Origin of the sequence: Sulfuricurvum sp. MLSB (assembly GCF_000747095.1) — a bacterium.
Lineage (GTDB): Bacteria > Campylobacterota > Campylobacteria > Campylobacterales > Sulfurimonadaceae > Sulfuricurvum.
This window is the reverse complement of sequence record NZ_JQGL01000015.1, coordinates 1-103,895: the sequence shown is the minus strand read 5'-3', so window position 1 is coordinate 103,895 and position 103,895 is coordinate 1. Positions and strand designations below refer to the sequence as shown.

The following is a 103,895-nucleotide window of genomic DNA, read 5'->3' as shown; positions in this document are numbered from 1 at the left end:
GCCATCGCGGCCGCAAAGCTGATCGCAATCGTTCCCCCCATCAGCGCCATCGCCTTGCCGCGCGATTCTTCGTGAACCAGATCGCTGATCATGGCGGGGATGACCGCTCCGATCGCTCCGGCACCCTGCAAAAAGCGCCCCGCCATCAGCATGTAGATATCGGTGCTGATAGCACAGATGATCGAGCCGACGAGGAAAATGACCAATCCGATCAGAAGGGTCGGCTTACGGCCGATTTTATCGCTCATCGTCCCGAAAGGGACCTGAAAAATCGCCTGCGTCAGGGCATACCCGCCGACGATGACGCCGACGAGGAACGGCGTGGCCCCCTCCAGATCGAGTGCGTAGACCGAAAGTACGGGAAGAACAAGAAAAAGACCGAAAAATCGGAGTGATAGAATCGCAGAAAGAGGGAAAACCGTTTTAAACACGTTGTGACCTTGGATAAGCTAAAATTTCCGTCATTATAATACATCTGCTTATGAAGCGCCGATGGAACCAAAGATTGCTAAGTCTGACCTAAGGATACTGAATGAATGTCGTTTTGGCTACGTCCAATAAGGGAAAAGTGCGCGAGATAATCGAACTGCTGCATGATCGGCAGGTACACCCCTACACTGATTTGATCGAAGGGTTCGAGATCGTCGAAGACGGTTCGACGTTTCAGGAGAACGCCCTCATTAAAGCCCGCGCCGTGTATGCCGCGCTGGGGGATGAAAACGCGGTGGTGATCGCCGATGACAGCGGGATCAGCGTCGATGCGCTGGGGGGAGAACCGGGGATTTACAGCGCCCGTTACGGCGGAGAAAATGCGACTGACCGGGATAATCTTTTGAAACTGGTTGAGGCGCTGAAAGCAAAAAGTCTGCACACTTCCCCGGCCCACTATACGGCGGCGATTGCGATCGTTTCCCGCGAAGGAGAGAGCTGTGTGCACGGTTGGATGCACGGGGATGTTATCACGGAGTTACGAGGAGAAAACGGATTCGGATACGATCCGATTTTTATTCCTTCCGGCCATAGCCAAACCTTGGGCGAACTTTCCAATGATATTAAAAAAGGATTGTCACACCGTTCCAAAGCGTTGGAACTGGCAAAAATTTTGATCGATCAGATTAAATATCTACGTGCTTACGCAGGGAGCGCAGCAACGAAGTAAAAGAATATTAATCCGACGACGATGCGGTAAATCGCAAACGGGGTAAACGTGTGGCGGCTGACGAAGGCTACGAAAAGCTTGACCGTAGCGAGGGCAAATACAAATGCCGTTATAAACGCTACCGTGAGCATGAAATAGTCATCCACAACCATTTCGTTCCGGTGTTTGAGCAGATCGTATGCGGTAGTGATGATCATCGTGGGGATGGCGAGGAGAAACGAAAATTCCGCCGCACTTTTACGGCTGAGCCCCATAACCAATCCGCCGATGAGGGTCGCACCCGAACGGCTGGTTCCGGGGATCATCGAAAGGCTTTGAAAGACACCGATCGTAAAGGCCTCTTTAAAGGTGAGCTCGGAGACATCTTTTCCCGCATCGATCGGCTTGTTGCGGCGAAGATACTCAAAAATGAGAAAGACGATTCCCCCGGCAATCAGCATGATACTCACCGTCTCAACCCCGAACAGGGCTTTGATCTGCTTGTAAAACAAAAATCCCAAGGCACCGGCGGGCAAAAAAGCAACACCGATTTTGAGCCAGAGCATTTTGTCCTGCAAAAGCCGCTGGGCATACAAAAACAATACGGCGAGGATGCTTCCGAGCTGGATCGAGACTTCAAACGCTTTGTGGGCATTGGTCTGCTCCAATCCCAAAAGTTGCGAAGCCAGGATCAGATGTCCCGTCGAAGAGATGGGAAGAAATTCAGTAACCCCCTCAAGGGCCCCAAGGATCAATGCGTCAAATAAGGTCACAAAAACTCTCTTTTTTTTGGTGCAATTGTAGCATAGCATCCCCCCTTAAACCTCCCCTAACTTCCCGTTGGCTATAATATCGCTATTTTGCACTCAGACTAAGGATAGATTCCATGTTACTTTTTACCCCCGGTCCTACCCCTGTACCCGAATCGGTACGTATCGCAATGGCGGGCGAAACACTCCATCACCGTACTCCCGAATTTGAAGCGATTTTCGAGCGGACGCGTGCATTGTTGTTCGAACTGCTCGGGATGGATGAGGTACTGATGCTTGCCTCTTCAGGAACCGGCGCAATGGAAGGGGCGGTGATCAATCTGGCCCACTCCAAACTCCTCTCGATCAATTCGGGAAAATTCGGCGAGCGTTTCGGCCGCATCGCCGTGGCTCACGGCATCGCGAACGTCGAGATCAAGCACGAATGGGATACCCCCGCGACCGTCGAAGAGGTCAAAGCAGCCCTTGCCGCCAACCCTGACGTCGATGCCATCGCACTTCAAATCTGCGAAAGTGCCGGCGGATTACGCCACAGCGTTGAAGCCATCGCCGCGGCGGTAAAAGCGCATAACCCTTCGATCATGGTGATTGCGGACGGCATTACGGCGGTCGGCGTCGAAAAAATCGACGTGAGCCATATCGACTGTCTGATCTCGGGAAGCCAAAAAGCGTTGATGCTCCCTCCCGGACTGGCAATCATGGGCCTTTCCAATGCCGCCATCGAGAAGATCGGAAGCGGCAAAGGGTATTATTTCAACCTCGCAACCGAGATCAAAAATCAGCGTAAAAACACGACGGCATGGACGGCGGCTACGACGATTACCATCGGTTTGGAATCGGTGCTGAACCGTATCAAAGCGGAGGGGGGACTCGATAAATTGTACGCCGACACGGCGCGCCGCGCGAAAGCGACCCGTGAAGCGATGATGGCAATCGGTCTCTCCATCTATCCGACAAGCCCAGCCGATTCGATGACGACGGTAGGGGATGCGGAAGCGAAAAAAATCCGTTCAACTCTTAAAGCATTCGATGTGAATGTCGCGGGCGGTCAAGATCACATCAAAGATTCGATTTTCCGTATCAACCACATGGGGCTGATTGCTCCGTATGAAGCGTGCTGGGCAGCTAACGCGGTGGAATTGGCTCTCGATAAAATGGGCCGCCGCGCGTATGACGGAACCGCTAACCGCGTGTTTAACACCGTCTATTTCGGGCTTTGATCGTTATGGTTTTTGAACACGAAATCCCCGAAGGCTCGAAACTCTATTTCGCCGGCACCGCGAAAACCAAACGGCGCATCGAAAATACGGCCAGCGAATTGTTAAGCGACGCCGGATTCGAAGAGATCCTGACGCCGCTTTTTTCGTACCATCAGCATATGAGCGTTTGCGATCAGCGTGAACTGATCCGGATCAACGACAGCGCGAATCATCCGATCAGCCTTCGTGCCGATTCGACGATCGATGTGGTCCGGATTGTCAACAAACGCCTCGGCGGCAATACCGAACACAAAAAATGGTTTTACATTCAGCCGGTATACCGTTATCCGGCACACGAGCAGTATCAGGTCGGAGTCGAAATCATCGATGAGACCAATCTCTCGGCGGCGCTCACGCAGGCGACCCGGATTTTGAAAAAACTTCAGATTTCGCCGCTGCTGCAAATCTCCAACATCAATATTCCGCGTATCCTTTCGGAGATGCTGGGTCTTGATCTGGATGATTTCCGGCACGTCAACATCGAGAAATTTTTATCGCTGAAGATCGATTGGCTGACCCGTTTGGTCTACCTTCAGCACGCACGCGAGATCGATGAGATCGTCGCCGTCGTTCCCGATGCCATCAAGTCCGAGCTGGTCAAAATCAAAGAGCTCTGCGCTGACCTGGATTACGCCAATGTCGTCGTTGCCCCTTTGTATTACGCCAAAATGCTCTACTACGACGAACTTTTTTTCCGGGTTATCGAAAAAAACGAGACGTATGCCATGGGCGGACGTTACAAGAGTGATGAGACCGTTTCGGTCGGTTTTGCGATTTATACCGATGCGTTGATCGACGCATTACATCAATAAAAATAGGAAAAACATGAAAGCAGATTTAATTGTCGGTATCCAGTGGGGTGACGAAGGGAAAGGGAAAATCGTCGATTTGCTCGCGCAGCGCTACGATGTCGTCGCCCGTTATCAGGGGGGGCACAATGCGGGACATACGATCGTCGTTGACGGCAAAACGCATGCGCTTCATCTGATCCCCTCAGGAATCTTGAATCCCAAAGCGGTCAATATCATCGGAAACGGCGTCGTCGTCTCCCCCGAAGCGCTGATCAAAGAGATGAAACAGTTCGACAATCTGTTGGGGCGCTTGTTCGTGAGCGAATCGGCACACATGATCCTGACGTTTCATACCCTTATTGATCAGGCCAAAGAAAAACTTCGCGGCGAAAAAGCGATCGGTACGACAGGCCGAGGTATCGGACCTGCGTACAGCGAAAAAATCGCCCGTGCCGGATTTCGTCTGGGTGAACTGCGCGACGTAGAAGCGTTGACGTCACGCGTGATGGAGTATTTCGCTCAAAACAAAGCCATTTTCGAAGCACTGGCGATCGAGTTGCCTTCGCGCGAAGAACTGGTGGCCGAATTGAACGGCTACGCCGAAAAACTGGTTCCGTTTTTGGCCAATACGACGCAGATGGCGTGGAGAATGATGGATGAGGGGAAAAAGATCCTCCTCGAAGGGGCGCAGGGGACGATGCTCGACATCGACCACGGCACCTATCCCTATGTCACCAGCTCATCGACGATTTCGGCGGGAGCGTGTACGGGTCTGGGGATCAATCCTAAAGACATCGGCAAAGTGACCGGGATCGTCAAAGCCTACTGCACCCGCGTCGGTAACGGTCCGTTCCCGACGGAAGATCACGGCGAAATCGGCGAGCGTCTTAGAGTGCAGGGGCATGAATTCGGTACGACGACGGGACGCCCGCGCCGCTGCGGCTGGTTCGATGCGGTTGCGTGCCGCTATGCGAGCCGGTTGAACGGATGTGACGAACTCGCCATTATGAAACTGGATGTACTGGACGGATTCGACGAAATTCAGGTGTGCGTCGGATACGAAGTAGGCGGCGAAGTGATCGATTATCTTCCGCTTGATCTTGAAAACGTCAAAGCGGTCTATAAAACATTCCCGGGCTGGAAAAGCACGGTCGGTGTCCGTGAGTTCAGCGCGCTTCCAAAAGAAGCGCAGGAGTATCTCAAAGCGCTTGAAGAGTACACCGGAACAAAAATCGGCATGATCTCGACATCGCCCGACCGGAACGATACCATTACGCTATAATAACCGCAAAGAGGAGCCGTTATGGGAAAATCGCGTTACGAGCCTCTGGTAAAACTCAAAAAAAAGAGTTTGGACGAAGCCGAACGAGCCCTCATCGCGGCGAACAACGAAGTCGCCGGTGCGAGCGACCGCCTCAACACGGCCTATCAGGCCCTTGCCTCACTCCATTTGCCCCAAAGCGGATCCATCCGCGAACTTTCCCAGGCCAACATGATGATACAGACTCAACACGATACTATCGAGAGATGCAAGGAAATGCTCGAGCGCGCAGAAGAAAAGCAGCAGAAAATGCGGGAACGGTTTCACGCGTCCCGAATCGATTTTGAGAAGTTCAGCTATCTGGAAGTTCAGGAAGTGAACGCGCAGATCAAAAAAATAAAAGCCCAAGAAGCTAAAATGCTTGATGAAATCGGAACAATAACCTACAAAAGAGAAATGTGATGAGACTATTTTGGATATTACTGCTGAGCACGGCGGCCATGAGCGCAGCGCAAAACACGAAGTCGTACGAGTGTACGAAAATTTTCGAAGACCGTAAAAACGAGTTGCTGTCCGAGCTGGAACGGATTGACGAACAGCGCCAGTCGCTCGATGCGCTTAAGCGGGCAACCGAAGATCTGCTGCGGAAAAAAGAGGTGATGATCAAAGGCAAAGACACCAAAGTCGATCAAAAGCTGTCCGAAATCAAAGCCAGAGAGGCTTCGGTGAAAAAGATGCTCGACGAGAATAAAAAAGTGCTCGACGAGATCAAACAGCTTAAATCCGACAGAGTATCGCAGACCTTTGCCAAAATGAAGCCGGCCGCATCGGCGCAGATACTGTCGCAGATGTCGGCGGATGAGGCGGCCGCCATTATGAGCACCCTTAACACCAAAGTAACCGGGCAGATTCTCGCCAAAATGGAACCCCAAAAAGGATCAGAAATTACGGCGAAACTAAAACAGATTCCTGAACCGAAGCCGTAATCTCAGAAAAACGTCTAAGCCATTTTAGAGGTGTTTTTGAGTAAAATGGCAAAAATTTCACTCAGGGCAGGCAATGAAGGTTTCACTGACACACGTACCCCATATCGCAACGCGTATCGCCGTTGATCTAAGCCGCAGCGGGCTGGTCACGATGACAAAAGGGCTGGAAAGTGCCGCAAAAGAAGCGGAATCCATATTGGCTGCCAATATCAAAAAAGAGATCGCACTCGAAGAAAAAGTCAAAGAGATCGTGAACGCCAACGAAGAGCAGATCGATTTTTACCTTGCCGACGAACGTCAGCTTTTCTTTATGATCAAAAAGAAATTGGCTCCCGAATTCGGCGTTATCCTTTCGTACGAAGACCGCTACTCCGATATCGCTCACCAGATTCTGGATGCGCTGTATGAAGAGGATCTGATCCATTACGATGTCAGCGAAAACCGGATCAAAAACGTCATTTACGATGCGATCACCGCGTCAATTGCCGACACGAGCGAAATCGAATCGGCGGTATTCCAAAAAATCAAAAGCTACAAACGTCATCTTATCCCGGGAACGGATGAGTATGAGATCGTTTATGACAAGCTTTATAAAGAAGAACTGGTGCGAAGGGGGATAGCATAATGCGTGATGTTTGGGTTTATCTCGAGAACGGGACGTATCTTCAGGGAAAAAGTTTCGGTGCCGATACGACTGCAGTAGGGGAGATCGTATTCAACACCTCTATGAGCGGGTATCAGGAGATAATTACCGACCCGTCGTACGCGGGACAGTTCGTCACGTTCACAATGCCCGAAATCGGCAACGTCGGAGTCAATGACGAAGATATGGAAAGCGCTTCCGCCCACTGCAAAGGGATCATTGTCCGCCAGTATCAGAAACGTTATTCGAATTTTCGTGCTGAAGAAGCGTTGCATACGTTTCTGGAAAAACACGGAATCATCGGTATCTGCGATATCGATACGCGCTACATCACCAAAATGCTCCGCACCGAGGGTGCGATGATGATGATCGCATCGACCGAAGTGAGCAACAAAGAGGAGTTGAAAAAACTTCTTGAAAGCTCTCCCCGCATCGAAGAGATCAATTACATCCAAGAGGTCAGTACCAAAACCGCGTATAAGCACCGCGACGGCGCATACGATCCGGTAACATTCCGCTATAACGACGCTCCCGCGCCGAAAGCGCGCCTTGCCGCTATCGATTTCGGTATCAAACGCAATATTCTCAACGAACTCACCGAAGCAGGCTTCGACGTTGAAGTACTCCCCAATACCTTTAACGGCGACGACTTGATCAAGCGTTATGAATCGGGTGAAATCGACGGTGTATTCCTCTCAAACGGTCCGGGAGATCCTCTGGTACTGAAAAAAGAGCAAGAAGAGATCAAAAAGCTGATCGCCCGCAAAGTGCCGATTTGCGGAATCTGTTTGGGGCATCAGCTGCTCAGCATCGCGCACGGCTATGACACCCATAAGTTGAAGTTCGGCCACCACGGCGGAAACCACCCGGTCAAGAACGTGAAAACGGGAATGGTCGAAATTACGGCACAAAACCATAACTACAATGTTCCCGAATCGGTGCGTGAGATTGCGGAAGTGACCCATATCAATCTCTTTGACAATACGATCGAAGGGCTCCGCTATAAAACCGGCCCCGTCTTTTCGGTGCAGCATCACCCCGAATCAAGCCCGGGTCCAAAAGAGAGCCGTTCTATTTTTAACGACTTTCTTCAACTTATCCAGCGTTGATTCTTCGTTTCGGGGAAACCCGAAACCCTCCTTGTTTCCCCCGTATTTTTCTGTATGTGTTACTTTTCTTCTCCTTATTCTGTAGAAAACCTTAAAATTATCGTTAAGTTTTGATATGGCGCAAAACCTTTAAAAATTTAAGATTCCTTAAATACTGCGATTGCTATCATTAGAGTGTCTAATAGCCTACTTTTGTTACAAAAGTGTTAAGGGCACCCCTAAAAATCGGTGTTTCGATTCTTAGGGGTGCCCTAATAGGCTCTTATGCTTTGAATCTTTAAGGAGGTCGTAAATGGATAATCGTCCATTGGAGTATGATTACACGGTCGCTAAGATGTTTATGCTTACAACTGTTGTACTCGGTATTGTCGGGATGCTTGTCGGCGTTATTTTGGCGTGGGAAATGGCATTTCCGGCTGTTAATACGATGTTGGGTGAAGGGTTGGCAGAATACACCAACTTCAGCCGTCTTCGTCCGTTGCACACAGATGCCGTAATTTTCGGGTTTACCCTGAGTGGTATTTGGGCTACATGGTATTATGTAGGTCAACGTGTCTTGAAAGTATCGATGGCAGAATCAAAATTTTTGATGTTCCTCGGTAAATTGCACTTCTGGCTTTATATGCTGGTAGTTGTTGCTGTTGTCGGCTCACTTTTGATGGGTATCACTACCTCTAAAGAGTATGCTGAGTTCGAATGGCCTATCGATATCGCGGTAGTTGTCGTATGGGTACTTTGGGGTATGGGACTTTTCGGTTTGATCGGTATCCGCCGTGAAAAATCACTGTACATCTCTATCTGGTATTACATCGCTACATTCCTCGGTATTGCAATGCTTTACCTGTTCAACAACATGGCGATTCCTACGTATTTCGCATCTGGCGGAATCGGTGACTGGTATCACTCGGTTTCTATGTATGCCGGAACCAATGATGCATTGGTACAATGGTGGTACGGACACAACGCGGTTGCGTTCGGGTTTACTGTTCCCATCGTTGCGATGATCTACTACTTCCTCCCAAAAGAGTCGGGACAAGCGGTTTATTCGTATAAATTGTCTCTTCTTGCATTCTGGGGTCTGATGTTTGTTTACCTTTGGGCGGGCGGACACCACTTGATCTACTCGACTGTACCTGACTGGATGCAGACTATGGGTTCTGTTTTCTCGGTTGTATTGATTCTCCCGTCATGGGGTTCTGCAATCAACATGCTTTTGACCATGAAAGGTGAATGGCAGCAAGTAGCGGCTAGCCCGTTGATCAAATTCATGATCCTCGCGTCTACGTTCTACATGTTCTCGACTCTTGAAGGTCCGATCCAAGCGATCAAATCGGTCAATGCGTTGGCTCACTTTACAGACTGGATCGTCGGTCACGTGCATGACGGTGTTCTTGGATGGGTTGCATTCATGATCATGGCTGCATTGTTCCATATGGCTCCACGTGTATTCAAACGTGAGATTTACTCTAAATCGTTGATGAACACACAATTCTGGGTTCAAACGCTTGGTGTTGTTCTGTACTTCACTTCTATGTGGATCGCAGGTATTACACAAGGTATGATGTGGCGTGCGCACGATGAGTTCGGTAACCTTGCTTACTCATTCATCGATACGGTTTCTGTATTGCACCCGTATTTCACAATCCGTGCGGTTGGTGGAACATTGTATCTCGTAGGTATGTTCTTGTTTGCGTACAACATGTACAAAACAATGACAAGCTCTCGCCGTGTTGAAGAGAGTGAACTTCAAAACGCATCGCCGATGGGCGCCTAATAAGGAGGGGAAAATGTTTCACTGGTTAGAAAAACACCCGTTCTTTTTCGCGGTAGCTGTCTTTGTCGTTATTTCGTTCGCAGGTCTTATCGAGATTCTGCCAAACTTTGCACAGGCTTCTCAGCCGGTTGTCGGCACTAAGCCGTACAGCACGCTGGAACTTGCCGGTCGTCATGTTTACATCAAAAACAGCTGTAACGCATGTCACTCACAATTGGTTCGCCCGTTCAAATCTGAAACTGACCGTTACGGTCACTACAGCTTGAGCGGTGAATATGCGTATGACCGCCCATTCCTTTGGGGTTCAAAACGTACAGGTCCGGATCTTATGCGTGTAGGAAACTACCGTACGACAGATTGGCATGAAAACCACATGAAAGATCCTGCAGCGGTTGTTCCGGGTTCAATCATGCCGGCATATCGCTGGTTGTTCAAAAACACTGCAGACATCGATACTGCATATGCTGAGCAAGTAACGGTTAATAAAGTGTTTGCAGTTCCTTACAATGCTGAAATCCCGATGGCTGACGGTTCAAAATCGACAGTCAAATTGGCAGCAACATTGGAAGAAGCACACGCTGATGCTCTTGAAGAAGCAAAAGCGATTGCGGCGGACATGAAAGACCAAGATGTTAAAGATGCGGTAGCTGCGGGTCAGATTCCTGAAATCGTAGCGCTTATCGCGTATATGAACAGCTTGAAATAAGGGGCAGTGCGTGGATATCGGTACGATTCAAGCTTATGCGTACTTTTTCTTCACGGCGTTGTTGGTGGTAGTGCTTTATGCGTATATCTACCACCTCTACAGCTCGCAGTGGAAAGGGAAGCGCGATTATGAAAAGTACGGAAACATCGCGCTACATGATGAGATTACTGACAAGCCTGTCGAAGAAATCTCGAAAAACGATGAGATAAATAAGAAGGAGCCATAATGAATAAGTTGATGGTATTCGGTGTTGTCTTCGTTGCTGCACTGCTCGGCCTTACCTGGGTAATCGCCGGCGGACAAATGGGTGATGACATCGTCAACAAATTGGCAATGCTCGGTGCGGTAGCAACAGCTACAATCGCAATTTTCGTAGCATTGAAATACATCCGTCAAATGCAAACGGACAAAGCAAGCGGTAAACTTGCAGATGAAAACTGGGATGGCATCGGGGAATATAAAAACGAACTTCCTTTCGGTTGGGCGGTTATTTTCCTGGGTCTGAACATTTGGGCTATCTGGTATTTCCTTGCCGGTTATCCTGTTAACGCGTACTCACAAATCGGTGAATACAACGAAGACGTAGCGGCACATGACGCTAAATTTGAAGCACAACACGCCAATATGGACGAAGAGACCCTCAAAGAGATGGGCGGATCAATCTTTATCGTTCAATGTGCGCCGTGTCACGGTCTTCAAGCGGACGGTATCGACGGTAAAGCGGCGAACCTTACCGTACGTCTTGAAGAAAAAACAATCAAACACGTTATCAATAACGGTCAAGGGATGCTCGGTTACCCAGCGCCTATGCCGGATCGTAACGGTTTGATGAACATGAACACCAACGCGTTGATTACCGATGCGGAAATCGATGCGGTTGCTAAATACGTTGCCGGCGGGATGAAAGGCACGGAAGGTGCTGACGTATTCGCAGGAACGTGTGCGGCATGTCACGGACCTGACGGTAAAGGTATGGAGATGGTTGCGCCAAGCATCGCAGACTTCAACCCGACGTTGGTAGCCGATGTTCTCAAACACGGTAAAAAAGGTGCAATCGGTGCAATGCCTGCATTCAACAACTTGACTGAAGTTCAAGTCAAAGCGCTTGGTGCCTATGTCACCGACCTCAGTAAATAAGGAGAGTCTCATGGAAAATCGTAGTATTTTTGCATTGGACGGTATCACCGGGATGTTGATCGCAACGGTTTTGTTGCTTTCTATCCTTGTATTCCTCACGGTTTTGGGTCTTGGTGCGCAACAAAACAATGCAGCCAATTTCTACAAAATTGAAAACGAAAAAGAGATCAAGATGATCAGCACCGAAAATGCTGCTCATCGGGTCGAAGTCAAGTAAGGAGTTTGGAATGGCAAGTATCATGGATAAACTCATCACTTGGACATTAGTGATTTCCGCAGCGGTAACGCTGTGGGCGGTGGTTACACCTAATCACCTCTTCGTCGGGTAAGGGTAGCGCTTTGTTACTCTCGCGAGGGCTGGCGGCCCTCACCTTCATCGTATTCTCCGCACTCTCTCTTAACGCAGAATATTTATATAAAGACGACGTTGTTAAAAACCCCAATTTTGCCCAGCAAATCAATTCAATCGGAGCCGAGCTGAAAGCCAAAACCGGCGTGTCGCTGTATTTGGTCATGGTACGTGATTTGGAAGAGAATCAAACAATTGCCGAGTTCGAAAAGAAACTTGCCGGTGAATTGGATGAGCCTGCCGTCATCATGACGTTTATTGAGCTGAAACAAAAAGTGGACATTCTGGCTCGTCCCGTCTCTTTATATGAGCATTTTAACAAACAACAGGTTCTCAGCCCCAACGCAACGTTCATCGGTGCGGTAGTGAGTGCGGTCATGTTTGCCCGCAGTTACGACGAAGCCAAGGAATTGATCGCCAATCGGGGAGGCACCATTTTGCCTATTTTGGCCGAGCGTGCCAAAGGGGACGATATCGTCTCCAAATATTCGGTGGCGATGTTTAACGGCTATGCCGATGTTGCCGAACAGATTGCGGCACACAAAGGGGCAACCTTAAGTTCGTCCGCCGGAAGCGGAAGCAAAAATTTTATCAATATTTTACGGGTGATTTTTTACGGTATTATTCTTTACGCGATTATTCTTTATGTTCGCGGGAAATATTTTCGTAAGAAGGACGATAATGTTTAAAAATCCCGGCACGAAATGGCCGATTATCATTGCCTTATCCATTGCGGGGATCATCGCAGCGTGTGTCGTTACGATTAAAGTGGCTTTGAACAATCCGGTGCAGATGTCCGATTACGGGATGCAGAACTACCATTCCTACGACGCCAACGTCAACGACATCATTAATGCCAAAATAGCGTTCGACCAAAAATATTCGGTAGCGTTTGTCTCGCAAGGGATCAGCGAAAAAGGGACGGTCATAGCGTATGAAGTGACCGACAAAGAGGGCAAAAGCATCAATGATGCCAAAGTCGACGTCGTGTTGACGCGCCCTGACAACACCGATTTCAATATCGAGCTTGCAAATCCTTCGGTTGAGAACGGCAAGTACACCTTCAATGCCGTCGATCTTCCCAAAGCGGGACGATGGGATATCCTGGCCAAAATAAGTGTCGGGAACGACCAACGTTACTACAATCTTAAAGCCGATACCCGCAACGCCAACACCTTCGAATTTTAATGACCTTGCAGCGAGAATGCATCGTCTATCCTACGTCGCGGTGCATCCGAAATGCGCTGGATTCCGCACAGGAGGGGATGCTTCCTCATTACATGAGCATGGGGGAGTTTTTAAACCGCTGCGCCTATGCCGAAGGGCTGATCACTCCGGATGACGATCTACGTCTGCTCGCACTGTACGAAGCTTCTGATTTCAAGGCGTTTTCCGCGTTGAACATCGAACGCAATTTCTTCAGTTTTATCCAAAACGCCCAATACATTTTCCGCTTTTTCGAAGAGCTTTCTTCCGAGCAGGTCAAGGTCGAAACGCTTCAGGAAGTGGATGTCTACGGCGAATACGAAGAGCATATCGCGATCTTGATCCACCTTCGGAGCCGTTATCGCGCCATATGCGAACGCAACGGATGGAATGACCCTATTTTCGCTTCCGAAACGCGTCGAATCGATACCGGATTTCTGAACCATTTTGATTCGGTGCGGATCGAGGTCGAAGGGTATTTGAGCCGCCGCGAAATAGAGATATTGCGTGAATGCTCCCGTAGCGTTCCCCTGACGATCACCTACAACGCCACCGCCTACAACCGGAAAATGAGTTCACGGCTCGAAGAGATGGGGTTTGCGATTGCGGAGGGGAACTGCTACGAGCTTTCGTTCAGCCTTGGCGACGTGATTCGGGAATCTCCTTCGGTGCATGCGACGGACTTGGTATGCGACGTGTTTCAAAACCGTCTGGCGCAAGTCGGGTTCATCAAAGCGACGATTGAAGCGTTTGCGCATGAGGGGATGGCTCCCGAGCGGATTGCAGTTGTACTTCCCGATGAGTCGTTTGCGCCGCTTTTACGGGCGTTTGACGATGAAGGGAATTTTAACTTTGCGATGGGAGAAGGGTTTGACAACACCGCCCTTTACCGTGAAATAGAGGGCATTATGCTCTATCTGGACGAGGCAAACGTCTTGAACCGTGCACGGATACGCAATGTTTCTTCGGCAAAAATCGACTGGGTCAGAGAGCATTATCCGAAGCCGTTTCGCCTTAGTCAGCTTGAAGCGTTTTTGCAGCTAATCGTGACGGAGGAGACGGAAGAGGCGTCGGCTGAGATCGTCCGCGACGAATTGCAGCAGTTTTCCCATTTGGCCGAAGCGCTCGAAACTCTTGATTTCAAAAGCGTTTTGCGGATGTTCATGAATCGTCTGCGCAATCGCAGCATCGATGATGTCCGGGGAGGAAAAATTACCGTCATGGGGCTGCTGGAAACACGCGGCGTGGCATATGATGGGGTTATTGTCGTCGATTTCAACGAAGGGTATGTCCCGCACAAAAGCGACAAAGATCTTTTCTTGAATACCCAAACCCGAAAATACGCCGGATTGCCGACGGCGAATGACCGCGAATCGCTGCAAAAGCACTACTACGCGATGCTTTTTAGCCGTGCGCGCAAAGTGGCGATCGGATGCGTCCAAAATACCGAAACCGTCCCGTCGCGGTTTTTGCTGCAGATGAAGATCCCGATGCGCAGCGCGCAGTACCGATACGAAGAGGCGCTGTTTCGTCCTAAAACAGAACGTCCGCGCAATACCGAACACTGCACCGGCGAATACGATTTCACCGCGCATCCCCTTTCGGCAAGTTCACTCAAAAGTTTCCTCACGTGCCGCAGACAATTTTACTACCGCTACCTGCTGCATCTCTCGCCGCATGAGCTTCCGAGGGATCTTTCGGAAGAACGGGACATAGGGAACGTACTGCACGCATCACTCGAATCGGTTTACGGCCGGCAGGATCATTATGAGACGCCCGCACAGATTAAAAAAGCGCTTGAAGCGCAATGGGAAGATTCCCGGGGAGACGATCCTCTGCAGCGCCATATGAAACGGCTGTGGCTTGAAAAACTGGATGATTTTTACCGTCATGAGGCCGAACGGTTTCAAGAAGGGTGGCGAGTAGCGCACCGTGAAAAAGAGCTTACCGCGCTGGTCGAGGGGATCACCCTTGTCGGACGGGTCGACCGTATCGATGTGAAAGAGGGGAAGTTTGAAGTCATCGATTACAAGAGCGGCAAATACCCTGACGTCGACAAGGAACCCAAAGAAGAGGATACCGATTATCAGCTCAGCGTCTATGCGTTTCTGGTTTCCTCGCTGGGGGAGGTCGCGGGATGCGGCTATTACGATTTGAACCGCGGCGAATTGAAGCGCGAACAGTTTTTGGAGGCCAAAAACGAGAAACTTCGGGAGATATTGAAAACGATGGCGTCCCAAAAGGGATGGGAATGGGAGATGTGTGACGATCTGAGCCGCTGTCGCAACTGCCCCTATGTCTATCTGTGCCATCGGGAGGCGATGCGTGGCGTTTGAACCGTTTTTGGCCTATGAGGCGAGCGCCGGGAGCGGCAAGACCTTCAACCTTGTCGTCCGATACCTGAGCCTGCTGTTTATGGGGGAGGACCCCCGCTCCATCGTTGCACTGACGTTTACGAACAAAGCGGCCAACGAGATGCTGGATCGAATGGTGCAGACGCTGGAGCATCTGCATGAACGGGGAGAACTTGACGCCATTGCCGACGTGTGCGGCTTGAGCCGCGAGGAGATTCTCTCGCGGCGTTCGGATGTGCTGCGCCGTTTTTTGCACGCCGATGTGCAGATTTCAACGATCGATAAATTTTTCGGGCGCATTTTGCGCAAATTTGCCCTCAACGCCGGGATCATGCCGACGTTTAAAACGACCCAGAACCATCACGAAGTGAAACTTCTGGAGCGCTTTTTGAATGAGGTTGAGGTGTCGAATGCGGATCATGCGCTGGTGCACCTTTCGATTTTGAGCGATAAGCGTCTGAGCGCGCTGTTCGCCTTGCTCTCACAGCTGTATGCCAAACACAAAGAGTTCGATATGGACGCGTTTGATACGGCAGCGGTGAGTGAGGAGCGGATCGCGCAGGCGATGGATGCGGCAAAAGAGCTCAAAACCCTCGTTCACAGCAAGGGGCTGAGCGATACGGCCAACAAAGCCGTTGAGATCGAGAGTTTCGAACAGCTTCTGAAAAAAACATGGCTCTATCAGCCGAGCATGAACTACTGGGTGTTCAAAAAAGGGTACGAGCCGCAGATGGATACCCTGCTGGAAAAGATTCAGCACGCGGTGCTGCACCATTTCCGCCGCCGTGAAGCGCTCTATTTCAAAGAGCTTTTTACCCTTTTGAAGCTTTATATCAAGAGCCGCCGTACGATGGCGGTCCAGAGCAACGAACTTTCGTTTGACGATATCACATTGAGCGTGCATACGCTGCTGCGGGAAAAGCTGGAAAGCGAGTTTCTTTATTTCCGCCTTGACTCGCATCTGAAACATCTGCTGCTGGACGAGTTTCAGGATACGAGCGTAATCCAGTTCGACATACTTCGGCCGCTGATCGAAGAGCTTCGCGCCGGGACGGGGGTGAAAGAGAAGGGGAGTTTTTTCTTTGTCGGAGACGTCAAGCAGTCGATTTACCGTTTTCGCGGCGGGGTGAGCGCACTGTTTCACCAGGTCGCCGATCTTTTTGACGTCCGTATCGAGCCGCTTCGGGTCAATTACCGCTCGCGCAGGTCGATCGTGGAGTTTGTGAATCGGACTTTCGAGGGGAAAATCGCCAATTATACCCCCCAGCAAAGTCCCGAGAAACTCTCCGGCGGATACGTACAGGTGGGGATCAGCGCCGAGCCGCTGGAATCGCTCGAACGCACCGTTGCCGCATTGATCGACAACGGTGCCGCACCCGAAGAGATAGCCGTATTGACGGTGACGAATAACGACGGGAGTGCGGTGGAGGAACATCTGACGCATCTTGGGTACGAAGTGGTTACCGAAACGACGGCGCGCCTGACATCGCAGCGGAGTGTCCGTTCGATCATCGAATACCTGCGCTATGGCTATTTCGATGCGGCGATTTACCGTTTCAACTGTGCCGCGCTTCTGGGCGTTTCGCCGGACGAAATTGACCGCACGGAGGTTGCCGATCCGGTAAAGGCGGCTATCGCGTTTATCCGGCGTTACGACATCGCCGATAAAAGTGCTTTGCTGTTTGTGGAAGCGTTGCGCACTTACCGCGATATCGAAGCGGTCGTGTTTGAGATCGACCGGCTTGAAACCGCTTCGCCGCAGAGCGATTTACGCGGGATACGGATCATGACGGTCCATAAATCCAAGGGGCTGGAGTTCGAACACGTGATCGTTCTGGATCAACTTGGCAAGCCGCGCGCCAAAAACGATCCGATCGTGTACGAATACGACGGAGCGCGTCTGAACACCCTTTTTTATCGGATCAAAGACCGCGAATCGCTTGATCCCCTGTATGCCGAGGCGCTGGCCAAAGAGAAAAAAGCGGCGGAGGAAGACCGCCTCAACGCACTGTATGTCGCCCTGACCCGTGCGGTCGAATCGCTGAGCGTCATTGCCAAGGAGAAGGGGTCGTGGTTTGAGCCGTTGGAGCTGTGTGCGGCGGAATGGGGGCAATTGCGGTGCTCGCACGCGCACGCGAAAGTGCTCCAAGCCCCAAAACCGTTGATCTACCGCGCCAGCCGCTTCGGACGGCAGGAAGAGACGATCGCGGCCCCCAAAGAGGCGGCGCACGACTATGCCGCCGTGCAGTTCGGGACAGCGCTGCACTATACGCTGGAGATGATGGGCGACTTTTCCGCGGCTGCACTCGGCAGCGCGCTTGAATCGGCTCGAAACCGCTACGGTGCGGTGCTGAGATCCGGAGGGATCGAAGAGATCGGGGGTCGGGTTGAGCGGTTGATGCAGGATCCGACCTTTTTGGCTTTGTCGCAGGGGGAACGGCGCAAAGAACAGATACTCCGCTATCGCGGATCGATCCATGTCATCGACTTGCTGGTGCGCGGCAAAGAGGGGTGGATTGTCATTGACTACAAATCAGGTCGGGAAGAGGAAGGCAAACACCGCGCCCAGGTTCAGCGCTATATCGACGCGGTCGCATCGTTGAGCGGCGAAAAAGTGAGAGGCTACCTGTGTTACCTTCTTAGCAGCGGGATCGAATGGGAAGAGTGCTTATAAAAAACTTAATTTAAGCAGATTATAAGACTAAACAGGTACAATTGCGCCACTATTTATAGAGACTTTAAAAGGAGACTCAAGATGAAATTTACTAAAATTGCTTCACCTGAGCAAATCGAACGTAAATGGGTTTTGATCGATGCGGAAGGGAAAACGTTCGGTCGTATCATGACGGATGTTGCTACTCGTCTTCGCGGTAAAGACAAACCTTATTTTACCCCAAATATCGACTGTGGTGACTTCGTTGTTATCATTAACGCTGAAAAAGCGGTTATCAACGGTGGCGGCAAAGCGGCTACTAAAACGTATCACCGTCACACAGGTTACTTCGGTAACGTAAAAAGTGAAAAATTTACAGAACTTTTGGCTACTAACCCAGAAAAAGTTTTCAAACTTGCAGCTCGCGGTATGCTTCCTAAAACAAAATTGGGTCGTGCGATGTTGAAAAAACTCAAAGTCTATGCAGGTGCTGAACACCCACACTCTGCACAGATCGCTAAGTAAGGATAAACGATGGCAAAAACGTATGCAACCGGCAGAAGAAAAACTTCGATCGCTAAAGTATGGCTTGCTCCGGGTACAGGTAAAATCACTGTAAACGGTCTTTCACTCGACGCATGGCTGGGTGGTCTTGAAGCAAAAAAATTGCGTGTTACCCAACCGCTTTCATTGACAAAACAAGACACATCAGTAGATATCAACGCGACAACCGTCGGCGGTGGATTCTCTGGTCAAGCCGATGCGCTTCGCCACGGTATCTCACGTGCTCTTTGTACGTTTGATCCTTCATTCCGTGCTATCCTCAAACCGTTCGGCATGCTTACACGTGACTCACGTGTTGTTGAACGTAAGAAACCGGGTAAACGCAAAGCGCGCCGTTCTCCGCAGTTCTCAAAACGTTAATCGTTTTGTTCTCTCCTTTGGGAGGGAAACACTTTTTTCTTCTTCTTTATCCGTATTAAATCTTTCCCGTTATTTTGTTTAATCTCTCATTTAAGTGTTCCGTCAGCACGGTAAGAATATTATCCTCCTGTAATAAAAAAAATCAAGGGAAGTTATGTTTTTCAATCATGCCAAAATCGAAAAATTGGAAGCTGACAATGCGGCTTTGCGCCAACAGTTAAATGAACTCCGCCAACAGAATGCACAGCTTGGCAGCGAGTTATCGGTTTTACGCAGCAGCGTCGAAGACGAGAGAGGATCTCATGCCAAAGCTCAGGCGATAGTCGAACTGTACAATGTGCTGCTCGAAGCCTATGAGGACGGTATGCGTTTTGTCCAGAACAACGTAACGCAAAACGTTGCCAACCTTGATGAGCTGAATCATCTCAACGAAATCACGACAACCAAAGCGGGAGAGATATCGGCCAAAACCGAAGACGTCATGACGTCGATGCAAAAGATCGAAGAACTTACCGGAAGTTTACAGGGGGAGGCCCAAAGCCTCAACAACAACGTCCAATCGATCTCGGAAATTATCAACCTGATCAAAGACATCTCAGACCAAACCAATCTTCTTGCGCTGAATGCCGCGATCGAAGCCGCGCGGGCGGGAGAACACGGCAGAGGGTTTGCCGTCGTTGCGGATGAGGTGCGCAAGCTTGCCGAACGAACCCAGAAAGCAACGCTTGAAGTCGAAGTCAACATCAACGTTCTGAAACAAAGCTCATCGGGGATGATGGATACGAGTGAGGTGTTTTCACAAGAGGCACGCGGTGCGATCGGTACGTTGAGCGATTTTGAAGAGCGTTTGACTCAGGTCGGCGATAATGCCCATCTGATTTCCAAAAAATCAAAAATCGTGGCGGACAATATCCACGTCACCAACGGAAAAATCGATCACATCTTGCTTAAACTGGAAGCGTATGAATCGCTGGTATCCAAACGGCATACGACGATTCCGGATGAAACGGGCTGCCGATTCGGCCAATGGTACGGTTCGATCAAAAATGTACTGGTGCATGACCATAAAGCGATGAGCGAGATCGAGCAACACCATAAAACGGTGCATCAGGGGATCAAATCGGCAATCGATATTTTTGCCAAAGGCGAGGACTTGAATCAAGGGGTCGACATTATGAAAAATGTCGAACGCTCGAGCAAGTCGGCGTTTGAAACCCTACTGAATTCGATCAAAAATTAGAAGAGGTATCAGCGGGCACGAAAAAGTTTTTTGTTGTACATGTCGTCCAAAACGGTGATGAACGCCAAGACGTCTTTTTCCAGTTCCGCATTATGGGGAGCCGGCTTGAGGCGTTCTTGCTCATACGTGAACGTTTCGGGCGATTTGTTCGGCTGTATGACGGCAACGGTATTGTGATCGCGCAGCGCGAACGTATCGTTGAACATCATCAGTGAAACCTCTCGCTTGGCGTCGCTGAAGATCGAATGGCCTAATACAGGGTGGGTGAGGTCTGTGCCGATCAGATCGAGCGCCGTGGCCAATACATCAGGCTGCGTAGCCAGACGATCAAAGGTCTGGGGCTTGATTCCCTCAGCGACGATGAGTGCGGGAATGTGAAACATATTCACCGGAACGACGTCATCACCGTAGACCCGGACGTTGTGGTCGGATACGACGACAAACACGGTATTTTTATAATAACTCTCTTTTCTGGCCAGTTCAAACAATCTTCCGATCGCGAAATCGGCATACTTGACCGCGTTTTCGACCCCGTATTTGGGTTTGCCCGGGATAAATTCTATTTTCCCTTCGGGAAGTTCGAACGGGGAATGGTTCGAACTTGAAAACAGTACACTGACAAATTTTTCCCCTTTGGCGGCATGGGCTTTGAATTTTTCATTGGCTTTGATTACCAGATCTTCATCGCTGACTCCCCATGTGCTGACGAAGGTGGGATTTTTATAATCTTTTTGTTCGATCACTTCGTCAAACCCGTTCCCAAGATACCAACCGCGCATGTTGTCGAAACGTCCCTCGCCCCCGTAAATGAAGCTGGATTTGTATCCCAGCGGTTTGAGCAGCGAAGCGACGGTAAAAAAGTCGTTTTGGGATTTGTTCCGTTTGACGACCTCTTCACCCGCGAGCGGGAGCCATCCCGATGTCATCCCTGAAAGCCCCCGAATACTGCGGGTACCGTTGCTGTAGAGGTTGGTAAAGGCAAGTCCTTCATGCGAGAGCTTTTCCATGTTCGGGGTAATCGTTGCATCTCCTCCGCTAAACCCGACGAATTGGGAACCCATAGATTCTTGGATAAAAATAACGAGGTTTTTAGGCTCTTTTGCGGGAAAACGGGTCGGTTCCGCACGGTTGAAGGGGAGTTCTCCGCCGATCGGGATATTCAGCTGTGCGGAAACGCGCGCGTAGGCTTCTTTTAGATCCATCTTCCCGTACCGTTTGACGATGTTCGCTTCCTGCGTATAGCTTTTATAGGCATAACCGACGCTGTATAGGGAGTTTTTAGCGATTTCGTTGGCCATGCGGTTCGTACTGTAGAGCGCGTCGGAGATGTTGGCCGGGCGGTGGCCGAACGAGGAGCGGATACCGATGAACAGCACCAGAAGAATGGGGAAAAGGAGGAGGAGCCGATGCCATTGCGGAGTCTGCATCGCTTCTTCCAGCCGCAGGGGAGCGTAACGAAGATAGCCCCATGCCGCAAGCGCCATCATGACAGTCGCCGCTATCAGATGGAACGGGTACTCTTTGAGAATCATCGAACCGACTTCCTGAGGATAGGTGAGGTATTCGATGAACAGATAGTTGGGACGGACGTCATATTGCGCGACAAAAGGGAACGTCGCGTTTTCAACAAAAAGGGCAAGGAGCAAAAACACGAGAACATAGCCGTTGATGAAACGTTTCCCGAAACGCGCAAAAGCGCGCGGAATCATTGAAAGGACCAGCGCGGGTATGACAAGAATAATGGATACGGCCATCGTATCGAGTTTAAGCCCGTACACAAAACTCAGCAGCGATTCGGCCAGCGTCATATCGCCAAGGCGGTCAAAATAGAGGACATAAAGCCCTAACCGCCCAAGAAAAAAGAGAATGATGAAGAGTATATAAAGTTTGAGTAGTTCTTTGAGAATAGGCAAAAGAGGTATTCCTGATGTTAAGATTTAAAGTTATAACATAAAAATAGCTAATACTTTAACATGGAAGCAGAGATTCGAAACGGTTCTAATGATTTTCTCATGCGGGAAGATTATGATTGCATTACTAGTTTAGGAGACTCTCATGAAAAAAAGTATGTTGATGCTCACGGTGTTTTGTTCGCTGGCTTTCGCTCAGATCGATTCGTCGGTAAAGGTTCCTCAGCCGATCCATAATCTTGCCGTTTTCGGAAATCATAAAAACCATCCGGTTCAGAAAATGCGCATTCATCAGGAACTGCAAAGACTAGCCCCTTTGAAATGCGATGAGGTCAAGACAAAACTCTCCGCGCAAGGGTGGCGGATTGAGCGGCTGATGTTGACAGACATCGCTTCCAATCTGCTGTATGTCGGATGGGGCTATGACGATAGTAACAAAGCGTTCAAGCTTTTTGTTGACCCGAGTGATGGCCGTATCGTCCACCAAGAAGAGCGTTTATGAAACGATCACGTTCCGCATTGGCCGCAGCGATACTCCTGCCTGCGCTGTGTTCGGCGATGACGTTCGACGACCTGAGCCGGGCGGCATACGAGCATTCGCTTCAAAAAAGCGAATCCCAAGGGAAGCAACAGGCGCTTCGTCATGAAAAAGGCGCTTACGCTGCCGCCGAACCGATTACACTGGAAGGGTCGACGCGCCGCATCCGCGCCGACGAACAAAGCGGAGACGGAACGGAATATGGGGTCATGGTCGGATTCAGCGCCAAAAATCCGTGGGTCAAAGAAGCGAAAAGCGCAGAGTTCGATGCGGCAATCAAAACGGCTGCGGGGAGTGAAACACTTCACAAAGGACTTCTCCAAAGCAGCCTCAAACACGAATATCTGCTAGGCGAGCTTGCCCGGGAAGAAGCTGAACTGTACGGCCAAAAATACGAATCGGCCAAAAAAGCGTATGCGATGTCACTGAAAAAACATCAGGCCGGCAGAATCTCGCAGATGGAGCTTGCCCGTTTCGAGACGGAACAGCGCACCGCCCGAAAAGAGGCAGAAGAAGCGCGGATCGCGTATCAGAAACATCAAGGCATCCTGAAAGAAATGACGCTGTTGCAAGGTGAAATCAGAGTGGACGATATGCCGTTTCGGTTTCTTTCTTCCCCCGACACGGAGCGGATGCTCAAGAACTCGCCGGTGCTGGAAAATTTTGCCTTGGCGCAGGAAGAACTGAACCGCCAGATCGAAACGCTGCGCCGTTCGTATGTCGAAACGGTAGGGATCGGCGTAGGGATGACACAGGAGCCTACGCAGCACAGCGTCGATTTGCGGGTCAGCATCCCTTTGTCTTTCGGAGACAAAAATGAGCGCCGGATTGCCGCGTTGATGTCGACGCGTAGCGCTTTGGGAGAGCAAAAAGCCCTTTCGGAACAAAAACTGCGCGTTGCCCTTGAGCAATCGTTTCGGCAACTCGAGGGGATGCGGCAGTTAATCGATGAATCCCAATCGAATCAAAAGCAATACGAAGCGCTGTACCAAATGGCGCACAAAGGATTCGAAGGGGGCATTACGGGCCTCTTCGAATATTTGGAAACAAAAAACCGTTTTTATGCCGCACAGATCGAGACATTGCGGCTCAAACGCGATTACGTCGACGAAATGGCGAAAACCGAAGAGAAATTGGGGAGAATATGGGAATGAGAATGATTGTATTGGCAATGTTGACGAGTGCGCTGGCGTTCGGTGCGATAACCATGAGCGATGCCCAGATCAAAAAAATCGGCATCACCGTCCAAAACGTCAGAATGATTCAGGGCGATTCGATGGGGCCGTTTATCGGAACGTTTGATTACGGTGACGAACGCTCTTCGACGTATACGCTCAGCAGCGAAGCGACCGTCGTGAACGTCGCCAAAAAGCCCGGAGACGCCGTTAAAAAAGGAGAAGTGGTGTGCCGCATCGCGTCGGCAGAACTTCTTGCGAGCAGTTTTGAACTCAAAGAAGTGCAGCAACGGCTCGCAATAGCCCGGGAATACGCCAAAAAAGACGATACGCTTTACCGTGATGGCGTATTGTCGCAGAGGGATGCACAAAGAAGCGCCCTCGAGGTCATGAGTCTGAAGGCAAAAGTTGCGGAAATCACCGGACGCTTTCAGTATGCCGGGGCCGATATCCGCCCCAGCGAAGGAATGATGTTTGCCATCCGTGCCAAACGCGCGGGGATCGTTTCGCAGGGTCCTTTGATGGGCGGAGAGAAGATCGAGGCATTTGTGCCGTATCTGAAAATCTCCGATGCTTCGCTTCTGAATGCCGTTATTATGATCCCTCCCAAGCTTATAGCGTCGATTCGCAAGGGCTCGACGGTATCGGATAAAAACGGCAAGGTCATCGGCAGCGTTATTTCCGTTTCCGCATCGGTTAACCGGATGAACAATTCAGGTTCCGCCGTTGCACGGATCGCGAAACCGGATGTTTCGTTCCGTGCCGGAACATCCGCGGAGATGTATATCGCCGCGGGGGAAAAAACGCAATGGGTATTGCTTCCCAGAACGTCGGTTACCAAATACAAAAACCGCGACATCTGTTTTATCCGTACCGCAAAAGGATTTGAACCCAAAACGGTGGAGATCCAAAAATATTTCAAAGAGCACGTAGCCGTCAAAGCAGACGGATTTACCCCGCAAAGCCGGGTGGTGAGCGGAGGGATCATTACCCTCAAGGGCGCACTTAGCGGAATGGGATTTGAATAATGCTCAATTCTATCATTGAATTTTCCCTCAAACAGCGTCTGATCGTCATTCTGCTCTCATTGGCCCTGTTTGGATACGGGGTCTATTCATTCATGAAGATTCCCATCGATGCCTTTCCCGATATTTCATCGACCCAGGTTAAAATCATCATGAAAGCGCCGGGGATGACCCCCGAAGAGGTCGAGAGCCGGGTTGTCAAACCCCTCGAAGCGGAGTTGCTGGGGCTGGAAAACCAGAAGCTTCTCAAAAGTACGTCCAAATACGCGATCGCCGATATCACCATCGATTTCAACGACGGCACCGATATCTACCGTGCCCGTGCGCAGGTTGCCGAAAAGCTCGCATCGCTTCTGCCTGAACTTCCCAAGGGGGTGAGCGGAGGGATGGCGCCGATCACCACTCCGCTGGGAGAGGCGTTTATGTTCACGATTGAGGGGGACATTACCCAAAAAGAGAAACGGGAACTCCTTGATTTCGTGATCCGACCCGCACTTCGCGGAGCCAAAGGGGTCGCAGACGTAAACGCGCTCGGGGGCGAGGCTCGGGCAATCGTCGTTCAGCCCGATTTTCAGGCGATGCGGAATTTGGGAATAACGCTCAGTGCGCTGGAAGAGACGCTCTCCAACAACCTGAAAAACGACGGAGCCGGACGGGTCGATGCGTTTGAAGAGAGCTATCTGGTCAAAGTCCAAAGCGGCGTTAAAGACCCCTCCGAAATCGCCAATATCACGATTCATTCGCACAGCGGTTCGATCCGAATCGGCGATTTCTGCGAGGTTCGCGAAGGGGCGCGCACCCGTTTGGGATATGTGACCAAAGACGGCGTCGGCGAAGCGACCGAAGGATTGGTTCTAACCCTCAAAGGGGCCAATGCGCAGGAAACGATCACCCAAATCAAGCAGCGTCTTGACGCACTTGAGCCGCAATTGCCCGAAGGGGTCACGATCGTGCCGTTTTACGACAGGAGCGAACTGATCGAAAAAGCGGTTTCCACCGTTTCAAAAGCGCTGGTCGAAGCAATCGTTTTGGTCGTTGTACTGCTCATGCTCTTTTTGGGGGATGCCCGGGCCGCGATCGCGGTGAGTGTGATCCTTCCCTTTTCGCTTGCCATCGCGTTTGTCATGATGAAGTATTTCGGACTCAGCGCCAACTTGATGAGTCTGGGAGGGCTGGCGATCGCGATCGGAATGCTGGTTGACTCGGCGGTCGTCGTCGTCGAAAACGCGTTTGCCAAACTCAGTGAAAACGATTCGTCACTGCCGAAGCTGCATCAGGTTTACCGTGCGACCAAAGAGGTCTCTACGGCCGTTTTCAGCGGTATTTTGATCATTGCCGTCGTCTTTTTGCCGCTGCTGACACTGGAGGGGTTGGAGGGGAAACTTTTCGCCCCCGTAGCGATGACGATCGTATTTGCGCTGTTCGGTTCGCTGGTTTTGTCGCTGACGCTGATTCCGGTCGTTTGTTCGCTGATCTTAAAAAGTACTCCGCACGAAGAGACCCGATTGGGGAATTTTTTCAGCCGTCTGTACGCGCCGATGCTCGATTTTTCGCTGACGCGTACCAAAACGCTGTTTGTGAGCGCGATCGTATTTTTGATATTCAGCTTCACGCTGTTTTTGTTCGTCGGCAAAAGTTTCATGCCTACACTGGATGAGGGGGACATTATATTGGGTGTCGAGACTCCGCCGTCGATCTCACTTGAAAAGTCAAAAGAACTCAATCTCGCGATCCAAAAAACGATTCTTGAAAAAGTGCCGGAAGTCAAAAGTATCGTCGCCCGCACCGGTTCGGACGAACTAGGTCTTGATCCGATGGGATTGAACCAGACCGATACGTTTATCGCCCTCAAGCCTCAGGAAGAATGGACAGCCGCTTCGAAAGAGGAGATCAAGGACAAAATCAAAGCCGCTTTAAGCGACTTTCCGGGGATCAGTTTCGGATTTACCCAGCCTATCGAGATGCGGGTGTCGGAGATGCTGACCGGAACGCGTGGGGATTTGGCGGTTAAAATCTACGGAAACGACATCGACACCCTCAACCGTCTCAGCGAAGAGATTGCGGACACCCTTTCGGGGATGAACGGGGCGACCGAGGTTTTCACGACGCTCAACGAAGGGGTCAATTATCTCAGCGTCAAGCCCAACCGGATCGAATCGGCCAAAACCGGGGTCGATTCGGCCGAACTGGGGCTGTTTTTGAAAGTGGCTTTGGAAGGGGTGAGTGTGGATGAACTTCCGATCGGAAATGCCCGTATCCCGGTTATCATGCGGATGAATGAAGAGGTGTCCGCCGATATCGAGCGATTCAAATCCCTCGAACTTCCGCTTGCGGACGGTTTTTCGGTCCCCGTTTCGAGTATTGCCGATATTCAAACGAGTGAGGGAGCCCTCAAGGTGGATCGCGAGAACGGGGAGCGGCTGAACACCGTGCGCTCTAACGTCGAAGGGCGTGACCTTGTGGGATTCGTCGAAGAAGCCAAACAAAAGATATCCGACAACGTCAAACTCCCCAAGGGGTACCGTGTCGTGTACGGCGGACAGTTTGAAAATCAGCAGCGGGCCGCCGCCAAACTGATGATGGTGATTCCCCTTTCCATCGGGGTGATCTTTCTGATCTTGTTTTTTACGTTCCGCTCCGTGCCGGTAACACTGCTTATTCTGCTCAATATCCCTTTTGCCGTCACCGGCGGAGTGATCTCGCTGTTTGTGTCGGGAGAATACCTTTCGGTTCCGGCATCGGTGGGCTTCATTGCCCTTTTCGGGATTGCCGTCCTGAACGGGGTGGTGATGGTCAGTTATTTCAATGCGCTGCTGAAAAACGGGTGCAGTATTGACGATGCTGTCCGTATGGGTGCACAGCGGCGTCTACGGCCGGTATTGATGACGGCGTTTATTGCTGCATTGGGATTACTGCCGCTGCTGTTCGCGACAGGGGTCGGCAGCGAAGTCCAAAAACCGCTTGCCATCGTTGTTCTGGGAGGATTGGTGACGTCAACCGTTTTGACGCTGCTGATTCTGCCTCCGGCGTTTAAAATCCTCTACAAAAGGACCCAAAAATGAGCATAAAAGGGTTGGATATTTATTTCGAGATGGGGGTCAAGGACGCATTGGTCGATTTTTTGCTCTCCCGAGGGTATGATGATTTTTATTTTTTCCGTTGCAACCGCTATTCGGCCGGAGCGTTTTTGATCAGTGCCGAAGAGCAGGTAAGCGCCCGACGGGAATTCGGTCTGTTTCGCCTGTTTTTAGAGGAACAGGATGCCGATGTCCTGGCATCCGATATCAAATCGACATTGCGGGATAAAAGTATCAAAATATTTGCTCACAGGTTAGAGGAACTGTAACATGCGCATTTTGATTGCCGATGATGAAAAAGAACTCCTTGAACTTCTGCGGATGTCGCTGGAGGACGAATGGATTGTCGATACGGCTTCGGACGTAGAAGAAGCCAAAGGACATCTCGACGCGTTTCATTATGCGGTGGTCATCTTGGACCGTACCTTTCACGGAATGGACAGGGTCAAAGAGCTGATCGCCTACGCCAAGGCCAAAAACGCCGGAACGGCTGTTTTGGTTCTTAGCGCATTGGGCGGGGTGGACGATAAGGTGGAAGGGTTCGGATTCGGCGCGGACGATTATCTCGAAAAACCGTTCGACATCAAAGAGCTGCGTGCCCGGATCGTTGCCCTTTCGCGTCGGTTTGGCATTCGCCGTTTTATGATTGAGGGGATTGAAATCGATCCGGAAAGCGAATCCCTGACACGCGGCGGGGAGCCTATCGTACTCAGTAAAAACGAGCACGCCCTCTTTTTTTATCTTCTCTCAAAAGCACCTCAGATTGTCGCGCGCGAAGAGATTCTGGACGCCTTGTACGACAATCCCCAAAACATCACGTCCAATGCGATCGACGAGCTGGTAGCACGGATCCGCAAAAAACTCGATCCCAAGGTGATCAAGACGGTCAAAACGCGAGGGTATGTGATTGAAAACCGGCTTTAATTCCCTGAAACTCAAAATCGTCCTTCTCTTTTCCCTGCTGATCGCGATTGCCTTTGCCGTCAACTGGCAGGTAGCGGTGCGCACGATACACGAGGAAAAAATTGATGATTTGGAGAAAGTACTGAACCATCTGCTCGTTGAGAGCAAAGACGAATATATCCATGAACCTCTCACCCTATCGAGCGATTTGTCCTTTTTGTATTCCATTCCGCACAACGTATTGATCCTGAAGGACTCCGAGGCAAGTCACGTCCGTTTTAAAGTAGGGCGGGTTCCTTATATCCCGGGTGACAAAGAGGTGAGCGCCTCGATTCCTCTGGAAAACAATCTCTTTTTGAACATCATAAGCGATCATGACAAGATCGATGCGTCCGTGGCCAAATACGGGGCAAAACTGGGCACCCGCTATCTGGTGTCGCTTCTTTTCGTGTTGATTGTCAGTTTTCTGCTGTTGCAGCGTTATATGCGGCCGCTGGCCATTTTGGCCGAGCGGGCCAGAGGATGGAAAAGCGGTGATCCGTTCGAATTTACACTCAACAATCCCGGGCAGGAGATCGATGAACTTTCCCGCGCATTTTCGACGCTGGTTCACCGTTTGGAAGGATTCCGTGTCAAAGAAAAAGCGCTTTTCAAAGAGATGGCCCATGAGCTTAAAACGCCGATCGCTTTGATGCGGGCGCGACTGGACGTGTATACGAACAGCGACCGTATTTCGAAAGAAAAAATGGTGGCGGAATTGGGCAATGACATCGAACGGCTTATGTCGGAACTTAAAAACGTCCTGTTTTTTGAGAGTTCCGATTTTGAGGATAGCTCATCTTTTGAGATTGCAGACGTTTTATACGACGTCATTTCCAAAGTGGATATCCTGACCCGCCGACGAGGGCTGAGGATCAATGTAAGCGGGGAGAGTTTCTTTGTGCAGGCCCCGCGTAAACTGTTTGGCAAGCTGATGACGGCATTGATCGAAAATGCCCTCACGTACGCACAAGAGGGGAGCGACATCACGGTGATGTTTGATCCCGCCCAAAAAAGCATCCGTATCGCCAATCAAAAAGGGGGTGAAAAATACCTTTTCAGCTCCCGGATCGGCCAGAAGATGCTGGATCGCATCTGCAAAGAGATCGGGATACGCTATACCATTTCCGGGGATGAGGTGTCGTACCGCATCGATCTTTTCATCCGTTAATCAACCGTTAGCCGACGGTTAGCCGTCGATTGCCCAAACCTTTTTAAAATGTCCTTTTTTAAAAGGGAGCAATAGTGGTTTCATGGTTTGACAAACCCGTTAAAAGCCGAAATCTGATTTTGGCCGTTTCGCTGTTCTGGGTTTTATTTGCCAATATGTCGTTTTTTCAGCATATTACGAATGCCTATTCTTTTTCAGGGATCGGCATGGTACATATTGCATCCGTCGCCGTCATTTTATTTGCAAGCAGCGTTTTGCTATTGACGCTGTTGACCAATCGGTGGATCTTCAAACCGGTATTGATTCTTTTGTTGATGCTTACCGCTGCGGTCGCTTATTTTATGGATACCTACGACATTGTTGTCGATACCCATATGATTACCAATACGATGCAGACCAACGTCAACGAATCGGCCGATCTTCTGAGCTGGAAGATGGGGTTGTACCTCGTTTTGCTGGGCGTTGCCCCCTCATGGATCGTGTATCGTCTTCAAATCGTGTATCCTCCGTTTCGCGTTCAGGCGCTTAATGATATGAAAACGGTGGGTATCGCACTGGGGGGAGTGATTGCCGTTATGTTGGTGTTCAGCCAGTTTTATACCTCGTTTTTTCGGGAACATAAGCCGCTGCGCTACTACGCGAATCCTGCGTACTACCTCTATTCGGTCGGTAAATATGTGTCTAAAGCGTTTTCGCATAATTACTCAGGATTGCAGGTTATCGGCAAAGACGCCAAAATCCCTGCCAGCGATGTGGACCGGGAACTGGTCATTCTGGTCGTCGGCGAAGCGGTACGGGCCGATCATTTTTCGCTTAACGGCTATGCCCGCGAAACCAATCCGCTGCTGAAAAAAGAGGATATTATCAATTTTTCTCAATTCAGCTCATGCGGAACCGAAACGGCGGTATCGGTTCCGTGTATGTTTTCGTCGTTTGGCCGGGAAAAGTATGAGGGAGACAAAGCCAAACACACCGAAAATGTTTTGGACGTCTTGAGTCATGCGGGCGTGCATGTGCTGTGGCGCGATAATAATTCCGATTCCAAAGGGGTGGCCCTCAGAGGAGAATATCAGGATTTTAAAACGCCGGAAAACAATACCTTGTGCGACGAGGGAGAATGTCGGGACGAGGGGATGCTGGTCGGGCTTCAGGAATATATCGATGCTCACCCGAAAGGAGACATTGTGATTGTTTTGCATCAGATGGGAAATCACGGTCCGGCGTATTACAAACGCTATCCGAAGCGGTTTGAAAAGTTTACTCCCGTATGCCGCAGTAATCAGCTTGAAGAATGTACGCCCGAAGAGATTACCAATGCGTATGACAATGCGATACTGTACACCGATTACTTTTTATCCAAGACCATTGCGTTTTTGAAACAAAACGATTCCAAATTCGAAACGGCGATGTTTTACGTCAGCGATCACGGCGAGTCGCTCGGGGAAAAAGGGTTGTACCTGCACGGTTTTCCCTATACGATAGCTCCTGACGCGCAAAAGCACGTTCCGGCTATCATGTGGTTCGGCAAAAATTTTGCAATCGATAAAGAGGCGCTGAAACGAAAAATGCACAAACCGTTTACACACGATTCGTATTTTCACACGGTATTGAACTTTACTGAAATCGATAGCAGCATCTACAACTCCGAATTGGACATTTTATATGGCGTCCACTAAAAATATTATCATCACCGCTATTCTTTTGATTGTGTCTATTGTGTTTTTCGGTTGGAGTACCGCTCCCGATGTGTGGGTTCAAAACCATTTTTACAATATCCAGACCCGCGAGTGGCTGATCGTTCAGGGGCGGTACCCATGGATTGATTTTATTTTGTACGACGGTATTAAAAAACTCATTATCATCTTTTTTTCGGCCTTATTGCTGACATTGCTCTTTGGCAATAAACATCAGTGGGTTCAACGCCATCGAAGGGTAATGGTGATTCTGGTCCTCTCCGGCATTCTTGTCCCCTCCATTACCGTTGCTCTTAAAACGGCAACGAATGTCCCATGCCCGAGAGATTGGCAGATGTACGGCGGAGAATATCCGCATGTGGGAGTTCTGGACCCCTACCCGAAGGATTTTTGTCAAGAAAATCGGATACGCTGCTGGCCCGCCGGGCATGCGAGCCTCGGATTTTCGTTGTTGGCGTTGGTTTTTGCATTCAAGCGAAAAAAAGTCAAGGTCATAGCGTTGGGAGCGGCATTGGCCGTTGCGTGGAGCATGGGGCTGTATAAAATTTTTAAAGGAGATCATTTCCTAAGCCATACGATCATCGCAATGGTGATGGCATGGCTGATTATTCTTATTATCGTTCGATTGGTTGATGTGCTGCAAAGCAGAAAAAGCGTTCAATAAAATTGAACGTTTGCCCAAATTATTTTGATTTGACGCAGGGAAAGCATCTCCGATAAGATAAGCATTGATTATTTTAGGAGAATTCGGATGAAAAATGCTTTTGCCCTCTCGTTAGCGGCTATGTTACTCTCTTTCGGGGCGTATGCCTCAGAACACCATGCCCCCCATTGGGATTACGATGCTCACGGACCTGCCCACTGGTGCGATTTCAGTGCGATCTGCAAAGATGGAAAAGCCCAGTCGCCGATCGACATCAAAACGGCCGATACCGTTTCCATCGCCCCGAACCATGTTATCAAGCTCGATGAAAACGTTCAGGCCAAAAGCCAGATCGTCGATAACGGCCATGCCATTCAGGTCAATGTCGAAAACGGCGGAAAAATCAGTGTCGAGGGGGTGGACTATCAGCTGGTACAATTTCACTTTCACGGCAAAAGCGAAGAAAAAATCAATGGGAAACAGTACGATCTGGTTGCCCATATGGTGCACAAAAGCACCTTCGGCAACCTTCTTGTCGTAGGGGTTCTTTTCGAAGAAGGGAAAGAGCGCAATGCGATGCTCGATACGGTAACGAGCGGCGTCGGCACGGCCGGCACCCTTAACCCCGCCCAGCTGCTTCCGAAAAACAGCGACCGTTACTTTCACTTCATGGGGTCTCTGACCACTCCGCCGTGCAGCGAAAACGTCCGCTGGTATGTGATGAAAGAGATCCAAAGCGCAACCAAAGAGCAGATTGCCGCGATGCGCAAGTTCTACGATCACAACTACCGCCCGGTACAGCCCCTTAACGGCCGCATCGTAGAAGCGAAATAAATGCTATAATCTCACCCAAAAACGGGTTGAGATTGAAATTTTTACTTCTGCTTGTGCAAAGCGTCTGGCTGATCGCTTCGACGCTCCATCTGAGCGCATCCTCCAATCCCGCACGCCTTAATCCTCTGATCGCGACCGATTCGGCCAGTTCCTCCATTTCCGGTTTTTTATTCAATTCGCTGGTCAAATACGACGAGAGCGGAAAAAAAGTTATCGGCGATCTGGCCGAGTCGTACCGCTTCCTCACCCCGACGCTGATCGAGTTCAAGCTTCGCCGCGGCGTGTTGTGGCATGACGGCAAGCCGTTGACGGCAAAAGATGTTGCCTATACGTACGAACTGATCCGCTCGCCGAAGGTCGTTACTCCCTATGCCAGCGATTTCCGGGTTGTCAAATCACTCAGTGTCATCGACGATTATACGGTGCGCGTAGCATACGAAAAACCCTATTTCAAAGCGCTTGAGATCTGGATGATGGGGATCGTTCCCCGTCACATTCTGGAAAAAGAGAGCGACGTGATGGGGAGCCGCTTCAATACGGCACCCGTAGGGACAGGCCCCTACATCCTCAAAAAGCTTGAATTTTCCAAACAGATCGTTCTCGAAGCCAATCCCCGCTATTTTGAACATCCCCCCAGGATCGACCGGATCGTTTTTCACGTCATCGCCGATCCGATGACGCGGTTTTTAATGCTCAAATCAAACCAGATCGATGTAAGCGCGCTGGAACCGATGCAGTACGAGCGGCAATTGGATAAGGCGTTTCACAAACAGTTCAAAACGCTCGAACTTCCCTCCCACAGCTATACCTACCTCGGGTTTAACCTGCGCCTCAAAAAGTTTCAGGACCCCAGAGTGCGCGAAGCGCTCTCGCTGGCGATCGATCGTCAATCTTTGATCGATTTGCTGTTTTTGGGACACGGCAACGTATGCACCGGCCCTTTTTTGCCGGGAAGCAACGGGTACAACGGCAGTATCAAAGCCCCCGATCGCAATGTGAAAAAAGCCAAGGCGCTGCTCAAAGCGGCCGGTTACGACGAAAAGCATCCGCTGACGTTTGAAATCGCGACCTCCAATTCCAACATGATTCGTCCGTATGCGGCGGAGATTATGCAGCGACAGCTGGCGCAAATCGGTGTCAAAGTGACCCTGAAAGTGATGGAGTGGCAGGCATTTTTGAACACCGTTGTCGCTCCGCGCAAATTCGACGCCGTCTTGCTGGGATGGGCCCTCTCGCTTACTCCGGACCCTTACGCCCTCTGGCACTCCGATAGCGACGTTCCCGGAGGATTCAATCTGGTCGGTTACCGCTCCAAAACGGTCGACCGTTTGATCGAAGAGATGGAAGGATCGGTCGATCCGCAAAAAATCGCCGCGTTGCAGCGCCGCATTTATGCCAAGATTGCGGAAGACAACCCGTATCTGTTTTTGGTGATTCCGAACGACATCAATGTGTACAGCCGCTCAATCAGGGGGGTAAAACCCACCGTTAACGGCATCTGGGAAGATTATATCAGCTGGGAGAAAAAGTGAAAAAAGTAATCCTTTTTGATTTGGACGGGACATTGATCGACTCGACCGAGGCGATTGTCGAGAGTTTCCGCCACTCTCTAAGCGTGCACGGCGAGATAGCCGGCGTTTCGGAAACGCAGATCACTTCGCAGATCGGCCATACGCTTGAGACGATGTTCGCCGCCGCCGGTGTTCCGATGCCGCGTATAGATGCGCATGTGGCCACGTACAAACTCTATTACCGCGAGATTTCGCGCCAGAAGACCGTTTTGCTTCCGGGTGCAATCGAGGCGATAAAAGAAGCGGCAGCCTTTGCGCGGCTGGGGATCGTCACGACGAAAACGGGGCTGTATTCCCGGGAACTGATGGAGCATTTCGGAGTCATGGGACACTTTGAGGTATTGATCGGCCGCGAGCATGTTGAGAACCCAAAGCCGCATCCCGAACCGATTTTCAAAGCGCTAGAGGTAATGAACGCGACAAAAGAATCGGCATGGATGATCGGCGATACCCGTTTGGACATTGAAGCATCTCGCCGTGCCGGAATCGAAAGCGTAGCCGTGACCAGCGGGTATGATAATAAGGAACAATTACTCACATTAACAGATATTATAAAACCCGATGCCCTCGAAGCGGTCCGATATATCGCTGAACGGGGCTGAAAGTAACATATTTTCTTTCCAAGTCAGACTCCCATAAAGTGAAAAGCTACATTTAAGAGCAACTTTCATAAAATACACGCATTGATAAAGATTCAACTTAAAACTTAAGTCATGAGGGAGAATTCATGCTAGAGATTCGATGGCATAGTCGAGCCGGACAAGGTGCCGTTACAGGTGCAAAAGGTCTTGCAGACGTTGTATCCACCACCGGTAAGCATGTTCAGGCATTCGCGTTTTACGGTTCGGCTAAACGCGGAGCGGCGATGACGGCGTATAACCGTGTCGACGACAAAGCGATTTTGAACCACGAGAAGTATATGAGACCTGACTATGTTTTGGTTATCGACCCCGCTCTGGTTTATGTCGCCGATATCACCGCGAATGAAAAAGACAATACGATCTACATCGTGACGACACACATGAGCACCGAAGAGCTTGTCGCGTCTCAGCCGAAACTGCAGGGGAAAAAAGTTTACACCGTAGACTGCATCAAGATAGCTCAGGAAACGATCGGGAAAGCGATCCCCAATACACCTATGCTCGGTGCGCTGATGAAAGTATCGGGAATGTACGATATCGAGTTTTTCAAAGAGAGCATGATTAAAGTTCTCAAAAAACTTCCTCAAAAAATTATCGATGCCAACATGATCGCGATTCAACGCGCGTATGATGAAGTGAAATAAGGAGCACATGATGGAAAAAAAAGGATGGGATGGATTCGAAATCGGTGCCATGCTCCGATCGTTTGACGGAGCAACACGCGATATCGCTACGATGCTCCCCGAAAATCGCCCTTATTCACAGTCAAACTCGTTCACCGCGAGCGTTGCGGACTGGCGTATCGAAAAGCCTTTGTTTAACAAAGACTACTGCATCGACTGCCAGTTTTGCTGGGTATACTGCCCGGATATGTCGATTATTTCGCGCGACAAAAAAATGGTCGGTGTCGATTATGACCACTGTAAAGGGTGCGGTATTTGTGTGGAAGTCTGTCCGACGAATCCAAAATCGTTGTTGATGTTCCCGGAGCAAAAAGACGAAGAGATTGCCCTTGCCGAATGGCCTCAAAAAGATAAAAATGCTAAAGCAGAAGAACCAAAGGAAGACTAATGGCTGATACAATGGAACTACGCGACATTGAAGTCTGGGACGGGAATATGGCGGCAAGCCAGGCGCTTCGCCAAGTACAGGTAGACGTTGTTGCCGCTTACCCGATTACCCCATCGACTCCGATCGTTGAAAATTATGCGAATTTCACCGCTAACGGCTATGTCGACGGCGAATTCGTGATGACCGAATCCGAACACGGCGCGATGTCATGCTGTATCGGTGCGGCGGCAGCGGGCGGACGTGTTGCGACTGCTACGTCGTCACAAGGCTTTGCTTTGATGGTCGAAACCCTCTATTCCGCATCGGGAATGCGTTTGCCGATCGTTTTGAACGTCGTAAACCGTGCTCTCGGAGCGCCTCTCAACGTTAACGGCGACCACTCGGATATGTATCTCGGACGCGACAGCGGATGGATTCAGATCGATTGTTACAACCCTCAAAACGCGTACGACATGAACATGATCGCTTTCAAAGTTGCGGAAGACCACGATGTCCGCCTTCCGGCAATGGTTCACCAAGACGGGTTTATGACGTCGCATACGGCGCAGGGCGTCAAAACTCTGACAGACGAACAAGTTTACAATTTCGTCGGCGAATTCAAACCGATGAACGACATGCTTGATCTGGACCATCCCGTAACGCACGGCGTACAAACCGAAGAAGACTGGCATTTTGAGCACAAAGCACGTCAACAGCACGCGTTGATGACGGTCGTGTTGCCAAAAATCCAGACCGCGTTCGATGAGTTTGAAAAATTGACCGGACGCAAATACAATCTCGTTGAAACGTACAACATGGAAGACGCTGAAATTGCCGTGGTATGTATGGGAACGTCGGTAGAGACTGCCGAAGAGGTATCGAACGAGCTTCGCGCGCAGGGAATCAAAGCGGGCGTAGTCGGAATCCGCGTATTCCGTCCGTGGCCGTTGGAGCAAATTGCCGAAACACTCAAAGGGGTAAAAGCGATTGCTGCATTGGACCGCTCAAGCCCGCACGGGACCGTCGGAACGCTTTACAATGAGCTTGCCGGGTCTCTTTTCAACACCGGTACGAACGCCGTTTTGACAAACTATATCTACGGCTTGGGCGGACGTGATTTGACTAAAGCACATTTGGTAGGGATCTATAACGATCTTAAAGCAAACATGGACGCGGGTAAACCGACGACTCCATTGCAGCAATACATCGGTCTGCGCGGACCGAAACTTTCGTTTTTCTAAGGAGTAGGCGATGTCTGAAATTAAAAAAATCAAGAACCTAAAAGAGTTTTCGACTTCTGCTGACCGCTTTGAAGGTGCAAACCTTCTTTGCCCGGGCTGTGCCCACTCGATCATTGTCCGTGAAGTCCTGAACGCTACGAACGACGATTTGATTCTTGCCGCTTCTACGGGATGTCTTGAAGTTTGTACGGCGGTCTATCCGTACACTTCATGGGATGCATCATGGATCCACATCGGATTCGAAAACGGTTCGTCTGCCGTTGCGGGTGCCGAAGCGATGTACAAAGCGCTTAAAACCAAAGGGCGTCTGAAACAGCCGGACCGTACTCCTAAATTCGTCGCTTTCGGCGGAGACGGTGCGACGTACGATATCGGTTTCCAGTGGATTTCGGGATGTTTCGAGCGCGGACACAACATGATGTACGTTTGTTTGGACAATGAAGTCTACGCCAATACCGGAGGACAGCGTTCGTCTTCGACACCGATCGGTGCGTCTGCAACGACGACTCCCGCCGGCCGCGTGAGCTACGGTGAGAAAATGAACAAAAAAGACATGATGGCCATCATGGCGGCACACGGCGCTCCGTATGTGGCACAGGTCGCTCCGAACAAATGGAAAGACATGGTAGCCAAAATCCAAAAAGGATTTGCGGCAGAAGGCCCGGTTTATATCAATGCGATGTCGGCGTGTACGACCGAGTGGAAATTCGCACCGGAAGACACGATCGCTATTTCCGATCTGGCGACCGATTCGTTGGTTTTCCCGCTGTACGAAATCATCGACGGTACCAAGCTGAACATCACATACCGTCCGAAGAACGTTATTCCGGTTCGCGATTACCTCGGTGCGCAGGGACGTTTCAAACACCTGTTTACCAGCAAATACGAGCATCTCATCGAAGAGTGGCAAGCCCGCGTCGATGCGAAATGGGATTACCTCCAGCGTCGCGAAGAGGCAAGTGTCTAAGACACTTCCTCCCCTCTCAACCCTCCTCATTCTTTCTTAAATAATCTTTTTTCATACTATTGGAACTCTCTTTGCTTTTTATCCAAAAACAACTATTTTGGAATTGCCATGTATCGTATGACGTATAACCACAAAGGCGTTACCGGATGCTCCGCGCGCGGAATCGCCAAACGCAACAGCAAAGAAGAGCTGCTGAAGCTGGCCGAAGAGCTTAAGGATTCTATTTGCAACATCGAAATCCGGCCGATCGAAGGAACGGTAGAACAACGGCTGCCGATGGAGCTATTTTTGAACATGAAAGAGCTGAAATGAGCCGTTATTTTCTCGTACTCGATGCTGGGACGGGGAGTATCCGCTCTATTGTCTTTGATACCCTCGGTAATCAAATCGCCATTGCACAATACGAATGGGAACATATTTCCGAAGCGGGCGTTGCGGGATCGATGGGGTTTGATTTTGAGCGCGGATGGGAACTTGCCAAGCGGTGCATCCGAGAATCCATCGCTGCCTCAGGCATCAATCCTGCTGATATAGCGGCGGTCTCTGCCTCGAGTATGCGTGAGGGGATTGTCGTTTATGACGGCGAAAAACGGGAACTCTGGGGGGTGGCGAATGTCGACGGACGTTCAGGCAAAGAAGTAGCCTATCTTAAACGCACTTATCCGACATTGGAACAAGAAAGTTACGCCAAGAGCGGTCAAACCTTTGCCCTCTCTGCCGCACCGCGATTGCTGTGGCTGAAAAACAATCGCCCGTCAGTGTATGAAAAAGCCCGCTATTTTACGATGATCAGCGATTGGATACTCTTCAAGCTCAGCGGAGAGTTGGCGTCTGAGCCTTCCAATGGAGGAACGGCAGGGGCATTCAGTCTGCGAAACCGCTCATGGAACAAGAGTGAATTTGAACAATGCGGACTTAAAGATCTCTTTGTACCGATACGCGAGAGCGGAGAGGTATTGGGACCTGTCAGCGCAGAGGCCACTGTCGAGACGGGATTGAGCACGGAAACCCTCGTCGTCATGGGGGGCGGAGACGTTCAGATCGGCACGGCGGGTCTGGGGGCTTCAAAACTCGGCGATGCGGTCGTATTGGGCGGGAGCTTTTGGCAGCAGGTGGTCAATATCCCATCCGATGCGATACTCTCCGATGAGATGCTGTTACGGGTGAATCCGCACGTGGTATGCGGGATGTCTCAGGCAGAGGGGATCACTTTTTTTACGGGGCTGGTGATGCGCTGGTTTAGGAACAGCTTCGGATGCGGGAAAAGCTACGGCGAGCTTGAAGAGATGGCTAAAACGGTACCGCTCGGATCGTACGGCATCACCCCGGTTTTTAGCGATCGGATGAACTACGGCGAGTGGATACATGCCTCCCCCTCATTCATCGGTTTGGGGCTGGATGAATCCAAATACAACGTCGCATCCATGTTTCGCGCACTCGAAGAGAACGCGTGTATCGTAAGTGCGATCAACATGGAGAACATCAAAGCCTTTAGCGGCGTACGTCCAAGCTCCATCACCTTTGCGAGCGGGGCAGCTAACGGAGCTTTATGGTCACAGATATTGGCCGATGTCACAGGTCTGGAAGTGCGTGTTCCGGTAGTCAAAGAGGCAACGGCGTTGGGTGTGGCAATGGCTGCGGGAATCGGCGCAGGAGTCTATAAAAGCTTTGAAGAAGCAGGGAAAGAGATCGTTAAAATTGAGCGGACGTATGAACCGAACGGGGCCAATCACGCTCAGTATGGCGAGATAAAAGAAAAATGGCTCAAAGTCTACTCCAAGCAAATGGAGTTGGTTCGCGAGGGGACACTGGAGCCTATGTGGAAGGCTCCGGGAATTTAAAAAATATAAGCTGCTTCGGTGAGGAGGTCTAACTCTTCGGTGTACTTGTCATCGACAAACGGTTCGTAGTGCGATTTGTAGTATGCGTAATGTTCCGTGTGTTTATGCCCCTCCAGTGACGCCTCGTCTGCCCATGATTCAACGGCGAAGAACTTACGCGGATTGCTCTGTGATTGGAAAATGTAGTAAAACAAACATCCCGGTTCTTTGAGCGAGGGGGCAACCATATCCTCTAATAATTTTTTTACCGTAGCGATATGCTCCTCTTTGGCGATAAAGGTCACTTTTTTTGTAATTTTCATAGATTTAATCCTTATTTTTTAAGTTTGGCCTGTTCAAGTTCCCAGTATTCCATGTCGAACATTTGAGCAAGCGTGAGCGATCCCCACCCGCCGAGCTGCTCTGCCGAGAGGATTGCGGTGATCGTATGTTCGACGATATCGGCGATGACAGCCGCTTCTTGGGCGTCTTTGCCCAGAGCTACGGCGCCCAGACCCTCGATGATCGCGTAACGGGGAGCGAGATCGAGGCAGATGTGCTCACCGGAAGCATGGGCATCGAAATAGTCACGATAGTCGCGCACAAATTCAGCCATCCCCGCAGAGACGTCTTCGCGGATCAGCACGGGAAAGGGCTTGATGCGGATAACATGCTCGGGGGTGAGCTCGCCGTTGCGAATGATATTTTTGAGATTCGGCAGACGCGAAAGGGTCAGAGCTTGAGGCGAATCGAGGAGTACGGCGGTAATGTCGGTACCGCGCAGCGACGATGTTTCCTCCGTGAGTGTTGAGAGGAGAGCCGAATCGGCTTTACGGGCACACTCCGTACTCGGAAGGCTCACGCGAGCTTTAAGGTACTCTTCGGCAACGGTGACGATGTCGATCATCTTCTCGTAGGCGCGTTTGGCATCATCGTCAAAGGTAAAAACGCCGTGATGCATCAGAACCATCCCTTTCAGGGTATTCCAATCGATCGTGCGCGTCAGATTGTAAATATGCTTGGCCAACTCAAATCCCGGCATGACGTAGTCGATCACAAGCATATCGGGACCGTACAGCGCTTGAACGAGTTTTTTGCCCTCGGGCGTATTGGTCAGGGTGGCGACGGCATCGGCATGGGTATGATCAACATACGCAAACGGGATGATCGCATGCAAAATCGCTTCAATCGAAGGGTTCGGAGCGCTCTGATCGGACATCGCCTCACGCTGTTCTTTGACCATTTGGGCATCGGAGAGTCTCTCGCGCCCGGCCATGGCGCATAATGCCCCCAAATCGACGGGGGAAAACCCCGGTTTTTCGATCGTGTCGAGGTTCCAGCCGCTCCCTTTGACATAAAGCGTCGTGCCGATTTTGACGGAGGTATTGCCTCCTCCGTGGAGAACCAAGTTTTTGTCCCGGCCCAGCAGCTGCGACGTATAGACCCTCATGGCCAGAGGGTCGTTGCGGAATGAGACGGCCGTTGCATCGTCGAAAAGGCTTTTCATAGGGTTACACCTTTGGTTTAATCCCCGAATTATAGCGATGCGACAGTGAAATATGCTAATATTGCTTCAATTAAAGATAAAAATCAAGGATTTTCATGCCGTTACTCGACAGTTTTTGCGTAGACCACACCATCATGCCCGCTCCCGCCGTTCGCCGTGCAAAGGGGATGAAAACCCCAAAAGGCGATGATATCACCGTTTTTGACCTCCGTTTTTGCCGCCCGAACGAGGCGGTTCTCTCTCCCGAGGGGATTCACACCCTCGAACATCTTTTTGCGGGATTTATGCGCGATCACCTCAATTCGGATCAGACCGAGATCATCGATATCTCTCCGATGGGATGCCGCACCGGATTTTATATGAGCGTTATCGGGACGCCGAGCGAAGAGGTTGTTGCTGAGGCATGGGAAGCGTCGATGAAAGACATTCTCGAAGTCAAATCACAAAACGATATCCCCGAACTCAATATTTACCAATGCGGTACGTATAAAATGCACTCCCTCGAAGACGCCAAAGCGATTGCCGCCGAAGTGCTTCGCAAAGACATCGACATCATGGACAACGAGGCGCTGAAGCTGGACCTCTCGAAGGTAGAAAAATAATGCTGCTTTTGTTGCCGATGGACGGCGATGATACTCAGGAATCTGAACTCACGGGTATTCTGAGCGCAGCGCATTGGGCAACCGTCGAAATCGAAGAGGGGCGGGTGGTCGAGATCAACTTCTATGCCGACCGTTCCGGCATCGAGGGATGGCTCGATGCGGTCATCGTCACCAACAACTACGAACCGGTTATGGAGTTTATCGACAATCAGATGATGGTTCTCGTCGCCCCGCATCAGCGCACCATCGACGATATCGTCGAAGCCTATTTATTCAGAGAACTGCACGATTTGTCAGTATGACTTCCTTCTGCGATCTTTTTCAGACGTCGCCTCAGATGAAAATTATGGTGGCGACTTCGCACGCCGACGGATTGATTTCTGATATCTGCACCTTTTTGGAGCCCTTCAATGCAACGGTAGACATTTCGCTCTTTCCGGGTGAGCATACGGAACATGTCTCCCCCCTCATCGGCAAAACAGACACGATCAAGGATTTTCATTCGCCGATCCGTTCCGCCACCCGCGATTACGAGACGATCGTTCTCCAAGATGTTTTGCACGTGCATGCGCTTCCTCACAAACTCTTGCAGCTGATTTACCGCTCATTGGAAAACTCTGCCGAAATCATCGTTGTCCAGTCCAAAGGGACGGCGGAAAGTTCTGAAATCGAGGCTCTTTTGGAGAGATCGGAATTTCGTGCGGCCAATACGATCAGCGATTTGATAGAGGGGTACGATGTGATCGTGGCGAAGAAAATGCATATGTGGGGTAACGGACTATGAAAAAGTGGGTACAAAGCGACGACGGAAGTTATACGGCCTACAGCAGCGAATACGACGAACATTACCATTCGACCAAAGACGGCGCCCTCAACGAATCGCTCAAAAAACACATTGAGCCCGCTTTTGCGCTTCACGCGGATAAAGATCATTTGCGACTGATCGACATCTGTTTCGGGCTTGGGTTCAACACTCTTCTCAGCCTCTATTACCGCGACACCTATTTTCCCGATACGACGCTCGAAATCTACTCTCCCGAACTCGACGGTGATCTGGTCGCTTCGCTGAGTGATTTCCCCTATCCCGAGATCTTTGAACCGTATCGCAACATTATCACCGACATTGCGACTTTGGGCGGCTACGAGGACGAGCGGACGCAAATCACCGTCGAGATCACCGATGCCAGAGCCGCGATGCGGGAGCTGGAGGGGAGATGGGACGTGTGCTATCAGGATGCGTTCAGCCCCTCAGCCAATCCGATGCTGTGGACGAGAGAATACTTTGCCGACATTGCGCGGCTGATGGGCGAAGAGGGGATAGTGACAACCTATTCGACGGCGCTTGCGACCCGGCTTGCTTTGCATGAAAACGGTTTTAACGTCTATCTCAATTCGGGGGAAGGGTATCGCAACGCGACGCTTGCCTCGAGACGGGTATTGGAGAATTATGAGAGGGTGGACATGGCGCACAAGATCGCCTGCAACCCTCATGCGCAATCGCTCAAAGACGAAAGTGCGGCTCTTTGAAGCGGTAGTGCTCGATCAAATGGCGGAGACGGTTGAGGTTAAAACGCCAAAAATGTGCGGAATCGAATTCGGGATGGGCAATGATTTTCTCAAACAGCGCTTCGTCGTCCAAACCCGGTTCGTTGCGGTCGCATTCTTGCATGATCCGCTCCAGCAGCTCGACCGATTCGGGAGTCGTGTCATCGTCGCTGAGGCGTCGGACCGGGAGAAACGCATAGAGTTTCCATACGGTGAGGATCAAGCCTGCGACAAACGATCCCAGCATGATCCATTCAAGCGGTTTCAATGGTACTCCTTCGGCGTTTACTAATACAAAGAATGGATGCGGTCGATATCGTCCCAGCCCATGCTTTTGGGTTTTGATGCGCTGAGAATGTGGCGCATGTAGCGGGCGAAGACGTCGGTTTCGATGTTGACCCGCGTCCCTTTTTTGTAGGTGCCGAACAGCGTTTCGCGCATGGTGATCGGGATGATCGTGAGACGGAACGCGTCGTCGTAGACGTCATTGACGGTCAGGCTCACTCCGTCGATCGTGATCGAGCCTTTGGGGGGGATAAGGGGGATGAATTCGCTCTCGACGTCGATGATGACGTCGTAGCTGTTGCCGTTGTCGGTTACGGATCGGACGGTGCCGACCGTATCGACGTGCCCCTGTACGATATGCCCCTCGAACCGATCTCCCATCGCCATCGCCGGTTCGATGTGCACGTCTCCCGAAAGTTTTTCGGTTGCGATATGCGAGAGGGTTTCGGGGGAAAGCTCGACGCTGAAGCCGTCGCTCTCGATGCTCACGACCGAGAGGCAGGTGCCGTTGACGGCGATGGAGTCGCCGAGTTTGGGTTTATGCGCGGCTTTGAGGCTGAGGCGGTTGCCCCCGAAACTTTTCACCTGCGCCATCTCTCGAATCAATCCCGTAAACATGAAACCCCTTCGTTAAAATACTATTTTACCCTCTTCTTGCAAGGAGCGGATAATGCTTTTGGCTTTTTCATGACCGTTATAGGCCGCTTTGCGGCACCACTCCAGCGCCAGATCGTGATTCGCTTCGCATCCCAGACCCTGATCGAACATCAGTCCGAGGTTGTACTGGGCTTCGGCGAGGTTCGCTTCGGCGGCGCGCGAGAAGCAAAGAAAGGCCCGGGCAAAATCCTGCATGACCCCATGCCCCTCTTTGTAGAGGACGCCGAGGTTGTTGAAGGCATTGGCGTTGCCCCGTTTGGCGGCTTCTTCGTACCAGAATGCCGCTTCGGAGAAGTTCTGGACGCACCCCAGACCCCGCTCCAAACTTAGCCCCGCCTCGTATTGCGCCTGAGCAAACCCCAAAACGGCGGAGCGCAGCAGCAGTTCGTGCGCTTTGAACTGATCGTGTGCCACCGCCACACCGTCGGCATACATGAGGGCCAGATTGTACAGGGCCGCCGGTTCATCCAGCTCGGCGGCTTGGGCATAGAGGGCAAACGCCTTTTCCACAGAGCTTTCCATACCGAGCCCCTTTTGGTGCATGTATCCCAATGAGGCGAGGGCGGCGGGATTGTTTTGGAGGGCTAAATCTTCAAACAATTCCGCCGCTTCGGGATAGTTGCCGGCGTTAAAAGCATCAAATGCGCGTTGAAGCATCTATCGTACCTTTTCGTTTTTCGCGAGATTATAGCGGAGCACCCTTAACGGCGCACTTTTCTGGTCTCGCGTTGTTTTTCTTTAAGTTTTGTGACAACATCCTTGAGCCGTTCTTTCTCTTCCAGAAGCTGGTCTCGGATAAGGTGTTCTTCATCACCGTCGATTTGCGGATCGTATTCGACCGGGCTAGGATCGTAATTTTGAAGCATTTCTTCCAATGTTTTGGGCTTGTCGTTATTCATGGCAATCTCTCGTCATCAAAAGGTTTTCTTAATTCTAGGCTATTTTTCCTTTGGATTTTATAGCTTTCAACATTGGAGGTTATAATTGCGTTAATAATTTATGCAAAGAAGAATATTATGCACTATGACGTTATCGTAGTCGGCGGCGGACATGCCGGAGTAGAAGCGGCCCTGGCATCGGCGCGGATGGGACACAATACCCTGATGGTATCGATTCTGGCCGAACAGGTGGGGGCGACGAGCTGCAATCCCGCTGTCGGCGGATTGGCCAAGGGGCATCTGGTACGCGAACTTGATGCACTCGGCGGCGAGATGGGGCTGTTGACGGATGAAGCCGGAATACAGTTTCGCATCCTCAATATCACCAAAGGGCCTGCCGTACGCGGCAGCCGCGCACAGATTGACATGGACCGCTACCGTGTCATCGCCCGCAACACAATTCTGACGACCCCCAATCTCAGCCTGATTCAAGAGACGGTCAACGCCCTGATTGTCGAGGATGACACGGTCGTCGGCGTCCGCACCCATTTGCTCAACGACTACCGTGCGGCCCGCGTCATCCTGACGACGGGAACGTTTCTCAACGGTGTCGTCCACATCGGCGAAGTGACGCAGGAAGCGGGACGGTTCGGTGAATTTGCGGCGAAGGGCCTGAGCGATCAGCTCCGAGAGCTCGGGCTGAACGTCGGACGGCTAAAAACGGGTACATGCCCCCGCGTCGACAGCTCCTCGATCGATTTTTCGGTTATGGAACTTCAAGACGGCGACGAGCTTCCCAACCCGTTCAGTTTCCGGACCGACCGGGAGAAATTTGCCCGTGAAAAAAAACAGCTCCCCTGCTACATCGCCTACACGAACGAAGAAACCCACAGCCTGATCGAAGGAAACTTCCACAGAGCACCCCTCTTTACGGGACAGATCGAGGGGATCGGACCGCGTTACTGCCCCAGTATCGAGGACAAGATTAACCGCTTTCGGGACAAAGAACGCCATCATCTCTTCATCGAGCCGCAGACGGCGGAGAATACCGAGTGCTACATCAACGGGATGAGTACGTCGCTTCCGCCCGACGTGCAGCGCGCGATGATCCATTCGGTGCAGGGGATGGAAAACGCGAAAATCGTCCGCTACGGCTATGCGATCGAATACGATTACGTCGATCCGACCGAGCTGCGCCACAGCCTTGAGACGAAAAAGATCAAAAACCTCTACTGCGCCGGACAGATCAATGGGACGACGGGATACGAAGAAGCAGCAGCCCAGGGGCTGATGGCGGGAATCAACGCCGCGTTGTCGCTGCAGGGCAAAGAGCCGTTGATCCTGCGCCGCGACGAAGCCTACATCGGCGTACTGATCGATGATCTGGTGACCAAAGGGACAAAAGAACCCTACCGGATGTTCACCTCCCGCGCCGAATACCGATTGCTGCTGCGCGAAGAGACCGCCGATTTGCGTCTGGGTCACTACGGCCATGCCATCGGTTTGCTCGACGATGCGCAGATAGAGAGGATCGAGACCAAACGGCGCCAAATCGCCGAGGGGTTGAAGCTGCTCGAAGAAACCGTGTACACTCCGAACAAAGAGTTTCTGGCAGTGCTCGAAGCGATGGACGAAGAGAGAATCAGCGATAAACTGACCGCGTTGCAGCTCGTATCGCGCAAAACGTTCGATCTGGACAAGCTGGTCCGATTGTTTCCGCAGTTCGGAGAGCTTGACCCCTACATCCAAGAGCAGATTCTGATCGAGGCCAAATACGCCCGCTACGTCGAAAAGCAAAGCGACGACATCAAGCGGATGGAATCAATGCTCCATATCGCGATTCCTGAGAATTTTGATTTCAAATCGGTTTCGGGACTCTCCAAAGAGATCGTCGAAAAACTGGAGCGGTTCAATCCTCCGACCTTGCAGGCGGCGTCCCAAATCAGCGGCATCACCCCCGCGGCTCTGGACATTCTGCATATTTACATCAAGATGGCGGCAAAAGGAAAATAATGCGATATTTCTATTACGTTCACACGGGTCACCGCATCGGTTTGGACCGCTTTCACCGTGCGGCCGCGATTGTCAGCCGGCTTCAGGAGTTCATGGACATCACGTTGCTGTGCTCCGATTTTCGGATTGCCGCACAAGCCCGTGACTACGGGATAAAACGTGCCGTCGGTGTCGACGTGGTGCGCAACATTCCCCAAATCGCGCAACACGGGGACAAAATCATTTTTGATTCCGCCGAACTCAACCCGACGCTGCTTGAGGATATGACCCGGTTTTTTTCTACTTTTATCCGCGTCACGGACGATCCGGCAGACACAAAACATCCGAATGAATTTTTGATCTCTCCGTATTTGGACGGAGAGGGGATATGCAAAGCGGTTGCGATTGACGAACGCTATTACGATCAGCTTCCAAAAACGATTCCGACGGCGCTGTTTTTCGGGGATGACGATTACGAGAAAGATCTGGAAAAATATCAGGAGGTCTTTAAACCGGCAAAAATGGATCTGCTGATGGGCTTTTACCATTTTCTCGGGTATGAGAACAGTCTCAAAGAGAGTTTCGGGACGATCCATGATGCCGAAGCGTACGATGAGGTGGTCCGCCGTACCGACGTTCTGATCAGCGCATCGCCTCAGGCGGTACTCCAAAACCTCGCGGGCGGCGGCCGTCCGGTCTATCTGCAAAGAGCCGATTATGCGGATGATTTCATCCCTTTGTTTGCAACGCTCAATATTCCCGTCGTAACGGCATTGACACAAGAACAGCTTATGCAAGCCATAAGTACCGCTTTATCAAACAACTATCACCAAATCGACAAAAGCAACACAAAAGTAATCGAATTCATAAGGAAAACTTTCGATTTTAGTGAAACTTAAACCTTTTTAACTTATGATGGAACGTTAAATTTCCAAATTAAGTGAGATAACAATGATGGATGAAAGCAGAAGAGGGTTTATCGGAAAAGCCTTTGGTGCCGTCGCCGCTGTTGGAGGGATCGCATCGCTTATCGCGATGAAAAAGACATGGGATCCGCTTCCAAGCGTCATGTCTGCCGGTTTCACGACGGTTGACGTGTCAGGGCTAGAAGCCAATAAGCTTGAAGTCGTTGTATGGCGGGGTAAACCGGTGTTTGTCCTTAAATACACCGAAGATATGAAACCGACCGACGGACGCAGTGTCAAAATCGGCGACCACTATTTTTCAGTGATGATCGGGTTGTGTACCCACCTTGGCTGTATTCCGGCGTACCGCGCCGATCAGCATGATTTCAAATGCGCCTGTCACGGGGGCGAGTTTACCGATGCGGGTATTAACAAATTCGGACCTCCTCCGCGGCCGCTTGATATTCCTCCGTTCAAACTTGACGGCGTAACGCTTGTACTCGGCGAAGAAGGTCCCGAATACAAAGCCATGATGGCAGCGAAAGCGTAAGGGGGGGACAATGGCAGAATTTAAAAAAGCAGACTCAATGCTCGAGTGGTTTGACCAGCGTTTAGGTGTCGTCAACTTTGCCAAAGTGATGATGACGGAATATTGGATTCCTAAAAATATCAACTTTTTGTGGGCGATGGGCGTATTGCTGAGCGTATTGTTCACCTTTTTGGTCGTATCGGGAATTTTCCTGTTGATGTACTACAAACCGGACGTCAATATGGCGTTTGACAGCGTCAACTACACGATAATGCAGGAAGTCGCCTACGGCTGGCTTTTCAGACACATCCATGCGGTCGGCGCATCGGTTGTCTTTTTGGTGATTTATATCCACATGTTTACCGGCATCTACTACGGCTCGTACAAAAAAGGGCGTGAGATGATCTGGATTTCAGGGATGCTTTTGTTTGTCCTTTTCTCAGCCGAAGGATTCAGCGGATACATGCTTCCGTGGGGACAAATGTCGTATTGGGCGGCGTACGTTATTACCGAGATCTTCGGCGGTATTCCGGTGATCGGGGACGAACTCGTTGTCTGGATTCGCGGTAACTTCTACGTTTCCGATGCAACCTTGACCCGTTTCTTTATGCTTCACGTATTGCTGATCCCTTTGTTGATCATCGGTGCGATCGTGTTGCACTTCTATGCGTTGCGCTTCCCGCACGTCAATAACGAAGCGGGCGAATTCTTCGATTTCGACGAAGAAGCGGAAAAATACAAAGCAGGTGACAAAAAAGGGTCCAAAGTCGTCCCTTTCTGGCCGGTATTTTTGTCCAAAGACTTTTTTGTCCTCGGATTCTTTATGCTGTTCTTCTTTTATCTGGTGTTCTTCCATTACGGTTTTGCGATGGATGCGATCAACTTTGACAAAGCGGACGGCCTCAAAACGCCCGCCCACATCTACCCTGAGTGGTATTTCCTGTGGAGTTATGAGGTATTGCGCGGTTTCTTCTTTGAGATCGGCGGCATTTCAGGTAAAGATCTCGGTCTGATCGCATTCGGTATCGCGAACGCCGTTTTCTTTTTCATGCCGTGGCTTGACCGTTCACCGATGGTGAAGCCGGCGAATCAGCGCCCGTATTTCAAATACTGGTTCTGGTTTATGATGGTCGATTTGATCGTCTTGACCGTGTATGGTAAATTGCCTCCGACCGGTGCGAACGCATGGGTCGGTTTTGCATCGTCTTTGACATTTTTGACTTTGTTCGCGGCGTTGCCGTTCATTACCAAAGCAGAAGCTAAAAAAGTAGGGGGCAAATAATGAAAGAGTTTAAAATCTTAGCCGTCATTGTTGCTCTTGTCGGCATTACCTATTACGGGATTGAACCGTATGCACACCATGTGATGCATCCCGAAGTTGCTCCGGCGGACTTTACGTTCAAAGACCTTAAAAACGTCGATACGTCTTTGGTCGGGAACGTCGAAAACGGTAAAGTGCTTGTAGAAGCCAACTGTATCGCGTGTCACTCGATTGAATCGGTAGGGCATCCGCAAGTTATGCCGAATGCCGATGCGGCCGCCAGTTACGGCGTCGTTCCGCCGGATTTGAGCGGTGCGGGATGGATTTACGATAAAAACTATCTGGCGAATTTTATTTATGATCCTGTGAGCGCGATGAAGCTCCAGCATAAATTTACTCCCGAGAGCGGGAAAGCGTTCCCGATGCCTTCGTATAACTGGATGAGCGCTCAGGAGATCATGGACATCGTGGCGTATCTGCAATCGGTCGCTCCAACGGCGAAATCGGGAACCGAATCGCATAAAAAGACGTTTGAAGCTGCGTGCGGACGATGTCACTCGATGGCGTATGCGGGACTCGAATCGACTACCCCTATCGATACGATCAAGACCTATATGGGCGCGACTCCGCCGGATTTGTCTCAGTACATCAAAAGCCGCGGAGAACACTATCTGTATAGCTTCATAAATGATCCTCAGGTACTTTTGCCGGGAACGGCAATGCCTCGCACCGGTCTGAATAAAAAAGCTCAGGAAGAGGTTATCGCGTACATGGAAGAGATCGGCGACCGCAAAAAAGCGGAGCGTGAATCACTCGGAATCTGGGTAATGATTTATACGCTGATTTTCGCAATCCTTGCCTATTTGTGGAAACGCAAAATCTGGTCCGAAGTACACTAAGGAGTAATGGATGAAAATGATCAAAATGATGGCTCTTGGCGCACTCCTCGCGGGTGCCGCAATGGCCAATGAAACTTTGGTATTAAATATGGGCAAGATGGAAAACGGTTTGAACAATGTTCAAAAAGGGTTTCTGTACAATACGCCCGCATTGATCAAAGAAGGGGTAAAAGAGATTCATAACGCAAACGCTCTTTTCCACAACAGTGAAGCAACCAAAAAATATCTTCCGAAAGAAAAGCAGCATATGAGCAATATCGCCTTCAATGCAGCGAAACGGATTGATAAAGCATCATCGGAAATGCTTGCCGCATTGGATAAAAAACAATTTTCAAAAGCCAGCCAGTCTTATTCTGAAATCGTGAACGCATGTACTGCGTGCCACGCAGTCGTTCGCGGCTGGTAAACAATAAAACCCCTTAACGGGGTTTCCCCTCTAATTTCCTCAATAAATAAAACTCCAAACAACATTTCGCTACACTCCCGCCAGATTGCTTAGGTTGATGTCAGAAGGATAAATTTGTTAGTAGATAGTTATGGCAGAACGGTCGATTATTTGCGGGTTTCGGTGACGGAACGATGCAATTTCCGATGTCAGTACTGTATGCCTGAAAAGCCGTTTTCATGGGTACCGAAAGAGAATCTTCTCAGTTTTGAGGAGCTGTTTCAATTCATCAAAGTAGCGATTGACGAAGGGGTCAAAAAAATCCGTATCACGGGCGGCGAACCGCTGCTGCGCGAAGACCTCGACAAATTTATCAAGATGATCAAAGACTACGAAAACGATATCGATCTGGCGATGACGACCAATGCGTTTTTGCTCAAAGGGGCCGCGCAGAAACTGTATGACGCCGGGCTTCGCCGCATCAATGTCTCGATTGACTCTCTCAAACCCGAGATAGCCGAAACGATTGCCAAAAAAGACGTCCTGAAGCAGGTTCTTGAGGGCGTTGAAGAAGCATTGAAAGTAGGGATGAAAGTCAAAGTGAACATGGTTCCGATGAAGGGGCTGAACGACGGCGAAATCCTCGATGTTCTTGAATACTGCAAAGCACGCAAGATGACGGTTCGTTTCATCGAATACATGGAAAACGTCCATGCCGAAGTGAACATCAAAGGGATGCAAAGCCCGGAGCTTCTGTCGATCATCGCAAGCCGTTATTCCTATGAGGACGAAGGATTCGACGGCCACTCCCCGTCTCATTATTACAAGCTCGAAGACGGATACGAATTCGGGATCATCGAACCGCACAAAGACGATTTCTGCACCAAATGCAACCGTATCCGCCTGACCGCCGAGGGGAATCTGATCCCCTGCCTCTATTTCGACGAGGCGATGTCGATCCGCGACGCGGTTCGGCGCGGCGATATCAAGGAAGCGGCGCTGGTGCTTAAAGAGGTCATCCGCACCAAGCCCGAGAAAAACCGCTGGAGCGAAGGGGATGCCGAAGCCTCAAGCCGCGCTTTCTACGAAACGGGAGGTTAAAAATGTTGTATTTAGTCGAACATTTTTACTCCGTTCAGGGGGAAGGAAAATACACGGGCCATCCGTCGCTCTTTTTCCGCTTCGGCGGCTGCAACCTGACGTGCGAGGGATTCGGGTGTACCGAGATCGCCCCCTGCGGCAGCGAAATCACCGGATGCGATACCGTGTACGCGGTCAACCGCAAGGCTTTCGGCGAGATGTGGCAGGAGATCGAGGAGCTTCAGACGCTGATTTGGATTATGAACGGCTACCGTCTGCCCCCTCACGTCGACGTCGTCCTTACCGGCGGTGAACCGCTCATCTACGTGAACGAACCGGTCTTTGCCGAATTCATCGAGTATCTGGTATCGCAGGGACACCGGGTGACGTTTGAAACAAACGGGACGATAGCCCCCGATTTCCGCCGCTTTCCTTTTTACAAAGAGGCGGCCTACGCCCTTTCGGTCAAACTTTCCAACAGCGGTGAACCGTTGGAAAAGCGGGTCAAAGAGGATGCGATCGCATCGATCGTCGCAAACGCCAAAGAGAGTTTTTTCAAATTTACCGTCGATGAACCGTCGCTTCTTGGCGATATCGAAGCCGAAATCGACACCATTATCGCCTCGTATCCCTATACGCCTGTCTATTGCATGCCTCTAGGCGGGGACAAGGCTCACATCGAGGCCAACTGCGAAGCGGTCATCGAGTTTTGCAAACGGCGCGGTTTTATCTACTCCGACCGTCTCCATATCCGTATCTGGGATCAGAATCACGGGGTATAATACGTAACATACTTGAAGTCACATTTTGTGACCTCAAAAGGCTTTATTTATGATTATCCGTAAACTATTTAAATTTGAAAACGCCCATGTCGTTCGGGGATGTTCGACGCAGCGGTGCCGCGCGTCGATCCACGGCCATTCGTATAAAGTCGAAGTACTGTTCGAATCCAAATACCTCGACCGAGGGCAGATGGTGTACGATTTCGGGTTGATGAAGCAGGGGATGAAAGAGCTTATTGACAGCTTCGACCATGCGGTTGCGATCTGGGATGCGGATAACCGCGAATACATCGATGCGATGAAAGCTCACTCCGAACGCTGGGTCGAGCTTCCCGTCTCGCCCTCATGCGAACAGTTCGCACGCGTCATTTTTTTGATGATCGACCGATTGCTGGGATGCACCCATATGATCAACGGGGAAAAAGGGGTGAAACTGCACAGCATCATCGTCCATGAAACCGATACGGGGTACGCTCAGGCTTTTGAGGAAGACGCCTATTCGGAGTGGATGGGAACGATTCCCTTGGATGCCATCCGTTTCAGCCAAGAGGTGCGCGAGGGGTGGAGCGATCCGCAGTTATGGGAGAGAATCCTGAGCGGGGACATTTTTCTCAACCCCGATACGGTTTAAAACGTCGTTAGCGATCCTTTTGATTCGGTCGTGAAGCACCATCGCGTCGGGATGATTTTGATCTCGGCCCCTTTTTCAAATCCTTCCACACAAGCATCGACCATCATGTAGCTGTTGGCGCGTGAAAGCGGCAGCACCATTCCGGGTCCGAATTTCGGACTGGGGGTAAAGGTCGAGCCGTCAAACCATCCCGGTATCAGTGATTTGCGTCCTTTTTTCATTTTGAACGGCTCGGCCATACGGGCCGTGATGGTCGAGAGGTATTTGTCCTTTCGGCCGCTGAGCGCAAGTATGGCGCTTTGGCCGAAAAGCTCGAAACACAGTGCCGCAGCGAGGGGATTTCCCGGAAGGTTCAAAACGACGGTTTCTCCGATTCGGCCGAAGGTCGTCGGTTTGCCCGGTTTGATGTCGACCGATTCAAAAGCGCACTCAAATCCGAGAGAAGAGAACGCTTCTTTCGTGAAGTCGGCGTCTCCGACGCTCACCCCCCCCGAGGTGATGATAAAATCGGCGTTCAGGGCGCTGCGGATATGGTCTTGAATCGAATCAAGGGTGTCTTCGGCGGTTCCGGTAAAGATTACGTCGCATCCCAGCTCGCGGGAGCGCGTCGAAAAGGTCGGGGTATTGGTATTGTAAAGCTGGTTGGCTCCCAGACGTTCGTAATGCATTTTCAGTTCGTTTCCCGACGAAAAAAGGGCGACTCTGGGGCGGCGGTAGAGGCGAACATGGGTAATCCCCTGCGAGGCGAGCAGTGCGATATGATGGGCGTGAAACTGCGTCCCCTCTTCCAGCAGCGTCATGCCGGTTTCGATGTCTTCCCCTTTGAGACGGATATGTTGGGAAGGGCGGATGGAGGAGGGCAATGTGATCGAATCTCCCGATACGACGACTTCTTCAATCGGAACGACGGCTTCGCATCCTTGGGGGATTTTGGCTCCCGTCATGATTCGGATGCATTGGTCCTCGACCATGCGGATCTCTTCTTGGTCACCCGCAAAAACGGTGCAGGATTGGGGGAGGGTTTTGCCCGCGTCTTCCACCCGTACGGCGTAGCCGTCCATGGCCGAGTTGTCGAATGAGGGGAGCGGATAGGCGGCGGTGACCTTTTGGGCCAAAACACGGTGTACCGCATTCTCGATCGGCTCGATTTCGCTTCCCAGCGCTTTGGACAGGGCGTAAATTTTTTCCAGTGCCTCTTCTACGCTGATTGCCATTTCGTCTCCTTGGGATTTTTGTGCATGAATGCATCAAACGTTCGAGAAAATAATGGATCATTATAGGCAATTTAAGGTAAAATCCCCTTTATGGAAGCTATGTATGCAACGGGATTGAACATCCATTATTTCGGCGTTATTGTCCTGATGGGAGTCGTTTTCTTCAATATCGTTATGCTGGCACTTTCGCAGCATGTTATCCGCTATGCCAAACGGATGCGTATCGTGATGCCGATCTCGGCGTCATTGATAGCGCTTATCCTCTTTACGGGAGCGGTGATGATGGCGGCCAAGCATCTGGCGTTCAGTGGCTCCAATGTAGCGATGATCGTCATTGCCGTAATTATGATTATTCTGGAAGCCAAGCGCTATAAAACCCTCAAGCGGCGGACCGATATCGCGCAGGAAGGTTCATTCGCACAGTACAAAGCCAAGGCGTTCCGATTTTTGGGGATTGAAATGGCGCTGCTCGCATCAATGAGCGTCTGGATGATCGTCGTATGAAGTTTTTGCTTCATGCCGATGCCGGCGCCGATGAACTGAGTATTTCGGGGGATGATTACAAATACCTGATTAAAGTCCGCCGTCATAAAGCCGGCGATCTGATCGCATTGCGTTCCAAAGAGAACCTTCAGGACGAATGTCTCTACCGGTTGGAGAAAACCGACGGTCGAAATGCCTATTTTCATCTTGAGAACCGCCGCAATGCCCCGTGCGAAGCGGGTAAGAAACTGCATATCGGATGGTGTCTGATCGATCCGAAGACCATCGACAAAACGCTTCCGATGCTGACCGAGCTGGGCGTAAGCAAGATTACGTTTATCCATTGCCGCCGTTCCCAACGCAATTTTCGCCTTGATTTTGAACGCATGATGCGCCTCATGGAGAGTTCGATCATGCAATGCGGACGGACGTCGGTCATCGAATTGGCCGAATCGCAGAGCCTGAGCGCTTTTTTAAGCGATCATCCCGATGCGGCGGTACTTGATTTCGGAGGGGATGCTCTGGGATGCGGCGGACCGATCAACACGGTTGTGGTCGGATGCGAAGGGGGATTTGACGAAAGCGAGCGGAAACTTTTCAAGAACGTCAAATCGTTTTCGCTTCCGACCGTTCTGCGTTCCGAAACGGCTGCCGTCGCCGTAGCGGCCGCGTTATTGTAAAAAAAGATTTTTTCCGTTATAATTCGCCTCCAAATCATCCGCCCCAGTACGGATGTAAAACTATACCGGCCGACGTACAACGCCGTCGTCCATCAAGGCAAAACAATGAAAAAAGATCTTCACCCTAACGTGGTAGCGTGCACGGTTACTTGCGCATGCGGCAACTCATTTACAACAACAAGCATCAAAGAAGCGGTTCGCGTCGATATCTGCAGCGAATGCCACCCTTTCTTCACCGGTTCTGAGCGTCAAGTAGACACTGCCGGACGTATCGATAAATTCAAAAAACGTTACCAACTTAGCTAAGTTTGTAGCGAAAGGGGGACGCGATGCTCTCATTGGTCCCCACTCCTATCGGCAATATTGCCGATATCTCCCTTCGTACATTAGAGACTCTCTCCAAAGCGGATGTTTTACTGTGCGAAGACACCCGTGTTACCAAAAAACTTCTCCATTTACTCAAAGAACGGCACGGATTGAGCACATCCGAGCCGGAGTTTATCAGTCTCCACTCCCATAACGAAGCCGATTTCGTCGCCGCTCTCTCTCCCGATTTTTTTGACCGAAACGTCGTTTACGTAAGCGACGCGGGTATGCCCGGTTTTAGCGATCCTGGCCAGATGCTGGTACGCTATTGCATCGATCGCGAGATCGATTACGATGTTCTTCCCGGGGCCAATGCGGCACTGACGGCATTCGTCGCAAGCGGATTTGTCGAAACCAAAATGCTTTTTTTCGGGTTCCTGCCGCACAAAGGAAACGACCGTACTTCGGCGCTGCAGGAAGCGTTGTTCAACGGCTACACGACGGTGCTCTACGAAGCGCCGACCCGTCTGGACAAACTACTGAGCGAAATCGCCGCGGCCGCACCGGAGCGAAAAGTGTTTCTGGCCAAAGAGATCACCAAAAAATTTCAGCATTTTTATCGCGGCACTGCGGAGGAACTGATCGCGCGCCTCGGTGGCGATATCCGCGGCGAATGGGTTGTCGTGATCGAAGCCTCCGAAGGAAGAGGCTCCTCGTTGTCCGAATCCGATATTCTGGCTCTGGACATCCCCAAAAAAGCCGCTTCCAAACTGATCGCCCGCATTACGGGCGAAAATCCCAAAGAGTGCTACACCCGCCTCTTGAAATCTTAGGATATAATACTTTATGCTTATATATGGAAAACAACCGGTTCAATATGCGATAGAGCGGCATCGTGACCGCATCAAAACACTTTACGTGGCCAAAGAGCTCGATAAAAAAGAGTATTCCCACCTCATGAAAATGGGATTTGAGGTCAAACGGATTCCTCCCAATGCCGCACAGTCAATGGTCAAAGGGGGCAATCATCAAGGCTACATCGCCGAGATTTCCGCCGTGGTACCCTATGCCTCCCCGTTTTTGAAGCGGTGCGATTTCGTGGTGGTACTTAGTTCCATCACGGACGTTGGAAACATCGGCGGACTGGTCCGCAGTGCGTACGCGTTGGGAGTCGATGCCCTAGTTATCTGCGGAATCCGGGAGCCGAATCTGGAGCCGATCATCCGCACGAGCAGCGGAGCGGCCCTTGATCTGCCGCTGGTGATCGTGAACAACGTCCATGACGTGATGCACGAGCTGAAGCAGTCGGGCTTCAGTCTTTATGGCGCGATGATGGAAGGGACGGATGTTCGCGAGATGCGTTTTGAGCCCAAGCGGGCATTGATTCTGGGAAGCGAGGGCGAAGGTCTGAGCGGCAGAGTCCAAAAAGGGCTTGACCACGGTGTTTCCATACGGATGGCGCACGATTTTGATTCGTTGAATGTCGGCGTGGCCGGCGCAATTTTGATGGAGAGGATGCGATGAGTAAATATCAAACGTTCGAAGACTTACAGGCGCTTGGATCGGAAAAAATCCATGAAAAAACCCACATATCTCGGGATAAACTGGAACTGCTTCTTGCAAAATCCTACGACAAGATCGGTCGGGTGCAGTTTATGGGGTTTCTTTCTATCCTGGAACGCGAGTATGATATCAATCTGAACGACACGCGTGAAGAATACGACATGTATCGGGATAAGCATGCGGACTTGATAATTCCGAAAAAATCGGTGATTCTGCAAGCACCGTCAAATGCGAAAGAAAAATGGGTTGTTGCCGCCGCCGCCGCGATCGCAATACTGCTCGGAGGAGGATATGTTCTTCAGAGCTTTCTTTCGAATGCGCCGCGCGAAGACGTTATGAAATTGAGTTCGCTGGCAGTAGAGGCCATCAAAGAGCCGGCAGAGGCTAATGTGAGTGCCGAAACCAATGTAACGTCTGAGACGAATCAAACGGTAGCGGGTACCGAACTGAACACGACCAAACCTACGCTTGCAGGGGCACAGCCGCTGAACAGCACTACAATTTTGCCAAAGTACAAAGTATGGGTCGGCATGATTGATATGAGTACCGGTACCAAAACCCAGAAAATTACGGGTGAGCCCATTGTGATCGATACGAGCAAAAACTGGCTTGTCGTACTGGGACACGGCATGGTCGAGATTAACTCAAAGAGCGGACAGCAGCTTTTAAAAGAAAAAAACACGGTTCATTTGAGCATTGAAAACGGCTCGATCCGGCTGATAAGCCAAAGCGAGTTTCTCGAACGCAACGGCGGTAAAAACTGGTAATTTCAAAGGATTAAGGCATGAGAGGACTGGGAATAATCGTCTTGGTACCGCTGCTGGCCTTTGCCCTGCAACCTAACCGTATCAAAACCGTAATCGCATTTCACGGCGAGCCGATGGTTGCTTTAAAAACGGTTCAAAACGGTTTTAATACGGTCGGCTATAAGCTTGATATCCACACTTTTTCGGTCCAAAACCGCCACGGCGAGATAACCGGGGAAGCGGTAGGGCTTCGGGCGTTCAATCTGGCGGCATTCAGTGAAAACCTTGCGGATGAAGGGGTAGAAGCCGTTAACGACGGTTCGACCAAGGGAGTACTCAAGCTAAGCGTCAATGCCCAAAAAGGGGTTTGGAACGTCCCGATGATCGGCACCGAAGAGGGAACACAGCTGGAACGTACGCAGGCTCCTCAGTGGTTTCGGATCGAAACCCCTCAGGTCATTCACATAGAAGCCCCGTACGTCGGCCAATGGTATCCCGATATCGCGGTACTCGATGGGGCGATGAACGTGCTTTATTCGTTTCGTTCCGTATCACCCCAAGAATCCTATAAACTGCTGCTCCCCGAAGGCGCCTATTATCTGAAAGTCTCAAATCTCTGGGGGATGAAAGCGCTTAGAGAAGGGATGTGGGTTGAGTCCAAATCTCCCGGACGCTAAGAGAAAAATTATAGATAAACTAAGCCTCTTATGTTAAAATGGCGCAATTTTTTAGTCATAGGTTGTACCCATGTTTGATGAAATCCAATTTGACCGGATTAAACGCCTTCCCAAATATGTATTTGCCGAAGTAAACGAGCTTAAAATGGCGCGTCGTCGTGCCGGATGCGACGTTATCGATTTCAGTATGGGAAATCCGGACGGTGATACCCCCGAGCATATCCGTAAAAAATTGGTTGAATCGGCAGAAAAAACCAAAACACACGGTTATTCGGTTTCCAAAGGGATTCCAAAACTCCGTCAAGCGATTTGCGATTGGTACAAACGCCGTTATGACGTTGATCTTGATCCTGATACCGAAGCGGTTGCTACAATGGGTTCCAAAGAGGGATACGCGCATTTGGCCTATGCGATCACCAATCCGGGTGACGTCGTCGTTGTTCCCGATCCTACCTATCCGATTCACTCCTACGGCTTTATTCTGGCCGGCGGAAATGTTCAAAAAATGGAACTGCCGTTTGATGAAGATTACAAAGTGGACGAAGATCTGTTTTTCGAGCGGCTTGAACACGCATTCCACGTATCGTTTCCAAAGCCTAAATATCTTGTCGTCAACTTCCCGCACAATCCGACGACCGCGACCGTAACGCCCGAGTTTTATACCCGTGTCGTTGAGATGGCAAAGCGTGAACGTTTCTATATCATCAGCGATATTGCGTACGGCGATTTGACGTTCGGCGGCTACAAAACTCCTTCAATCCTCTCGGTCCCGGGGGCAAAAGATGTTGCGGTCGAGGCATTTACCCTCTCGAAAAGTTATAACATGGCGGGATGGCGTGTCGGTTTCTTTGTCGGAAACGCCAAACTGATCGGCGCACTTCAAAAGATCAAAAGCTGGCTGGACTACGGGATGTTTACCCCGATCCAAGTCGCTGCTACCGTGGCACTTACCGGAGATCAAGCGTGCGTTCAGGAGATCACCGATAAATACGATCATCGTCAAAATGTTTTGATCGAAGCATTTAACCGTGCGGGATGGCCGGTACGCCGTAATCAGGCTTCGATGTTTGTCTGGGCCAAAATTCCTGAATGCGCTATTCACCTGGGAAGCCTTGAATTCTCAAAACGCCTGCTTGTCGAAGCGAACGTTGCGGTTGCGCCGGGAATCGGATTCGGCGATTACGGCGACGAGTACGTGCGCATCGCGTTGATCGAGAACGACCAGCGTATCCGTCAGGCAGCCAAAAACATCAAACATTTTTTGAGCACTATGAGCGGTAAGGTTCCCGAGTGACACGTGTCGGCGTTATCGGTGTCGGCACGGTAGGACGTGCCGTCGTACAGATCCTCGAAGAGAACCGTTCGATTATCACCGCCCGTTCGGGGGATGATATTGTCGTCAAAAGCGGTGTCGCCCGTAACCTTGCCAAAGCGGCGGATCTTCCGATCACCCTTTCGCAAAACCCGTACGACATCATCGATGATCCCGAAATCGATATCGTCGTCGAATTGATGGGAGGGGTGGAACTTCCCCTCGAAGTGCTTAAAAAAGCGCTTCAAAACAAAAAAGCGGTTGTTACGGCTAACAAAGCGCTTCTGGCATACCACCGATACGAACTCCAGGAGATCGCTGGGGATATCCCGTTTGAATTCGAAGCCAGCGTTGCCGGGGGAATCCCTATTATCAACGCGCTTCGCGACGGACTTTCGGCCAATCATATCCTCTCGATCATGGGGATCATGAACGGCACGTGCAATTTTATGCTGACCAAAATGATGCACGAAGGGGCGGCGTTTGAGACGGTATTGGCCGAAGCTCAGGCTCTTGGGTATGCCGAAGCCGATCCGACGTTCGATATCGGCGGATTCGATGCCGCGCACAAGCTGCTGATTTTAGCATCGATCGCCTACGGAATCGACGCCAAGCCCGAAGAGATTCTGATTGAAGGGATCGAAGGGATAACGCAAGCCGATATCGCTTTTGCCAAAGAGTTCGGTTACACCATCAAGTTGCTCGGCATCGCCAAGCGCGACGGTAACGAGGTGGAACTTCGGGTGCATGCGGCATTGGTCGGCGAAGAGGCGATGATTGCCAAGATCGACGGAGTCATGAACGGTATCAGTGTCGTCGGAGACCGCGTCGGCGAAACGCTGTACTACGGACCGGGGGCCGGAGGCAATGCAACCGCAAGCGCCGTTGTCGCCAACATCATCGATATTGTCCGTTCCGGCAAACGTTCTCCGATGCTCGGATTCAACCATCCGCTTGAGGAAGGGTTGAAACTCAAGCCCTCGGATGCGATCCGCTCCAAGTACTATTTGCGCTTGAGAGTTTCGGACAAACCGGGAATCTTGGCCAAAATCACCCAGCTGTTCGCCGACCATGCCATTTCGATCGAAGCGGTGATTCAGCGCCCGAGCGAAACCGAATGCGCCCATCTTCTTTTCGCTACCCATGAAGCGACGGAACGCTCGATTCGTCAAATGATGCTTCAGCTCCAAGACCTCGATTCGGTTTTGGAAACCCCGTTTATGATACGGATCGTATAAAAGAGGCACCTTCGCCTCTCCTTCATTTCTACCTTAATAAAAATTTAACATACAATGCTGTATCATACGCGTCCACTTTGCACACTCGGACACACAGGTTGAATGTTTCTCACTGTGTTTGACGCAGTTAGAAGTATTGGTGTGATGACTATCCACCTACGAGGGCAAGTGACCTAAATGAACGGAGCCTACCGATGAAAGTACGTTCTTCAGTGAAGAAAATGTGCGACGATTGCAAAATCATCAAGCGCAAAGGGGTAGTTCGCGTAATCTGCAAAACCCCAAAACATAAACAGAGACAAGGATAAGCATGGCACGTATTGCTGGTGTAGACTTACCTAAGAAAAAACGTATCGAGTACGGTCTAACCTATATCTATGGTATCGGTTTGCACACATCTCGTAAAATTTTGGACGCTTCAGGGATCGATTACAATAAACGTGTATTCGAACTTTCTGAAGACGAAGCGGCAACGATCGCTAAAGAGATTCGCAGCAGCGGCATCGCTGTAGAAGGGGATCTTCGTAAAGAAGTTGCAATGGACATCAAAGCGTTGATGGATCTTGGTTCATACCGTGGTCTTCGTCACCGTAAAGGTCTTCCATGCCGTGGTCAGAAAACTAAAACCAATGCACGCACACGCAAAGGTAAAAAGAAAACTGTCGGCTCGGCCACAAAGTAAGGGATTAGAGTATGGCAAAAAGAAAAGCAACCCGTAAAAAAATCGTTAAAAAGAATATTGCCAAAGGTATCGTGCATATCCTGGCTTCATTCAACAATACTCTCGTAACCGTTACGGACGAGATGGGTAACATGATCGCATGGAGTTCGGCCGGAAGCCTTGGTTTCAAAGGTTCTAAAAAGTCAACTCCGTTTGCTGCGCAACAAGCAGTAGAAGCGGCGATGGAAAAAGCAATGGTCCACGGAATTAAAGAAGTGGGAATCAAAGTTCAAGGACCGGGTTCTGGTCGTGAAACAGCAGTTAAAAGTGTTGGAGCTATCGAGGGTGTACGCGTTTCATTCATGAAAGACGTTACTCCGCTACCACACAATGGATGTCGTGCGCCTAAGCGCCGACGCGTGTAAGGAGGTTTGTAATGGCAAGATATAGAGGACCCGTAGAAAAAATCGAAAGAAGATTCGGAGTAAGCCTTGGTCTAAAAGGTGAGCGCCGTCTAGCAGGTAAAAGTGCCCTTGACAAACGTCCGTACGGACCTGGCCAACACGGTCAGCGCCGCACTAAAATTTCTGAATACGGCACACAGCTTCGTGAGAAGCAAAAAGCCAAATTTATGTACGGATTGAGCGAAAAACAAATGCGTTCATTGTTCGCCGAAGCGAAACGCCGTACAGGTAACACCGGTACAAACCTGGTTGTTTTGCTTGAGCAGCGTCTTGATAACGTTGTTTACCGCATGGGCTTCGCAACGACTCGTCGTTTTGCGCGCCAATTGGTAAACCACGGTCACATCATGGTTGACGGCAAACGTGTTGACATTCCGTCATACCGCGTTAAACCGGGCCAGAAAATTGAAATTGCCGAGCGTAGCAAAAAGAACAATCAAATTGTTCGTGCGGTTGAACTTACCAACCAAACCGGTCTTGCTCCGTGGGTTGATATCGACCAGGATAAAGTATTCGGTATTTTTACACGTCTCCCAGAGCGTGAAGAAGTTGTTATCCCTGTTGAGGAACGTCTAATCGTCGAGCTTTACTCGAAATAATCATTAAAGAAAGGGCGCTCAGCATGAAAAAAATTAAAACATCACCGCTTCTTCCGAAAGAGTTTGTCGTCGAGCAAATCAGCGCGAACGAAGCGAACATTATTGCCTATCCGTTTGAAACCGGTTTTGCGGTTTCACTCGCCCATCCGTTGCGCCGCTTTTTGCTCAGCAGCTCGGTGGGATATGCTCCGATCGGTATTAAAATCGAAGGTGCAAAGCATGAGTTTGACTCAGTGCGCGGTATGCTCGAAGACATTTCGGACTTCATTATCAATCTCAAAGGCGTCCGTTTCAAATTGAAAAACGGCCTGAAAGAAAAAGAGATCACGTATAGCTTCGCAGGCCCTTGCGAAATCTACGGAAGCGATTTGGATAATGACGATGTCGAAGTGGTAACGCAAAATGCATTTTTGGCAACGTTGAACGAAGATGCGAATCTAAACTTCACGGTCAAAATTCATCAGGGTATCGGATACGTTCCGAGTGAAGACGTACGCGACATGCTCTCTGAGGGGTACATCGCTCTTGATGCATTCTTCACTCCGGTTCGTCGTGCTACGTATGCGATCGAAAACGTATTGGTAGAAGACAATCCGAACTTTGAAAAAGTGATTATTAACATCGTCACTGACGGGCAAATTTCGCCGGTCGACGCGTTTAAAAACGCACTGGAAGTTATGTATGCTCAAATGGCTGTTTTTAACAGCGAAGTGAGCATCAAAACTCCTGCCGTGGCTGAGCGTGCCGATGAGCATCCTGAACTTAAACGTTTGGGCGCTCGTATCGAAGAACTTGGACTCAGTGCACGCAGTTTTAACTGCCTGGACCGTTCTAACATCAAATACATCGGCGAAATCGTCATGATGAGCCAAAATGATTTGAAAGAGGTTAAAAACCTCGGCAAAAAATCGTTCGAAGAGATTTTGGAAAAAATCAATGAGTACGGTTACACGGTTGGTCAAGAATTGAGCGATGACCTTGTCAGCGCGATCAAAAAGAAAATTGAAGCTGAATAAGCTTAGAAAACAAGAGGAAGTATCTTATGAGACATCGTCACGGATACCGCAAACTCGGTCGTACAAGTGCACATCGTGCCGCTTTGTTGAAAAACCTGAGCATTGCGTTGATTGAAAACGGTAAAATCGAAACCACTTTGGTCAAAGCCAAAGAACTCCGTTCTTTCGCGGAAAAATTGATTACGACTGCGCGTGCAGGTGATGCTAACGCGCACCGCGCGATTTTCGCGGTTCTCCAAAACAAAGAAGCGACTAAGGTTCTTATGAACGAAGTTGCTCCTAAATACACCGAGCGCAACGGCGGGTATACCCGTATCGTTAAAACTCGTATTCGCCGCGGTGATGCTACACCGATGGCATACATTGAACTCGTATAACGAGTTCAATACCCACCTGCTTAAATCGAGCTTCACTCTAAAATTATCTATGTGTCATTAGTCCTTGTTTAGCCCTTTTCCCCTATTATAGTAATGATTTTATTATTCCGTGTATCAAAGGCACATACATTATGATTCCATTTACTGATGAAGAATTAATACAGCCGGTTCGCCGCGTTATTGACAAAATTAGACCGTCTTTGGCGTTGGACGGCGGAGACATAGCATTTTTGACGGTTAAAAACGGAACGGTTTATGTACAGCTTCAAGGTGCGTGTATCGGATGTTCCAGCAGCGGCAATACACTCAAATACGGTGTAGAACGTCAGCTTAGAATGGATATCCATCCTGATTTGATGGTTATTAATGTGCCGCAAGGCATGGAAAATCAGATAGACGCATTATAATATGGCAGTCATTGCCGATATAGTATTAAATCAGGAGGGATTATTATGAAAACGATCCATTTATCCAAAACCCTCAAACAAGCAAACGAGCATTTTTTAGCCGGACAATACACAGAAGCATTAAGAGATTATTCCCTAGCGCTCAAAGACCACCCCGATTCCAAAGAGGCCTACAACGGAGCGATACTCTCAGACATGGCTATGAGCGGCGAAACCGGAGCCGAGGCGCTTTTCGATTATTACACTATTTTGCGCAGCGAAGATGCGGAACAGGCTGATGTGGTCATCTCCGAAATTCTTGAGACGATGGACGGAACGCTTGAGCAGCTGTCGGGACTTTTTGATGAAACGATCAAACAGCGGCTGGCATATGAAGACGGCATTATGTACAATGAGTTCAAAGAACTTGTCAAAGACGAGAGCGACTTTAACCGTATTTTCGAAAACATCATGTTCTCTACCCGTGTTATCATTACGGAAAAAGAAGATTTCGTTGATTTTCTCGATAACCTGATCGATCACGGCTACAAAGAGATGGCGCTCAGCTATTTGGAAAGCGCGCTTGGGGTCTATCCGAACGATCGCCAGTTACGGAATTTATTAAGACGACTCGCAAAAGGGAACAAGTTTGAAAATTGAAGTAAACGCTCCGACGTTTCGGTTTATTACAGAAAATTCGGGAGAGTGCGGCCCCGAATGTGCTTTTGTTTTGACGAAACAAAACGAAAAATACAAAGAAGACGCCCTGTCCCGGGGAGCTGCCGCTGTGCTGTCGCCGCAAGAGGCATGGGATCTTTTGAATCTGGGGCGGATCAAGGTAATCGGGATAACCGGGACAAACGGCAAGACAACGACCGCCAGCGCGATTTATTCGTTGTTTCTTGATTTGGGGCACAAAGCCGCAATGCAGGGAACCCGCGGTTTTTTCATGAACGATGCGCCGGTGGAAGGGAAGACACTGACGACGCCGACGGTACTCAATACTTACCGCCATATGCTCGAAGCCATCGAAGCGGAGTGTGAATACTTCGTGATGGAAGTAAGTTCCCATGCGATCGAGCAGGAGCGGATTGCCGGAATTGTATTCGATCTTAAAATATTGACCAACATAACGCAAGACCATTTGGATTATCACCAAAGTCTTGATGAATACATCCGGATCAAGAACCTCTTTTTTCAGGATGAGACGAAAAAATTGATCAATAAAGACGAGCCGCGGGCGCAGTTTACTATTAAAAACGCGTTTACCTACGGTGTGGAGAATCCCGCGACCTACAAAATCGTCGCATATTCGTTGAACAACGGCGTCAGCGGCGTGTTGAAACATTTTGAAGAACTTGTTCCTTTCGAGTCTTCTTTGCACGGCTTTTTCAACCTTTACAACGTAACGGCGGCGATGGCGGCGGTCCATCTGGTCAGTGACAAGACGCTCCCCGAAATCGCCGAAGCGCTGGAGAATTTCGGCGGCGTCAGCGGCCGGATGGAAGTGGTCAGTACCGATCCTCTGGTCATCGTCGATTTCGCCCATACCCCTGATGGGATGGAGCAGGTACTGGGGGCACTCAAAGAAAAAGAGGTTCTCGTCGTGTTCGGCGCGGGCGGTGACCGCGACCGGACGAAACGTCCGATGATGGGGCGTGTCGCATCATCGTATGCCAAAAAACTGTACGTTACCAGCGACAATCCCCGTTTTGAAGATCCCGATGCGATTATTGAGGATATTTTGGCGGGGATCGAGGATAAAAGCAACGTGTACGTCGATGTCAATCGCCGCAGTGCAATCGCACAGGCTCTTCGCGAGCGAAGCGGAGACGAAGTGGTATTGATTCTGGGTAAAGGGGATGAAACGGCACAGATCATTTACGACCAGCATCTGCCGTTCGATGACAGGGTTGTAGCCAGAGAGCTTTTGGCACAATTGTAACATTCCGCTAAAACGCCCCTTAAAAGGTGCAGTTGCGTAACAGAGCTTAATCTCTGGATGCTGAATTTGGCTATAATGCCGTTATTATTTTCCGGTGCGCAGCGGCACCGTATTACACAAGGAGGGTCCGATGGGTATCCCACAACCGGCTTTTTATATTTTTAAATGCGAGCAGTCTTCCCCTCCGGGCATGCCGAAACCAAGCTGCGTCAATCCGCAGACACAGGATATTTTTCAACATTTGGCGCAGACGTTGATGCAGCGCGGGCTCATTGCCACCGTTCAACCGATCCGAACCTCGTGCATGAACCGCTGTAATGTCGGTCCAGTAATGCTGGTCGAACCGGGGCACGTGATGTACGCGGGTCTTACAAAAGAGAAAATCAACGAGATTATCGATCGCCATATTATCGGCGGCGAAGTCGTACAGGAATACGTGATTCCGGCTGAATTGTGGGATGCTCCGGTCACTCCTGCCGACATGATGAAGCAGATGGGTCGATAGAACGATGTTGATCGAAATGCTTTACAGTAAAATCCACCGCGCGACGGTCACGGATGCCAATCTTAACTACGTCGGTTCGATCACGATCGACGAAGAGTTGCTCGAAGCTTCCAAAATGCGCGTCGGACAAAAGGTTGAAATCCTCAACATTAATAACGGCGAGCGCTTCTCGACCTACGTCATCCTCGGCGAACGCGGCAAACGCGATATTTGCCTCAACGGCGCAGCGGCACGCAAAGTCCACAAAGGGGACAAAATCATCATTGTTGCCTACGCGACCTACAACGATGCGGAACTCGAAAACTATAAACCGACCGTTGTCCTCGTCGATGACGAAAACGGCATTACCGACGTTATCGAGAAAATCTGATAGCGGGGGGAAACCCGCTTATGAAATAAACCGGACAAAAGCTCCGTCATGATACAATTTCGCTAAAAAAAGGGAAGGGCATCATGGAAGCGTTTGAAGCATATCTCTCCGCACATTTGCCCTCCGCCCCCAGTTTCCACCCCCATTACGAAGCGTCTCTGAATCAAATGCTCATCGGCGGGGGAAAACGGTTCCGTCCCGCATTGCTGTTGGGGGTAGTCCGTGCGTACAACCCGCTTCTGCTTGAAAGCGCCTTTCCGGTAGCACTCGGTGTCGAAATTCTTCACACCTATTCGTTGATCCATGACGATCTTCCCGCAATGGATAACGCCGATTTGCGACGGGGAATTCCGACGTTGCACAAGACGTATGATGAAGTGAGTGCGATCCTGGCAGGGGATGCGCTGAATACCTACGCGTTTGAAGTTCTCTCTAATGCTCCCCTCAGCGACAGAGTCATCGTCAAACTCGTCCGCGAACTTTCCGCCAACGGCGGATTGAACGGGATGGTGTTGGGGCAGGCGATCGACTGTCATTTCGAAAACACCCCGTTGAGTGTTGAGCAGGTACGGTTTCTTCACATTCATAAAACGGGAAAACTGATCGCCGCATCGTTGAAAATGGGCTCGATCATTATCGGTCGTGACGATTTGGCGGAAATGCTTTACGCATTCGGAATCGACCTTGGGCTGCTGTTCCAGATCCAGGACGACATTCTCGATGTGACGATGAGCAGCGAAGAAGCGGGAAAAACAACCAATAACGATACGGCTAAAAACAGTTTCGTGACGTTGCTCGGGTTTGAAGCAGCCATGCACGAAGCGGATGAGTTAGCCGGCAAACTGCTGCGGCAGATGGAAAGTTTTGATGAGAATTTGCGTCGCGAATTGTCACCAACACTGATCCATTACATTAATCGACATAAGGAATGAATATGAGCAATGCTATGCGCCAAAAGATGGCAGATACAATCCGCTTTTTAGCGGCCGATATGGTACAACAGGCTAATTCCGGCCACCCCGGCGCTCCGATGGGTCTTGCCGATATTGCGGTAGTTCTTTCCGAGCATCTTGTCCATAATCCGAAAAATCCGAAATGGCTGAACCGCGACCGTTTGGTATTTTCGGGCGGTCACGGCACCGGGCTTATCTATTCGCTCTATTACCTCTGGGGATACGGATTGGAAATGGAAGATCTTAAAAACTTCCGTCAGCTTGATTCGGCTACACCGGGCCACCCGGAATACGGGCATACGGCCGGAATCGAGATCACGACGGGCCCTCTTGGGCAGGGGATAGCCAATGCGGTCGGTTTTGCGATGGCCTCCAAATACGTCGGACACAAAGTCAATTCCGAAACGGCGGCATTGATCGATCACAACGTCTACTGCCTCTGCGGCGACGGCGATCTGGAAGAAGGGATCAGCTATGAAGCCTGCTCGGTTGCCGGGCATATGGGTTTGGACAATCTGGTACTTATTTACGATTCGAACCGCATTACGATTGAAGGCTCTACCGATCTGAGCATCAGTGAAAACATCCGCGGCCGGTTCGAATCACAAAACTGGGCAGTGCTTGAGATAGACGGTCACAATTTCAACGAGATCGACAGTGCGATCAGTCAAGCTAAAATGATGACGCGCCCGGTACTGATTATCGCCAATACGGTTATCGCCAAGGGTGGGGACAAGCTGGAAGGCTCCCACCATTCGCACGGTGCGCCGCTTGGACATGATGTCATCAAAGCCGCCAAAACCGCGGCGGGATTTGACCCGGAAGCAACATTCGCCGTCGATGCGGACGTACTGGAGCGTTTCCGTTGCGCGATTGAAAAAGGGGATTTGGCGGAACGCGAGTGGAATCACCGCCTGAAAGAACTCCCTCTTTCCGAACAGAACGAAGCGTACGAGCAGTTGATCAATCCCGATTTCAGCCGGATCGAATGGCCGACGTTTGCCAAAGCCGACGCGACTCGCAACACAAACGGAATCATCCTCAACGCAATCGCCAAAGCGATTCCCGGATTCCTGGGGGGATCGGCCGATCTTGGGCCGTCGAACAAAACCGAATTGGTCAACATGGGCGATTTTCCGAAAGGGAAAAATATCCATTTCGGTATCCGCGAGCATTCGATGGCATCGATTACGAACGCGATGGCGTTGTACGGGCCGATTATGCCTTTTAGCGCTACCTTTTTCGTGTTCAGCGATTACCTCAAGCCCTCAGCCCGCATCGCGGCGCTCAGCGGAATTCAGCACTTTTTCGTCTGGACGCACGACAGCATCGGTGTCGGCGAAGACGGCCCGACCCACCAGCCGATTGAGCATTTGAGCCAATTCAGAGCGTTGCCGAATTTCTACGTTTACCGTCCGGCCGACGGGGCCGAAAACGTCAAATGCTGGCAAAAGGCGCTTTCGATGAAAACGTCGCCTTCGGCATTCGTCTGCTCACGCCAAAACCTTCCGTTGCTTCCATCGGCCGTTTATGGCGATGTGGAAAATGGGGGATATCTATTGGCGGAACGCCAAAATGCGACGGTGACTTTGATGGCATCAGGTTCTGAAGTTGGTTTGGCGATTGAATCAGCCGAGCTTCTTTCATCACGCGGAATTGCAGCTAATGTTGTGAGTGTGCCGTGTTTTGATTTGCTGTTGGAACAGCCGCAAAGCTATATCGACACGATTATCAAACCGGGGACAAAACGTGTTGCGATTGAAGCGGCGCGCGGTTTGGAGTGGTACCGCTTTGCCGACACCGTTGTCGCTATGGATGGATTCGGTGCCAGTGCTCCGGCGGATAAATTGTTTGAGAAATTTGGATTCACTGCGGAAGCCGTTGCGGCAAAAATCTAATGCAAGATTCTCCTGAATATTTAGAGAAGAAGCGTTTTTTCGATTCGCTTATCACGCTGTACGGCCGTAACGTCGCCGTAGAAGTGCTGCGAGACGAAACGGTTCAAATCCATAAGCTGCACCTTTCCAAGAGCAACCGGGTCGACGAAACGATAAACGAAATTGTCGATTTGGCCGAAATGCGGGGCGTGGAGATCAAATACCACACCAAAGAAGCGTTGTCGCGCATCTCAAAAAACAGTGCGCAGGACCAGGGTGTCGCTATCGATGTCAAAGCACTCAATTACCGCAGCGCTTCGCAGATTGAAACCGATTTGCCGGGGGGCTTTCGCCTGCTGGCACTCGATGGGATCAACAATCCCCAAAATTTGGGGATGATTGTCCGATCCGCTGCCGCCAGCCGGATAGACGGGATTGTTCTTCCGAAGAAAAACTCGACCAAACTCTCCCCTTTGGTCATGAAAGCGAGTGCGGGGACGCTGTTTAAAATACCGATCTATTACTGCGATACCCTCAGCGAGATACTTTCGTTGAAAGAGACGGCGTTTATCACCCTCTCCTCCCATGCCAAAGACGATATCTATTCGCTGAAGATTCCTAAAAAGGCCGTTTTTGTTTTGGGGAACGAGTCTGAAGGGGTAAGCGACGCGGTGATGAAGGCATCGACGCACAGTGTCTCGATACCGATGTATCGGGGGGTCGAATCACTTAACGTTGCCGTAACGGCGGGGATCGTCAGTTTCCTGCCATAAGGTTGTAGGGTCGTTCTATCGCCGCGACCACTTCGCCGACACTCATGTGGCGGCTCTTGCGCAAAAATTCCCGTCCTTGAAAAAATACCAGTACCGTCGGGATCGTAAAAACGCTGAACTGCGAAGCGATCTCGGGTGTTTCGGAGATGTCGATACTGACGATGGCAAAAGCCGGAAATTCGTTCACAACGGCTTCGGTCAGTTTGGGTTTGAGGGCATGGCAGACGTTGCAGCCGGGTGCGCTGAAATAAAGCATCACAGCGTCGTTGTCATTTAATGTTTGGTTGATCGTATCTAGGGTTTGCATGAAGGGATTATAATGAAATTTTTCCGAGCTTATGTTGAAGTGACGAACGTATGCGGCCTGGCATGCAGCTTTTGTCCGCCCAGAGCGCAGCCGACGGTAACGATGCAACTTCCGTTTTTCAAGCATGTTTTGGAAGAGTTGAAACACTACACTGACGAAATAGCTTTGCACGTGATGGGCGACCCGATGGTTTTGTCCGATCTGGATAGATATTTGGACGAAGCGCATATGCAGGGATTTCGGGTCATGATTACGACGAGCGGATTTTATCTGGATTCGGATCGGCGGGATAGGCTGTTTCATCCGTCAATCCGGCAGGTCAACCTTTCATTAAACAGCTTTGATAAAAACAGCTCGTCTCGTTCTTTGGATGCGTATCTGAATCCTATTATAGAATTGTGCGATGAAAAAGTGAGCCGCCAAGGCGATTTTTTCATCAATCTGCGATTATGGAATCTGGACGATGTTCACAGCGCTTCGGAATTTAATGACAAACTGTTTCAGCGGCTCGAAAAGCATTTCGAACTGCCTGAGGGTTTCATTGTTTCCGAAAGTACGGGGGAGAGGCAGTCGATCCGTCTGGCCCCGAAAGTGCTGCTCCATTTCGACCGCTATTTCGAATGGCCGAGTCTTCACAATCTTGTTGCTGGAGACGGATATTGCCACGGACTGATCGGACAAATCGGGGTACTGGCGGACGGCAGGGTAGTACCGTGCTGTCTGGATGGGGAAGGGATTATTGAATTGGGTAACCTTCACACGACAAATTTGGATAAAATTCTGACATCGAAACGCGCCGTAGCCATTGCCGAAGGATTTTCCAAGAAAATAGCCGTCGAAGAGCTGTGCCAAAAGTGCACGTACAAACTACGATTTATTAAGGAGTAAACATGATTGAGAACTTGCTGGAATCGATCAACAATCGTGTCGCTCTCTATAACGAAGGAATTGACGAAAACGTACACATTTACGAAATCGCGATCCTTCTGAAAAACCTTCATGATGAAAATGAAGAGCTTTATACGAAGACACTTGAGACCCTTCCCAAAGAGATTTTAGCCGAAGTCCTTTTGGAAATGCCTCAGCAGCATATGGAAGAGGCATACGAACAGCTCGGAGCCGAGGGGTTGGCGGATCTTGCCTCCGAACTTGATACCGACGATGCCGCCGACCTTATTCAGCATATCGAAGAGGTCAACGTAGAACTCGCCGAAGAGGTCCTTTCCAAGCTTCCTGAAGAAGAACGGGCAACGATCGAAACGCTTATCTCGTACAGTGAGAATGAAGCGGGCGCGTACATGCAGACCGAATTGTTCGAAGCGCGCGCCGACGAAAGCGTAGGCGAATCGATCAAACGGCTGCGGGCAATGAAAGCCGAAGAACGGGTTGATAATGTTCATCAGGTGTTTATCGTTGACAAACACCGCCGTCTGATCGGGGCGATTTTGTTGGAGGATTTGATTCTTCATGAAGCCCATGAAATCTACCACGACATTCTTCATGACGGGCACAATACCGTTCACGTTCACGCGCATGACCCTATTTACGATGTCGTCGAAGTGTTTGCCAACTATAACCTCAATACCCTGGCGGTTGTGGATGAAAATCAGATTCTGCTGGGACGGATCACGGCGGATGATATTCATGACGTTATGGAAGAGAGAGCGACGGAACAGATCTACCATATGGCGGGGGTCAATGACGAAGCCGAACAGGATGAAGAATTCTGGAGTATCGGGAAGACCCGTGCGATCTGGCTTGCGATCAATCTGGTGACCGCAATAGCCGCTTCGATCGTTATCGGGATGTTCGACGCCACGATCGAAGCGATCGTGGCGTTGGCAATTTTAATGCCGATCGTCGCGTCGATGGGAGGGAATGCGGGGACGCAGACCCTGACCGTAACGGTGCGTAAAATCGCGCTCGGGGAGATCGAGGGCAAAGAAGCGTATTCAACGGTGAAACGGGAAGTTTTATTGGCTTTATTTAACGGTTTTATTTTTGCGTTGGTCATCGGTGCGGTCGCTTATCTGTGGTTTAAAATCCCCCTTCTTGGCTTAGTTATTGCGTTATCGATGATTATTAATCTTTTCTTTGCGGGATTTTTTGGTACACTAATCCCATTGGGTCTACGACGGGCCGGGATTGATCCGGCGATCGGATCAACCGTTATTCTTACAACTGTGACCGACGTTGTCGGTTTTTTGAGCTTTTTAGGGCTCGCAACCATCATCTTATTATAAGGATCGGAATTGGACAGGCGGATACGCTATTTTATCGAGGATTACTGGGATATTTTTATCGGTATCGTCTCGATAGCTCTTGCATTTATTTTTCATCTACAACATGACTCTTCTTTAGCGACTTTATTCGCGGCTATTGGAATCGCAGCGCTTTCGTTGAGTGTTGCCGAAGTGGCCGATATCCTTTCCGAACGTTTGCAGGAGCCTTATGGCAGTTTTGTCCTGACGTTCAGTGCCGTTGTCGTAGAGATCATTTTGCTGTATGTTATTTTGCTCGAAGTGAAGCATTCACCGGAAGTATTGGAGACGGTCAAGGGGGGGATCATTTCGGCGGTGATCGTCGATTTGAACGTGTTGCTCGGGTTGGCCGTCTTTTTGGGCGGTTTGGCGTTTACGCAGCAGCAGCATAACAAAGAGACCTCCAGCGCTTACAGTACCGTTTTGTTCGTCTCTTCATCGGCGTTGCTGGTTCCGGGGTTGTTAAGCCATACGGAACACGGTTCCGAAGCGCTCACTCATGTCAGCCATTTGATCGCGGGGATACTGCTCCTTTTTTACGCCCTTATTTTTATTTTTCAGACCCGAACCCATACCCATTTTTTCAAGGCGACGGCCCGGAGCCGATTCTTCCGCTTGAAACGCAAACTTCAAGAACATGAAGGCGAAATCGACGAGAGCGAGGCGAGTGACTACGTATTTGAACATCTGAGTACGCCGATCAACTTCATGGCTATCTTCTTTTTTATCGGCATTATCGCCTTCGGCGCGGAGATTTTTGCCGGAGACGGAGTCCAAATTGCGAGAGAATACGGCATATCGGCCGGTTTGGCCGGTCTGGTGATCGCCATTATCAGTGTCAGCCCCGAGATTTTCACTGCTGTTCGTGCGGCACGCAACGACCAGATTCAGCGGGTCGTCAATATCGCGATGGGGGCATCGACGGTCTCCATTATTCTGACAGTTCCGATTTTGATGCTGTTGGCGTATTTCAGCGGCATCAATCTGACGCTTGATTTTAACCCGCTGCAGATCGGAGCACTGCTGCTGACGATTTTACTGGTGTGGAAAACGACCGACGAAGGGGAGACGAACTACTTCGAAGGGGCATCGCACCTGATGTTCTTTATAAGCTACGCGATCATCGCGGCGTATTATTAAGCGATGGTTATTTTATTCGCCCCCAGTGAAGGAAAGCGCTGCGGCGGGGAGATGAGCCCGCTCGATCAAACAAGTCTTATTTTTCCTGAGCTCTATGCCCGGCGCCTTGAGGCGGTGATTCAGTACGAATTGCTGATACAAAACGGAACGGATGAGCAGCTTTCGGAATTGTTCGGCATCAAGGACCCAAAAGAGTTCAAACGGTACACGCTTCCGTTAGACAAAGCCCCGACGATGAAAGCGGTAGAGCGCTATGACGGCGTTGCGTACGATTATCTGAAGTATTGCTCTCTTTCCGGCACCGCTCAGAACTACATCGATGAAAACGTCATTCTCTTCTCAAACCTCTTCGGCCCCGTCCGTGCGGGAGACCCGCTTCCCGACTACAAGCTCAAACAAGGTTCATCCATCGGAACGTTTGCCCCGGAGAAACACTACAAAACGCTTTTTTCCGATGCGCTGGACACATGGATAGGGGACCGGGAGGTTCTTGATATCCGCGCGGGGTATTACGACAAATTCTACACGCCGAAAAATCGGCCCGTAACCCTCAAGTTTCTCAAAGAGGGAAAAATTGTCAGCCACTGGGCGAAAGCCTACCGGGGAATCGTTCTGCGCGAAGCGGCGATGAACAAGATCGGATCGATCGGCGAACTGCTGGCATTGAATATCGAGGGGCTGATAATCCATGAGATTATAGAGACCAAAAAGAAAAAAGAGGTTGTCTATACGATCGCCTAAACTTTTTTAGAAGTCTCTTGACATTTCGGAAAAGTATGTATATAATTTCAGCTCCATTTCGGACAGGCCGGCATAGCTCAGTTGGCTAGAGCAACTGATTTGTAATCAGTAGGCCCGGGGTTCAAATCCTCGTGCCGGCACCATTGAACGAAATCGGAAATGCATTATTAATTATCAGTGTTAGACCAGATTATGGCCGTGGTGAGATACTCAAGTGGCCAACGAGGGCAGACTGTAAATCTGCTGATTTTTATCTTCGAAGGTTCGAATCCTTCTCTCACCACCATCTGCGGGAGTAGCTCAGTTGGCTAGAGCGTCAGCCTTCCAAGCTGAATGTCGCGAGTTCGAGTCTCGTTTCCCGCTCCACTGGGAGCTGAAGTACATTTCGCAATATTACTTCATCATTACCTTAAAACCGTAAAATAGTTTTTAAGCTTCCAAATACAGATTTATCATTGTTTATGCTCACGTGGCTCAGGGGTAGAGCACTTCCTTGGTAAGGAAGAGGTCGGCGGTTCAAATCCGCTCGTGAGCTCCAGTAATATTTTTGTAATATTTGAAAGCTTGAAAGCTATTTCAGCTGTTTTTTGGTATAATTCCAATTTCATTTACACATTCAGTCGGAGGACACTATGGCAAAAGAAAAGTTTACGCGTAATAAACCACACGTCAACATCGGTACTATCGGTCACGTTGACCACGGTAAAACTACTTTGACAGCTGCTATTACAGCTGTACTTGCAGTAACAAACGGTGCTGCGATGATGGATTACGATCAAATCGATAACGCTCCTGAAGAGCGCGAGCGCGGTATTACGATCGCTACATCACACGTTGAGTACGAAACAGACAAACGTCACTATGCTCACGTTGACTGCCCAGGTCACGCCGACTACGTTAAAAACATGATTACCGGTGCTGCTCAAATGGACGGCGCTATCCTCGTTGTTTCTGCAGCGGACGGCCCGATGCCACAAACACGTGAGCACATCCTTCTTTCTAAACAAGTAGGTGTTCCTTACATCGTTGTTTTCATGAACAAAGAAGATATGGTTGACGATGAAGAGCTTCTTGAGCTTGTTGAAATGGAAATCCGTGAACTGCTCAGCAGCTATGACTTCCCAGGTGACGATACCCCAATCGTTGCAGGTTCTGCACTTCGCGCTCTTGAAGAAGCGAAAACTGGAACACTTGGTGAGTGGTCTGCTAAAATTCAAAAATTGATGGCTGCAGTTGATGAGTACATCCCTGAGCCTACTCGTGAAACAGACAAAGATTTCTTGATGCCTGTTGAAGACGTTTTCTCAATCTCTGGACGTGGTACGGTTGTAACTGGTCGTATCGAGCGTGGTATTGTTAAAATCGGTGACACAATCGAGATCGTCGGTATCCGCGATACACAAACAACTACCGTTACAGGTGTTGAAATGTTCCGCAAAGAAATGGAGCAAGGTGAAGCAGGCGATAACTGCGGTATCCTTCTTCGTGGTACCAAGAAAGAAGATGTTGAGCGCGGACAAGTTCTTTGTAAGCCTAAATCAATCAATCCTCACACAAAATTCGAGGCTGAGATTTACGTATTGAGCAAAGAAGAGGGTGGACGTCATACTCCATTCTTCAATGGTTACCGCCCACAATTCTACGTTCGTACAACTGACTGTACAGGTGCTATCACCTTGCCAGAAGGTACAGAAATGGTTATGCCAGGCGATAACGTTAAAATCAATGCAGAATTGATCCACCCGATCGCTATGGAAGAGGGTACTCGCTTCGCAATCCGCGAAGGTGGACGTACTGTCGGTGCAGGTGTTGTTTCTAAAATCCTTGCATAATTTTCTCCGGTCTTAGGGCCGGACTCAAAGGTAAAGCATGCGCGAAAATATCCATTTAGCTTGTGAAAAGTGCACACGTCGCAACTATCACACAAGCAAAAATAAAAAGACTCACACTGAAAAATTTTCAGTGAAAAAGTTTTGTAAATTCTGCCGTGAGCACACAGTTCACAAAGAAGCAAAACTTTAAGTCCTTTCCCTTCGGGGATTCAATTTAGGTCAGTAGCTCCAATGGTAGAGCGCCGGATTCCAAATCCGATGGTTGCGGGTTCGAATCCCCCCTGGCCTGCCACCATTTTCGACTAATAGTGCTTGAGAGCTTTATTCGTTGGAAATGTCCCAAGGATAAAATGATGAAAAACAGCTTGAACAATTACATTCATAACGCGAAGATGGAACTTGCAAAAGTCATTTTCCCGACGAAGCCACAGGTCAGACAGGCGTTTATTGCCGTCTTGGTAGTCGTTACTTTTGTTGTTTTGTTCCTGGCGCTGGTGGATTTTATCATGTCATCAACCGTTTCGGCAATTTTGAATTAAGGAAATAACATGGCACATCGTTGGTACTCGATTCAAACTTACGCCGGCAGCGAACGGAGCGTTAAAGCAGCGATTGAAAATATCATTGCAGAAAACCATCTCGAAGACGTCATCACGGAAGTCATCGTTCCGACCGAAGACGTTATCGAAGTCAAAAACGGCAAAAAGAAAATTTCCGAGCGTTCATTGTATTCGGGCTATGTGTTTGCCAACATCGATCTTACGATTGATTTGCAGCACCGAATCCAGTCTCTGCCTCGCGTCGCGGGATTCATCGGCGAAGCAAACAAGCCGACTCCGCTAAGTGAGAGCGACATTCAGGTTATTCTTGACCGTGTAACGAACCGTTCGGCTCCGAAACCGAAAGTATTCTTCGACAACGGCGAGATGGTTCGTATCGTGGACGGTCCGTTTGCGAACTTTACCGGTACGGTCGACGAATACGATCTTGAGCACGGTACGTTGAAACTCAACGTATCAATCTTCGGCCGAAGCACTCCGGTCGATATTTCGTACACACAAGTCGAAAAAATCATTTAATCTCAAAAAAAGGAAGCACAAATGGCAAAGAAAATAGCTGGCTACATCAAGTTGCAAATTCAAGCCGGTGCGGCTAATCCGGCTCCTCCGGTTGGTCCTGCCCTTGGTCAACGTGGTGTTAACATCATGGAATTCTGTAAAGCGTTCAACGAGCGTACGAAAGATAAAGCGGGGTACAAACTCCCGACTGTTATCACCGTATATGCGGACAAAACGTTTTCATTCATCACAAAGCAGCCTTCAAACACTGCATTGATTATGGAAAAAGCAGGTATCAAAAAAGGTAGTGAGAATCCACTTAAAAACAAAGTGGGCAAAATTACCAAAGCGCAAATCATGGAAATCGTCAAGCAAAAAATGCAAGACATGAACACAGATGATGCCGAATCAGCAGCGCGCACGATCGCAGGATCAGCTCGTTCTATGGGTCTCGACGTCGTCGAATAACCACCAACTCTTCGACCGCAAAGAGACTAAACTCTGCGGCAGATTCTAGAAATGGAGAATTCATTATGGCAAGTAAACGCTATAAACAACTAAGTGAAAAAATCGATTTGGCAAAAATCTACGCAGTAGAAGAAGCTTCATCAACTATTAAAGAACTCAAATCAGCAAAATTCGACGAAACTGTCGAAATCGCTTTGAACCTCGGTGTAGATCCACGTCACGCTGATCAAATGATCCGTGGTGCAGTTGTGCTTCCACACGGAACAGGGAAAGTGGTACGCGTTGCCGTTTTCGCAAAAGGCGCTAAAGTGGATGAGGCCAAAGCAGCCGGTGCCGATATCGTCGGTGCTGAAGATTTGGTAGATGAAATCAAAGCAGGTAACATCAACTTCGATATCGTTGTTGCTGCACCTGATTGTATGGGTCTTGTCGGTCAAGTAGGTCGTATCCTCGGGCCAAAAGGTATGATGCCTAACCCTAAAACCGGAACCGTTACCGCTGATATCGCAAAAGCGGTCAGCAACGTCAAAGGCGGACAAGTAAACTTCCGTGTTGATAAAAAAGGGAACATCCATGCCGGTATCGGTAAAGTAAGCTTTGATGCGGACAAAATCGCTGAAAATATCAAAGCGTTTGTCGGTGCTATCAACCGTGCAAAACCTTCGACCGCTAAAGGTCGTTACATCAAAAACGCGGCGCTTTCATTAACTATGAGCCCTGCAATCAAATTTGATATCCAAGAACTTTTGGATATTCGCTAATAGAGCATTATTGCGGCATGCGTGCCGCACTTTATCTTATGGACTGAAGACAGTAGGGGGCCTAGGCCTTAATCGGTAAACACCGCCCCGCTTGAAGTTATGTCTGGAAAGGAGAAACGATGAACAAAACGCAAAAAGCTGAGATTGTTAGCACTCTTACTGAAGAGTTCAAATCGGCAAAAGCAGTTGTTATGTGTGATTATCGCGGTCTCACCGTATCAGACCTCGAATCACTCCGTAAAATTGCACGCGCTAAAGAAGCCAAAGTTCAAGTGGTTAAAAATACCCTTGCAACGATCGCTCTTGGCAATGCCGGTATGAGCGGTATTGATATCAAAGATACCAATATTTTCGTATGGGGCGCTGATGCTATCGCCGCATCAAAAGTTGCTGTTGATTTCGGTAAAGATAACGAAAAATTCGCTATCCGCACTGCTTATATCGACGGCGAAGCGGCTGATGAGAAAAAAGTCCGTGCATTTGCAACACTGCCAGGCCGCGAAGAGTTGCTTGGAATGCTTGCTTCTGTCTGGATGGGTCCGGTTCGCAACTTTACGATCGGCCTCGATGCGCTTAAACGCAAAAAAGAAGAAGCGTAATTATTCTCGATACGAGGATTACGCCGCTGCATAGGCAGCAAAAAATAAAAACAGAATATCCATAAGGAGAATACCATGGCTGTAAAAAAAGAAGATGTTCTTGAGTTTATCTCAAACCTTTCAGTACTCGAGCTTTCTGAGCTTGTAAAAGAATTCGAAGAAAAATTCGGTGTATCTGCTCAACCGGTAGCGGTTGCAGGCGGCGCAGTAGCTGCAGTAGCTGCTGAAGAAGAAAAAACTGAGTTCGACGTTATCTTGAAAGACGGTGGTGACAAAAAAATCAACGTTATTAAAGTTGTACGCGCTCTTACAGGTCTTGGTCTTAAAGAGGCTAAAGATGCGGTTGAAGGTGCTCCTACAACCATCAAAGAAGCAGTTGCCAAAGACGTTGCAGAAGCAGCGAAAAAAGAGCTTGAAGAAGCTGGCGCTGTCGTCGAAATCAAATAATCATTTTATGATTGGGGCTTTTGCCCCGCTCCCACAGGGCACTTTACGGAACAGATTTTAATCTGCTCGGTAAAGTGCCCATACGTCGTTATAGGCTCAAGGACGCTTGAGCCCCAGACTTTGCACTTATCCCTATGGGATCAAAAACTTCGATTGAGGTAGCCTAATGTTAAACACTCTTCACTCCGGAAATCGCTTACGCGTAGATTTCGCGAAAACTCCCCAGCAAATTGAAGTACCGAATTTGTTACAACTCCAACAAAGTTCTTATGAGTCATTTTTGATGTTGGATCAAAAAGACCGGTCCAAAAGCGGGATCGAGCGGGTATTCCAATCGGTTTTCCCGATTCATGACACCCAGAACCGTCTCTCCCTTGAATATTTGGGTTCCGAAGTAGGACGCCCGAAATATACCGTTCGTGAATGTATGGAACGCGGTCTAACCTATTCGGTATCGCTCCGTATGAAAACACGTCTGGTCATCTGGGACCGCGACGAGAACACCAAAGAAAAAACCGGTGTCAAAGACATTAAAGAACAAACGATCTTTATTCGCGACATCCCGTTGATGACAGATCGTACATCGTTTGTCATCAACGGTGTCGAACGCGTCGTCGTTAACCAATTGCACCGTAGCCCGGGTGTTATCTTCAAAGAAGAAGAATCCACCACAACCGGAAGCAAACTGATCTTTACCGGTCAAATCATTCCGGACCGCGGGTCATGGCTCTATTTCGAATACGATCCTAAAGACATCCTTTACATGCGTATCAACAAGCGCCGTAAAGTTCCTGTTACGATCATGTTCCGTGCACTCGGTTACAGCAAACAAGACATTCTCAAAATGTTTTACCCGCTTCAAAAAATCCGCGTAGACGAAAACAAATACCTCATGGATTTCGATCCTGAGCAGTTTGCCGGACGTCTTGGATATGACCTTGTCGATGCAGACGGCAAACTTCTTGTTGCTGCCGGCAAGCGTCTTTCAGCAAAAAAAGCGGAAAAACTGATCTCTGAGGGTGTCAAAGCGATCCAGTATCCGATCGAAACGCTCATCGAGCGTCATTTGGCAGAGCCGATCATCGACGCGGTAAGCGGCGAAGTGATGTTCGACACCATGACGCAGCTGGATGAAACAAAATTGCGCAAAATGGTTGAAGCGGGCATCAAAGAGTTCGTGATCGCGAATGACCTTGCTGAGGGGCATGACAGTGCCATTATCAACGCATTTGTTGCGGATGCCGATTCACTGAAACTGCTCAAACAGACGGAAGACATCGAAGACGAGAACGATCTTTCTGCGATTCGTATCTACAAAGTAATGCGCCCTGGCGAGCCGGTTACCAAAGAAGCGGCAAAAGTGTTTGTCAATCAGCTCTTCTTTGATCCGGAACGTTATGATCTGACCCGAGTGGGACGTATGAAAATGAACCACAAACTGGGGCTTAACGTTCCTGAATACGTTACGGTTCTGACGCACGAAGATATCATCAATACCGTTAAATACGTTGTTAAAGTCAAAAACGGACAAGGGCACATCGATGACCGTGACCACCTCGGTAACCGTCGTATCCGTTCGATCGGCGAGCTTCTCGGAAACGAGCTGCACAACGGTCTTGTCAAAATGCAAAAAGCGATCAAAGACAAACTTAGCACGATGAGCGGGCCGACGACTGAATTGATGCCGCATGACCTGATCAACTCAAAAATGATCACGTCAACGATCATGGAGTTCTTCAGCGGCGGACAATTGTCGCAGTTTATGGACCAGACCAACCCGTTGTCGGAAGTAACGCACAAACGCCGTCTCTCTGCACTCGGTGAGGGCGGTTTGGTTAAAGAACGTGCCGGATTTGAAGTACGTGACGTTCACCCGACGCATTATGGCCGTATCTGTCCGATTGAGACTCCTGAGGGTCAAAACATCGGTTTGATCAATACCTTGGCGACGTATTCGAAAGTCAATGAACACGGATTCATTGAAGCACCGTACAACGTTGTCAAAGACGGTGTGGTGACGGATGAAGTCGTTTATCTCACTGCAACTCAGGAAGAGGGCAAAATCATCGCGGCGGCATCGTCTCGCTTGGGCGAAAACGGTACTTTCCTTGATGATTTGGTTGAAATCCGTCAAGACGGCGAGATTATGCTCAAATCGCCTAAAGAGTGTGAACTGCGCGATTTGACTCCGCATATGGTCGTCGGTGTCGCGGCGAGCTTGATTCCGTTCCTTGAACACGATGACGCGAACCGTGCACTGATGGGTTCAAACATGCAGCGCCAAGCGGTACCTCTTTTGCGTCCTGAAGCGCCTATGGTCGGGACAGGGGTTGAAAAACTCGTTGCCCGAGATTCATGGGAATGTGTCAAAGCTGAACGCGCCGGTGTCGTTGAAAAAGTTGACGCCAAACACATCTACGTCATGGGCGAAGACGAAGACGGAACGTTTATCGATTACTATCCGTTGCAAAAGAACCTTCGTACGAACCAAAATACGACGTTCATGCAAAGTCCTATCGTCAAACAGGGACAAGTCGTCAGCAAAGGACAGATCATCGCGGACGGCCCGAACATGGATCAGGGGGAATTGGCATTGGGTATCAATGCGCTTGTCGCGTTCATGCCGTGGAACGGATACAACTTCGAGGATGCGATCGTTATGTCTGAGCGGATGATTCGTGAAGACGCCTTTACGTCGGTTCACATCTACGAAAAAGAAGCGGAAGCGCGCGAATTGAAACATGGTGTCGAAGAAATCACCCGTGACATTCCGAACGTCCGTGACGAAGAACTTTCTCACCTTGACGAGAGCGGTATCGTTAAAATCGGTACGTATGTCAAAGGCGGAATGATCCTTGTCGGTAAAGTTTCTCCGAAAGGCGAAGTCAAACCGACTCCCGAAGAGCGTCTATTGCGTGCTATCTTCGGTGAAAAAGCGGGCCACGTCGTTAACAAATCACTCTACTGTACGCCAAGTATGGAAGGGGTCGTTGTTGACGTCAAAGTGTTCACCAAAAAAGGGTACGATAAAGATCCGCGTACTCTCGAACTTGAAAAACAAGAACGCGACGAACTCGAACGCGAACATTATGACCGCTTGCTCATGATCGACAAAGAAGAGATGCTTCGCATCGTCTCGTTGTTGACCAAGCATCCGTTGATCAGCGATGTCAGCGTGAACGGCAATGAATACAAAGCGGGCGAAAACGTCAAAGCGGACGATCTCAAAGAGGTCAACCGTTTTGCGATGAACAATATCGTCAAAGCATTCAGCGACGACGTTCAGGAAAAATACAACCAGACGAAAAACCACTTCCAAAAAGAGAAGAAAAAATTCCGTGACGAACACGAAGAAAAACTCTCTATTCTGGAAAAAGACGACATCCTTCCAAACGGTGTCGTTAAATTCGTCAAAGTGTACATCGCGACGAAACGCAAACTCAAAGTCGGGGATAAAATGGCGGGCCGCCACGGGAATAAAGGTATCGTCTCCACGATCGTTCCTGAAGTCGATATGCCGTACATGGCAAACGGCCGCTCCGTTGACGTATGTCTGAACCCGCTGGGGGTTCCGTCACGTATGAACATCGGGCAAATTCTCGAAATGCACCTGGGTATGGTCGGTAAAGAACTCGGATACCAGATTCAGGATATTTTCGAAAGCAAACAAAAAGAGTTCATCGGCGAACTGAGAAACAAAATGATTTCGTTTGCCGACGTAGCCGGATTGATGGATGCCGCTGCAGCTATCGGCGCGATGGACGATCAGACTCTTCTTGGTTATGCGCAAGACTGGTCTAAAGGGGTCAAATTCGCAACGCCTATCTTCGAAGGGGTAACGTCGGATGAATTCGGCAAGCTTTTCGAATTGGCGAAACTCGATAATGACGGAAAAATGGAGCTGTATGACGGTAAAACCGGTGACAAACTCAAAGAGCGTGTTAACGTCGGTTACATGTACATGCTCAAACTTCACCACTTGGTTGATGAGAAAGTTCACGCCCGTTCAACCGGGCCATACTCGCTCGTAACACAGCAGCCGGTCGGTGGTAAAGCACTGTTCGGCGGACAGCGTTTCGGGGAAATGGAAGTATGGGCTCTGGAAGCGTACGGTGCTTCTGCCGTTCTTAAAGAGATGCTTACCATTAAATCGGATGATGTCGACGGACGTGTCCGCGCATACAAAGCGATTACAAAAGGAGAAAGCGTTCCGGCATCAGGTATTCCGGAAACGCTCTTCGTATTAACCAAAGAGCTCCAGTCACTGGCGCTTGATATTGAGATTTTTGACGAGGTGGATGACAATGAGTAAATTAGTACCGGTTACCGTAACGGAAGAGAATCGCCCAACAGACATCAAACAGCTTCAGTTTCGCCTTGCGAGCCCTGAGAAAATTCTCTCATGGAGCCACGGTGAAGTTAAAAAGCCCGAAACGATCAACTACCGCACCCTTAAACCGGAGCGTGACGGATTGTTTTGTGCCAAAATTTTCGGACCGGTTCGCGATTACGAATGTCTGTGCGGAAAATACAAAAAAATGCGCTACAAAGGCGTTGTGTGCGAAAAATGCGGTGTTGAAGTCACTTCAGCCAAAGTTCGCCGTAACCGTATGGGGCATATCGATCTGGTTACTCCTGTAGCGCACATCTGGTATGTCAGCTCACTCCCAAGCCGTATCGGTACGCTTTTGGGTGTTAAGATGAAAGACCTTGAACGCGTATTGTATTATGAAGCGTACATCGTCAAGAGCGGCGGAGAAGCGTGTTATGACGCTGAGCAAAACTCGCCGGTATTGAAATACGATGTCCTCAACGAAGAACAGTATCGTACTTTGGTGCAGCGCTACGGCGACAGCGGTTTTTCAGCAGAAATGGGCGGACAAGCGGTACGTGATCTGCTTGATGAACTCGATCTTGTCGATTTGTTCTCGGCACTCAAAGAAGATGTCGCTGCGACAAACTCCGAAGCGAAACGTAAAACGATCGTCAAACGTCTGAAAGTCATCGAATCGTTTTTGAATTCCGGAAACAATCCGGCATGGATGATGCTCACGGCGCTGCCGGTTCTTCCTCCGGAACTTCGCCCGCTCGTCAGCCTTGACGGCGGAAAATTCGCGGTATCAGACGTCAATGACCTGTACCGCCGTGTTATCAACCGTAACCAGCGTTTGAAACGTCTGATCGAACTTGAAGCACCTGAAATTATCGTCCGCAATGAAAAGCGTATGCTTCAAGAAGCAGTCGATGCGCTGTTCGACAACGGCCGTCGTGCGAATGCGGTCAAAGGGGCAAATAAACGTCCGTTGAAATCGCTCTCCGAGATCATCAAAGGTAAACAAGGGCGTTTCCGTCAAAACCTGTTGGGTAAACGTGTTGACTTCTCGGGCCGTTCGGTCATCGTTGTCGGGCCAAGCCTGCGGATGGATCAGTGCGGATTGCCGAAACAAATGGCGTTGGAACTTTTCAAACCTCATTTGATCGCAAAACTCGAAGACAAAGGGTATGCGACGACCGTTAAAGCGGCGAAAAAAATGATCGAAGAAAAAACCAACGAAGTTTGGGAATGTTTGGCTGAAATCGTAGAGGGCTATCCGGTCATGCTTAACCGTGCGCCGACGCTTCACAAACTCTCGATTCAGGCGTTTCACCCGAAACTGATCGACGGTAAAGCGATTCAGTTGCACCCGCTCGTTTGTGCGGCGTTCAACGCCGACTTCGACGGTGACCAAATGGCGGTTCACGTTCCACTAGGCGCTGAAGCAATCGCTGAAGCGAAAGTCTTGATGCTCAGTTCGATGAACATCTTGCTTCCGGCTTCGGGTAAAGCGATTGCTACGCCGTCTCAGGATATGGTCTTGGGTCTGTACTATCTGACACTGGCTAAAAACGAGACGAAAGGGTCGAACAAACTCTTCAGCAACGTGGATGAGATCATGGTAGCACTTGAGCACAACGCGCTCGATCTGCATGCCAAAGTGCGTACCCGTACCGATGGACGCATGATTCATACAACTGCGGGACGTATGATCCTCAAATCGATCCTCCCTGAATTCGTTCCGGTGGAATTGTGGAACGTCGTTATGAAGAAGAAAAATATCTCCGCGCTGGTTGACTACGTCAATAAGCACGGCGGTATCGCGGTAACGGCCGGATTCCTGGATGATCTGAAAAACCTCGGTTTCCGCTATGCGACCAAATCGGGTGTTTCGATCTCGATCGCCGACATCATTATCCCTGAAATGAAAGAGGGACTGATCGTAGCTTCTAAAAACCGTGTTAAAGAGATCCAAAAGCAGTTTGAAGCAGGTCTTCTGACCGAGCAGGAACGCTACAATAAAATCATTGACGTCTGGACCGATACGAATAATACCGTTGCGGGCGGAATGATGGAGCTGATCCAAAATGATAAAGACGGCTTCAACTCGATCTTTATGATGGCGGACTCAGGAGCGCGGGGTTCTGCGGCTCAGATTCGTCAGCTTGCCGGTATGCGTGGTCTTATGGCGAAACCGGACGGTTCGATCATCGAAACGCCGATTATTTCGAACTTTAAAGAGGGTCTGAACGTTCTTGAGTACTTCATTTCGACCCACGGTGCCCGTAAAGGTCTCGCGGATACGGCGCTTAAAACGGCGAATGCCGGTTATTTGACCCGTAAACTCGTCGACGTTGCGCAAAACGTGAAAATCGTTGAGCACGACTGCGGTACCCATGAGGGGATCGAAATCACCGACATTTCCGTCGGTAACGAATTGATCGAGCCGCTTGAAGACCGTATCTACGGACGCGTATTGGCCGAAGACGCGATCGATCCGATCACGAACGAGATTCTGTATTCCGAAGGGACGCTGATCGATGAGATCAAGGCGTCTAAAATCGTCGAAGCAGGAATCAAATCGGTTCAAATCCGCACTCCGACAACGTGTAAATCCGAAGGCGGCGTATGTGCGCTGTGTTACGGTCTGAACCTCGGAACCGGCGAAATCGTTAAACGCGGGGAAGCGGTCGGTATCGTCGCGGCCCAGTCGATCGGGGAGCCGGGTACGCAGTTGACACTCCGTACCTTCCACGTCGGGGGAACGGCGTCAAGTACGCGTGAAGAGCGTCAGGTTGTCGCAACCAAAGAAGGTTTCATCCGTTATTACAACATGAAAACCTACACCTCTAAAGAGGGCAAAAACATTGTGGCAAACCGCCGTAATGCCGCGGTCCTTTTGGTTGAACCAAAAATCAAGGCACCGTTCAACGGAAGCGTTGAAATCCAGACGATTCATGATGAAGTTATCGTCAGCGTCAAAGGTGACAGCCAAACGGTCCGTTACACACTTCGTAAAAATGAAGTGGCGAAACCGAACGAACTTGCCGGCGTCAGCGGTAAGATCGAAGGGAAGTTCTACCTTCCGTACGAAAACGGTACCGTCGTCAAAGCGGACGAGTCAATCGTTGAGACGATTAAAGACGGATGGAACGTTCCTAACCGTATCCCGTATGCGTCTGAAATTCAGGTCAAAGACGGGGCACCGGTCACACAGAAAATTTACGCCAAAGAGAAAGGGGTTGTCAAATACTACCTCCTCAAAGGCGACTACCTTGAGCGTCACCATGAGATTGCCAAAGGGTACAGCGTTGAAGAGAAAGGGTTGTTTGCCGTTGTCGCCGACAGTGAAGAACGCGAAGCAATCCGTCACTATATCGCTCGTGGATCAATCATTGAGATCAACGACAACGAAAGCGTTAAAGCCGATACGTTGATCGCTAAACCGGTTAAAGAAGAATCGATCGTGATCGCTGAATGGGATCCGTATAGTAACCCGATCATCTCTGAAACCGACGGTGTTGTGACGTTCGAAGACATTATCCCGGGCGTTACGGCGTCTGAGCAGTTCGACGAACTGACCGGAAAAACCCGTTTGATGATCAACGAATACGTTGCACCGGAATTCAAACCGGCCATCGTCCTTGCTGCTGCTGACGGGTCAATCATTCGTTATGCGATCGAGCCGAAAACGGCGATCTTTGCACAGGATCGTTCTGAAGTCAAAGTGGCTGACATTCTCGCACGTACGCCGAAAGCGCTTCAAAAATCGCGCGATATCACCGGGGGTCTTCCACGGGTTTCCGAGCTTTTCGAAGCACGTAAGCCTAAAGAGGTCGCGTTGATCGCCGAGCTTGACGGTGTCGTCAGTTTCGGTAAGCCGCTTCGCGGAAAAGAGCGCATTATGATCACGTCCGAAAACGGGATGATCAAAGAGTACTTTGTTGATAAAAACCTTGTTGCGTTGGTTCATCCGGGCGAGTTCGTTCACGCCGGTGAGCGCTTGACCGACGGTATTGTCAGCTCGCATGAGATCTTGCGTATTTTGGGTGTTAAAGCACTTTATAACTACCTGGTGAGCGAAGTTCAGCAGGTTTACCGCCGTCAAGGGGTTAACATCGCCGACAAACACATTGAAGTTATCTTTACTCAGATGTTGCGTCAGGTGAAAATTCTCCGCTCCGGTGACACCAAGTTCATCGAAGGGGATGTCGTCTCTAAAGTACAGTTCAAAATCGAGAACGAGAAAATTCTCCGTCTCGGCGGAGAACCGGCAATTGCCGAACCGTACCTCGTCGGTATCACCCGTGCTGCGGTCAGTGCCGATTCGATCATCTCGGCTGCATCGTTCCAGGATACGACAAAAGTATTGACGGAAGCGGCAGTTGCGGCGAAAATCGATGACTTGACCGATCTTAAAGAGAACGTCATCATCGGCCGCACCATCCCGGTCGGTACCGGTATCTACAAAGACCAAAAAATTATCTTCGGCGACTGATGCGTTTCCCAGAGCTTTTTGCTCTGAGACCGTATCGGCACTTGAAGCCGTCGGGAAACCTTCGGCTCTCTCTTTTTATCTTCTTACAACTTCCTTAAAGTAAGCTATATTTAATCAAAAATCAGGTAACATTGCGCGTTTATTAGTCCCCTCAACAGAGTGGTCTAACATTCTACTGGAACAATTCAACAAAGGAGATTGTGTGCCAACAATCAACCAACTTATTCGTAAAGAGCGACAAGCGGTAGTGAAAAAATCAAAATCACCCGCTTTGGTGTCATGCCCGCAACGCCGCGGAGTATGTACTCGTGTATACACCACAACCCCTAAAAAACCGAACTCGGCGCTTCGTAAAGTTGCCAAAGTCCGTTTGACATCAGGGTTTGAGGTCATCAGTTATATCGGTGGTGAGGGTCACAACTTGCAAGAGCACTCTATCGTTCTTGTACGCGGCGGCCGTGTAAAAGACTTACCAGGGGTTAAATACCATATCGTACGTGGTGCTCTCGATACAGCGGGTGTTAAAGACCGTAAAGTATCTCGTTCTAAATACGGAACGAAAAAAGCTAAGGCTAAAAAATAATTATTTAGTCTGACAAGAATCGGTTGTTGATGACCGTTTTTTGAGTAAATGAAACAACATTGAAGGAAACATTATGAGAAGAAGAAAAGCGCCCGTTCGCGAAATTATGCCAGACCCGATCCACGGTTCTAAAGTATTGACCAAGTTTATTAACAAACTTATGTGGGACGGTAAAAAAAGTACTGCTGAAAAAATCATGTACGGTGCACTGGATATCATCAGCTCACGCGGTGATAAAACAGGTATCGAAGTATTCAACGCAGCCATCGACAACATTAAACCTGTTATCGAAGTAAAAAGCCGCCGTGTGGGTGGAGCGACCTACCAAGTTCCAGTAGAAGTACGCCCTGTTCGCCAGCTTTCTCTTGCTATCCGTTGGTTGACGGATGCATCACGCAAACGCAATGAGCGCACTATGGCTGAGCGTTTGGCTAACGAATTGATGGATGCTGCCAGCGATAAAGGTACAGCGTTCAAGAAAAAAGAAGATACTTACAAAATGGCAGAAGCGAACAAAGCATTCGCTCACTACCGCTGGTAAGATTTTTCATAATCTTTTGATAGCCGCTCCCGCGGTTGTCATTCATTTCCCAATACAATTCTTTAAGGGCTATTATCATGGCAAGATCCCACAAACTAGAAGACGTTAGAAACATCGGTATCGCCGCACACATCGACGCGGGTAAAACGACTACTACCGAACGTATTTTGTTCTACACCGGTATCTCACACAAAATCGGTGAGGTTCACGAAGGTGCTGCAACCATGGACTGGATGGAGCAGGAGCAAGAGCGCGGTATTACGATTACTTCGGCTGCAACGACATGTGAATGGGCCGGAAAACAGATCAACATCATCGACACTCCGGGCCACGTTGACTTCACGATCGAAGTTGAGCGTTCAATGCGTGTACTTGACGGTGCCGTTGCGGTATTCTGTGCGGTTGGCGGCGTTCAGCCACAATCGGAAACAGTATGGCGTCAGGCAAACCGTTACGGTGTACCCCGTATCGTTTACGTTAACAAAATGGACCGTATCGGTGCCGATTTCTATAACGTAGAATCTCAAATCACCGAGCGTCTTAAAGCTCGTCCGGTTCCCATCCAGCTTCCTATCGGTCAGGAAGATGCTTTTAAAGGGGTTATCGACCTCGTCAAAATGAAAGCGATCGTCTGGGACGAGGATGCGGCTATGGGTTCAAATTACCGGGAGGAAGCAATTCCCGCTGATTTGATGGACAAAGCAGAAGAATACCGCGCGAAAATGGTCGAAGCGGCCGCTGAGGGCGATGAGTCTTTGATGGAAAAATACTTCGAAGAGGGTGACCTCTCTAACGAAGAGATTATGCGCGGGATCAAAGCCGGATGTCTGAAAATGGATATCATTCCGATGGTCTGTGGTACATCGTTCAAAAACAAAGGGGTTCAAACTCTTTTGGACGCGGTTGTCGCTTACCTCCCATCACCATTGGAAGTAGCGCAAATCCGCGGTACTCTCGAAGATGACGAAGAAGTAGAAGTTGTCGTCAACTCTACTGATGACGAGCCGTTTGCCGGTCTTGCGTTCAAAATTATGACTGACCCGTTTGTCGGACAGTTGACTTTTGTACGTATGTACCGCGGTATCCTTGAGTCAGGATCGTACGCAATCAATACCACCAAAGGTAAAAAAGAGCGTATCGGACGTATCGTTAAGATGCACGCGAACAAACGTGAAGAGATCAAAGCGCTTTACGCAGGTGAAATCGGTGCGGTTGTCGGTCTTAAAGATACCACTACCGGTGATACTCTGTGTGACGAAAAAGATCGCGTAATCCTTGAACGTATGCACTTCCCTGAGCCGGTTATCTCGGTTGCGGTTGAGCCAAAAACCAAAGCGGACCAGGAAAAAATGGGTATCGCTCTTGCGAAACTGGCTGCGGAAGATCCATCTTTCCGTGTTCATACGGACGAAGAGACAGGACAAACGATCATCAGCGGTATGGGTGAGCTTCACCTTGAGATTCTGGTCGACCGTATGTTCCGTGAGTTCAAAGTTGAAGCAGAAGTCGGTGCTCCACAGGTTGCGTACCGTGAAGCGATCCGCAACGAAGTCAACCAAGAATACAAATACGCGAAACAATCAGGTGGACGCGGTCAGTTCGGTCACATCTACATCCGCGTTAAGCCGGGTGAAGCGGGAACAGGTTTCACGTTCCACAACGAAATCAAAGGTGGGGTTATTCCGAAAGAGTATATTCCTGCAGTTGAAAAAGGGTGTGCTGAAGCAATGCAAAAAGGTGTCTTGGCCGGTTATCCGATCGAAGATATCGAAGTTGCGCTGTACGACGGTTCATACCACGAAGTCGACTCATCCGAGATGGCGTTTAAACTTGCCGCTTCTATGGGTTTCAAAGAGGCTGCGCGTAAAGCAAACCCTTGTATCCTTGAGCCTTTGATGAAAGTCGAAGTCGAAGTTCCTGAAAACTTCATGGGTGACGTCATCGGTGACCTTAACCGCCGCCGTGGACAAGTCAACAACATGGGTGACCGTTCAGGTAACAAAATCGTTAACGCATTCGTTCCACTCTCTGAAATGTTCGGTTACTCAACTGACCTTCGTTCAGCGACGCAGGGACGTGCAAGTTACTCTATGGAATTCGATCACTACGAAGAAGTTCCACGTAACGTTGCGGACGAAATCATCAAAAAACGTAACAGCTAAGGCTGTTGCACCTTTTTGCGCCTTTGGCGCAATTCTTCCCACCAAAATCCCCTATTTATTTAACAGTCCGCTTCATTTCTACTAACAACGTATCATTGCTGTAAATCCGTCCGACAAATTCATCTCCGATTTTGTACGTCGCTACCCCTTTGGGCGTTCCGCTCATGATGATGTCGCCGTCTTCGAAACGCATAAAACTTTTGATCTCATCGATCATCGCGAGCGGCTTGTAGATCATCAGTTCATAGGACGCTTCCTGTACCAATGTTCCGTTGATATGCAGCGTCATGCGCAGCGACTCGAGCGGTGCGTCAAGAGGGACAAACTCTCCCAGCACCGCCGAACCGTTGAATCCTTTGGCCCTCTCCCACGGAAGCCCTTTGGATTTGAGGTGATTCTGGATCTCCGCTTTGGTGAGGTCCAGTCCGAATCCGATCCCTCTGATTACGCCGCCCATCATCAAAAAGCAGATCTCCCCCTCGAAACGGGTGTCGTCGCTGATAAAGCTGAGCGTATCGGTGATGGCGGAGTTGGGTTTGTTGAAGACGACCATCGAGGAGGGGATTTCGTTTCCCAGCTCATAGATGTGTTCGACATAGTTGCGCCCGATACAGACGACTTTGGAAGGGGTGCAGAGCTGATCGGCAAAACGGACGGTGTTCATGTTAATCTCGTATTAATAATCTCTTGAAATCTTCGTGCTATGATACCGTATCTACACAAGGAGCTGTACATGCGTCAATTTCCCCCCTTATACCGAATCTGGCATTGGCTGCAGGCGGTTGCCATGTTCGGTTTGTTTGTTACCGTCGTTCTGCGCACTACCGTTATGCACAAAGAACAGATCGGAGGGATCGTCCAATCCAAGCTGGCTGAAATCGGAACCGTGATTAGCGATGAACAGGCGGTGCTGATCGGCAAGGCGGTGCGAGCACCGATGTGGGACTGGCACATTTATTTGGGAATCGCGGTGGCGGTTTTACTGGTGGCGCGAATCCTGATGGTGCTCAAAAACGGATTCGGATTTGATGATAATCCCGCAATGCAGAAAGTGTACGGATTGTACAAGCTTTTTTACGGGGTGTTGGCGGTCATGTCGATCAGCGGCTTGGTTCTTTACTGGAAGCTGGCCGGAGAATCCAAAGAGATCGTTGAGAGTGTCCATATGTATCTTGGATGGGGTTTGTTTGGTTTTATGGCGATTCATATCGTCGGGGTTGTCCTTGCCGAAAAGAGCGATCAATGCGGCCTTGTTTCACGCATGATCAACGGACGCGATTAGGCTTTTACTTCCAAAGGGGTGTTTCGTCCTCTTCCGGGCGTCCCTGAAGCTGTAATGAGGGCTGATAGGAGCCTTTATACGAGAGGCTTTGGCATTGTTCGACATAGTAGCCCAGATAGATCCATTTGAGTCCCAGCCGCTGTGCAAGACGGATTTGTTCCAGCAGAGTGTACCGTCCGAGCGAGTGGGCTGAATAGTCCGGGTCGTAATAGCAATACAGCGACGAGATCCCTTCATCTAAAATATCGATAAGATCGACGGCGATAAGCCGTTCGTCGTCAAAATAGAGAATTTCGAATCCGAAATCGCCGTGCCCTTGAACGAAAGAAGCATAGTAGTTTTTCGGGTCTACTTTGGGTTCGTCCCATGAGCGGGTATGATGTTTGTAGCGATGGTAGCGTTCGAAGAGTTCCAGATGATCGCGTGTAAGCGTCGGATGGCGGATCACGGTATCCAGAGAGCTGTTTTTGCGCAGGATGCGGCGTTCGGATTTGCCGAACGTATAACGCTCAACATCTATCTTAAGGCTTTCGCACGAACGGCACTCCTGGCAGATCGGGCGGAAATACATCGATCCGAACCGTCGCCATCCTCGTAATATCAGCGCTTCACACTGTTCGCGGCTGCATTCGTGAATGATTTTGTAGTGGATGCTCTGAGAGTTGCCCGGAATATAGGCACACGGTTCGTGAAGGGCACACTCTTTGAGGATCTGGTTCATGGGTGAAAGAGGATTACTCTTCCTCTTTGCGGTTCATCGAGATCAAAACCCCTTCGATCATTTCGTCAAGGTCTCCGTCAAGAATCGCATTGATGTTTGAATACGCTTCTCCCGAGCGGCTGTCTTTGATTTGCTGATACGGAGCCATGACGTAGGAGCGGATTTGGTGTCCCCAGCCGATTTCGCTTTTTTCGACACGCGGTCGCCTTGTTTTTGTGCTGCGAGCGGTCATTCTGGCACTGTACGACGATTCCGGTCGGGATGTGGGTGATCCGGATAGCCGATTCGGTTTTGTTGACGTGCTGACCGCCCGCTCCCGATGCGCGGTACGTATCGAGGCGGATATCCTTGTCCTCGATTTCGATTTCGATGTCATCGTCGATTTCGGGAGAAACGGTCACGGAGGTGAAACTGGTGTGGCGTTTGGCCGCCGAGTCGAACGGGCTGATCCGAACCAGACGGTGGATACCGTTTTCGACTTTCAGGTAGCCATACACGTTGACCCCTTTGATCAGCAAGGATGCGTCTTTGATCCCCGCTTCCTCGCCCGGCTGATAGTCGAGCATCTCAACAGTGAAGTCATGACGCTCGGCCCAGCGGGTATACATCCGAAGCAAAATAGAAGCCCAGTCCTGAGATTCGGTTCCTCCCGCACCCGGATGGATGGTCAGAATAGCATTGTGGCTGTCGTGCTCGCCGCTGAGGAGCACTTCGATTTCCATTGATTTGACCTGATTTTCCAACTTTTCCGCATCGGCGAAAAGTGACTCGATGGTTTCATCGTCCCCTTCTTCTTTCGCCATTTCGTAAATATCTCTGGCATCGCCGAGAGTGTTGAAGGTTTTGGAATATTTGGCAAGGCGGCGCTCCGCTTGCGTTTTTTCTTTTTGGACGATTCCGGCGGCGGCGGCATCATTCCAAAATTCGCTGGAGTTTTCGAGCTCCTCGATCTCTTTGAGCCGTGCATTGATAATATCAGGGCGGACGACGTCGGTGACGTTTTGCATTTTGGTCGTGAGCGTTTTCAGCAATTCGGTATATTCGTAATGGTCCATAAGCAGGAATACCTTCTAATATATTATAATTGCGATTATATTCTATCGAGGCTAAAACAATGATTATCGCACGCTCGGCGCAGGAATTACGCGAAGCTCTCAGCACCAAAAACGGATCGGTCGGATTTGTCCCGACAATGGGGGCCTTGCATATCGGTCACCGTACGCTGATTGAGAGGGCGCGGCGGGAAAACGACGTCGTTGTCGTATCGATTTTCGTCAATCCGACCCAGTTTTTGCCGGGTGAGGACCTCTCCAAATATCCCCGCAGAGAAGAGGCCGATTTTAAAATCTGCGAGCTTAGCGGGGTCGATGTCCTTTTTTACCCCGATGTGAACGCAATGTACGGTGATGACGAAGTGCGTATCGTCGCTCCCGACGTGCGGGGGTATATTCTGGAAGGGGCTTCGCGTCCGGGACATTTTGACGGTGTTTTGACCGTCGTGATGAAGCTCTTGAACATCGTCCGTCCTGCGCGGGCGTATTTCGGGAAAAAAGATGCCCAACAACTTGTCCTTATCACCCAGATGTGCGAAAACTTTTTTATGGATGTGACCGTTATTCCGTGCGATACGGTTCGGGAAAACGACGGATTGGCCCTCTCGTCGCGCAATGTGTATTTAAGCGTTTCCGAGCGCAATGATGCGCTTAAACTCTCCGCATCGCTGAAGCGATCGACCAAGCTGGTGATGCAGGGAACACTGGATGCGTGTACGATCAAAGAGCAGATGCTGGCTATTCTGGAACCTTTGGATGTCGAGTACGTCGCCATCGTAAATCGCTCATTCGAATCGATCGAGCAGGTTATTATCGGAAATACGATCATTCTCGTCGCGGCCCGTGTCGGAACGACGAGGCTCATCGATAACGTATGGATGTGATGATGAAAAAGTATATAGCAATCGTTGCCGCGGCATTGATGATCGGCGGATGCGCTCCGAAAATAGGAAAAGACATCTTCGTTGAACCTGAGGGGAATCTGCGATGGGAAAATTCGGGCGCCGAAGTGGTTCTTGGCGTATTGTCACTGTTGGGAGCCCCGGTAGAGAAAGAGACCCTGCGGATCGGGAGTGATTTGCGTGTAAACAACCAATGGCACAGCGATTTGAAAATCGTCTCTTTGTCGTATGCGCTGATGGATGAGAAAGAACGCTTTGCCGAAGGAAAGGCAAAGATCGATATGAAGCATCCGGCGATTATCCCTGTCGGGGAGGCCAAGATTATTCCTCTGGAGCTTGAAGTCGATCCTCGGCGTTTAGATCTTAATCGCATTATGGGAATTGCCAAAGACAAGCGTAAAGTGATCCTGAAAGGGGACCTCGTCATCGAGGTATGGGGAATACAAAAACACTATCCGTTTGAAAAAGAGGCAAACGCCTTGATACAAAAAGCGTTCAAAAATTCCGGCCGCTGAGACTGACGTCCGTTTTTAATGCAGGGCGGCGCTCTCTTCTGCGGTCGTCGGGTTAGCTTCGGCAGCCGCTGCAGCGGCAACTGCGGCGGGGTTTGGCTTGAGCAGTTTTTCTTCGATCATAACGTCCACAATCGCTTTGAATACCGGAACGGCGGTGATCGATGCGAAATAGACGGTGCGCGGTTCGATAACCGTGATGCCGATCGTATATTGGTGTTTGTCGTCATTGGCGAAACCGACAAATGACGTGTGGTAGCTGTTGACGTATTTTCCGCCTTTGGCGATGTGCGCCGTCCCTGTTTTACCGCCAACTTCCAGTCCCGGCGTTTTGGCGCCGATCCCCGTTCCGACATTGACGGTTTTGATCAGAATCTGCTTCATCCGCTCTGCCGTAGCGGGAGCAATGACTTGTGTCGGTGTCTGTACCTGCATCGGGATCTTGCGGCCGTTGTCGTCATAGAGAGCTTCGACAACCATCGGATTGATCAGTTTCCCCCCGTTATTGAACACGTTATAGGCTTTGAGAATCTGCATCGCATTAGCGCGCATCCCGTATCCGTATGAGGTGATCGCTTTGTAGAGATAGTTGTTCAGCTGGGTGGAGCTGGGAATAGAACCCCGTTTTTCATACGGGAGATCAACACCGCTGAAACGGGTGAAACCGAATTTCTGGAGCCCTTCGGTGTATTCTACCCCGTTTAGTTTCTGGGCGAGCTGGGCAATACCGATGTTGGAGGAATGCACCAAAACGTCTTCGGCGCTGATCATGTCAAATTTGTGTTCGTCGACGATCAGCTTGCGTCCCATTTTGTATTTTCCGCCGTGGCCGTTGACCATGTCGTAGGGATTGATGAGGTTTTTATCAAGCATAAGGGCGAAAATGATCGGTTTGATAACCGAACCGGGTTCGTAGCTGTACTCGATCGCATTGGTGTTGAGCGAAGGATAGTCTTCATGGCGGATGCCGCTTGGATCGAAACGGTTGGAACTGGCGAGAGCGATGATTTTGCCCGTTTTGGCTTCCATGACGGTGGCGATGATCTCATCGGCCTGTAGCTGTTCTTTGATCTGATCGGTGATCGTCTCGACCCGTGCCTGAAAAGCGATCGGAATATTGAGTTTGACGGTCAGGCCGTTGATCTGGCGTTTGACATCGCTTTGCTTGTTGAGAATCAGATAGCCGTTAACGTCTCGGAGCGCTTTTTGGGTTTTATTCTGCTGTGGATTGAGCTCTTCGTCAAAAAATTTCTCCAGCCCTTTGATGCCGTAGACGCGGGTGTACCCTTCTTCCTCAATTTTACGCGGATATCCCAGCAGCGGTGTCAGCAGTTTCCCGTACGGATAGCGGCGGGCTTCGCCGCTCTCCAGGATATTGAGCCCTTGCAGTATCCGGTCTCCGCTAGGAGTTTCGTATTCGATGAAAACACCGAGACGGCGAAGTTCGAATGCCAGGGTTTTGAGATACATCGCCTCTTTCGGACTGATGTGGTAACTCAGCGTCACCGAACCTTTACGGGTATGCAGACGCTGGCGTATCTCATCGGGATCGGTACCGCTGTAGATGCTGAAAAGCTGGATAAAAAGCTCTTCTTTGTTCGGATCGATGTTTCGGGTATTAACGACGGCTTTGTAAAGTTTTTGGGTTGTGGCGATATGAAATCCGTCGGCGCTGACGATTGAGCCGCGTTGGGCTTTAGCGTTCTCTTCGGAAAAAATAGAGGGGATGTCGCGTTCATGCAGCGCGGTATAAAGCATGACCGCCAGAAAGATGATAAATCCAAATAAGAGGACGAGAAAAAGGGCAAGTATTTTTTTGGATTTGTTGGAATGGCGCATAGAAAAACGTTAAATCAAATCTGTGTTCGAGTAATTTCTTTGTACGCGCTCAGTGCTTTGTTGCGGACTTCCAGCATCAGTTTCATACTGATTTCAGCTTTATCGATCGCAATGGCGGCTTGATGGAGGTCTTTGACGGCACCGGTGGCAATGTCGCTCATCGCCTTTTCACCTTCTACCTGCATCTGATTGACGTTGCCGAGAGCATTTTTAAGCTCTTGCGCGAAATCGGTCTGGCCCGTCTCGGTCGCATTACCGCTTTTTTTGGCCAAAAGATCGGCAGTTGAGAGGGATTTTATCGATTGGATATCAGCCATCACGGTTTTTCCTTCTTATATTTTTTTATGATTGCATCATAGAGATTGCACTGGAAGCCATATTCTTGGCGCTTTCAAATGCCGCTACGTTTGCTTGATACGAACGTGTTGCTTCGACTAAATCGGCCATTTCGACAACAGGATTAATGTTGGGATAGGCAACATAGCCGTTGGCATCCGCATCGGGATGCGACGGATCGTATTTCATCTTTGGAGCCGTGTCGTCACGGGTGATTTTATCGACGATGACGCTCATGATCGCAGGATTTGGTTTGAGTCCTGCCAGTCCCTCTTGCAAAGGGTCACTGTAGCCCAGCGCGGATGAATCGCGTTCCAATGCCTGATTATAGATTTTATTGAAATCAATCGCTTTAAAAACGACTTCCTGACGGCGGTAAGGTCCGCCCTCATCGGTACGGGTCGTTTGGGCATTGGCGATGTTGGAACTGATCGCATTGACCCGCACACGCTGTGCCGAGAGGCCGTATCCGCTGATGTCAAAACTGTTCAAAAATGCCATAACCTAATCCTTATGATGTTTTAGCCGATGCGTCGATAACGCTTTTGTAAATGCCGGTCCCTTTTTTCTTGGCCGCGACGATCGCGTTATACATCATCGAGTTTTTGGCCATTTCGGTTGTTTCGACATCCAGATCGACGCTGTTTCCGTCGTTGCGGGCCATGTGGCCGTCCCGGAAAAAAATAGTCGGTTTTAGATCGCTTTGATCCGCCGTTCCGCTCAGATGGGCACCGTCGGTGCGCGCCATCGGCAAAATTTTGGATTTGTCACCGAAGAGTGCGGCACTTTTTTGCGCCAGCATCTCTTCAAAACGAATATCCTTCGGGCGATAAAAAGGAGTGTCGGCATTGGCGATATTTCCGGAGATCATATCCTGACGCGCGGCCCGATAATCGAGCGCTTTGTCCATCAGTTCATGTGCTTTAGAAATTGTCAAACCCATTTCCGGCTCCTTATCTGATTTTTAATCAAGCAAAAAACATTCCATAATTTGCCCTTTTTGTTTTATCGAACTCTTTTCCAAAGAGCGATATACTGTCATAAATTATACAGTATTAAGTGTAACAATGGCTGATAAAAGATTATTTATTTTGACGACGGCACTCATCACGATAGGGATTATCTGCTCGTATACCCTTTCGGCATATACGGTCATTTTATTCGAGTACAACGATTTTCACTTCGTTGTTCGCGAACTTATGGTCGGAATCGCATCGATTTTGCTGATGTGGACTCTCTCGCGGCTGGATCCCGATATCTGGCTACACCGTTTGGGATTGACCCTCTTTTTCGGAGGAATTTTTTTGATGGCCGTGATGCCGTTTTTGCCCGCTTCGCTGGTAAGCGAAGTCGGGGGTGCGAAACGGTGGATCAAACTTCCGGGATTTTCCCTGGCGCCTGTGGAATTTTTCAAAATCGGTTTCGTTTATTTTCTGGCATGGAGTTTTTCGCGCAAACTCGGGCATCACGACGGTATCGGCGTATGGGAAGAGTTCAAACGGTTTGCCCCGTACGCGGCGGTATTTGTCATCGTCATGTTTTTGATCGCCATCATGCAAAATGACCTCGGTCAGGTCGTCGTTTTGGCCTTGACGCTTGCGTTCATGCTCTTTTTCGCGGGAAGCAGTTTTCGTTTTTTTATGACACTTATCGGCGGTGCGGTAGCGTTTTTTCTCTTTTTTATTTTGACGGCAGAACACCGTATTAACCGTATTTTGTCATGGTGGGAAGGGGCACAGAGTACCATTCTGGCTTTTTTCCCCGAGTCGATTGCGCAGCATTTGCGGATCGAAAACGCCGAAGAACCTTACCAAATCGGCCACTCTCTTAACGCGATTCATAACGGCAGTATTTTCGGCGCCGGTCTGGGCGGCGGAACCTTCAAGCTTGGATTTCTGAGCGAAGTGCATACCGACTTCGTCCTTGCGGGGATTGCCGAGGAGTTCGGATTTGTCGGGGTATTCGGGGTCACTTTGATCTTTATCATGATTTTGCACCGCCTTTTCAAAATTGCCAACCGCTCCCACAACGATACGGCCTATCTTTTCAGTCTCGGAGTAGGATTGCTGATCACGTTCGCTTTCATGATCAACGCTTACGGGATTAGCGGATTAACGCCGATCAAAGGGATTTCGGTGCCGTTTCTCAGTTATGGGGGATCGGCGATGCTCGCCTCTTCGGTGGGGATCGGGATGGTGCTGATGCTCTCTAAAAAAATCGTCTATAAACCGGGGGATAAGCAATGAACATCATTTTTACGGGCGGCGGGACCGGGGGGCACTTGGTCATCGCATTGTCGCTGGCCGAAGCGGCTAAAGCCAAAGGGCATCGCGTGATGTTCATCGGGTCCATGTCGGGGCAGGACCGCCAGTGGTTCGGTGAAGGCATTTTGTTTGAACAAACCCACTTTCTGGACACGACGGGGGTCGTCAACAAAAAAGGGATCAGAAAGCTCGGGGCGATGTGGAAAATTTTCAAAGCGGTACTGCAGTCGCGCCGCCTTATCCGGGCTTTTAATGCCGATGCGGTCGTAAGCGTCGGAGGGTTTTCGGCGGCTCCGGCGGCATTGGCGAGCGTTACGACGAATACGCCGCTTTTCATTCACGAACAAAATGCGGTAACGGGAAAACTGAATAAAATGCTCCGGCCGTACGCCAAGCGTTTTTTTAGCTCGTACGAAGAGGGCGCAAATCACTGCGATTATCCGGTTAATCCCGTCTATTTTGAGCATGCACGCGTTCGAGACGGGGTCAAAACGGTCATTTTTCTGGGAGGATCGCAGGGGGCGAAGTTTATCAACGACCTTGCGCTGGAGATTGCACCGTGGCTGCAAAGCGGAGGGATCACCGTCATTCA

The 103,895-nt window shown here is 49.9% G+C and carries 113 protein-coding genes, 5 tRNA genes and 1 pseudogene; 101 read left to right on the top strand and 18 right to left on the bottom strand.

Translation table 11 applies throughout. The features are described from left to right. Positions 1–431: MFS transporter (locus JU82_RS02115; protein ID WP_037945967.1), on the bottom strand; the 431-nt coding region annotated here is incomplete at its 3' end. A gap of 101 nt (positions 432–532) precedes the next feature. On the opposite strand from JU82_RS02115, the gene rdgB reads away from it, so the two are divergent. Continuing rightward, a complete protein-coding gene (gene rdgB / locus JU82_RS02110; RefSeq protein ID WP_037945966.1) occupies positions 533–1,159 on the top strand; it encodes an RdgB/HAM1 family non-canonical purine NTP pyrophosphatase in 627 nt (208 codons plus the stop codon). Here the strand turns inward: rdgB and JU82_RS02105 are convergent. Beyond that, positions 1,132–1,950, bottom strand: coding sequence for an undecaprenyl-diphosphate phosphatase (locus JU82_RS02105; RefSeq protein ID WP_294892003.1), 819 nt, complete (start codon positions 1,948–1,950; stop codon positions 1,132–1,134). The two genes, rdgB and JU82_RS02105, sit on opposite strands and share 28 nt — an antisense overlap. 74 nt (positions 1,951–2,024) lie before the next feature. On the opposite strand from JU82_RS02105, the gene JU82_RS02100 reads away from it, so the two are divergent. The 19 genes from JU82_RS02100 (at position 2,025) to JU82_RS02010 (ending at position 20,300) form a co-directional block, all read left to right on the top strand. After that, entirely contained in the window at positions 2,025–3,128 is a 1,104-nt protein-coding gene (locus tag JU82_RS02100; protein WP_037945962.1) for an alanine--glyoxylate aminotransferase family protein, read from the top strand. A gap of 5 nt (positions 3,129–3,133) precedes the next feature. Beyond that, positions 3,134–3,979 (top strand): ATP phosphoribosyltransferase regulatory subunit, encoded by an 846-nt coding sequence (locus JU82_RS02095; protein WP_037945960.1) that lies wholly within the window; start codon positions 3,134–3,136, stop codon positions 3,977–3,979. 13 nt (positions 3,980–3,992) lie between these two features. Beyond that, positions 3,993–5,240 carry an adenylosuccinate synthase gene (locus JU82_RS02090; RefSeq protein WP_037945958.1) on the top strand — a complete coding sequence of 416 codons (1,248 nt, stop codon included), beginning with the start codon at positions 3,993–3,995 and terminating at the stop codon, positions 5,238–5,240. A 21-nt stretch (positions 5,241–5,261) separates the two neighbouring features. Continuing rightward, a complete protein-coding gene (locus JU82_RS02085) occupies positions 5,262–5,681 on the top strand; it encodes a flagellar export protein FliJ (RefSeq protein ID WP_037945955.1) in 420 nt (139 codons plus the stop codon). Next, positions 5,681–6,205 carry a MotE family protein gene (locus JU82_RS02080; RefSeq protein ID WP_037945953.1) on the top strand — a complete coding sequence of 175 codons (525 nt, stop codon included), beginning with the start codon at positions 5,681–5,683 and terminating at the stop codon, positions 6,203–6,205. Before JU82_RS02085 ends, JU82_RS02080 begins: the two co-directional genes overlap by 1 nt. A 73-nt stretch (positions 6,206–6,278) precedes the next feature. Continuing rightward, positions 6,279–6,830, top strand: coding sequence for a DUF507 family protein (locus tag JU82_RS02075; protein WP_037945950.1), 552 nt, complete (start codon positions 6,279–6,281; stop codon positions 6,828–6,830). Then, entirely contained in the window at positions 6,830–7,957 is a 1,128-nt protein-coding gene (carA, locus tag JU82_RS02070; protein WP_037945946.1) for a glutamine-hydrolyzing carbamoyl-phosphate synthase small subunit, read from the top strand. Before JU82_RS02075 ends, carA begins: the two co-directional genes overlap by 1 nt. Before the next feature lie 292 nt (positions 7,958–8,249). Beyond that, the gene (gene ccoN, locus JU82_RS02065; RefSeq protein ID WP_037945944.1) at positions 8,250–9,731 is read left to right on the top strand and encodes a cytochrome-c oxidase, cbb3-type subunit I; all 1,482 of its coding nucleotides are present in this window, start codon (positions 8,250–8,252) and stop codon (positions 9,729–9,731) included. Positions 9,732–9,744: 13 nt separating this feature from the next. Next, complete coding sequence (gene ccoO / locus JU82_RS02060; protein ID WP_037945942.1) at positions 9,745–10,437, top strand: cytochrome-c oxidase, cbb3-type subunit II; 693 nt, start codon at positions 9,745–9,747, stop codon at positions 10,435–10,437. Between the two features lie 10 nt (positions 10,438–10,447). Further along, the gene (locus tag JU82_RS02055) at positions 10,448–10,663 is read left to right on the top strand and encodes a cytochrome c oxidase, cbb3-type, CcoQ subunit (RefSeq protein WP_037945940.1); all 216 of its coding nucleotides are present in this window, start codon (positions 10,448–10,450) and stop codon (positions 10,661–10,663) included. Next, the gene (locus JU82_RS02050) at positions 10,663–11,574 is read left to right on the top strand and encodes a c-type cytochrome (protein ID WP_037945938.1); all 912 of its coding nucleotides are present in this window, start codon (positions 10,663–10,665) and stop codon (positions 11,572–11,574) included. Before JU82_RS02055 ends, JU82_RS02050 begins: the two co-directional genes overlap by 1 nt. 10 nt (positions 11,575–11,584) lie before the next feature. Then, positions 11,585–11,791, top strand: coding sequence for a DUF4006 family protein (locus JU82_RS02045; protein WP_037945936.1), 207 nt, complete (start codon positions 11,585–11,587; stop codon positions 11,789–11,791). Between the two features lie 122 nt (positions 11,792–11,913). Continuing rightward, the gene (locus JU82_RS02040) at positions 11,914–12,612 is read left to right on the top strand and encodes a hypothetical protein (protein ID WP_037945934.1); all 699 of its coding nucleotides are present in this window, start codon (positions 11,914–11,916) and stop codon (positions 12,610–12,612) included. Further along, positions 12,605–13,111, top strand: a complete 507-nt coding sequence (locus JU82_RS02035) for a FixH family protein (protein WP_037945932.1) — start codon at positions 12,605–12,607, stop codon at positions 13,109–13,111. Before JU82_RS02040 ends, JU82_RS02035 begins: the two co-directional genes overlap by 8 nt. Beyond that, on the top strand, positions 13,111–15,465 hold the full coding sequence (locus tag JU82_RS02030; RefSeq protein ID WP_037945930.1) for a PD-(D/E)XK nuclease family protein: 2,355 nt from the start codon (positions 13,111–13,113) through the stop codon (positions 15,463–15,465). The genes JU82_RS02035 and JU82_RS02030 overlap by 1 nt, the downstream gene beginning before the upstream one ends. Continuing rightward, positions 15,455–18,157, top strand: coding sequence for a RecB-like helicase (locus JU82_RS02025; protein ID WP_037945928.1), 2,703 nt, complete (start codon positions 15,455–15,457; stop codon positions 18,155–18,157). Before JU82_RS02030 ends, JU82_RS02025 begins: the two co-directional genes overlap by 11 nt. An 81-nt stretch (positions 18,158–18,238) precedes the next feature. Beyond that, positions 18,239–18,661 carry a 50S ribosomal protein L13 gene (rplM, locus tag JU82_RS02020; protein WP_037945926.1) on the top strand — a complete coding sequence of 141 codons (423 nt, stop codon included), beginning with the start codon at positions 18,239–18,241 and terminating at the stop codon, positions 18,659–18,661. A gap of 9 nt (positions 18,662–18,670) precedes the next feature. Continuing rightward, complete coding sequence (rpsI, locus tag JU82_RS02015; protein WP_037945925.1) at positions 18,671–19,060, top strand: 30S ribosomal protein S9; 390 nt, start codon at positions 18,671–18,673, stop codon at positions 19,058–19,060. Positions 19,061–19,214: 154 nt separating this feature from the next. Next, the gene (locus JU82_RS02010; protein ID WP_037945923.1) at positions 19,215–20,300 is read left to right on the top strand and encodes a methyl-accepting chemotaxis protein; all 1,086 of its coding nucleotides are present in this window, start codon (positions 19,215–19,217) and stop codon (positions 20,298–20,300) included. Between the two features lie 8 nt (positions 20,301–20,308). Here the strand turns inward: JU82_RS02010 and JU82_RS02005 are convergent, their stop codons facing one another. After that, on the bottom strand, positions 20,309–22,213 hold the full coding sequence (locus tag JU82_RS02005; protein WP_037945921.1) for an LTA synthase family protein: 1,905 nt from the start codon (positions 22,211–22,213) through the stop codon (positions 20,309–20,311). 142 nt (positions 22,214–22,355) lie between these two features. On the opposite strand from JU82_RS02005, the gene JU82_RS02000 reads away from it, so the two are divergent. The 18 genes from JU82_RS02000 to lsrK all read left to right on the top strand — a co-directional run bounded on the left by JU82_RS02000 (position 22,356) and on the right by lsrK (position 40,620). Then, positions 22,356–22,712 carry a PepSY domain-containing protein gene (locus JU82_RS02000; protein WP_037945919.1) on the top strand — a complete coding sequence of 119 codons (357 nt, stop codon included), beginning with the start codon at positions 22,356–22,358 and terminating at the stop codon, positions 22,710–22,712. Next, positions 22,709–23,902, top strand: a complete 1,194-nt coding sequence (locus tag JU82_RS01995) for a TolC family protein (RefSeq protein WP_037945916.1) — start codon at positions 22,709–22,711, stop codon at positions 23,900–23,902. The genes JU82_RS02000 and JU82_RS01995 overlap by 4 nt, the downstream gene beginning before the upstream one ends. 2 nt (positions 23,903–23,904) lie before the next feature. Continuing rightward, positions 23,905–24,951, top strand: a complete 1,047-nt coding sequence (locus tag JU82_RS01990) for an efflux RND transporter periplasmic adaptor subunit (RefSeq protein WP_037945913.1) — start codon at positions 23,905–23,907, stop codon at positions 24,949–24,951. Then, the gene (locus JU82_RS01985; protein WP_037945911.1) at positions 24,951–28,010 is read left to right on the top strand and encodes an efflux RND transporter permease subunit; all 3,060 of its coding nucleotides are present in this window, start codon (positions 24,951–24,953) and stop codon (positions 28,008–28,010) included. Before JU82_RS01990 ends, JU82_RS01985 begins: the two co-directional genes overlap by 1 nt. Further along, entirely contained in the window at positions 28,007–28,294 is a 288-nt protein-coding gene (locus tag JU82_RS01980; protein ID WP_037945909.1) for a DUF3240 family protein, read from the top strand. Before JU82_RS01985 ends, JU82_RS01980 begins: the two co-directional genes overlap by 4 nt. Position 28,295: 1 nt before the next feature. Next, positions 28,296–28,949, top strand: a complete 654-nt coding sequence (locus JU82_RS01975) for a response regulator transcription factor (protein WP_037945908.1) — start codon at positions 28,296–28,298, stop codon at positions 28,947–28,949. Further along, positions 28,933–30,138, top strand: a complete 1,206-nt coding sequence (locus JU82_RS01970) for a HAMP domain-containing sensor histidine kinase (protein WP_037945907.1) — start codon at positions 28,933–28,935, stop codon at positions 30,136–30,138. The genes JU82_RS01975 and JU82_RS01970 overlap by 17 nt, the downstream gene beginning before the upstream one ends. Positions 30,139–30,212: 74 nt before the next feature. Beyond that, positions 30,213–31,814, top strand: a complete 1,602-nt coding sequence (locus tag JU82_RS01965; RefSeq protein WP_037945904.1) for a phosphoethanolamine transferase — start codon at positions 30,213–30,215, stop codon at positions 31,812–31,814. Next, positions 31,801–32,496 (top strand): phosphatase PAP2 family protein, encoded by a 696-nt coding sequence (locus JU82_RS01960; protein ID WP_037945902.1) that lies wholly within the window; start codon positions 31,801–31,803, stop codon positions 32,494–32,496. The genes JU82_RS01965 and JU82_RS01960 overlap by 14 nt, the downstream gene beginning before the upstream one ends. A gap of 87 nt (positions 32,497–32,583) precedes the next feature. Further along, positions 32,584–33,309: a carbonic anhydrase gene (locus tag JU82_RS01955; protein WP_037945900.1), complete on the top strand. Its 726-nt coding sequence runs from the start codon at positions 32,584–32,586 to the stop codon at positions 33,307–33,309. Between the two features lie 32 nt (positions 33,310–33,341). After that, positions 33,342–34,841: a peptide-binding protein gene (locus tag JU82_RS01950; RefSeq protein ID WP_037945897.1), complete on the top strand. Its 1,500-nt coding sequence runs from the start codon at positions 33,342–33,344 to the stop codon at positions 34,839–34,841. Beyond that, entirely contained in the window at positions 34,838–35,482 is a 645-nt protein-coding gene (locus JU82_RS01945; RefSeq protein WP_037945895.1) for an NIF family HAD-type phosphatase, read from the top strand. Before JU82_RS01950 ends, JU82_RS01945 begins: the two co-directional genes overlap by 4 nt. A 125-nt stretch (positions 35,483–35,607) precedes the next feature. Then, positions 35,608–36,165 (top strand): pyruvate flavodoxin oxidoreductase subunit gamma, encoded by a 558-nt coding sequence (locus JU82_RS01940; RefSeq protein WP_037945893.1) that lies wholly within the window; start codon positions 35,608–35,610, stop codon positions 36,163–36,165. Positions 36,166–36,175: 10 nt separating this feature from the next. Next, positions 36,176–36,592: a 4Fe-4S dicluster-binding protein gene (locus JU82_RS01935; protein ID WP_037945891.1), complete on the top strand. Its 417-nt coding sequence runs from the start codon at positions 36,176–36,178 to the stop codon at positions 36,590–36,592. Continuing rightward, positions 36,592–37,812: a 2-oxoacid:ferredoxin oxidoreductase subunit alpha gene (locus tag JU82_RS01930; RefSeq protein WP_037945889.1), complete on the top strand. Its 1,221-nt coding sequence runs from the start codon at positions 36,592–36,594 to the stop codon at positions 37,810–37,812. The genes JU82_RS01935 and JU82_RS01930 overlap by 1 nt, the downstream gene beginning before the upstream one ends. Positions 37,813–37,822: 10 nt before the next feature. Next, complete coding sequence (locus JU82_RS01925; RefSeq protein ID WP_037945887.1) at positions 37,823–38,779, top strand: thiamine pyrophosphate-dependent enzyme; 957 nt, start codon at positions 37,823–37,825, stop codon at positions 38,777–38,779. Positions 38,780–38,887: 108 nt separating this feature from the next. Beyond that, the gene (locus JU82_RS01920; protein WP_037945885.1) at positions 38,888–39,091 is read left to right on the top strand and encodes a hypothetical protein; all 204 of its coding nucleotides are present in this window, start codon (positions 38,888–38,890) and stop codon (positions 39,089–39,091) included. Then, on the top strand, positions 39,088–40,620 hold the full coding sequence (lsrK, locus tag JU82_RS01915; protein ID WP_037945883.1) for an autoinducer-2 kinase: 1,533 nt from the start codon (positions 39,088–39,090) through the stop codon (positions 40,618–40,620). Before JU82_RS01920 ends, lsrK begins: the two co-directional genes overlap by 4 nt. Here lsrK and JU82_RS01910 read toward each other — a convergent pair. After that, entirely contained in the window at positions 40,617–40,922 is a 306-nt protein-coding gene (locus tag JU82_RS01910) for a putative quinol monooxygenase (protein WP_037945881.1), read from the bottom strand. The two genes, lsrK and JU82_RS01910, sit on opposite strands and share 4 nt — an antisense overlap. A gap of 11 nt (positions 40,923–40,933) precedes the next feature. Continuing rightward, positions 40,934–42,106 carry a class II aldolase/adducin family protein gene (locus JU82_RS01905; protein WP_037945879.1) on the bottom strand — a complete coding sequence of 391 codons (1,173 nt, stop codon included), beginning with the start codon at positions 42,104–42,106 and terminating at the stop codon, positions 40,934–40,936. Between the two features lie 95 nt (positions 42,107–42,201). On the opposite strand from JU82_RS01905, the gene luxS reads away from it, so the two are divergent. The 4 genes from luxS to JU82_RS01885 are packed head-to-tail and all read left to right on the top strand — an operon-like array spanning position 42,202 to position 44,235. Next, positions 42,202–42,708, top strand: coding sequence for an S-ribosylhomocysteine lyase (luxS, locus tag JU82_RS01900; RefSeq protein ID WP_037945878.1), 507 nt, complete (start codon positions 42,202–42,204; stop codon positions 42,706–42,708). Further along, positions 42,708–43,010, top strand: coding sequence for a hypothetical protein (locus JU82_RS01895; RefSeq protein WP_037945876.1), 303 nt, complete (start codon positions 42,708–42,710; stop codon positions 43,008–43,010). Before luxS ends, JU82_RS01895 begins: the two co-directional genes overlap by 1 nt. Positions 43,011–43,045: 35 nt before the next feature. After that, complete coding sequence (locus JU82_RS01890; protein ID WP_294892002.1) at positions 43,046–43,492, top strand: hypothetical protein; 447 nt, start codon at positions 43,046–43,048, stop codon at positions 43,490–43,492. After that, complete coding sequence (locus JU82_RS01885) at positions 43,489–44,235, top strand: MnmC family methyltransferase (RefSeq protein WP_037945875.1); 747 nt, start codon at positions 43,489–43,491, stop codon at positions 44,233–44,235. Before JU82_RS01890 ends, JU82_RS01885 begins: the two co-directional genes overlap by 4 nt. On the opposite strand, the gene JU82_RS01880 is transcribed toward JU82_RS01885, so the two are convergent. From JU82_RS01880 to JU82_RS01865, 4 genes are read right to left on the bottom strand one after another with little or no spacing between them, the layout of a single operon-like run. Continuing rightward, complete coding sequence (locus JU82_RS01880) at positions 44,210–44,521, bottom strand: hypothetical protein (protein ID WP_294892001.1); 312 nt, start codon at positions 44,519–44,521, stop codon at positions 44,210–44,212. The genes JU82_RS01885 and JU82_RS01880 overlap by 26 nt on opposite strands. 20 nt (positions 44,522–44,541) lie before the next feature. Then, entirely contained in the window at positions 44,542–45,156 is a 615-nt protein-coding gene (locus tag JU82_RS01875; protein WP_037945873.1) for a riboflavin synthase, read from the bottom strand. Positions 45,157–45,168: 12 nt separating this feature from the next. Further along, positions 45,169–45,852 (bottom strand): tetratricopeptide repeat protein, encoded by a 684-nt coding sequence (locus JU82_RS01870; RefSeq protein WP_037945871.1) that lies wholly within the window; start codon positions 45,850–45,852, stop codon positions 45,169–45,171. A 44-nt stretch (positions 45,853–45,896) separates the two neighbouring features. Next, a complete protein-coding gene (locus JU82_RS01865) occupies positions 45,897–46,094 on the bottom strand; it encodes a hypothetical protein (RefSeq protein WP_037945868.1) in 198 nt (65 codons plus the stop codon). Between the two features lie 117 nt (positions 46,095–46,211). Here JU82_RS01865 and mnmG point away from each other — a divergent pair, with 117 nt between their 5' ends. The 9 genes from mnmG (at position 46,212) to JU82_RS01820 (ending at position 54,537) form a co-directional block, all read left to right on the top strand. Further along, the gene (gene mnmG / locus JU82_RS01860; RefSeq protein ID WP_037945866.1) at positions 46,212–48,086 is read left to right on the top strand and encodes a tRNA uridine-5-carboxymethylaminomethyl(34) synthesis enzyme MnmG; all 1,875 of its coding nucleotides are present in this window, start codon (positions 46,212–46,214) and stop codon (positions 48,084–48,086) included. Next, positions 48,086–48,964, top strand: coding sequence for a hypothetical protein (locus JU82_RS01855; protein ID WP_037945864.1), 879 nt, complete (start codon positions 48,086–48,088; stop codon positions 48,962–48,964). Before mnmG ends, JU82_RS01855 begins: the two co-directional genes overlap by 1 nt. Positions 48,965–49,016: 52 nt before the next feature. Beyond that, positions 49,017–49,520 carry a Rieske 2Fe-2S domain-containing protein gene (locus JU82_RS01850; RefSeq protein ID WP_037945862.1) on the top strand — a complete coding sequence of 168 codons (504 nt, stop codon included), beginning with the start codon at positions 49,017–49,019 and terminating at the stop codon, positions 49,518–49,520. A 10-nt stretch (positions 49,521–49,530) separates the two neighbouring features. Then, positions 49,531–50,781, top strand: coding sequence for a cytochrome bc complex cytochrome b subunit (locus tag JU82_RS01845; protein WP_037945859.1), 1,251 nt, complete (start codon positions 49,531–49,533; stop codon positions 50,779–50,781). Next, positions 50,781–51,659, top strand: coding sequence for a c-type cytochrome (locus tag JU82_RS01840; protein ID WP_037945857.1), 879 nt, complete (start codon positions 50,781–50,783; stop codon positions 51,657–51,659). The genes JU82_RS01845 and JU82_RS01840 overlap by 1 nt, the downstream gene beginning before the upstream one ends. Positions 51,660–51,669: 10 nt before the next feature. Next, positions 51,670–52,065, top strand: coding sequence for a hypothetical protein (locus tag JU82_RS01835; RefSeq protein ID WP_037945854.1), 396 nt, complete (start codon positions 51,670–51,672; stop codon positions 52,063–52,065). Between the two features lie 114 nt (positions 52,066–52,179). Next, positions 52,180–53,145 carry a GTP 3',8-cyclase MoaA gene (gene moaA / locus JU82_RS01830; RefSeq protein ID WP_037945852.1) on the top strand — a complete coding sequence of 322 codons (966 nt, stop codon included), beginning with the start codon at positions 52,180–52,182 and terminating at the stop codon, positions 53,143–53,145. 2 nt (positions 53,146–53,147) lie between these two features. Then, positions 53,148–53,906, top strand: coding sequence for a 7-carboxy-7-deazaguanine synthase QueE (locus JU82_RS01825; protein WP_037945850.1), 759 nt, complete (start codon positions 53,148–53,150; stop codon positions 53,904–53,906). A 49-nt stretch (positions 53,907–53,955) separates the two neighbouring features. Continuing rightward, positions 53,956–54,537, top strand: a complete 582-nt coding sequence (locus JU82_RS01820) for a 6-carboxytetrahydropterin synthase (protein ID WP_037945848.1) — start codon at positions 53,956–53,958, stop codon at positions 54,535–54,537. Here the strand turns inward: JU82_RS01820 and glp are convergent. Continuing rightward, entirely contained in the window at positions 54,534–55,751 is a 1,218-nt protein-coding gene (gene glp / locus JU82_RS01815) for a gephyrin-like molybdotransferase Glp (RefSeq protein ID WP_037945846.1), read from the bottom strand. The two genes, JU82_RS01820 and glp, sit on opposite strands and share 4 nt — an antisense overlap. A gap of 90 nt (positions 55,752–55,841) precedes the next feature. On the opposite strand from glp, the gene JU82_RS01810 reads away from it, so the two are divergent. The 23 genes from JU82_RS01810 to JU82_RS01705 all read left to right on the top strand — a co-directional run bounded on the left by JU82_RS01810 (position 55,842) and on the right by JU82_RS01705 (position 72,682). Next, positions 55,842–56,255, top strand: coding sequence for a hypothetical protein (locus JU82_RS01810; RefSeq protein WP_037945844.1), 414 nt, complete (start codon positions 55,842–55,844; stop codon positions 56,253–56,255). Then, the gene (locus JU82_RS01805; RefSeq protein ID WP_037945842.1) at positions 56,252–56,914 is read left to right on the top strand and encodes an RsmE family RNA methyltransferase; all 663 of its coding nucleotides are present in this window, start codon (positions 56,252–56,254) and stop codon (positions 56,912–56,914) included. The genes JU82_RS01810 and JU82_RS01805 overlap by 4 nt, the downstream gene beginning before the upstream one ends. Before the next feature lie 105 nt (positions 56,915–57,019). After that, the gene (gene rpmE, locus JU82_RS01800; RefSeq protein WP_037945840.1) at positions 57,020–57,220 is read left to right on the top strand and encodes a 50S ribosomal protein L31; all 201 of its coding nucleotides are present in this window, start codon (positions 57,020–57,022) and stop codon (positions 57,218–57,220) included. A 23-nt stretch (positions 57,221–57,243) separates the two neighbouring features. Beyond that, positions 57,244–58,053 (top strand): 16S rRNA (cytidine(1402)-2'-O)-methyltransferase, encoded by an 810-nt coding sequence (gene rsmI / locus JU82_RS01795; RefSeq protein WP_037945833.1) that lies wholly within the window; start codon positions 57,244–57,246, stop codon positions 58,051–58,053. A gap of 13 nt (positions 58,054–58,066) precedes the next feature. Continuing rightward, positions 58,067–58,744: an RNA methyltransferase gene (locus JU82_RS01790; RefSeq protein WP_037945831.1), complete on the top strand. Its 678-nt coding sequence runs from the start codon at positions 58,067–58,069 to the stop codon at positions 58,742–58,744. Then, on the top strand, positions 58,741–59,550 hold the full coding sequence (locus JU82_RS01785) for a hypothetical protein (RefSeq protein WP_037945829.1): 810 nt from the start codon (positions 58,741–58,743) through the stop codon (positions 59,548–59,550). The genes JU82_RS01790 and JU82_RS01785 overlap by 4 nt, the downstream gene beginning before the upstream one ends. Before the next feature lie 17 nt (positions 59,551–59,567). Next, positions 59,568–60,206, top strand: coding sequence for a hypothetical protein (locus JU82_RS01780; protein WP_037945828.1), 639 nt, complete (start codon positions 59,568–59,570; stop codon positions 60,204–60,206). 70 nt (positions 60,207–60,276) lie between these two features. Beyond that, on the top strand, positions 60,277–61,500 hold the full coding sequence (locus JU82_RS01775; protein ID WP_037945826.1) for an LL-diaminopimelate aminotransferase: 1,224 nt from the start codon (positions 60,277–60,279) through the stop codon (positions 61,498–61,500). After that, positions 61,497–62,756: a homoserine dehydrogenase gene (locus JU82_RS01770; RefSeq protein ID WP_037945824.1), complete on the top strand. Its 1,260-nt coding sequence runs from the start codon at positions 61,497–61,499 to the stop codon at positions 62,754–62,756. Before JU82_RS01775 ends, JU82_RS01770 begins: the two co-directional genes overlap by 4 nt. A 194-nt stretch (positions 62,757–62,950) precedes the next feature. Further along, entirely contained in the window at positions 62,951–63,064 is a 114-nt protein-coding gene (gene rpmJ, locus JU82_RS11575) for a 50S ribosomal protein L36 (protein ID WP_015654591.1), read from the top strand. A gap of 2 nt (positions 63,065–63,066) precedes the next feature. Next, on the top strand, positions 63,067–63,438 hold the full coding sequence (gene rpsM / locus JU82_RS01765) for a 30S ribosomal protein S13 (RefSeq protein WP_037945822.1): 372 nt from the start codon (positions 63,067–63,069) through the stop codon (positions 63,436–63,438). A gap of 11 nt (positions 63,439–63,449) precedes the next feature. After that, the gene (rpsK, locus tag JU82_RS01760; RefSeq protein ID WP_037945820.1) at positions 63,450–63,842 is read left to right on the top strand and encodes a 30S ribosomal protein S11; all 393 of its coding nucleotides are present in this window, start codon (positions 63,450–63,452) and stop codon (positions 63,840–63,842) included. 11 nt (positions 63,843–63,853) lie between these two features. Beyond that, positions 63,854–64,480 (top strand): 30S ribosomal protein S4, encoded by a 627-nt coding sequence (gene rpsD, locus JU82_RS01755; RefSeq protein WP_037945818.1) that lies wholly within the window; start codon positions 63,854–63,856, stop codon positions 64,478–64,480. A gap of 23 nt (positions 64,481–64,503) precedes the next feature. Further along, positions 64,504–65,496, top strand: coding sequence for a DNA-directed RNA polymerase subunit alpha (locus JU82_RS01750; protein ID WP_037945816.1), 993 nt, complete (start codon positions 64,504–64,506; stop codon positions 65,494–65,496). A gap of 26 nt (positions 65,497–65,522) precedes the next feature. Beyond that, positions 65,523–65,873 carry a 50S ribosomal protein L17 gene (gene rplQ, locus JU82_RS01745; protein WP_037945814.1) on the top strand — a complete coding sequence of 117 codons (351 nt, stop codon included), beginning with the start codon at positions 65,523–65,525 and terminating at the stop codon, positions 65,871–65,873. 131 nt (positions 65,874–66,004) lie between these two features. Continuing rightward, positions 66,005–66,280, top strand: coding sequence for a NifU family protein (locus JU82_RS01740; RefSeq protein ID WP_037945812.1), 276 nt, complete (start codon positions 66,005–66,007; stop codon positions 66,278–66,280). Positions 66,281–66,325: 45 nt separating this feature from the next. Further along, positions 66,326–66,919, top strand: coding sequence for a tetratricopeptide repeat protein (locus JU82_RS01735; protein WP_037945811.1), 594 nt, complete (start codon positions 66,326–66,328; stop codon positions 66,917–66,919). Next, positions 66,909–68,204, top strand: a complete 1,296-nt coding sequence (locus tag JU82_RS01730; protein WP_037945808.1) for a UDP-N-acetylmuramoyl-L-alanyl-D-glutamate--2,6-diaminopimelate ligase — start codon at positions 66,909–66,911, stop codon at positions 68,202–68,204. Before JU82_RS01735 ends, JU82_RS01730 begins: the two co-directional genes overlap by 11 nt. 130 nt (positions 68,205–68,334) lie before the next feature. Then, the gene (locus JU82_RS01725) at positions 68,335–68,709 is read left to right on the top strand and encodes a (2Fe-2S) ferredoxin domain-containing protein (RefSeq protein WP_037945806.1); all 375 of its coding nucleotides are present in this window, start codon (positions 68,335–68,337) and stop codon (positions 68,707–68,709) included. Between the two features lie 4 nt (positions 68,710–68,713). Then, positions 68,714–69,079: an aspartate 1-decarboxylase gene (gene panD / locus JU82_RS01720; protein ID WP_037945804.1), complete on the top strand. Its 366-nt coding sequence runs from the start codon at positions 68,714–68,716 to the stop codon at positions 69,077–69,079. Between the two features lie 83 nt (positions 69,080–69,162). After that, entirely contained in the window at positions 69,163–70,011 is an 849-nt protein-coding gene (locus JU82_RS01715) for a polyprenyl synthetase family protein (protein ID WP_037945802.1), read from the top strand. Between the two features lie 2 nt (positions 70,012–70,013). Then, positions 70,014–71,930 (top strand): transketolase, encoded by a 1,917-nt coding sequence (gene tkt / locus JU82_RS01710; protein ID WP_037945800.1) that lies wholly within the window; start codon positions 70,014–70,016, stop codon positions 71,928–71,930. Next, positions 71,930–72,682, top strand: a complete 753-nt coding sequence (locus tag JU82_RS01705; protein ID WP_037945798.1) for an RNA methyltransferase — start codon at positions 71,930–71,932, stop codon at positions 72,680–72,682. The genes tkt and JU82_RS01705 overlap by 1 nt, the downstream gene beginning before the upstream one ends. Here the strand turns inward: JU82_RS01705 and JU82_RS01700 are convergent. Continuing rightward, positions 72,666–72,989, bottom strand: coding sequence for a thioredoxin family protein (locus JU82_RS01700; protein WP_037945796.1), 324 nt, complete (start codon positions 72,987–72,989; stop codon positions 72,666–72,668). The genes JU82_RS01705 and JU82_RS01700 overlap by 17 nt on opposite strands. A gap of 12 nt (positions 72,990–73,001) precedes the next feature. On the opposite strand from JU82_RS01700, the gene JU82_RS01695 reads away from it, so the two are divergent. From JU82_RS01695 to fusA, 22 genes are all read left to right on the top strand, one after another. Next, complete coding sequence (locus JU82_RS01695; protein ID WP_037945793.1) at positions 73,002–73,877, top strand: radical SAM protein; 876 nt, start codon at positions 73,002–73,004, stop codon at positions 73,875–73,877. A gap of 2 nt (positions 73,878–73,879) precedes the next feature. After that, positions 73,880–75,232, top strand: coding sequence for a magnesium transporter (mgtE, locus tag JU82_RS01690; protein ID WP_037945792.1), 1,353 nt, complete (start codon positions 73,880–73,882; stop codon positions 75,230–75,232). A 9-nt stretch (positions 75,233–75,241) separates the two neighbouring features. Further along, positions 75,242–76,390, top strand: a complete 1,149-nt coding sequence (locus JU82_RS01685; RefSeq protein ID WP_037945788.1) for a calcium:proton antiporter — start codon at positions 75,242–75,244, stop codon at positions 76,388–76,390. Between the two features lie 3 nt (positions 76,391–76,393). Next, on the top strand, positions 76,394–77,131 hold the full coding sequence (gene yaaA, locus JU82_RS01680; protein ID WP_037945786.1) for a peroxide stress protein YaaA: 738 nt from the start codon (positions 76,394–76,396) through the stop codon (positions 77,129–77,131). A gap of 66 nt (positions 77,132–77,197) precedes the next feature. Then, a tRNA-Thr gene (locus JU82_RS01675) sits at positions 77,198–77,274 on the top strand. A 57-nt stretch (positions 77,275–77,331) separates the two neighbouring features. Beyond that, positions 77,332–77,417, top strand: a tRNA-Tyr gene (locus tag JU82_RS01670). A gap of 3 nt (positions 77,418–77,420) precedes the next feature. Further along, positions 77,421–77,497: transfer RNA gene (locus JU82_RS01665), tRNA-Gly, on the top strand. Positions 77,498–77,594: 97 nt separating this feature from the next. Continuing rightward, positions 77,595–77,669: transfer RNA gene (locus JU82_RS01660), tRNA-Thr, on the top strand. Positions 77,670–77,763: 94 nt separating this feature from the next. Then, positions 77,764–78,963 carry an elongation factor Tu gene (gene tuf / locus JU82_RS01655; RefSeq protein ID WP_037945784.1) on the top strand — a complete coding sequence of 400 codons (1,200 nt, stop codon included), beginning with the start codon at positions 77,764–77,766 and terminating at the stop codon, positions 78,961–78,963. A 37-nt stretch (positions 78,964–79,000) separates the two neighbouring features. After that, entirely contained in the window at positions 79,001–79,153 is a 153-nt protein-coding gene (gene rpmG, locus JU82_RS11570) for a 50S ribosomal protein L33 (RefSeq protein WP_132813483.1), read from the top strand. A 26-nt stretch (positions 79,154–79,179) separates the two neighbouring features. Then, positions 79,180–79,255 (top strand) — tRNA-Trp (locus JU82_RS01650). Between the two features lie 61 nt (positions 79,256–79,316). Then, positions 79,317–79,502 (top strand): preprotein translocase subunit SecE, encoded by a 186-nt coding sequence (secE, locus tag JU82_RS01645; protein WP_037945783.1) that lies wholly within the window; start codon positions 79,317–79,319, stop codon positions 79,500–79,502. Between the two features lie 9 nt (positions 79,503–79,511). Further along, on the top strand, positions 79,512–80,042 hold the full coding sequence (gene nusG / locus JU82_RS01640) for a transcription termination/antitermination protein NusG (protein WP_037945782.1): 531 nt from the start codon (positions 79,512–79,514) through the stop codon (positions 80,040–80,042). Between the two features lie 21 nt (positions 80,043–80,063). Next, positions 80,064–80,489 (top strand): 50S ribosomal protein L11, encoded by a 426-nt coding sequence (rplK, locus tag JU82_RS01635; protein ID WP_037945781.1) that lies wholly within the window; start codon positions 80,064–80,066, stop codon positions 80,487–80,489. A gap of 65 nt (positions 80,490–80,554) precedes the next feature. Beyond that, entirely contained in the window at positions 80,555–81,250 is a 696-nt protein-coding gene (gene rplA, locus JU82_RS01630) for a 50S ribosomal protein L1 (RefSeq protein WP_037945780.1), read from the top strand. 119 nt (positions 81,251–81,369) lie between these two features. Further along, positions 81,370–81,849, top strand: coding sequence for a 50S ribosomal protein L10 (gene rplJ / locus JU82_RS01625; protein WP_037945779.1), 480 nt, complete (start codon positions 81,370–81,372; stop codon positions 81,847–81,849). A 75-nt stretch (positions 81,850–81,924) separates the two neighbouring features. Beyond that, on the top strand, positions 81,925–82,296 hold the full coding sequence (rplL, locus tag JU82_RS01620) for a 50S ribosomal protein L7/L12 (RefSeq protein WP_037945778.1): 372 nt from the start codon (positions 81,925–81,927) through the stop codon (positions 82,294–82,296). A 166-nt stretch (positions 82,297–82,462) separates the two neighbouring features. After that, the gene (rpoB, locus tag JU82_RS01615; RefSeq protein ID WP_037945777.1) at positions 82,463–86,608 is read left to right on the top strand and encodes a DNA-directed RNA polymerase subunit beta; all 4,146 of its coding nucleotides are present in this window, start codon (positions 82,463–82,465) and stop codon (positions 86,606–86,608) included. Then, positions 86,601–91,109 carry a DNA-directed RNA polymerase subunit beta' gene (gene rpoC, locus JU82_RS01610; RefSeq protein ID WP_037945776.1) on the top strand — a complete coding sequence of 1,503 codons (4,509 nt, stop codon included), beginning with the start codon at positions 86,601–86,603 and terminating at the stop codon, positions 91,107–91,109. The genes rpoB and rpoC overlap by 8 nt, the downstream gene beginning before the upstream one ends. Positions 91,110–91,311: 202 nt before the next feature. After that, on the top strand, positions 91,312–91,692 hold the full coding sequence (gene rpsL / locus JU82_RS01605; protein WP_013461125.1) for a 30S ribosomal protein S12: 381 nt from the start codon (positions 91,312–91,314) through the stop codon (positions 91,690–91,692). A gap of 73 nt (positions 91,693–91,765) precedes the next feature. Then, positions 91,766–92,233 (top strand): 30S ribosomal protein S7, encoded by a 468-nt coding sequence (rpsG, locus tag JU82_RS01600; RefSeq protein ID WP_294892000.1) that lies wholly within the window; start codon positions 91,766–91,768, stop codon positions 92,231–92,233. Between the two features lie 77 nt (positions 92,234–92,310). Next, the gene (gene fusA / locus JU82_RS01595; protein WP_037945774.1) at positions 92,311–94,395 is read left to right on the top strand and encodes an elongation factor G; all 2,085 of its coding nucleotides are present in this window, start codon (positions 92,311–92,313) and stop codon (positions 94,393–94,395) included. Positions 94,396–94,450: 55 nt separating this feature from the next. Here fusA and JU82_RS01590 read toward each other — a convergent pair whose 3' ends face one another. Beyond that, positions 94,451–95,059 (bottom strand): fumarylacetoacetate hydrolase family protein, encoded by a 609-nt coding sequence (locus tag JU82_RS01590; protein ID WP_037945773.1) that lies wholly within the window; start codon positions 95,057–95,059, stop codon positions 94,451–94,453. Positions 95,060–95,128: 69 nt separating this feature from the next. Here JU82_RS01590 and JU82_RS01585 point away from each other — a divergent pair, with 69 nt between their 5' ends. Then, positions 95,129–95,677: a cytochrome b/b6 domain-containing protein gene (locus JU82_RS01585; protein ID WP_037945772.1), complete on the top strand. Its 549-nt coding sequence runs from the start codon at positions 95,129–95,131 to the stop codon at positions 95,675–95,677. 4 nt (positions 95,678–95,681) lie between these two features. Here the strand turns inward: JU82_RS01585 and JU82_RS01580 are convergent, their stop codons facing one another. Together JU82_RS01580 and prfB are read right to left on the bottom strand one after the other, a co-directional pair. Continuing rightward, complete coding sequence (locus JU82_RS01580; protein WP_037945771.1) at positions 95,682–96,398, bottom strand: arginyltransferase; 717 nt, start codon at positions 96,396–96,398, stop codon at positions 95,682–95,684. Between the two features lie 13 nt (positions 96,399–96,411). Then, positions 96,412–97,453 (bottom strand): annotated as a pseudogene (prfB, locus tag JU82_RS01575) (peptide chain release factor 2). A 59-nt stretch (positions 97,454–97,512) separates the two neighbouring features. On the opposite strand from prfB, the gene panC reads away from it, so the two are divergent. Beyond that, positions 97,513–98,334: a pantoate--beta-alanine ligase gene (gene panC / locus JU82_RS01570; protein WP_037945770.1), complete on the top strand. Its 822-nt coding sequence runs from the start codon at positions 97,513–97,515 to the stop codon at positions 98,332–98,334. 2 nt (positions 98,335–98,336) lie between these two features. Further along, positions 98,337–98,867, top strand: a complete 531-nt coding sequence (locus tag JU82_RS01565) for a hypothetical protein (protein ID WP_037945769.1) — start codon at positions 98,337–98,339, stop codon at positions 98,865–98,867. A gap of 15 nt (positions 98,868–98,882) precedes the next feature. On the opposite strand, the gene JU82_RS01560 is transcribed toward JU82_RS01565, so the two are convergent. Genes JU82_RS01560 through flgB form a run of 4 tightly spaced genes read right to left on the bottom strand, consistent with a single transcriptional unit; the run spans position 98,883 to position 101,982 of the window. Continuing rightward, a complete protein-coding gene (locus JU82_RS01560) occupies positions 98,883–100,703 on the bottom strand; it encodes a penicillin-binding protein 2 (protein ID WP_037945768.1) in 1,821 nt (606 codons plus the stop codon). A gap of 14 nt (positions 100,704–100,717) precedes the next feature. After that, positions 100,718–101,020 carry a flagellar hook-basal body complex protein FliE gene (fliE, locus tag JU82_RS01555; RefSeq protein ID WP_037945767.1) on the bottom strand — a complete coding sequence of 101 codons (303 nt, stop codon included), beginning with the start codon at positions 101,018–101,020 and terminating at the stop codon, positions 100,718–100,720. Positions 101,021–101,045: 25 nt separating this feature from the next. Next, a complete protein-coding gene (gene flgC, locus JU82_RS01550; protein WP_037945766.1) occupies positions 101,046–101,540 on the bottom strand; it encodes a flagellar basal body rod protein FlgC in 495 nt (164 codons plus the stop codon). Positions 101,541–101,550: 10 nt separating this feature from the next. Further along, the gene (flgB, locus tag JU82_RS01545) at positions 101,551–101,982 is read right to left on the bottom strand and encodes a flagellar basal body rod protein FlgB (protein WP_037945765.1); all 432 of its coding nucleotides are present in this window, start codon (positions 101,980–101,982) and stop codon (positions 101,551–101,553) included. A 124-nt stretch (positions 101,983–102,106) separates the two neighbouring features. Here flgB and JU82_RS01540 point away from each other — a divergent pair, with 124 nt between their 5' ends. Next, on the top strand, positions 102,107–103,285 hold the full coding sequence (locus tag JU82_RS01540; RefSeq protein WP_037945764.1) for an FtsW/RodA/SpoVE family cell cycle protein: 1,179 nt from the start codon (positions 102,107–102,109) through the stop codon (positions 103,283–103,285). Further along, a partial coding sequence (locus JU82_RS01535) for a glycosyltransferase (protein WP_037945969.1) occupies positions 103,282–103,895 on the top strand: 614 nt, incomplete at its 3' end. The genes JU82_RS01540 and JU82_RS01535, both read left to right, overlap by 4 nt.

Excerpts from the sequence above, each read along its gene's own strand:
- rdgB (WP_037945966.1), top strand. The coding sequence starts at position 533 with ATGAATGTCGTTTTGGCTACGTCCAATAAGGGAAAAGTGCGCGAGATA.
- JU82_RS02105 (WP_294892003.1), bottom strand. The coding sequence starts at position 1,950 with ATGCTATGCTACAATTGCACCAAAAAAAAGAGAGTTTTTGTGACCTTA.
- JU82_RS02100 (WP_037945962.1), top strand. The coding sequence starts at position 2,025 with ATGTTACTTTTTACCCCCGGTCCTACCCCTGTACCCGAATCGGTACGT.
- JU82_RS02095 (WP_037945960.1), top strand. The coding sequence starts at position 3,134 with ATGGTTTTTGAACACGAAATCCCCGAAGGCTCGAAACTCTATTTCGCC.
- JU82_RS02090 (WP_037945958.1), top strand. The coding sequence starts at position 3,993 with ATGAAAGCAGATTTAATTGTCGGTATCCAGTGGGGTGACGAAGGGAAA.
- JU82_RS02085 (WP_037945955.1), top strand. The coding sequence starts at position 5,262 with ATGGGAAAATCGCGTTACGAGCCTCTGGTAAAACTCAAAAAAAAGAGT.
- JU82_RS02080 (WP_037945953.1), top strand. The coding sequence starts at position 5,681 with ATGAGACTATTTTGGATATTACTGCTGAGCACGGCGGCCATGAGCGCA.
- JU82_RS02075 (WP_037945950.1), top strand. The coding sequence starts at position 6,279 with ATGAAGGTTTCACTGACACACGTACCCCATATCGCAACGCGTATCGCC.
- carA (WP_037945946.1), top strand. The coding sequence starts at position 6,830 with ATGCGTGATGTTTGGGTTTATCTCGAGAACGGGACGTATCTTCAGGGA.
- ccoN (WP_037945944.1), top strand. The coding sequence starts at position 8,250 with ATGGATAATCGTCCATTGGAGTATGATTACACGGTCGCTAAGATGTTT.
- ccoO (WP_037945942.1), top strand. The coding sequence starts at position 9,745 with ATGTTTCACTGGTTAGAAAAACACCCGTTCTTTTTCGCGGTAGCTGTC.
- JU82_RS02050 (WP_037945938.1), top strand. The coding sequence starts at position 10,663 with ATGAATAAGTTGATGGTATTCGGTGTTGTCTTCGTTGCTGCACTGCTC.
- JU82_RS02045 (WP_037945936.1), top strand. The coding sequence starts at position 11,585 with ATGGAAAATCGTAGTATTTTTGCATTGGACGGTATCACCGGGATGTTG.
- JU82_RS02035 (WP_037945932.1), top strand. The coding sequence starts at position 12,605 with ATGTTTAAAAATCCCGGCACGAAATGGCCGATTATCATTGCCTTATCC.
- JU82_RS02030 (WP_037945930.1), top strand. The coding sequence starts at position 13,111 with ATGACCTTGCAGCGAGAATGCATCGTCTATCCTACGTCGCGGTGCATC.
- rplM (WP_037945926.1), top strand. The coding sequence starts at position 18,239 with ATGAAATTTACTAAAATTGCTTCACCTGAGCAAATCGAACGTAAATGG.
- rpsI (WP_037945925.1), top strand. The coding sequence starts at position 18,671 with ATGGCAAAAACGTATGCAACCGGCAGAAGAAAAACTTCGATCGCTAAA.
- JU82_RS02010 (WP_037945923.1), top strand. The coding sequence starts at position 19,215 with ATGTTTTTCAATCATGCCAAAATCGAAAAATTGGAAGCTGACAATGCG.
- JU82_RS02000 (WP_037945919.1), top strand. The coding sequence starts at position 22,356 with ATGAAAAAAAGTATGTTGATGCTCACGGTGTTTTGTTCGCTGGCTTTC.
- JU82_RS01995 (WP_037945916.1), top strand. The coding sequence starts at position 22,709 with ATGAAACGATCACGTTCCGCATTGGCCGCAGCGATACTCCTGCCTGCG.
- JU82_RS01990 (WP_037945913.1), top strand. The coding sequence starts at position 23,905 with ATGATTGTATTGGCAATGTTGACGAGTGCGCTGGCGTTCGGTGCGATA.
- JU82_RS01985 (WP_037945911.1), top strand. The coding sequence starts at position 24,951 with ATGCTCAATTCTATCATTGAATTTTCCCTCAAACAGCGTCTGATCGTC.
- JU82_RS01980 (WP_037945909.1), top strand. The coding sequence starts at position 28,007 with ATGAGCATAAAAGGGTTGGATATTTATTTCGAGATGGGGGTCAAGGAC.
- JU82_RS01975 (WP_037945908.1), top strand. The coding sequence starts at position 28,296 with ATGCGCATTTTGATTGCCGATGATGAAAAAGAACTCCTTGAACTTCTG.
- JU82_RS01960 (WP_037945902.1), top strand. The coding sequence starts at position 31,801 with ATGGCGTCCACTAAAAATATTATCATCACCGCTATTCTTTTGATTGTG.
- JU82_RS01955 (WP_037945900.1), top strand. The coding sequence starts at position 32,584 with ATGAAAAATGCTTTTGCCCTCTCGTTAGCGGCTATGTTACTCTCTTTC.
- JU82_RS01940 (WP_037945893.1), top strand. The coding sequence starts at position 35,608 with ATGCTAGAGATTCGATGGCATAGTCGAGCCGGACAAGGTGCCGTTACA.
- JU82_RS01935 (WP_037945891.1), top strand. The coding sequence starts at position 36,176 with ATGGAAAAAAAAGGATGGGATGGATTCGAAATCGGTGCCATGCTCCGA.
- JU82_RS01930 (WP_037945889.1), top strand. The coding sequence starts at position 36,592 with ATGGCTGATACAATGGAACTACGCGACATTGAAGTCTGGGACGGGAAT.
- JU82_RS01925 (WP_037945887.1), top strand. The coding sequence starts at position 37,823 with ATGTCTGAAATTAAAAAAATCAAGAACCTAAAAGAGTTTTCGACTTCT.
- JU82_RS01920 (WP_037945885.1), top strand. The coding sequence starts at position 38,888 with ATGTATCGTATGACGTATAACCACAAAGGCGTTACCGGATGCTCCGCG.
- lsrK (WP_037945883.1), top strand. The coding sequence starts at position 39,088 with ATGAGCCGTTATTTTCTCGTACTCGATGCTGGGACGGGGAGTATCCGC.
- JU82_RS01910 (WP_037945881.1), bottom strand. The coding sequence starts at position 40,922 with ATGAAAATTACAAAAAAAGTGACCTTTATCGCCAAAGAGGAGCATATC.
- JU82_RS01905 (WP_037945879.1), bottom strand. The coding sequence starts at position 42,106 with ATGAAAAGCCTTTTCGACGATGCAACGGCCGTCTCATTCCGCAACGAC.
- luxS (WP_037945878.1), top strand. The coding sequence starts at position 42,202 with ATGCCGTTACTCGACAGTTTTTGCGTAGACCACACCATCATGCCCGCT.
- JU82_RS01895 (WP_037945876.1), top strand. The coding sequence starts at position 42,708 with ATGCTGCTTTTGTTGCCGATGGACGGCGATGATACTCAGGAATCTGAA.
- JU82_RS01890 (WP_294892002.1), top strand. The coding sequence starts at position 43,046 with ATGAAAATTATGGTGGCGACTTCGCACGCCGACGGATTGATTTCTGAT.
- JU82_RS01885 (WP_037945875.1), top strand. The coding sequence starts at position 43,489 with ATGAAAAAGTGGGTACAAAGCGACGACGGAAGTTATACGGCCTACAGC.
- JU82_RS01875 (WP_037945873.1), bottom strand. The coding sequence starts at position 45,156 with ATGTTTACGGGATTGATTCGAGAGATGGCGCAGGTGAAAAGTTTCGGG.
- JU82_RS01870 (WP_037945871.1), bottom strand. The coding sequence starts at position 45,852 with ATGCTTCAACGCGCATTTGATGCTTTTAACGCCGGCAACTATCCCGAA.
- JU82_RS01865 (WP_037945868.1), bottom strand. The coding sequence starts at position 46,094 with ATGAATAACGACAAGCCCAAAACATTGGAAGAAATGCTTCAAAATTAC.
- mnmG (WP_037945866.1), top strand. The coding sequence starts at position 46,212 with ATGCACTATGACGTTATCGTAGTCGGCGGCGGACATGCCGGAGTAGAA.
- JU82_RS01855 (WP_037945864.1), top strand. The coding sequence starts at position 48,086 with ATGCGATATTTCTATTACGTTCACACGGGTCACCGCATCGGTTTGGAC.
- JU82_RS01850 (WP_037945862.1), top strand. The coding sequence starts at position 49,017 with ATGATGGATGAAAGCAGAAGAGGGTTTATCGGAAAAGCCTTTGGTGCC.
- JU82_RS01845 (WP_037945859.1), top strand. The coding sequence starts at position 49,531 with ATGGCAGAATTTAAAAAAGCAGACTCAATGCTCGAGTGGTTTGACCAG.
- JU82_RS01840 (WP_037945857.1), top strand. The coding sequence starts at position 50,781 with ATGAAAGAGTTTAAAATCTTAGCCGTCATTGTTGCTCTTGTCGGCATT.
- JU82_RS01835 (WP_037945854.1), top strand. The coding sequence starts at position 51,670 with ATGAAAATGATCAAAATGATGGCTCTTGGCGCACTCCTCGCGGGTGCC.
- JU82_RS01825 (WP_037945850.1), top strand. The coding sequence starts at position 53,148 with ATGTTGTATTTAGTCGAACATTTTTACTCCGTTCAGGGGGAAGGAAAA.
- JU82_RS01820 (WP_037945848.1), top strand. The coding sequence starts at position 53,956 with ATGATTATCCGTAAACTATTTAAATTTGAAAACGCCCATGTCGTTCGG.
- glp (WP_037945846.1), bottom strand. The coding sequence starts at position 55,751 with ATGGCAATCAGCGTAGAAGAGGCACTGGAAAAAATTTACGCCCTGTCC.
- JU82_RS01810 (WP_037945844.1), top strand. The coding sequence starts at position 55,842 with ATGGAAGCTATGTATGCAACGGGATTGAACATCCATTATTTCGGCGTT.
- JU82_RS01805 (WP_037945842.1), top strand. The coding sequence starts at position 56,252 with ATGAAGTTTTTGCTTCATGCCGATGCCGGCGCCGATGAACTGAGTATT.
- rpmE (WP_037945840.1), top strand. The coding sequence starts at position 57,020 with ATGAAAAAAGATCTTCACCCTAACGTGGTAGCGTGCACGGTTACTTGC.
- rsmI (WP_037945833.1), top strand. The coding sequence starts at position 57,244 with ATGCTCTCATTGGTCCCCACTCCTATCGGCAATATTGCCGATATCTCC.
- JU82_RS01790 (WP_037945831.1), top strand. The coding sequence starts at position 58,067 with ATGCTTATATATGGAAAACAACCGGTTCAATATGCGATAGAGCGGCAT.
- JU82_RS01785 (WP_037945829.1), top strand. The coding sequence starts at position 58,741 with ATGAGTAAATATCAAACGTTCGAAGACTTACAGGCGCTTGGATCGGAA.
- JU82_RS01780 (WP_037945828.1), top strand. The coding sequence starts at position 59,568 with ATGAGAGGACTGGGAATAATCGTCTTGGTACCGCTGCTGGCCTTTGCC.
- JU82_RS01775 (WP_037945826.1), top strand. The coding sequence starts at position 60,277 with ATGTTTGATGAAATCCAATTTGACCGGATTAAACGCCTTCCCAAATAT.
- rpmJ (WP_015654591.1), top strand. The coding sequence starts at position 62,951 with ATGAAAGTACGTTCTTCAGTGAAGAAAATGTGCGACGATTGCAAAATC.
- rpsM (WP_037945822.1), top strand. The coding sequence starts at position 63,067 with ATGGCACGTATTGCTGGTGTAGACTTACCTAAGAAAAAACGTATCGAG.
- rpsK (WP_037945820.1), top strand. The coding sequence starts at position 63,450 with ATGGCAAAAAGAAAAGCAACCCGTAAAAAAATCGTTAAAAAGAATATT.
- rpsD (WP_037945818.1), top strand. The coding sequence starts at position 63,854 with ATGGCAAGATATAGAGGACCCGTAGAAAAAATCGAAAGAAGATTCGGA.
- JU82_RS01750 (WP_037945816.1), top strand. The coding sequence starts at position 64,504 with ATGAAAAAAATTAAAACATCACCGCTTCTTCCGAAAGAGTTTGTCGTC.
- rplQ (WP_037945814.1), top strand. The coding sequence starts at position 65,523 with ATGAGACATCGTCACGGATACCGCAAACTCGGTCGTACAAGTGCACAT.
- JU82_RS01740 (WP_037945812.1), top strand. The coding sequence starts at position 66,005 with ATGATTCCATTTACTGATGAAGAATTAATACAGCCGGTTCGCCGCGTT.
- JU82_RS01735 (WP_037945811.1), top strand. The coding sequence starts at position 66,326 with ATGAAAACGATCCATTTATCCAAAACCCTCAAACAAGCAAACGAGCAT.
- JU82_RS01725 (WP_037945806.1), top strand. The coding sequence starts at position 68,335 with ATGGGTATCCCACAACCGGCTTTTTATATTTTTAAATGCGAGCAGTCT.
- panD (WP_037945804.1), top strand. The coding sequence starts at position 68,714 with ATGTTGATCGAAATGCTTTACAGTAAAATCCACCGCGCGACGGTCACG.
- JU82_RS01715 (WP_037945802.1), top strand. The coding sequence starts at position 69,163 with ATGGAAGCGTTTGAAGCATATCTCTCCGCACATTTGCCCTCCGCCCCC.
- tkt (WP_037945800.1), top strand. The coding sequence starts at position 70,014 with ATGAGCAATGCTATGCGCCAAAAGATGGCAGATACAATCCGCTTTTTA.
- JU82_RS01705 (WP_037945798.1), top strand. The coding sequence starts at position 71,930 with ATGCAAGATTCTCCTGAATATTTAGAGAAGAAGCGTTTTTTCGATTCG.
- JU82_RS01700 (WP_037945796.1), bottom strand. The coding sequence starts at position 72,989 with ATGCAAACCCTAGATACGATCAACCAAACATTAAATGACAACGACGCT.
- JU82_RS01695 (WP_037945793.1), top strand. The coding sequence starts at position 73,002 with ATGAAATTTTTCCGAGCTTATGTTGAAGTGACGAACGTATGCGGCCTG.
- mgtE (WP_037945792.1), top strand. The coding sequence starts at position 73,880 with ATGATTGAGAACTTGCTGGAATCGATCAACAATCGTGTCGCTCTCTAT.
- yaaA (WP_037945786.1), top strand. The coding sequence starts at position 76,394 with ATGGTTATTTTATTCGCCCCCAGTGAAGGAAAGCGCTGCGGCGGGGAG.
- tuf (WP_037945784.1), top strand. The coding sequence starts at position 77,764 with ATGGCAAAAGAAAAGTTTACGCGTAATAAACCACACGTCAACATCGGT.
- rpmG (WP_132813483.1), top strand. The coding sequence starts at position 79,001 with ATGCGCGAAAATATCCATTTAGCTTGTGAAAAGTGCACACGTCGCAAC.
- secE (WP_037945783.1), top strand. The coding sequence starts at position 79,317 with ATGAAAAACAGCTTGAACAATTACATTCATAACGCGAAGATGGAACTT.
- nusG (WP_037945782.1), top strand. The coding sequence starts at position 79,512 with ATGGCACATCGTTGGTACTCGATTCAAACTTACGCCGGCAGCGAACGG.
- rplK (WP_037945781.1), top strand. The coding sequence starts at position 80,064 with ATGGCAAAGAAAATAGCTGGCTACATCAAGTTGCAAATTCAAGCCGGT.
- rplA (WP_037945780.1), top strand. The coding sequence starts at position 80,555 with ATGGCAAGTAAACGCTATAAACAACTAAGTGAAAAAATCGATTTGGCA.
- rplJ (WP_037945779.1), top strand. The coding sequence starts at position 81,370 with ATGAACAAAACGCAAAAAGCTGAGATTGTTAGCACTCTTACTGAAGAG.
- rplL (WP_037945778.1), top strand. The coding sequence starts at position 81,925 with ATGGCTGTAAAAAAAGAAGATGTTCTTGAGTTTATCTCAAACCTTTCA.
- rpoB (WP_037945777.1), top strand. The coding sequence starts at position 82,463 with ATGTTAAACACTCTTCACTCCGGAAATCGCTTACGCGTAGATTTCGCG.
- rpoC (WP_037945776.1), top strand. The coding sequence starts at position 86,601 with ATGAGTAAATTAGTACCGGTTACCGTAACGGAAGAGAATCGCCCAACA.
- rpsG (WP_294892000.1), top strand. The coding sequence starts at position 91,766 with ATGAGAAGAAGAAAAGCGCCCGTTCGCGAAATTATGCCAGACCCGATC.
- fusA (WP_037945774.1), top strand. The coding sequence starts at position 92,311 with ATGGCAAGATCCCACAAACTAGAAGACGTTAGAAACATCGGTATCGCC.
- JU82_RS01590 (WP_037945773.1), bottom strand. The coding sequence starts at position 95,059 with ATGAACACCGTCCGTTTTGCCGATCAGCTCTGCACCCCTTCCAAAGTC.
- JU82_RS01585 (WP_037945772.1), top strand. The coding sequence starts at position 95,129 with ATGCGTCAATTTCCCCCCTTATACCGAATCTGGCATTGGCTGCAGGCG.
- JU82_RS01580 (WP_037945771.1), bottom strand. The coding sequence starts at position 96,398 with ATGAACCAGATCCTCAAAGAGTGTGCCCTTCACGAACCGTGTGCCTAT.
- panC (WP_037945770.1), top strand. The coding sequence starts at position 97,513 with ATGATTATCGCACGCTCGGCGCAGGAATTACGCGAAGCTCTCAGCACC.
- JU82_RS01565 (WP_037945769.1), top strand. The coding sequence starts at position 98,337 with ATGAAAAAGTATATAGCAATCGTTGCCGCGGCATTGATGATCGGCGGA.
- JU82_RS01560 (WP_037945768.1), bottom strand. The coding sequence starts at position 100,703 with ATGCGCCATTCCAACAAATCCAAAAAAATACTTGCCCTTTTTCTCGTC.
- fliE (WP_037945767.1), bottom strand. The coding sequence starts at position 101,020 with ATGGCTGATATCCAATCGATAAAATCCCTCTCAACTGCCGATCTTTTG.
- flgC (WP_037945766.1), bottom strand. The coding sequence starts at position 101,540 with ATGGCATTTTTGAACAGTTTTGACATCAGCGGATACGGCCTCTCGGCA.
- flgB (WP_037945765.1), bottom strand. The coding sequence starts at position 101,982 with ATGGGTTTGACAATTTCTAAAGCACATGAACTGATGGACAAAGCGCTC.
- JU82_RS01540 (WP_037945764.1), top strand. The coding sequence starts at position 102,107 with ATGGCTGATAAAAGATTATTTATTTTGACGACGGCACTCATCACGATA.